The organism is Microbacterium wangyouchuni, assembly GCF_054072595.1.
In genome coordinates, this window is sequence record NZ_JBSVRM010000004.1 from 168,860 (window position 1) to 282,732 (window position 113,873).

Below are 113,873 nucleotides of genomic sequence, written 5' to 3' on the forward strand. Positions count from 1 at the left end.
TGCACGGGCTCCCCCACGATTACACGCTGCGCGACGGCGATCTGGTCTCGCTCGATTTCGCGGTCGCGGTGGATGGCTGGGTGTCCGACTCTGCCGTCTCTTTCATCGTCGGCACGCCGCGCGATGAGGATTTGCGTCTGATCGATACGACGGAGCGCGCTCTGGATGCTGCAATCGCTGCCGCGACTGTCGGCAATCGTATCGGCGACATCTCTGCGGCGGTCGCCGCGATCGCGCACGGCGAGGGCTACTCCATCAACACCGACTTCGGCGGGCACGGCGTCGGCCGCACCATGCACGGCGACCCGCACGTCGCCAACGACGGTCGCGCTGGTCGGGGCTTCCCGCTGCGCGATGGACTCGTGCTGGCCTTGGAGCCCTGGTTCCTCGCCACCACCGACGAACTCCGCACCGATGCAGACGGCTGGACACTGCGCAGCGCTGATGGCTCTCGCGGCGCTCACTCTGAGCACACGGTGGCGATCACCGCTGATGGTCCGATCGTGCTGACTGATCGCACGTTCCTCGGAGTGAAGTAGAGCAGTTCTTCGTGATGCGGTGCCGGCTTCACGCAGCGCCAGGGCTTATGCCATCCTGAGGGCATGATTCCGCAGGATCGACGAGTGCCAGAACGTGTACTGCTGGCTCGTCATGCGCAGGCGGAATGGAATGTCGAGGGACGGCTGCACGGACAGCGGGATTCGCCGCTGACGCGTGAGGGAATCGCCCAGGCAGCCCGTCTCGCTGACAGTCTCGTGCCGTACGGGGTCAGCATGGTCTTTTCGAGCCCGCTGGGCAGGGCGCTGCGAACGGCCGTCGTCATCGCCGAGCGTCTCGGTACCGAGATCGTCGAGATGCCCGAGCTCGCAGAACTCGATCTCGGGGATATGGCCGGGATGACCCGCCCCGAGATCGAACAGGCATTCCCGGGCGCCCGCGAGGAGCGGGCGGAGAACCGCTATGGCTGGGCGTTCCCTGGCGGCGAGAGCTATGCACAGGCTCGTGGACGAGCTCGCGTTGCGTTGTCCGCGTGCGGGTGGGAGGCGGATGGACTGCCTCTCATCGTCTCGCACGAGATGATCGGGCGGATGCTGCGCGCCGAGCTGCGCGGCCTGAATCCTGCCGAGACGCTGGAGCTGAGGCATCCGCTCGGCACAGCCTTCGACATCAACGGCCGCGCCGAGCATATGGTCTGACGCGCGTCCGCTGAGTCTCAGGCGTCGGAGCGGTACACGAACACGTCGGTGAGCATCGGCAAGTCGAATTGCTCGCGGCCACGGGTCTGCGGGTCAGCGTCGAGAATGGCCTCGAGCTGCGCGAGCATGCGCCCACGGGTCGTTTCGCCGGCAACGAGGAAGCTACTGACGGTGAGCCATCGGCTGAGGTAGTCCGCCCGCGTGATCTGCTCGTTCCAACGGATCTGGATCTGCTTCTCGAAAACGAACCCGGGTAATTCCTCTGCTGCGGACTCAGTCGTGCCGTCAGTTTCAGCTACTGCTGGATGCGCCACTCGATGGCAGGCATGGTCCCACGTGCAATCTGGATCCGAGTGGTTCCACAGCAGCCCGAGGATGCCACCCGGCACCAGCACGCGCGAGATCTCAGCGCACGCCTTCTCCCTGTCGAACCAGTGGAACGCCTGGGCCACCGTCACCGCGTCGACCGCAGCATCCGGCAGCGGAACGTTTTCCGCTCCCCCGACGATCGCTTCGACTTCGGGCAACTTCGCCCGCAGGACGTCGAGCATCGCAAGAGACGGCTCCACGGCGAACACTCGCTCGGCGCGGCTCAACAACAGTTCGGTGAACTTGCCTGTGCCTGCTCCGAGGTCCAGTACCGCGGCGACGCGGGTCGGGATGATCACCTCGGCGGCAGCATCCGGAAATCCGGGTCGGTACCGCTCGTACTCTTCGCCGATGTTCTCGAATGACTGCGCCAGTTGCTGGTGATCCGCCATGCTTCGACGATAGCGTTGATGGGTGGCTACCCTCACCGACCTCTCTTCAGAAGCCTCCCCTGACACCCCCGTTGCACTCGTGTTGCCAGGCGTCGGGTACACCGTGCAGGCCCCGCTCCTGTACTGGAGCGTCGGCATCCTCCTGGCCGGTGGGTGGCGTGTTATCACCGCCGACTGGACCGATAAAGACAGCGAGTTCGAGACTCCGGAAATGCTCATTGAGCACACGCTGGATGCCGCGACAACCGAAGCCGGCTCCCAACTCGACCTAATCGTTGCGAAGTCACTCGGCACGCTGGCACTTCCGTACGCCGTCACCCGCGGCATCCCTGGTATCTGGCTCACGCCGCTACTCAACCGGTCGGCGGTCGCCGAAGCTGTCTCGCTCGCTGACGCGCGCCACCTTGCCGTAGGCGGGACTCGCGATCGCCACTGGATCCCCGATGCCATCACGGGTACGCGTGCCACGCTGCTCGAGATCCCAGATGCCAACCATTCTCTCCGACTCGCGGATTGGCGCAGTTCCCTCGCCGTCCAGTCCACGATCTTTGAGCAGGTCGCTATGCATATCTCGCGACTGGAGAAGTGAACGAGCCACGAGAAATGCCTTGCTGCATGAGAAATGGCGTAGCAACACGTTTCTCATGCGAGACGACGTTTCTCGCGGCGGCGGCAACGCGCGGCGCGCGGCGCGCGGCTACGCGAGCTCGATGAGGTCCTGGTACTCCTGGTTCCAGATGTCTTCGACACCGTCGGGCAGGATCAGCACGCGCTCGGGGTTCAGCGACTGCACAGCCCCCGGGTCGTGCGAGACCAGAACCACAGCACCCTCATAGTGTGCGAGCGCGTCAAGGATCTCCTCGCGCGACGCCGGGTCGAGGTTGTTCGTGGGCTCATCGAGCAGCAACAGGTTCGCGGATGACACGACCAGGGTCGCCAGCGACAGACGGGTCTTCTCGCCACCGGAGAGGACACCGGCCGGCTTCAGCACGTCATCCCCGGTGAACAGGAACGAGCCGAGCACGCGACGCGCCTCCATCTCGGTGATGTGCGGGGCCGCAGACACCATGTTCTGCAACACCGAACGGTCCACGTCGAGGTTCTCGTGCTCCTGTGCGTAGTAGCCGATCTTCACGCCGAAACCAGGCTCGAGCTGCCCGGTGTCCGGCTCGTCGACACCGGCGAGCATCCGCAGCAGTGTCGTCTTTCCGGCACCGTTGAGTCCGAGCACGACCACTTTGGAGCCGCGATCGATAGCGAGATCAACGTCGGTAAAGATCTCCAGGGAGCCGTACGACTTCGACAGACCGGTAGCCATCATCGGCGTCTTTCCGCACGGAGCCGGCTTCGGGAACCGCAGCTTCGCGACCCTGTCCGTCTCACGCACGTCATCGAGACCAGCAAGCAGCTTCTCCGCGCGCGCAACCATCTGGTGCGCTGCGGCGGCCTTAGACGCCTTGGCGCCGAAGCGGGCAGCCTGCTGCTGCAGCGAGGTCGCCTTCTTCTCGGCGTTCGCGCGCTCCTTCTTGCGGCGCTCTTCGTCCGCTACCCGCTGACGCAGGTAGTTCTTCCAGTTCATGTTGTAGATGTCGATGCTCTGACGGTTCGCATCGAGATAGAACACGCGGTTGACGGTCTCGCCGACGATCTCGATGTCGTGGCTGATCACGATCAGCCCGCCGCGGTAGTTCTTCAGGAACTCACGCAGCCACACGACACTGTCGGCATCCAGGTGGTTGGTCGGCTCGTCGAGGATCATCGTCTCGGCATCGGAGAACAGAATGCGAGCGAGTTCGATGCGGCGTCGCTGACCACCGGAGAGCGATGACAGCGGCTGGTCGAGGATGCGATCCGGTAGCGACAGGTTGTTCGCGATCGAGGCCGCTTCAGCTTCAGCCGCATACCCGCCTAACGCTTCAAAGCGCTCCATCAGGTTGCCGAACTTGCGCATCGCCTTATCGGCGACGGCCTGATCAGCGGATGCCATATCCTCGCTGGCCTTGGCCATGCTGAGCTGAATGGATCCGAGTCCACGAGCATCCAGAATACGCGTGCGTGCGAGCATCTCCGGGTCGCCGGTACGCGGATCCTGCGGAAGGTAGCCCAGCTCACCGGATCGGGCCACGTTGCCGTCTGCCGGGGGCAGGTCACCGGCAAGCACCTTCGTCAAAGTGGTCTTGCCGGCACCGTTGCGTCCGACCAGCCCGATCTTGTCGCCGGCAGAGACGCGAAAGGACACGTTCTCCATCAGGAGGCGGGCGCCAACGCGAATCTCGAGGTCGTGCACGGCAAGCACAGCGGAAGTCCGTTTCGTCAGGGGAATTTGGCCGATGGGCCAGCCTCCCAGTATAGGTCTCCCGCGCTGGTAAGACGCCGACAGCCCCCGATGCAAAGACCCCTCTGAAGTATGACGCGTTCGATACCTCAGGGTGATGTGGTCGTAGCAGCGCAAACCATAGGTTCTACGGGTGGACATCATCAACGACCTCATCATGCAGGCTGCCGCATCCCCGTGGCTCTATCTTGTTATGTTCGCCACGGCCGTGCTCGACGGCTTCTTCCCTCCGATCCCGAGCGAGACGGTGCTGGTCGCAGCCGCTGCGGTTGCGACATCCACCGGTGAAACGAATCTGCCCCTCTTGATCGGCGTCGCCGCTATCGGCGCGATGATTGGAGACAACCTGGCGTATGCAATCGGCCGCACAATCGGAACCACCCGATTCGCCTGGATGCGCCGTCCTCGCGTCGCCGCCGCCTTCGAACGCGCACAGCGCACACTCCGACGCAACGGCGCCGGCCTCATCCTCGGTGCCCGTTACATCCCGGTCGGACGCGTGGCCGTGAATATGTCAGCCGGCGCGCTGAGCTACCCGTGGCGGCGCTTCCTGCCCTTCAGCATCCTCGGCGGCATCACCTGGGCCGCATACAGCGCGGGCATCGGGCTCCTGGCCGGGCACTGGCTGAAAGAGCAGCCACTCCTGAGTGCCGTCTTCGGTGTCGCGTTCGCTCTCCTCCTCGGCGTGATCATCGATCGCATCATCGCCCTACGACGTCGGCGCCGCGAAAGCGCGGATACGGATGCCCCGACCCCGGCTGAGATCGAGATGCACGAGTCGCAGCCTGCGCAGGTGCAAGGATGACTTCCATGAGGTCGAAGAAGCGCGCTGCGCCGCAACCCGCCGCACAGCGCCGGTGGCCGTGGCCGCGCAACCGGCACACCGCCCTCATCGTGATTCTGACGACGGCCGCTGTTGCGCTGTACAGCGTGCTGGTTCCGGTGCACGTCACCTTCTACGGCAGTCCGGTTGCTATGACGATGCTGCTGGGCGCGATCGCCGTGGCCGCTCCGCTCGTCTCGCTCCGTTACCCTCGAGTCGCGATGATCGGCTTCACGGCATCGGCCGTGCTGATTCCACTTATGGTCTCCCGCCAGATGGTCGTGGCAGCCCCGTGGCCCTGGTCGGTTCCTCTGCTCATCGCCTTCGCGATCATGGTCGCCAGCGTCACGTTCCGCCACGGGTGGCGATATGGACTCATTCAGCTGATCGTCGGTGCCGTTGCCGGAGTGATCGCGTCGGTGATGCTCCCGGCAATCCCGAGCGGTAACTCGCTCATCGTCACCACCTCAATCCTGACCGGTGTCTACCTGCTCTCCTTCCTGCTCGTCGGCCGCCTGCGGCTGGGGGACGAACTCACGCGCGAACGCGCACTTACCGCGCAGGAACAGTCCCGGCGCGAACTCGTTGAAGAGCGCACACGGATCGCACGAGAACTGCACGACGTCGTGGCCCACAGCCTTTCTCTGATTCAGGTGCAGGCATCCACCGCGCGTTACCGTGTTCCCGATCTCGCACCCTCCAGCGCCGCCGAATTCGAATCCATCGCCGCCTCGGCCCGTGAATCGCTCTCCGAGATGCGCAGGATCCTGGGCGTACTGCGCATGGAAGACCACGCTGCCGACCTCGCCCCGCAACGGGGAATCGATGACATCGCCGCGCTTGTGGATGCCACCAGGCGCGCCGGTGCCGCCGTCTCACTGATCCACCACACGGCCGGCGAAGATGTGAGCGCTTCGACCGGGCTCGCCGTCTACCGCATCGTCCAGGAATCACTGAGCAATGCTGTGCGCCACGCGCCCGGCACCGCAATTTCCGTGACCGTGACAGATGACGATTCTGACATCGTGCTGATCGTCCATAATGTTCACTCTCCTCAGGCCGGCGACCCGGCGGCGAGCCAGACCGCCACCGTGACGATGGGGCATCCCGGCGGCCATGGTTTGCGCGGTATGACCGAGCGTGCGACGCTACTCGGCGGGAGCATCCAGGCAGGCGATGATGCTGACGGCGGCTGGACAGTCGCCGCACGCGTGCCGAAGAACCCCCTCTCCCCTCCCGCGGAAGGCAATCTGTGACGATCGAAGTACTCATCGCCGACGACCAGGCGATGGTCCGCGCCGGATTCGCTGCCCTGCTGGATGCCCACGACGGCATCACCGTCACCGGCCAAGCCGCCGACGGCGCAGAAGCAGTTGCGGTCAGCACCCGCGTGGACCCGGACGTGATCTTGATGGACGTGCGGATGCCGAAACTCGACGGTATTGAAGCGACCAGACGCATCCTCGGTGACGGTTATCCCGCGGCGAAGGTACCGCGCATCTTGATGCTGACCACTTTCGACATCGACGACTACGTGTACGACGCGCTTCAGGCTGGCGCCAGTGGGTTTCTCCTGAAGGACGCCCTGCCAGAAGAGCTCGTCCACGCCGTGCGCGTGATCGCCGCAGGTGACGCGCTGCTGTCGCCGAGCGTGACGCGTCGCATGATCGCGCAATTTGCCGCGCAGAAGCCACGCACCACGGCATCCGCCCATCTGCTCAGCGAACTCACCGAGCGCGAGCGCGAGGTGTTGATTCTCCTCGGTCAGGGAAATTCGAACAGCGAGATCGCATCCGCGCTTTTCATTGCGGAGCAGACCGTCAAGACGCATGTCGGCAAGGTACTGGCCAAGGTCGGCGCACGCGACCGCGTTCAAGCCGTGATATTCGCCTACGACACCGGCTTGGTCGAACCCGCCTGACGCCTCTGCCACCTGGGTAGGGGGTCACTCGACACCTCCGGGTGATGTGCGGCTACACAGCGACTCCATAGTCTCCTCGAACAGTCACCGAGGAGGAACCCCATGGCCATCGCCGAGGCACCCCAGCGCAGCGCACCGACCGCCCGACACTTCACTACCCGCGACCCGGGAATCGACTTCATCCGCGCCCTCTGCGTACTGGGCGTCGTGCTGCTGCACTCGATGATGGTCGGGGTGACGGTGACGGCATCCGGTCCCGTGTTCGAGAATGCCAGCGACGGCACGGCATGGATCGCTCCGCTGAGCTGGATCCTCCAGGTCATGCCGCTGTTCTTCGTCATCGCGGGGTTCTCGGGCCTGCTCGCCTACCGGCGCGTGCGCGAAAGAGGTGGCACCCCAGCAGAATTCATCGCAGCTCGAATCCATCGCTTGCTACTGCCCGCCACCTTCGCGATCGGGATCGTCGGCGTCGCTCTTGCCATGCTCACCGTCGCCGGCGTCCCGGCCGATCTCATTGCCGTTGCCGGGTTCAGATATGGGCAGCCCCTGTGGTTCCTCGGAGTCTTCCTGATCTGCCAGGCGCTGCTGCCGGCGCTGGCTGGGGCCCACCGCCGCGCTCCCCTGCTCACCATCGGCGCTCTCGCAGCAGCGGCCGTGACGGTCGACGTCATGCGTTCGCTGACGGGGTTGGATGGGCTCGGTTTCATTAACCTCGCGTTCGTATGGATGACACTGCAGCAACTCGGTTTCTTCCTCGCCGACGGGAGCATCGACGCGATGAGCAGACGACACAGGATGCTGGCGGGCATCGCCGCCGCCACCGCACTGATTCTCACCTTTGTCTGCGGAATCTACTCCCCCGACCTCATCGCGAACATCAACCCACCGACCGCGGCATTGCTGCTCGTCGGAGTCGCACACACTGCCGCCCTGTCGCTGTTCCGAGACCAAATCGCACAGTTCAGCCGGCGCCCGCGCGTTGCCGCTTTCACGCGATTCGTCACCCCTCGCACGATGACGATCTACCTCTGGCATATGCCTGTACTGCTGGCGATGGCCGGCGCGACCGCCCTGTACGCGATGTCGATCGGGATCGCCCTTCCTGAGCTGAACAGCATCGAATGGTGGATTGGCCGCCCGCTGTGGCTGGCCACAGCGCTTGCCTGCACCACCACGATCGCGATGATCTTCGCGCGGATCGAGGCTCAGCGGGCACCCGCAGCCACAGAGTCACTTCGCCGTCTGTCCGTCGCGATCCTCACCGGTGCGACCGCGGTCGTGATGCTGCTCGTGTTCGGTACCAGTCTGCTCACTGCCTGCAGCGCCGTGCTGATACTCGTTCTGTCGCTGCGACTCGCTCGAGCAGACAGCGCACGCGTTGCGGTCAGCTGACGTCGAGAGCGGCGATACGAGTGATGGCCTCGGTGATGATCTCGGGACTCGTACCGAAGTTCAGCCGGACGTGACCGGCCCCCTCGGCTCCGAACGCCGGACCGAAGTGCAGCGCGACCCTCGCCTCCCGAAGGATCCGCTTCGATGGGTTGTCACCCCAGCCGAGACCGGCAAGGTCGATCCAGGCGAGGTATCCGGCATCCGGCAGGCGATAGCGCGCGGCCGGGAGATGCTGGGCGAGCAGATCTGCCACCAACCGTCGGTTCTCATCAAGGGTGACCAGAAGACTGTCGAGCCACACGTCGCTCTCTTCCGCGAATGCGGCGACGGCGGCGAGCATCCCGAACTGGCCGGTGCGCCACTCGACTTCGATGGGCAGCGACCGCAGGACTCGAGTGGTGTTGTCAGAGGCTGTCACCATGAGCGCGCACTTGAGACCGGCGAGGTTGAATGCCTTGCTCGCACTGACGACGGCGTAGCCGACCGCGCGAGCATCATCCGATATCGACAGGAAGGGACGGAACCCGGTATTCGGTTGCACGAGGGGCGCATGGATCTCGTCGGACACCACCGCAGCGCCGTGCGCGGCGGCAAGCTCAGCAAGCGCCGTCAAAGATGCCGCCGAGTGCACGGTGCCGGTCGGATTGTGTGGATTGCACAACAGCACCGCTCGGGCGCCGGCTTCCAGTGCCGCCCGGATGCCGTCGAGGTCGAGCTCCCACCCTGTTCCCGTGTCTCGCAGCGGAACACGTTCGACGATGGCGCCGGCCTCTTCGACGAGGTCAAAGAATGGCGGATACACGGGCGTCGTGACGATGACACGCTCGCCCGGCGATGTGACGCGCCGCAGAATCTCGACGATGCCCATGCTCACATCGGCAGTAGAACGCATGCGTGCAGCATCCGGAGCCCAGCCGAAACGACGGTGCGCGAATTCGGTGTATGCCTCGGCAAGTGGGGTGCGTGAAGCCACGTAACCGGTGTCGCCGATCGAAATGGCACGCTCAAGCACCCGAGTGATCTCGGGCGCCAGAGCGAAATCCGTTTCGGCTACGAACAGCGGCAGCACATCGGCGGGGTACTCCCGCCACTTCTCGCTGGTGCGCTCGCGAAGAGCATCCAGCGAAAGAGCGCGGAGCCGTTCCATGTCAGATAGCGAAGCCGAGCGCCCGCATCATGTCGCGTCCGTCATCGGTGATCTTCTCCGGACCCCACGGCGGCATCCACACCCAGTTGATGCGGAAGCGGTCAACGACGGAGTCCAGCGCCTCTGCCGTCTGCTCTTCGAGCACATCGGTCAGCGGGCAGCCAGCGCTCGTCAGTGTCATGTGGATGACGAGAGCATCGTTCTCGTCATCCCAGCTCAGGTCATAGATGAGGCCGAGGTCGACGACGTTGATCCCGAGCTCCGGGTCCATGACGTCCTTCAGAGCCTCGGTGACCTCGTCGAACTTCTCTGGGGCAAGCGTCGCGGTCATGACCTCAGCCTACGCTTCGATCGGCGCAGCAGGGTCGAAGAAGCGGTCGTAGCCTTCTTCCTCAAGGCGATCAGCCAGTTCAGGCCCGCCCTCTTCGACGATCTTTCCGCCGACGATCACGTGCACGAAGTCCGGACGGATGTAGCGCAGAATGCGGGTGTAGTGCGTGATCAGAAGCACGCCGAGTCCGGTGGACTCCTTCGCGCGGTTCACGCCCTCCGACACGATCTTCAGCGCGTCGACATCGAGACCAGAATCGGTCTCGTCGAGCACGGCGAACTTCGGCTTGAGAACCTCGAGCTGAAGAATCTCGTGACGCTTCTTCTCGCCACCGGAGAAGCCTTCGTTGACGTTGCGCTGCGCGAACTTCGGGTCCATGCGCAGGTTGGTCATCGCGGACTTGACGTCCTTGGTCCACGAGCGGATCGCGGGAGCTTCACCGTCGAGCGCGGTCTTTGCGGTGCGCAAGAAGTTCGTGACCGTCACACCGGGGATCTCCACCGGGTACTGCATCGCGAGGAAGAGACCGGCGCGCGCACGCTCGTCAACGCTCATCTCGAGAACATCGTCACCGTCGAAGGTGATCGAGCCGCTGGCGACGGTGTACTTCGGGTGACCGGCGATCGTGTACGCCAGTGTGGACTTGCCTGAGCCGTTCGGGCCCATGATGGCGTGCGTCTCACCGGTCTTCATGGTGAGGTTGATGCCGTTGAGGATCGGGGTCGTCCCCGCCTCGGTCTCGACCGTCACGTGCAGGTCGCGGATCTCAAGAACAGACATTTCAGACTTCCTTCGTCACGGTCGGATCAATGAGCACGTCATCGCCGTTGATTTCAACGACGTAGACCGGAACGGGCTCATAAGCGGGGAGATTCTGGGGGATGCCGGTACGCAGCGAGAAGGCGGAGCCATGGGCCCAGCATTCCAGCGTGTCGCCTTCAACAAACCCCTCGGACAGCGAGATCTCGCCATGGGTGCAGGTGTCACCGATCGCATGGATCTCACCGGCGGAGTCGAGAACGATCGCCATCGGGACACCATCGAGCTCAACGCGCAGCGGAGTGTCCTGCTCAAGATCGGTGATGCCGCAGGCGCGCTGAGCGCTCATACGTTGACTCCGGCGAGTTCGGTATCGATCGCCGCGAGCAGTTCACTTTCCAGCGACGGGATGCCGAGGCGCAGCACGATGTCGGTGAGGAAGCCGAGCACCACCAGACGGCGAGCCTCTTCTTCAGAGATGCCGCGAGTCTGCAGATAGAACAGCTGCTCGTCGTCGAAACGTCCTGTAGCGCTGGCGTGGCCGGCGCCGAGGATGTCACCGGTCTCGATCTCGAGGTTCGGAATCGAGTCGGCGCGTGCGCCCGCGGTGAGCACCAGGTTGCGGTTCGCCTCGTAGGAGCTGGTGCCAGTGGCATCGCGTCCGATGAGAACATCGCCAATCCACACGCTGCGCGCACTCTCACCCTGGAGCGCGCCCTTGTAGAGCACGTCGCCGGTGGTGTGAGCGCCCTTGTGGTGCATGTAGACCTGGCTTTCCAGGTGCTGTCCGGCATCTGCAAATGTCAGGCCGTACATCTTGCCTTCGGAACCGGTACCGGCCAGCTCCAGGTTCGGGTTCACGCGCACGATTCCGCCGCCGAAGCTGACGATGAAGTGCCTCAGCTGTGCGTCCTTGTCGACGCGCGTCTGATGTGACGCGGCGTGGATGGCATCGTCATCCCAGCGCTGGACGGAGACGACGGTGAGGCGCGATCCTGCCCGAGCAATGATCTCGATGTTCTGCGCGTACTGGGCAGATCCCTGGTGACGCAGAATAACTGTTGCCGCGCTGTTCTCCTGCGCCTCGATCACGATGTGAGCGTCGGCACGCTTGTCAGCGCCCTGGCCCGTCACCGTGACAAGGATCGGTTCAGCGACCTCTTCATTGCGCGGGATGCGCACGTGCATGCCGTCGACGCTTCCCTGCCAGGCCACAGCTGCCACGATGTCTTCCGGAACGAAGAACTCGCCACGCGGCGCTGTACCTGCGGCCAGCGTGTCGGCAATGTACTGCTCGCCGCTGGTGATCTCGTAGGTGACACCGTCATTTGATTCAGCCGGAGTGAACAGGCCGCTCAGACGAGCAACCGGTGTGTGCTTCCAGTTGACCTCGCGGCCGGTCGGAGTTCCGAAGTCGGCGGGCTCGAATGAGCGCGGTCGTTCGGATCGGGTCTGCACGGGAACGAATCCAGCATCTGCCACCTGGGCTGCCGGGTCGATGTGCGCGTTCGTCTGCTGCGCCGAGGTGGGCGCTGTCGTAGAGGCCGCCATTTAGCCGACCGATCCTTCCATGCCCATTTCAATGAGCTTGTTCAACTCCATTGCGTACTCCATCGGAAGTTCGCGTGCGATCGGCTCGATGAAGCCGCGGACGATCATCGACATCGCTTCGGTCTCTTCCATGCCACGGCTCATCAGGTAGAACAGCTGCTCTTCGCTGACTTTCGAGACGGTGGCCTCGTGGCCGAGTTTCACGTCATCGACACGAATGTCGATTGACGGATAGGTGTCCGATCGAGACTGGGTGTCAACGAGCAGTGCGTCGCAGATGACCGAGTTCGACGAGTGGTGCGCGGCTGGATCAACACGGACTTCTCCGCGATAGCCCGTGCGTCCGCCGCCACGGGCGATCGACTTCGAGACGATCGATGACTGCGTGTACGGAGCCATGTGGATCATCTTGGCGCCAGCATCCTGATGCTGACCGGGACCTGCGAAAGCAACGGAGAGCGTCTCGCCCTTGGCATGCTCGCCCATCAGGTAGATCGACGGGTACTTCATCGTCACCTTGGAGCCGATGTTGCCGTCGACCCATTCCATAGTTGCGCCCTCGTGAGCGACAGCGCGCTTGGTGACGAGGTTGTAAACGTTGTTCGACCAGTTCTGGATCGTCGTGTAGCGAACGCGTGCGTTCTTCTTCACGATGATCTCGACGACGGCCGAGTGCAACGAGTCCGACTTGTAGATCGGGGCGGTGCAGCCTTCGATGTAGTGAACGTAACTGTCCTCATCGGCGATGATCAGCGTCCGCTCAAACTGACCCATGTTCTCGGTGTTGATGCGGAAGTACGCCTGCAGGGGGATCTCGACGTGGACGCCCTTGGGGACGTAGACGAATGAACCACCCGACCAGACGGCCGTGTTGAGGGCGGCGAACTTGTTGTCGCCAGAGGGAATGACGCTGCCGAAGTATTCTTCGAAGAATTCGGGGTGCTCACGCAGCGCAGTGTCCGTGTCCATGAAGATGACGCCCTGCTCCTCCAGATCCTCGCGGATCTGGTGGTAGACGACCTCGGACTCGTACTGGGCGGCGACGCCGGCGACAAGACGCTGACGCTCGGCCTCCGGGATTCCCAGACGCTCGTAGGTTTCACGAATCTCAGCCGGGAGTTCTTCCCACGACTGCGCCTGCTTCTCTGTGGAGCGGACGAAGTACTTGATGTTGTCGAAGTCGATATCGCTGAGGTCTGCGCCCCAGGTCGGCATCGGCTTGCGTCCGAAGAGCTGCAGAGCCTTCAGACGGGTCTTCAGCATCCATTCGGGTTCTTTTTTGAGCCCCGAGATACCGCGGACAACATCTTCAGAAAGACCACGCTTGGCGATGGCGCCAGCGGCGTCTTCATCGTGCCAGCCGAACTCGTACACCCCCAGACCATCGAGTTCTGGGCGGTCGATCAGCACATCCGACATCACACACTCTCCTTGTTGGACCCAAACGGTGTCATCCGCCCCGGCACGCCATAGCCCCGCAGATGATACGGGGTGGGAGCCGCTGGTGGGCCTCATCACGGACGCATTCTTCGCGCCTAAACTGTTGGTGATGCACCTTGCGCTGAGCGCATGCATCGCAACAATCCGATTCTACAGGTTCCCCCTGACAAACGGGCCGTGCCCAGCGCCAGGAACGGGCCGGAGGACGCATGCCCGAAACCGCAGAACTCACCGACTCCCCCGAACGCGTTGGCGGATCCGCCATGATCGGTCGACCGTTGCGCGTTCTGGCGTGGTTGTCGTTCCTGGCCGAGGTGATCATCATCGGCACCGGCGGCGCTGTTCGACTGACCGGATCGGGACTCGGATGCTCGGAATGGCCGCTGTGCACACCGGAGTCGCTCGTTCCGACACCGGAACAGGGCATCCACGGCATCATCGAGTTCGGCAACCGCACGATGACCGGCTTGGTCGGGCTCCTCGCTATCGCCGTGCTACTGCTGGTGCTGCACTCGGTCGGTGGACGCCGCCCCGTCAGCGCGGCGCTCTGGTTTGCGGGCGGCGGCATCGTCGTCGGCGTCGTATGCTTCGCGATCACTTCGGCACTCGGACTTCCCGGCTTCCCGTTCTTCTCCCTGGGCCTACTGCTGGTGACGATCATCGCAGGGGTGCATTCCCTTCGAACGACGCCGATGCGCCGCGATCTCTCCGCGCTGGCGTGGATCGTCCTGATCGGTGTTGTCGCGCAGGCTTTCGTCGGCGGCATCACCGTGCTCACCGGATTGAACCCCTCGATCGTCGGGTTCCATTACGTGTCATCGCTGCTGCTGGTGTGCGCGACCGCGGCATTCCTGGTTCGCCTGGATGCCGCTCCCGGTCCGCGCGAGCGCGCCGTGCCCGTCTGGTTCGCGATCGTGACGCACGTCACCGGTCTGGCTCTGGCCGCGACGATCTTCTTCGGTGTGCTCACCACGGGGTCCGGGCCGCACTCGGGCGATGTGAACGTCATCCGTGACGGCTTCGACGCCACGGTGCTCGCACACATTCACTCCTGGCCCGGCTACATCCTCGCGGCGCTGCTGACGGTGCTGACAGTGTTCGCCTGGGTGCAGCGGCTTCGGCCGCGCCGGTGGCTCCTGGTGCTCGTCCTCGCTGTTCTGGTGCAGGTGGCAGTCGGAGTGTGGCAGTCCCGCGATGGCCTCCCCGGACTCCTCGTCGGCATCCACATGGTTTTGGCCGCGCTCTCCGCCGCCGCGTACACCGTCGTGGTGCTGCGCCTCAAGCGCCCCGCCCCCTGATCCGCCCGCGCCCCGCGCCCCCGCATCCCTCTTGCGAGTGGGCGCCCGTGGCTCACTTTTGGGGAAAAAGTGCGCCACAAATGGCCACTCGCAGGTGGCATTCAGGCGTGGGGTCAGAACGGCAGCAGCGGGTCAACCGCTACGGCGCGAGAAGCGTCATAGCCAGCCCCGGATCGTGCAAGACCACGAGAACTGTCAGGCAGGTCCCGAGACACAACTGTCAGAAAAGCAGTGGGCGCCCGTGGCTCACTTTTTGGGAAAAAGTGCGCCACAAATGGCCACTCGCAGGCGGTATTCAGGCGTGGGATCAGAACGGCAGCAGCGGGTCAACCGCTACAGCGAGGAAGAGCAGCGTCAGGTAGCTGATCGATGCGTGGAAAACGCGCATCGGACGCGGGTTCGCCCCCCGAACCGCCTGGCTGTACAGCCGGTGCGACTCGTACACGAACCAGCCGCCGAAGACGACTGCCGAGACCGAATAGACCAGCCCCATGTTCGCAACCGGGATAAGCAGCAGCGAACATGCCAGCGTCGCCCAGGCGTACAGGATCACCTGCAGGCCCACCTGCGAGGCGTTGCGCGTAACACCGAGCATCGGAACATCCGCGTCGACGTAGTCATCGCGGTACTTCATCGACAGCGGCCAGTAGTGCGCCGGGGTCCACAGGAAGATGAGTGCGAACAGGATGATCGCTGGCCACGCGACTTCACCGGTGACAGCTGACCAGCCGATGACGACCGGGAAACATCCCGCAATACCGCCCCAGATGATGTTCTGCTCGGTGCGGCGTTTGAGGATCAGCGTGTAGATCACGACATAGAAGAAGATCGCACCTACCGACAAGGCTGTCGTCAGCCAGTTGGTGGTCAGCGCGAGCCAGCCAGTCGATACCACGGCGAGCACCCACGAGAAGATCAGGGCTGCTCGTGGTGACACTTCGCCAGTGATGATCGGCCGGTTCTCGGTACGGCGCATATGCGCGTCCATGTCACGGTCGATGTACATGTTGAAGGACGCGGCAGAGCCCGCGCTCAGCGATCCGCCGATGACGGTGGCCAGCACGAGCCAGAGGTTCGGCATACCGCCCTCGGCAAGGATCATGACCGGAACGGTGGAAACGAGAAGAAGCTCGAGAACACGCGGTTTCGTCAACGCGACATATGCCTTGATAGTCCGACCGAACGAGCGGTTCACCGCCGTCGTCTGCGACATGGTCGAGATAACGATCGCCTCCTCAGCGCACACCAACGACAACCCTCTCATTCTAGGGCAAGCAAACTGAACGACTCGCGACGTAAAGCGCATTTCGCGGTTGCGCTCACAGCGCTATGCTGAAAACCACTCGCGCGCCCGGCGCTGTGCACCTGTCCGTGACGATGCGGACGCGCTGAAGGAATTCGGGCGCCCTCGTAGTTGTTGGAAAGGGTATGACCGTGACAGAACTCCAGTGGGCTGAGATCGATCGACGCGCGGTAGATACCGCCCGAATCCTTGCGGCGGATGCCGTGGAGAAGGTCGGCAACGGTCACCCTGGTACGGCGATGAGTCTCGCTCCCGCGGCGTACCTCCTCTACCAGCGTGTCCTGCGCCACGACCCGACCGACACCGATTGGCTCGGTCGCGACCGTTTCATCCTTTCGGTCGGTCACTCCTCCCTCACGCAGTACGTACAGCTCTACCTCGGTGGTTTCGGTCTCGAACTCGACGACCTCAAGTCGCTGCGCACGTGGGGCTCGAAGACTCCGGGGCACCCCGAGTACGGCCACACCAAGGGCGTCGAGATCACCACCGGACCGCTCGGTCAGGGGCTCGCATCCGCTGTCGGCTTCGCCTACGCTGCCCGCTACGAGCGCGGCCTGTTCGACCCGGAAGCCGCCGCTGGCACCAGCCCGTTCGACCACTTCATCTACACGATCGCCGGTGACGGCGACCTGCAGGAGGGCGTCACCAGCGAAGCTGGCTCGCTCGCCGGCCACCAGCAGCTCGGCAACTTGATCGCGATCTACGACTCGAACCAGATCTCGATCGAGGACGACACCAACATCGCCTTCACCGAAGATGTCGCCGCCCGCTATGCGGCCTACGGATGGCACGTGCAGACGGTCGATTGGAAGAAGACCGGCGAGTACATCGAAGATGTCGCCGAGCTTCACGCTGCGATCGAGGTAGCGAAGGGCGAAACGACTAAGCCGTCGCTCATCATCCTCAAGACGATCATCGGCTGGCCCTCGCCCGGAAAGCAGAACAGCGGAAAGATCCACGGCTCTGCTCTCGGCGCCGACGAGCTCGCCGCGACCAAGAAGGTTCTCGACTTCGACCCCGAGCAGAGCTTCGTCGTCGCCGACGACGTGCTCGAACACACCCGGGCTCTGGCTGATCGCGCCGCCGAGGAACGCGCTGCCTGGCAGAAGTCGTTCGATGCCTGGGCCGCCGCAAACCCCGGGCGCAAGGCGCTGCTCGACCGCCTGGAGGCGAAGGAGCTTCCCGCCGACATCGACTCCGCACTGCCGGTGTTCGAAGCGGGCAAGGAGGTCTCCACTCGCGCAGCATCCGGCCAGGTGATCAACGCGCTGGCTGCTGAGCTGCCTGAGCTGTGGGGCGGCTCCGCCGACCTTGCCGAGTCAAACCTCACCACGATCAAGAACGCCGCCTCCTTCATCCCCGCGGAGTGGTCGACCCATGAATGGTCCGGCAACCCGTACGGCCGCGTGCTGCACTTCGGCATCCGCGAGCACGCGATGGGCGCGATCATCAACGGCATCGTGCTGCACGGCCCGACCCGGGCCTTCGGCGGCACCTTCCTGATCTTCAGCGACTACATGCGCCCGGCTGTGCGTCTGGCTGCGCTGATGAACATCCCGAGCATCTTCGTGTGGACGCACGACTCTGTCGCCCTCGGCGAAGACGGCCCGACCCACCAGCCGGTCGAGCAGCTCGCAGCACTGCGTGCGATCCCCAACTTCACCGTCGTGCGCCCCGCGGATGCGAACGAGACCTCGGCCGCCTGGCTCGAACTACTGCGCCGCCACGGCTCCCCCGCTGGCCTCGCACTCACCCGTCAGAACATTCCGGTGTTCGAGCGCGGTGATGGCGAAGCATCCGGCGAGGTCTTCGCATCGGCTGCCAACGCCGCCAAGGGTGCCTACGTGCTCGCCGAAGCACCCAACGGCACGCCGGACGTCATCCTGATCGCAACCGGCTCTGAGGTTCAGCTCGCTGTTGCCGCTCGCGAAACACTTGCCGGCGAAGGAATCAACGCCCGCGTCGTCTCCGCTCCGTCATTGGAATGGTTCGACGAGCAGGATGCCGCGTACCGCGAGTCCGTGCTCCCCGCCGCCGTCACAGCGCGTGTTTCGGTTGAGGCCGGATCCGCGCTGACGTGGCGCGGCATCGTGGGTGACAAGGGTCGTTCCGTCGCGATCGACCACTTTGGTGCATCCGCCGATTACAAGACCCTGTTCCAGAAGTTCGGCATCACCGCCGAGGCCGTCGTCGAGGCGGCGCGCGAAAGCATCAAGGAGAACGCATGAGCACCCCCACCGCAGATCTCGCAGCCGCCGGCGTCAGCATCTGGCTCGACGACCTCTCTCGCACCCGCATCAACTCCGGCAACCTCGCGGAGCTGATCGAATCGCGCAACATCGTCGGTGTGACCACTAACCCGACGATCTTCGCAAACGCGATCACCGACAAGAACGACACCTCCTACGACGCTCAGGTCACCGAGCTGGCCGGCTCCGGTGCCACCGCTGAAGACGCCGTGTTCGCGGCCACCACGCAGGACGTCGCCGCCGCTCTGGACGTATTCCGTCCGGTGTGGGAGAAGTCCGGCCACGTCGACGGCCGTGTCTCGATCGAGGTCTCCCCCGACCTCGCACACGACACAGACGGCACCGTGGCACAGGCCAAACAGCTGTGGGAGAAGGTCGACCGCCCGAACCTGCTGGTGAAGATTCCTGCCACCAAGGCCGGGCTTCCCGCAATCGCGCAGGCGATCGGCGCTGGCATCAGCGTCAATGTCACGCTGATCTTCAGCCTCGAGCGCTACGCCGAGGTCATTGACGCCTACCTGACAGGCCTGGAGACCGCGAAGGCTGCCGGCATCGATCTCGCCACGATCCACTCGGTTGCATCGTTCTTCGTCTCGCGCGTGGACACCGAGACCGACAAGCGCCTCACCGTCATCGGCACCGCCGCTGCGGAAGCACTCAAGAGCAAGGCCGGCCTCGCCAACGCGCGGCTCGCCTACGAGCTGTTTGAGCAGACGTTCGCCGCCGACCGTGCGAAGGCACTTGTGGATGCCGGTGCAAACCTGCAGCGTCCACTCTGGGCCTCGACCGGTGTCAAGGACCCGGCACTGCCCGACACCCTGTACGTCACCGAGCTCGTCGCCCCCGGCGTCGTCAACACGATGCCTGAGAAGACTCTCGAGGCGACCTTCGACCACGGCGTCATCACCGGTGACACCATCACTGGCGGTTACGAAGAGGCGCGTGCGGTCTTCGCCGGGCTCGCCGAGGTCGGCATCGACTTCACCGACGTCACCCAGTTGTTGGAAGACGAAGGCGTGACGAAGTTCATTGACTCTTGGCACGACCTGCTCACCCAGGTCGCAGAAGGGCTTGAGGCGCAGCGATGACGTTCTCGATCCACGCCTCGGGCGCCGCGAAGGCAGCGATCGAAGAGGTCGTCCCACAGCTGGTGGGCGATCTCATCGCTTCGCGCATCACCGGTTTCGATTCCACACTGTGGGGCGAAGCCGCTGAGGAAGAAGCATCCAAGCGCCTGGGCTGGGTCGAAGCGGTTTCGGTCTCGCGACCGTTGGTTCCTGAGATCATCGCGTTGCGGGATCAGTTGCGCGCCCTGGGTGTGAATCGCGTGGTTCTCGCCGGTATGGGTGGGTCGTCTCTGGCGCCTGAGGTCATCAGTCAGACCGCGGGCGTCCCGCTCACGATTCTCGACTCGACCGCTCCTGGACAGGTTCTGGCCGCTCTTGATGAGGGGTTGGAGCACACGGCGCTCGTCGTGTCGTCGAAGTCCGGGTCCACTGTCGAGACCGATTCGCAGAAGCGAACCTTCGAGGCCGCATTCCGCGACATGGGCATCGACCCCACCGAGCGCATCGTGATCGTGACCGACCCCGGTTCGCCGCTGGATGCTGCCGCGCGCGCCGACGGATACCGGGTCTTCAACGCCGATCCCAACGTCGGTGGGCGCTACTCGGCGCTCACCGCCTTCGGCCTGGTTCCGTCGGGACTTGCCGGTGTCGACATCGCCGAGCTTCTCGACGAGGCAGAAGCCACGCTGCTGCAGGTCGCGGTCGATCAGGCTGACAACCCGGCGCTGCGTCTGGGCGCTGCGATCGCCGCCACGAACCCGCGTCGTGACAAGCTCGGGCTGATCACCGATGGCACGCACATCGTGGGGCTACCGGATTGGATCGAGCAGCTGATCGCCGAGTCGACCGGCAAGGAAGGCACTGGCATCCTTCCGGTCGTCCTGCTTCCGGTTTCGCCCGAGGTCGACGAGGTGCCGTCGGATCTGCAGATCGTACGCATTGTCGACGACGCCAACGAATTCCACCTGCGCGAACGTCACCAGGGCGAGATCCTCGTCAGCGGCACGCTCGGCGCGAATCTGCTGGTCTGGGAGTACGCCACCGTGATCGCGGGCTACCTTCTCGGCATCAATCCCTTCGACCAGCCGGATGTCGAATCCGCCAAGGTCGCAGCCCGCGGCCTGCTGGATGCTCGTCCCGAGCCGACTGCGCCGGCGTTCGTGGAGAACGGCATCGAGGTGCGTGTCTCGGATGCTGCTCTTGCTGTCTCCGGCAATATCGAGGCCGTGTTGGATGCCCTGTGGGCGCAGCTGCCCGAGGACGGTTATGTCTCGATTCAGGCATATGTCAATCGCCTGGAGCTGACGCAGCTGCAGGGCCTTCGCGAACTTGTCGCGGCCGATTCGGGCCGCCCGACGACATTCGGGTGGGGTCCGCGCTTCTTGCACTCGACGGGTCAGTACCACAAGGGCGGCCCGGCCCAGGGTGTTTTCCTGCAGATCTTGGAGCGCACTGACGTCGACCTTGAGATTCCCGAACGCCCGTTCACTTTCGGCCAGCTCATCCAGGCACAGGCTGCCGGCGATGCCGCTGTGCTCGCCGAGCACGGTCGTCCGGTCGTGACCCTCACCATCACCGATGACTCAGCCGATGTGCTCGCGCTGTTCGAAGCCGCCCAGAAGTAAATTCGTAGGAGACTCCCGCACCGATGACCGTTTCCGTTTCGCGCGGCAATAACCCCTTGCGCGACCCCGATGACCGTCGCCTCAATCGCATCGCCGGCCCCAGTGCCCTGGTGATCTTCGGCGTGACCGGCGACCTGTCGCGTAAGAAGCTCATGCCCGCGGTGTATGACCTGGCAAACCGGGGGCTGCTGCCCCCGGGTTTTGCGCTGGTCGGCTTCGCCCGTCGCGATTGGGAGGACCAGGATTTCGCTCAGGTCGTCTACGAAGCGGTGAAGGAGCATGCCCGCACCGAGTTCCGCGAGGAGACCTGGCAGCAGTTGCTGCAGGGCATCCGTTTCGTCTCCGGTGAGTTCGACAACCCGGAGTCCTTTGCGAAGCTGCGTGAAACCGTCGAGAAGCTCGATGTGGAACGCGGCACGATGGGCAACCACGCGTACTACCTGTCCATCCCGCCGAAGTCCTTCCCGCTGGTGACCAAGCAGTTGAAAGACTCGGGACTCGTCGGTGAGGATCGCGACAGCGATCATTGGCGCCGCGTCGTCATCGAGAAGCCGTTCGGACACGATCTGGATTCGGCGCGTGCGCTCAACCAGGCGCTGGAGGTGGCTTTCCCGGCCGACTCGATCTTCCGCATCGACCACTACCTCGGCAAGGAGACGGTGCAGAATATTCTGGCGCTGCGCTTCGCGAACGAGCTGTACGAGCCGATCTGGAACCGCAACTACGTCGACCACGTGCAGATCACGATGGCCGAGGATATCGGCGTGGGCGGGCGGGCCGGCTACTACGACGGCATCGGTGCTGCGCGCGACGTCATTCAGAACCACCTGCTGCAGCTCCTGGCACTCACCGCGATGGAAGAGCCCATCAGCCTGTCGGCGGAGCACCTCCGCTCCGAGAAGGAGAAGGTTCTCGCGGCGGTCAAACTGCCAGACGATCTGTCCCAGGCGACAGCGCGCGGGCAGTACGCCGGTGGCTGGCAGGGTGGCCAAGAGGTCGATGGTTTCCTCGGCGAGGACGGCATGAACCCCGAGTCGATCACCGAGACCTATGCCGCCATCAAGCTGGAGATCGCGAACCGTCGCTGGGCTGGCGTGCCGTTCTACCTCCGCAGCGGCAAGCGTCTGGGCCGCCGTGTGACCGAGATCGCGGTGGTGTTCAACCGCGCCCCGGAGCACCTGTTCGGGCGCAGCAATGCTTCTGAGCTCGGGCAGAACGCGCTCGTCATCCGCGTGCAGCCTGATGAGGGCGTCACGATCCGATTCGGTTCGAAGGTTCCCGGCACCGGCACGAACGTGCGCGATGTGACGATGGACTTCGGTTACGGCCATGCCTTCACGGAGGCGAGCCCGGAGGCCTACGAGCGACTGATCCTCGACGTGCTGCTGGGCGACCCACCGCTGTTTCCCCGCCATGAGGAGGTGGAGCTGAGCTGGAAGATCCTCGATCCGGTAGAGAAGTACTGGGCAGCCGAGGGCGGACCGCTGGAGCAGTATGCTCCCGGCTCCTGGGGGCCAGCATCCGCTGATGCCCTTCTTGCCCGTGACGGACGCGTTTGGAGACGACCGTGATCATCGACCTTCCCGACACCACCGTCAGCCAGGTTGCCAAGCAACTGGTTAAGGTCCGTGAAGAGGGCGGCGCTGTCGCTCTCGGCCGTGTTCTGACCCTCATCATCTCAGCGCGCAACGGCGTCGCCGAGGCCGCTATCGACGCCGCCAACGATGCCTCGCGCGAGCATCCGATGCGTGTCATCGTGCTCACCACGGGCGAAGGTGACGCTCATCTGGACGCTCAGATCCGCGTTGGCGGGGATGCCGGAGCCAGTGAAGTGGTCGTGCTGCGCGCCTACGGCGCGGCGGCCAGCAACGAGGAAAGCCTCGTCACAGGTCTGCTGCTACCCGATGCCCCTGTGGTTGCGTGGTGGCCGGAGCAAGCACCGGTCGACCCGGCAGCATCGCCGCTGGGCCGCATCGCTCAGCGCCGGATCACGGATGCCGCCAACAGCGACGATGTGCGCGAGCAACTCATCCTGCTCGGAACGTCGCATGCTCCGGGTGACACTGATCTCGCCTGGACGCGTCTGACGCACTGGCGCGAGCAGTTGGCTGCTGTGCTCGACCAGCCTCCGTACGAGACAATCACCTCGGCTGAGGTGTTGGGGGCTGCGGCTTCTCCCTCTACCGCTTTGCTCGCCGCCTGGCTGCAGTTGTCGTTGGATGTGCCGGTGCGCTGGCAGTACGAGGATCCGTCCCACTGGGAAGCAGGCATCAAGTCGGTACGGCTCACCCGTGCCAGCGGCGATATCCTGCTCGAGCGTCCTGAGACCAGCGTCGCTGTGCTCACGCAGCCCGGCCAGCCCGACCATGAGCTGCACCTACCACGACGCACCCTGCGCGAGTGCCTTGCTGAGGAGCTCCGACGCCTCGACCCCGACGTCCTGTACGGTCGAGTGATCACCGAGGGCTGGCAGAAGCTCGGTGCGCCTGAGACAGGAGACTGAACGCAATGGTGGCATCCGCGGAGAAGCTCGTCGTCGTGGAGCAGACCCCGACCGCTCTCGCCGAGCGCGTCGCGGATCGTTTCCTCACCCGGGTGAAGGCACGCACCAAGAACGGTCGCATCGCACACATCGCTCTCACCGGCGGCTCTATGGGCGGTTCCGTACTGCAGGCCGTCCGCGAGCACCCGAAGGTCGACAAGATCGACTGGTCACTCGTGCACTTCTGGTGGGGAGATGAGCGCTTCGTTCCCGCTGATGACGCCGATCGCAACGCGGTGCAATCCCGTGAGGCGCTGCTGAACCACATCGCGGTTCCGGCTGAGAACGTGCACGAGGTTGCCGCATCTGACAGCGGTAAGACTTTGGATGAGGCGGCCACCGACTACGCAGCCGAACTGCAGAAGTTCGGCACCGACGAACACCCGTGGCCGTCGTTCGCGGTGTGCTTCCTCGGTGTCGGCCCCGATGGTCACATCGCCTCGCTCTTCCCGGATCGCACCGAGGTCACCGAGACGGATGCTGCGGCGCTGCCGGTGCGGGACTCGCCGAAACCACCGGCAGAGCGGGTGACGTTGACGCGTCCGGTCATCAACTCGTCCAAGCGGGTCTGGCTGGTGCTTACGGGAGCCGACAAGGCCTCCGCGCTCGGACTCGCTCTCGCTGGCGCCAGCTACACAAATGTGCCGGCAGCCGGCGCCAAGGGGCGCAAGCGCACGATCTTCTTCGTCGACCAGGCAGCAGCCGCAGAGGTCTCCGAAGACCTCATCGATCAGGCTTACTGACCGCGCAGTTCACCGTCTTCGTCGCCGCGCAGTTCGGCTGCGCTCCCGTCCGCTGATTCCGTCGGAGGATTGGCCACGATTCCCGTGCCGTCGCTGCCGCGGCGAATGGCCAGCTCCTGGCTCTCGCTGAGGACCTGTGGGTGGTACCGGGCGAGTCCGACCACTCCCCACACGGCAATCGCACCGGCCACTGCGAAGCACACCAGAACCCACTGCGGGGCTGCTGCGGCCTCCCCGAGGACCAGCATTCCGATCAGGACGGCGATCAGCGGGTCAACGACGGTGAGACCGGCGATGACGAGGTCTGGCGGGCCGGAGCTGTACGCGGTCTGCACGAAGTATGCGCCGACGGCAGAAGCCGCGACGAGTGCGATCACGCAGACCAGGGTGATCCAGTCGAACTCCCCTGCCTGCACCCGTTTGATGACCGCTTTGGCCAGCGTCGCGACGAAGCCATAGAGAATACCGGCACCGACCACGTAGAACAGCGCGCGCATGCGGTGGCGCAGGACCAGCCAGCATCCGCCGAGCGCGATGATCACGACCAGCAGGATCGCCAGAATCGTGAAGAGCTCGCGATCCGCGATCTCTTGCTCGGTGGCGAATATTGCAGCGAAGAACACGAAGATGAAGATGCCGCCGACGCAGGCCCCGATCGCGATCAGCGATTTCTTCGTGGGCGTGTGTCCGGAGATGCGGGCGTTGAGGAGCGTAGTGATCACCAGGGCGATCGCCCCTAGCGGCTGGACCACGATGAGCGGTGCGACCGCGAGCGCGGCGAGTTGACACACGATGGCCAGCATCAGCATGACGGTGCCGATGATCCAGGACGGGCGGGTCAGCAACCGCTTGAGCTGCTCGATGCTCAGGCCCATGGCACCGTCGGCGCCGCTGAGCCGCTCCACCTTCTCCACGCCACGGTGCTGATACTGCGCTCCGAGCGACATGAACACGGCGCCGGCGAGGGCGAGCGGGATCCCCAGCAGGAGTGCCGGGTTCTGAAATGCGCCGACAAGCTGATCGCCGACATCCGACGCGGTCATCCATACGCTTGCACTCACAGGGAAAACATTACCGGGCGTAACCTGCACAGTAGGGTTGTGGCGTGGCTGTTCTACCGATTCGCATCATGGGCGATCCTGTTCTGCACTCTCTCGCATCCCCCGTCGAAGAGATCGACGACGAGATCCGCGCTCTCGTGGCTGACATGTACGAGACGATGGATGCCGCTCCCGGCGTCGGATTGGCCGCACCTCAGGTCGGTGTGGCCTTGCGCATTTACACCTACGCGTATGTCGACGACGATGACCAGCCCTGGCGCGGGGTTCTGATCAATCCGGTCCTGTGGATGTCACCGCCGGAGCCCGGCTCCCCCGACCCGGAAGAGGAATCCGAGGGATGCCTGTCATTCCCCGGTGAGCGTTTCGCGCTGCGACGAGCGGACCGCGTTCTCGTGACCGGTCTCGATTTGGACGGTTCTCCCGTGCGCATCGAGGTCGACGGGTGGCGTGCGCGCATCATGCAGCACGAATTCGATCACCTCGACGGCATCCTCTATGTCGATCGCCTGTCTGACAGTGATTGGAAGACTGTGCAGAAGATCTCCCGCAAGCGTGGATGGGGGCGTCCCGGATCGAGTTGGATGCCCGGCATCGACGATCTGGATGGCTGAGCGCGTAGCGTTTTTCGGACGCATTTTCAAAGTTGCGGCGCATATTCACGCTGAGTAGCGTTCACTGAGGGCAGGTTGATGTTTCCTGCCCTCCACAGCTTTCTATGAGGGAATGACGAATGAAAATGCGTACACGCACGGCTTGGGCCTTTGCCGGCTCCGCGGTTGCTCTGAGCCTTGCGCTCAGCGGATGCAGCAGCATGGTGCTCGGCGTCGGCGACGCCCAGCGCGATGACGGAGGCAACGTCACCGAAGAGGCGACGATCGACATCTTCTCGCTCAAGGTCGGCGACTGCATGCCCGAGAGCGACACGGCCGGCGAGATCCAGGACACGCCCGTCGTGCCCTGCGAAGAGCCGCACACCAACGAAGTGTTCTTTGAGTTCGAGCTCACCGGCGACACCCTGCCCAGCGATGACGAGATCACCGCCGAGGTTGAGGCGCAGTGCGTGCCGGCGTTCGCCGACTTCGTCGGATTCGACTACTTCGAGTCCGTGCTCGACTTCTGGTGGCTGACGCCCACAGAAGAAACCTGGGACAGCGCCGATGACCGCCTCGTGCAGTGCGTCCTCTACGAGCCCGACCCCGCTGACCCGACCGGCGAGACACCGCTGGAGATCACCGGATCGCTGAAGGGCGCCACACGCTGATCGTTTTCTCGCACTGTTTTTGAAGAGGCTCCACCATCCGGTGGGGCCTCTTCTGCTTCTGGTGAAGCAGGCGCTGCCGCACGCTGATTACGCCGCGGCGGCCGCGCACGCCCAACGAGAGAAGGCGCCCCATCCCGGAGGATGTGGCGCCTTCTGTTTTGCTCCCCAAATTGGACTCGAACCAATAACCTGCCGATTAACAGTCGGCTGCTCTGCCAATTGAGCTATTGGGGATCAGGCACTGTCGCCGAGGCAACTCTACAATCTTAGCAAACTCCTGCAGGTGCTTGCGACATCGCCCGAGCCCTCGGGCGTGTCGTCGAACCACGCGGCGAACGGGTCACCGCACGCGCGAATCGGACTGCCCATTCGGCACCCAGAGCAGGTCCTTTCCCACCCCGCGGGCAACGACGTGCCCACCCCTGAGCATCAACGTCTCCGCGTTCAACTCGCGGATGAATGCGGCGTCGTTCGTGACCAGCAATGCGCCGAGCCCCTGATCCTTGCGCCGACGGGTGATCGCATCGAACACGACCGGTCGAACCTCGAGATCGAGGTTGGCCAGTGGCTCATCGGCGATGAGTACGCGCGGCTCGAGTACGAATGCCCGGGCAATCGCCACCCGCTGGCGCATCCCGGCGCTCAGCTCATACGGAAACTTCGATGCGGTTCCCAACGGCAGGTGCATCTCATCGAGGAGCGTCGCGACACGGATCGCGAGGGCCTTGGTGTTCACCCGCTTCTCACGGATAAGAATGGGTTCGGAGATCACTTCGCTGATCGTCAGTGTGGGCGGCAGATCCGCACCGGCGCTCTGCGGGATAAACCCCGTGCGGTAGGTGAGCTCGCGGTGCCGACGTCCCGGCTTTCGCACGTTCACACCGCAGACCGAAGCGTGTCCGCCCACGATTCGAACCGAAGGATCGGTAGAACCTGCCAGAGCAGCCACCAGCGTCGACTTGCCGGAGCCGGTGGGTCCCGCGACGCAGATGAGCTCACCGGGCGAGAGTTCGAAGCTCACCCCGTCGACGGCCCGGGTGGCAAGGCCGTGCCCGACCCGATCGATAACCAGATCAGAACAGTCGATCGCGTACGGGGAAGAAGACCTGCCAGACATAACGCCCATCCTCCCCCGGATTCGGTATACCGGGCGGTTACGACTCGGTGAACCGCTGACGCTCGATGTCAAGATCCCGCAATCGTATTCGTAGCGCGCGACCACCGTCGGAATCTGCCGGCACGCGCTGCACGGCACCGAGAAGCTCGTTCTTCTCCCGATCGAGGTTGCGCAGCACCATACGCCGACAAAGATCGGCCGTCGACGCCACAGCCCCAGCCTCATCGCGCGCCGGGAACGGCGTCATCAGCAGCTCGCCGGCGAGGGAGCGGTACGGTTCACGCACGGCGTTTACTGCATCCATCGCCCACCCGACCCGGGTGCGATCCGGCACAGCCACGATGACCTCGCGGATGGCTTCGAGAGCCGGATGCCGGAACGGCACCTCCAGCGCCCGTGCCAGCATCGGCTGATCGACCTGGTGCCCGTATTGCAGGGCGCCCATCAGTGCACCACGCTCCATCACGACATCCGCCGTACGCGGCAGACTCGCCAGTGTCACCGGGGCGACAGCGGCGCTCGCAGCGTCAGTCGGCGCCGCCTGTGCGGGTTCTCGTCGTGCCTGTGTCTGACTCTGCCCGCGTGCCGCCCGCTCGACTTCAGCGCGCACCTCGGTGGGGTCCATGCCCAGCCGTCGCGCGAGAACCCGCTCGTATCCGGGCCGCAGAAGTCGATCCCGGATCTCGGCCACGATCGGGGCAGCAGCGCGCAGCGCTCCCACCTGGCCCTCGACTGTTGCCAGGTCGAATCCGGCAAGCTTTCGATCGATCGCGAATTCGAACATCGGCACTTTGGTGTCCATCAGCCCACGCACGGCGGCATCACCGCGCTGCAGGCGCAGATCGCACGGATCGAGGCCATTGGGCGCAACCGCCACGAACGTCTGTGCGTTGAAGCGGTCGTCTTCAGTGAATGCGCGCAGCGCGGCCTTCTGACCTGCCTCATCACCGTCAAACGTGAAGACCACCTCGCCGGATGCGGAATCATCACCCATGATCCGGCGCAGCACCTTGATGTGTTCGGTACCGAAGGCGGTGCCACAGGTTGCCACCGCCGTCGTGATCCCCGCCAGATGACAGGCCATGACGTCGGTGTACCCCTCGACGACAACAACGCGTCGCGGATCCCCCCGGGCGATGTCACGCTTGGCGAGATCGAGTCCGTAAAGGACCTGCGCCTTCTTATAGATCACGGTCTCTGGCGTGTTCAGATACTTCGGGCCCTTATCGTCGTCGAAGAGCTTCCGCGCACCGAATCCGATCGTCTGGCCGGTGACATCTCGAATCGGCCACACCAGGCGTCCGCGGAACCGGTCGTAGACACCGCGCTGCCCCTGCGACACGAGCCCTGCGGCCAGAAGTTCGTCGCGGGTGAAGCCCTGTGCGGTCAGCGCTTTCAGCATGCCGTCCCAACCCCGCGGAGCGAAGCCGACGCCGAAGTGCGCCGCTGCGCCCGCGTCGAAACCACGCTCGCCCAGAAACCGACGGCCGGTTTCGGCGTCGCTGGTGAGTAGTTGGCCGCGGAAGAACTCCGCTGCGGCGGAGTTCGCCGCGTACAGCCGGCTGCGCCCACTGTTGTCGGGCGCCGTTCCGCCATCTTCGTAGTTCAGTGTGTAACCGATGCGTCCCGCGAGCCGCTCAACGGCCTCGGTGAAGCTGACATGGTCCATCTCCCGCAGGAACGAGTAGACGTCGCCAGACTCGCCGCAACCGAAGCAGTGGTAGTAACCGACCTGCGGGCGAACATGGAAGCTCGGGCTCTTCTCATCGTGAAACGGGCACAGCCCCTTGAGGGATCCGACACCGGCAGACTTCAGTGCCACACGCTCACCGACGATATCGGCGATGTTCGTGCGGGATTTCACCTCATCGACGTCTGCTTGACGGATCCGCGCCATGTCAGAAGGCCCCTTCGACCGTTTGCGCAGCGGCCAGCGATCGGTTGGAACCGACCCGTGCGGTGCGCGGGCTCCAGATGCCCACCTCGGCCGGGTCGATGTCTCCCACCAGTCGGTTGTGCCAGTCCAATGCTGTCTGATCGGTCAGGCTGGCGATCTGGTCGACGATGACCCTGGAGCGCTCGGCATCAGTTGTCGCGTCTAGGAAATCTGCAGCGAACGCGGGCTCCAGCACGTCTTCACCGGCGTTCCACAGCGCGTCCGTCGACCAGAGCGCATCGGCGAGGCGTTTGAGTACACGACGCTGCTCCTTGTAGACGCCCTTGCGCGCTTCAATGGTGACGATCGCCTGCCCCATGATGCCTTTGAGTACGGCGATCTCGGTCTCCACGACGCGAGGAACAACGACATGCGCGTTGTAGCGGGCGAGCGTCGGGCCGCCATACGCATCTCGCGTCGCGGCAACAGCAGCCCGAGCGAAACGGCCGATCATGTCGCTCGTGAGGTTCTTCAACCGGGCGAGGTCCTGACGGGAACGATCGAACGACTTCAGCCACATCGGCTGACGCGTGAGCCGATAAAGACCATCGGCGAGCTCCTCGCGCGTGAAGTCGTAGCCGACCCATTGCTGGATGCGTCCGACAAGAGCGTGGTGCTCCGCCGGATCCGACAGCTGAGCCACGTCGAGGTAGCCGTTGACGATGGCATCCTCGAAATCGTGCACCGAGTACCCGATGTCATCGGAGAGATCCATGATCTCGGCTTCAATGCAGCGCAGGCGCCCGGGAGCGCCATCACGCATCCAACGGAACACGGCCTCATCTTCGGGGTAGACGCCAAACTTCAACCGTCCGCCCGGATCCGGCATCGGACTGTCGACTGTCCACGGGTATTTGCAGGTCGCATCCAAGCTCGCCCTGGTGAGGTTGAGCCCGACAGAATGCTCGCTGCTGTCGAGGACCTTGGCTTCCAGACGCGTCAGGATTCGCAGTGACTGCGCATTGCCCTCGAAACCGCCGATGGCCTCAGCCCAGTCGTTGAGCGCTCGTTCACCGTTGTGGCCAAAGGGCGGATGCCCGAGATCGTGGCTGAGGCAGGCTGTGTCTACGACATCGGCAGAAACTCCTAACGCGACCGCCAGCTCACGCCCGACCTGTGCAACTTCCAGCGAGTGCGTCAGACGGTTGCGGGCGAAATCAGCCGTGCTGGCGGGACTCAGTACCTGGGTCTTCGCAGCGAGCCGGCGCAGTGCGGCTGAGTGCAGCACGCGCGCACGATCACGGGCGAAGCCGTCGCGCTCAGATCGGTGAGTCTCAGCGACGTAACGCTCAGCGTCGCGGGGCTCGTAGCCCTCCGCGAGAACCTCAACCACCGTTATTCTCGATTTCCGCTCCTCGCAGCATCTCGCTGGCATCGGCTGCGACGTCCCGGGAATCCAACCACTTCTCCGGCAGCGCCGTGCGCTTCGGGCGGCCAGCACGTCCGCGCTGACCCTCAGCATCCTCACCGGGGTACGGCGCGTCATGATCGAGCTGGCCGAGTAGATCGTCGATGTGCGCCAGGCTCTGCGCAGTGGCGAGACCGGTGCGCACGTCGCTGCCGACCGGGTAGCCCTTGAAATACCAGGCGACGTGCTTGCGGATATCGCGGCAACCGTGATCTTCGTCGCCGAGGAACTCGATGAGCAGCTCCGCATGACGACGGAACGCATCCGCGACAAAACCGAGTGTCGCATCGACCGGACGAGACTCAGCGCCGAAGGCCGTGGCCAGCTCTCCGAACAGCCACGGACGTCCGAGGCATCCGCGTCCGACGACCACGCCATCGCAATCGGTCTGCGCCATCATCCGCACAGCGTCTTCACCCGACCAGATGTCACCATTGCCCAGCACAGGGATGCTTGTGACTGCCTGTTTCAGCTCGCCGATGGCATTCCAGTCGGCGTGGCCGGAGTAGAACTCGTTGGCCGTGCGCGCGTGCAGCGCGACAGCGGCGGCTCCGGCATCTTCGGCGGCGCGGCCCGCGTCGATGAACGTGAGGTGGTCAGGGTCGATGCCCTTGCGCATCTTCACCGTCAGCGGAATATCTCCTGCTGCCTTCACAGCCTGCTCGACGATATCGGCGAAAAGCTTGGTCTTCCAGGGGAGAGCTGCTCCCCCACCCTTACGCGTGACCTTCGGCACGGGGCATCCGAAATTCAGGTCGATGTGATCGGCGTGATCGTCGTCGACGATGACCTTGACCGCATCAGCGATGGTCTTCGGGTCGACGCCGTAGAGCTGGATCGAGCGCGGCGTCTCACTCTCGTGGTGCTGGATCAGTCGCATCGTGGTCTCGTTGCGCTCAACGAGCGCACGCGAGGTGATCATCTCGCTGACGTAGAGTCCGGCACCATACTCACGGCAGAGCCGGCGGAAGGCGGTATTGGTGATCCCCGCCATGGGCGCGAGGACGACAGGCACGTCGAGGGCGATCGGGCCGATGCGCAACGCGCGCGCGGGTGCAGGAGCGATAGTCATGTCCTCTCCATTCTCCCACCCTCCGGCCTCTGCAGCCTCAACGCGTCATAGGCTGTGGATATGACCGATTCCGCGCTGCGCCAGATCCCGTTCATTGATGCTCAAGGAGCCGAGAAGACCCTCGACGACTTCGGCTCCGACGTGCTGCTGGTGGTCAACGTGGCGTCGAAATGCGGCCTCACCCCGCAGTACGAGCAGCTCGAACAGCTCCAGCGCACCTATGGCGAACGGGGTTTCAGCGTTGTCGGGTTCCCGTGCAATCAGTTCCTGGGCCAGGAGCCCGGGTCCCTGGAGCAGATTCTGGAGTTCTGCTCGACGACCTACGGCGTGAGCTTCCCGGTCAACGACAAGGTCAAGGTCAACGGCAAGAACGCCACCGAGCTCTACAAAGCGTTGAAGCAGTCAGCGGATGCCGGGGGCAAGGCCGGTCGCGTGGAGTGGAACTTCGAGAAGTTCCTCGTCCTGCCCGACGGCTCAGTTCAGCGGTTCCGACCGAAGCAGAAGCCCGACTCGCCGGAGATCGTTGAAGCCATCGAGACGGCGCTTACCTCGGCTACTCGCTGACCGCGGGAACGGGCTTTGCGGCCCAAGAGAGTATTGGCATGGACCAAGCAATCCTCATCTACCTCCTCCTCGCGATCGTCATCGTTCTGCCCGTGGTGGGGTTGATCCTGAAGCGTAAGGCCCGCCGTGCTGGAGCTCAGCGCTGGGAAGCGAAGAAGGACCGTCAGGCCGGCGATGACGGGCTCGGCGCAACAATCACTTTCGCTGCCGATGAGGCTACGGTCCGAGTCTTTGCTGCACCCCTCATCGAAGGCACAAAGCGCGTCCGCACGCAGGATGACGGCACCTGGGCGCAGACGCACTACAACGACGACGACGTCGTGTACCAGCTCGTTTCGACTGCTGAGGGCACCACTCTGGGTGTCTCACGTGCGATCGAGTTCTCCGGAACCCTCAACGGCATGAAGGCGTGGAAGAAGCTCCGCGAACAGATCGTTGCCGCGGCGGCCGAGCGCGAAATCGCTGTCACCACCGGCAATCGTCCGCTCGTGCGCACCGCCGACGCCAGCCCCACCGGCGCAGTGATCTGGCGGCCTGCCGCCTGATCAAAGCTCCGGCTTCAGCTCGCGAGGGATTCGTCTGACTTCAGGCGGATCCCTCAGCTGCTGCCACCGGCTCGCCGCGCTTGGACCACAGGTCCTTCAGGACGTTCTCGAACGTCGCCGGTGGCTGCGCACCGGAGATGCCGTACTGCCCGTCGATGACGAAGAACGGCACACCCTGGATTCCGTAGGCACGTCCCTGCGCCTGGTCCTGTCGCACGGCCGGCAGGAATTTGTCGTTGTCCAGCGCATGGCGCGTGGTGTCTGCATCCAGTCCCACCTCGACAGCCAACTCGATCAGATCGTCGACGCGTCCCACGTGCTTGCCCTCGGTGAAGTAGGCCGACATCAGCCGCTCTTCCATCTCGAGCTGCAGGCCCTGCGACTTCGCATGGTGAAGCAACTCGTGTGCCTTCACCGTGTTGGTGTGCTGAAGCAGATCGAAGCGGTACTCCAGGCCTGCGTTCTTTGCGACATTGGTGACGTTCTCCAGCATGCCCTCGACCTGCTCACGAGGCATCCCCTTGTGTCCGGACAGGAAATCGACCTCGTTGCCGTCGAAGTCGACCGGCGTATCGGGTGCCAACTCGAAGGAGTGGAACGTGATGTTGACCTGCGGGGCATCCGCGCCCTGCGTTTCCTGGAGGGCTGCAAGGCCCTGCTCGAGGTTGCGTTTGCCGATGTAGCACCAGGGGCAGGCGATGTCGGACCAGATTTCAATTGCGATGGGTTCAGTCACATCACCAACAACCTCTCGTCAGCCGCGTGTATTCCGCAGATAGAATTTTCGGATGCTCTGTGTCGATGACCCGCTCCCCGTAGCGCCGATGCGCGTACTGATCGCGGGGGTCACCGGATCGGGAAAGACGACCCTGGCTCGGCGCATCGCCGAGCGCTGGAAGCTGGATCACCATGAGATCGATGCGCTCTACCACGGCCCGAATTGGACACCGCGTCCCGAATTCCTCGACGACGTGCGCGCCTTCGCCGCCACCGAGCGCTGGGTGACCGAGTGGCAGTACACGAGCAAGGGGACCAACGAAGTCCTCGTGCCGCGCGCCGATCTGGTCGTCTGGCTCGACTATCCCTGGCCACTCGTTCGACGGCGGCTCGTGGCTCGCACCCTCCGTCGACGGGTCATGCGCACCAGGCTATGGAATGGAAACGTGGAACCGGCCCTGTGGACGCGCGAGGCCTGGTCCGGCGAGAACGACATCATGCGCTGGCAGAAAGACACCCGGTACAAATGGGACCGGCGGATGCCGGAGATCGAGAAGGCCTTCTCGTCTTTGCAGATCATGAGGTTGCGTCATCCTCGCGAAGCGGAGCAGTGGTTGCGCAGATGACCGCGCCTCTGTTGACCGCGGCTGATCCGCTGCCTTTCCTGCCCGAACGGGTACTGATCGCAGGGGTCACCGGATCGGGAAAGACGACCCTGGCACGGCGCATCGCCGAGCTCTGGAGACTCGATCATCATGAGATCGATGCGCTCTACCACGGCCCGAATTGGACACCGCGACCCGAGTTCCTCGACGACGTTCGTACCTTCGCCGCCACCGGGCGCTGGGTGACCGAGTGGCAGTACACGAGCAAGGGCACCGACGAGATCATGACGCCGCGCGCGCAACTGGCGATCTGGCTCGACTATCCGTTCCCGGTGGTGCGGGCTCGGCTGATCCGACGGACGCTGGCACGGAGCATCCTGCGCACGCAGATGTACAACGGCAACGTCGAAAAGCCGCTCCGGAAACTGCTGGCGACACGCGACCCTGCCGAGAACATCCTCGCCTGGCAGACCCAGACGCGCGGGTTCTGGGCAGACCGGATGCCGCTGAAGCGGGCGCAGTTCCCGCATCTGACAATCGTCCGGCTCGCACACCCGCGTGAGACGGAGCGGTGGTTGCGCGTGCAGCAGGAGCACGAATCTCGCTGAACAACAGCAACTTCGCAGCAATTCCAGCAGATCCTGCGAAATTCGTGCTGTTCTGCGGTCTGGGGTTCTACGATTCCACGCGGCTCACGTGCCAGCATCCGGCACATCGACCGCACCGCCGAAGCGTCGGTCACGCGACACGTAGACCTCGATCGCACGCCACAGCTCCTCGCGGGAGAAATCCGGCCAGAGCGTGTCGAGGAACACCATCTCGGCATAAGCCGACTGCCAGAGCAGGAAGTTCGAGGTGCGCTGCTCGCCCGAAGAGCGCAGGAACAGGTCGACGTCGGGCATGTCCGGCACATACAGGTTCCGACGGATCATCTTCTCGCTGATCGCTTTGGGCTTGACCTTGCCGGCGGCGACCTCCTCAGCGATCCGGCGCATGGCGTCGACGAGCTCCACCCGACCGCCGTAGTTCACGCACATCGTGAGCGTCAGGACGTCGTTGCCCTCGGTGAGTTTCTCGGCGTACTGCAGCTCTTTGATGACCGATCCCCACAGCCGCGGTTTGCGCCCAGCCCAGCGCACTCGCACACCCCACTCGTTGAGCTGATCGCGACGCCGGTGCAGCACATCACGGTTGTACCCCATCAGGAAGCGCACTTCTTCGGGTGAGCGCGCCCAATTCTCGGTCGAGAACGCGTAGACGCTCAGGTGCTTGACGCCCGCCTGGATCGCCCCCGCGACGACATCCAGCAGAACTTCCTCACCGGCTTTGTGCCCCTCGATGCGGGTGAGTCCACGCTTGTTCGCCCAGCGCCCGTTGCCATCCATGACGATCGCGACATGCTCGGGAATCTTCCCGAACGCTGGCGGGTGAACACCAGTCCAGTCCAGCGGGCGATACGCGACGGCGTCTTTGTGGGTGTAGGGCTTAGTCAATAGTTTCCCTCTCGTGGCGAATCCGAGACATGGGCGAGCGAGCGGATGCCGCGCTCCAGGTGGAACTGCGCATAGGCCGAGATCAGCCCCGAGGCCGCTGCTGTGGCGGCGTGCGGCGCTGCGTCGACCTCGTCCCATTCACCGCGGAGGAGCGATCTCAGCAGCTGCAGAGTTGATTCGGCGATCCGTGGGCTTCCGGCGGGAGCACAGTCCGCGCAGACCATCCCGCCCATCTGACCGACGAAGCTCCGGTGTGGCCCGGGCGAGGCGCACCGAGCGCAGTCACTCAGCGACGGCGCCCAGCCCGAAAGCGACATGACGCGCAGCAGATAGGAATCGAGGATGCTGCGTGGGGCGTGCTCGCCACGAGAAAGCGCGCGCAGGCCGCCGACGAGCAACAGGTACTGCTCGGGTGTGGCCTCTGCGTCGTTCAGCCGATCAGCAGTCTCAACCATGGCGTTGGCCGAGGTGAAGCGATCGTAGTGTGCGGCGATATCACTGCCGTAGGCGCCGAGCGACTCCGCCTGTTGCACAATGTCGAGCGAGCGCCCCTGATACAGCTGCACGTCGGCGACCATGAACGGCTCCAGCCGTGAGCCGAACTTCGATGAGGTGCGGCGTACGCCCTTCGCAACAGCGCGGATCTTGCCGTTGCGCCGCGAGAGCATGGTGACGATGCGATCCGCCTCCCCCAGCTTGTGGGTGCGGAGGATCACCGCTTCGTCTCGGTAGGTGGGCACTGTTCGATTATCTCCCGTGCGCGCGAGAATGGCTGGGTCACCGCACTGAACGTCGAGACCCCCTCGTATTCACACGCGGGGGTCTCGACGATAAAACCGGATGCCGAGAGGACGAGCCAGACTAGACGCTGGCGAGCTCCGGATTCGCCACCCGCGTGCGGATCGACCGGTTCACACCCGACACGATCGCCTTGAGCGATGCGGTGGAGATATCGCCGTCGATGCCGACGCCCCACAGCCGCTGATCTCCGATCTGGAGTTCCACGTAGGCCGCGGCCTGGGCGTCGCCGCCCGAGCTGAGAGCATGCTCGACATAGTCGTACACCGTGATGTCGAAGCCCTGCGCACGCAGCACCTCGACAAAAGCTGCCACGGGGCCATTGCCCTGGCCCGTGACTGCGTGCTGAGCGTCTCCATCGCGGATCACGACATCGAGCACGACCTCGCCGGACATATCGCTGCGCGTCTGCGTTGCCAGCAGCTCGTACCGGCCCCACTTCGCCTCCGCGACCTCGGCCGGCAGATACTCGTCGTTGAAGATCGACCAGATCTGGTCGCTGGTGACCTCGCCGCCCTCGCTGTCGGTTTTGGACTGCACGACCCCGGAGAACTCGATCTGGAGCTTGCGCGGCAGATCGATGGCGTGATCGGTCTTGAGCAGGTACGCGACGCCGCCCTTGCCGGACTGCGAGTTCACCCGGATGACTGCTTCATAGGAGCGACCGAGATCCTTCGGGTCGACGGGCAGATAGGGCACCGCCCACTCGATCTCATCGATTGTCTTGCCCTCAGCCTCAGCGCGGGCCTCCATCGCCTCGAAGCCCTTCTTGATGGCGTCCTGATGCGATCCGCTGAACGCGGTGAACACGAGGTCACCCGCCCAGGGGCTACGCTCAGGCACCGGCAGCTGGTTGCAGTACTCGACAGTGCGCTTGACCTGGTCGATGTCGCTGAAGTCGATCTGCGGGTCGATGCCCTGCGTGAACATGTTGATTCCGAGTGCGACCAGATCGACGTTTCCGGTGCGTTCTCCGTTACCGAATAGGCATCCCTCGATGCGGTCGGCTCCGGCCATGTAACCGAGCTCCGCAGCCGCAACCGCGGTGCCGCGGTCATTGTGCGGGTGCAACGAGAGGATGATGTTCTCTCGATGGTTCAGGCGCCGGCTCATCCACTCGATCGAATCGGCGTAGATGTTCGGGGATGCCATCTCAACCGTCGCGGGCAGGTTGATGATGACCTTGCGCTCGGGAGTCGGTTCGAAGACCTCGATGACCTGGTTGCAGATGTCGAGAGCGAACTCCAGCTCGGTGCCGGTGTAGCTCTCCGGTGAGTACTCGTAGAAGACCTGCGTCTCGGGAATCCGCTTCTCGAACTCGCGGCACAGCCGCGCGCCCTCGAGAGCCAGATCGATGATGCCCTGCTTGTCGCTGCGGAACACGACCTCGCGCTGCAGCACGCTCGTGGAGTTGTACAGGTGCACGATCGCCTGCTTGGCCCCGGCGATCGACTCGTAGGTGCGCTCGATCAGGTGCTCTCGCGCCTGGGTCAGCACCTGAATGGTGACGTCATCCGGGATGAGGTTCTCTTCGATGAGCTGGCGAACGAAGTCGAAATCGGTCTGGCTCGCCGAGGGGAAGCCGACCTCGATCTCCTTGTATCCCATGCTCACGAGCAGCTGGAACATGACGCGTTTGCGCTCGGGCGACATCGGGTCAATCAGTGCCTGGTTGCCGTCACGCAGATCAACTGCGCACCAGCGGGGTGCTTCAGTGATGCGCTGAGACGGCCAGGTCCGGTCCGGGAGGTCGACAGCGATCAGCTCGTGGAACGGCCGGTACTTGTGAATCGGCATCGCAGACGGGCGCTGGAAGTTTTGCATGGTGGGGCTTCTTCTCTTCGTCAAATTGAACGGGCCAACACAAGCGCCGCGACGAGGAAGGCCCTAGCTTTAGGACTCGTCGCGGCAACTAAGAAGAAGCTGTCCGCCGAAAGGCATGTGGTCATGCTAGCAGGATGTGAGAGCACCTGTGCGCCATCTGCGTGCTGCTAGAAGCCGAGCTTGCCCAGCTGCTTCGGGTCACGCTGCCATTCCTTCGCGACCTTCACGTGCAGCCCCAGGAAGACGCGCGTGCCGAGCAGCTCTTCGATCCCGACGCGCGCACGCTTTCCGACATCTGCGAGACGCTTGCCCTTGTGCCCGATGATGATCGCCTTCTGGCTATCCCGCTCGACGACGATCTGCGCGTGCACGTCGGTGAGGTCGCTACCCTCACGGGGAGCCACATCGTCGATCACGATGGCAATCGAGTGCGGCAACTCATCGCGCACGCCTTCGAGTGCGGCCTCACGGATCATCTCGGCGATGCGATCTTCGTCGGATTCATCCGTGGTGATTCCTTCGGGGTACAGCGCCGGCCCCTTCGGCATCAGCTTGAGAACCTCGTCTGTGAGCACATCGAGCTGTTCGCGTGTCAGGGCTGACAGCGGGATGACTGCGGCCCAGTCCTCACGCAGCGAGTCGACTTCCATCAACCGCTCCGTGATCGCGTCTCGGCTCGCGGCATCCGTCTTGGTGACGATCGCGACCTTTTTCGCGCGCGCATAACCGTCCAACGATGCGGCGATGCGCCGGTCGCCAGGGCCGACCTTCTCCGTGGCTGGTACGCAGAATCCGATGACGTCAACGTCGCCCAGAACCTGCTCCACGAGGTCGTTGAGCCGTTCGCCCAGCAGGGTGCGCGGCTTGTGGATGCCCGGTGTATCGACGATGACGAGCTGTCCGTCCGGGCGGTTCACGATGCCGCGAATCGCACGCCGGGTCGTCTGAGGCTTCTCACTGGTGATGGCGATCTTCTCGCCGACCAGGGCATTGGTGAGCGTCGATTTGCCGACGTTGGGACGCCCGACGAACGTCACGAATCCGCTACGGGGTTTTTCAGACATCGTCGGTCTCCTCTAGTGCGCCAGCGGCGCGTTCCACGAATACAGTTGCGATTCCGCGGCCTCGGCCGCGCGATGCTCCACCGGTCAGGACGAGCCCATCGATGGTGGCGGTCACGCCAGGCTGCGGAACCTGATCGACAGCTTTGCCGAGCAGGCCACCGATCGAATCGACGTCCTCGTCTTCCAATTCAATGTCGAACAGGTCGCCCACGTCGTCGAGCGACAGCCGCGCGCTGACCCGGTAGCGGCCTTCGCCCAGGTCGACGATCTCAGCAGCCGCCTGGTCGTACTCGTCAGAGATCTCGCCGACCAGCTCTTCGATGAGATCCTCCAACGTCACCAGTCCGGAGATTCCGCCGTGCTCATTGATCACCAGACACACATGCACGGCGTCGCGCTTCATCTGCTGCAGCAGCGTCTCCGCACGCATCGATTCCGGCACGAACGTCGCCGGTCGTGCAATGGGGCGGATGGATGCTGCGCGCCAGGCCGAGTCGTCACGATAGGCGAACTGCACGAGGTCTTTCAGATACAGCACACCGACGACGTCGTCTGCATCGTCATCGACCACGGGTATCCGCGAGACACCCCGATTCAGGAACAGTGACATCGCCTGGTCGGTGGTGGCCTCAGCATCCACTGTCACCATGTCGGTGCGCGGCACCATCACGGCGCGCACGAACTGATCGGTGAAGTCGAAGACCGAGTGGATCAGATCGCGATCGTCCTCTTCGATGAGATCGTTGGACGCGGCCTCGTCGACCATGCTGAGTAGCTGGTCTTCCGAGGCGAACGAGCTTCTTCCGGTGCCGGGAGTGACCTTGCTGCCGAGCACGACGAGTCCCTGGGCGAGCGGGCCGAGGCTCAGACGCAGACCGCGCACGATCGATGCCGTGCCTCGGATCATCCCCTCCGCGTGGTGTCGGCCGATCGACCGTGGGCTCGCCCCGACCAGAACGAAGGTGATGCCGGTCATCAGGATGGCCGCGGCCATCATCGCCCACCAGATGTTCTCGAACAGGACCGTGAACGCGACGGTGACCAGCACGGCAGCGGTGACCTCGACGAGCACGCGGATGAAGGAGACCGCGTTCACATGAGCGTCGAGATCGTCGCCGATGCGGGTGAGGGCCTTCGCGTTACGGCCTTCACTGGCCATACTGGCAAGATCAGCGCGGGAGACGACTCCGTAAGCGGCATCGATGGCTGCGGAGAGCCCACCGAAAGCGACGAGCAGAAGAGCTGCGAGAAGCAGGAGGATTTCGGTCATCAGCCGCGTTCAGCATGCGCGAAAGCCACGATCAGCTCCTTCTGCAGTCCAAACATCTCACGCTCCTCGTCGGGCTCGGCGTGGTCGAAGCCCAGCAGGTGCAGCAGGCCGTGCGTGGTGAGCAGGATCAGCTCGTCCATCAGCGTGTGACCGGCGGCCTGTGCCTGGGTCTCCGCAACCTGGGGGCACAGCACGATATCTCCGAGCAGCCCAGGAGGGGTCGGACGTTCTTCGGTGCCGGGGCGCAACTCGTCCATCGGAAAGCTGAGCACGTCGGTGGGTCCGGGCTCGTCCATCCACTGCACGTGCAGAGCTTCCATGGCGCCTTCGTCGACGAGGACGATCGCGACCTCGGCATCCGGGCTCACGTGCAGCTGGGCGAGGTTGAAGTCCGTCAGGCGTTGCAGGACGGTCTCGTCGATGGAGATCTCCGACTCGTTATTGATCTCGATCATGATGAGTGTCCTCGTTTCGGGGAACGGTCGCGCGGACCGGGACGCAGGTTGCTGCGGCGCTCCGCACGGTTGGCGAACTCGGCTGCCTGCTCGCGCTCGTATCGTGCGGCGACGCGCTGCTCGTCGTACTCGCTGTACGCGTCGACGATGCGTCCGACGAGCGAGTGACGCACGACATCGGCGCTGGTGAGGCGGGTGAAATGAATGTCGTCGATGTTGTCGAGCACTCGAGTCACGAGGCGCAGACCTGATGCGCCCTGCGGCAGATCGACCTGGGTGATGTCGCCGGTGATGACCATCTTCGTGCCGAAGCCGAGCCTGGTCAGGAACATCTTCATCTGCTCAGGTGTGGTGTTCTGTGCCTCATCGAGCACCACGAACGAGTCGTTGAGCGTGCGTCCGCGCATATAGGCGAGTGGAGCGACCTCGATGGTGCCGGTCGCCAGCAGCCGGGGCACGACCTCGGGGTCCATCATCTCGTTGAGCGCGTCGTAGAGCGGGCGCAGATACGGGTCGATCTTGTCATTGAGCGTTCCGGGCAAGAATCCCAGCCGCTCCCCTGCCTCGACCGCGGGACGGGTGAGGATGATACGGGTGACCTCTTTGCGCTGCAGTGCCTGCACCGCCTTGGCCATCGCGAGGTAGGTCTTTCCCGTTCCGGCCGGGCCGATTCCGAACACCACGGTGTTCTCTTCGATCGCATCGACGTAGCTCTTCTGGCCAGCGGTCTTCGGGCGGATCACCCGACCGCGGGTCGACAGAATTGCTTCGCCGAGCACCTCGCTGGGACGGGGGCCGTCTTGCTGGCGCAGCATCCGCGCCGAATTCTCGACGTCGCCCGGGACGAGGTCGTGACCATCGCGTGTCATGGTGAGCAGTTCCTCCACCAGGGTTTTTGCTGCAGCAACGTGAGCGGCTTCACCGGTGATCGTGATCTCATTGCCGCGCACAAGTACGTCGACATCGGGATGCTGGCGCTCCAGCATCTTCAACAGGCGATCCTGCGGACCGAGCACCCGCACCATGGCGACGCCGTCGGCGTAGATGCGTTCGGTGACGCTGTTCTGTTCGGGCTCAGGCACCGACGCTCTTCTCCGTCAGGCCGCCAGCGAGGATGTGCGCGTGCACGTGGAACACTGTCTGGCCGGCATTCGCGCCGACATTGAAAACCAATCGAAAATCGCCGTCGGAGTGCTCGGCGGCAAGATCCTTCGCGAAAGCAGTCAGTTCGGCGAGGAGCGCGGGGTCTCCCGCTGCGAGTTCAGTGACGTCGCGATACTGCTCGGTCTTGGGGATGACGAGCAGGTGCACTGGCGCCTGCGGAGCGATGTCGCGGATGGCGAACAGCCGATCAGTCTCCGCGATGATCTCGCCGGGAATGTCGCCGCCCAGGATACGGGTGAAGATCGAGGGTTCCGTCATGATCTCAGTCTACTGGCGTCAGTTGCTGGCGTCACCGAGCCGCCTCTGCAGGGGCGCGCGGCCTCACCAGCGACCGAGTGCGGCCGACAGCACAGCGATCGCCGCGGGCCCAGCGGTTGACGTGCGCAGCACCGTGTTCCCGAGGAGCACCCGCTCGGCGCCGGCCGCTTCGAACTTCTGCAGCTCCTCCGGGGAGATGCCGCCTTCCGGGCCGACGACCAACAGAATGTCCCGGTGATCGGCGGCCACGGTCGAGAGTCGCACGGTGGCGGTCGGATCCAGGACCAGCATCCGCTTGCCCTCGGCGCGCGCGATGAGCTGTGCTGTCGTCAACGGCGCCGAGACCGGCGGCACCCAGGCACGATGCGCCTGTTTCGCAGCCTCCCGGACGATGCTCGCCCAGCGCTCGCGCCCCTTCGCTGCCTTCGGTCCCTCCCAGCGAGAGATGCTCCGCGATGCCTGCCACGGCACGATGTCGTCGACGCCGAGTTCACAGGCTGCCTGCACGGCGAGCTCGTCGCGGTCCCCCTTCGCCAATGCCTGGACCAGAACGAGTCGCACGTCCGGAATTTCCGCCTCCGTGCGCGCGGTGATGTCCACATCGACGCGTGACGCGGACACGTCAGTTACGGTGCCTTCCAGCCACACGCCGGATCCGTCGCCGATCGTTACCGATTCCCCGACCCGCAGCCGTCGTACCACCGCAGCATGCTTGGCCTCAGCGCCGGTCAGTGAGACTGTTTCTCCGACAGCGACCGATGACGACCCCTCGACAAGAAAGTGCAGAGCCACGTGTCCTCCGGTTCAGAAAATGCGAATCAGTGCCGGAACCGGTCCCGCAACTTCGAGAACAGTCCCTGCTGGAACTGCGCAAGCTGCGGCGACGGAGACTTCTGCTTCTTGGCGAAGTCCTCGATCATCGCACGCTGCGCCGAATCGAGCTTCGTCGGGGTCACAACCTGCACACCGACGCGAAGGTCGCCGCGCTGAGTTCCGCGCAGCGGCGTGATCCCCCGGCCCTTGATGGTCAAGATGTCGCCCGACTGCACACCGGGACGAATCTCGAGGTCGACCTGGCCGTCCAGGCCGTCGATCGATGTCTCGGTACCGAGAATCGCGTCCGCCATCGACACCTCGAGCGTCGCCAGCAGGTCGTCCCCGTCGCGGCTGAACGCCGCGTGCGGTGAGACAGTCACCTCGACGTACAGGTCTCCGTGCGGTCCGCCAGCCTTGCCGACCTCACCCGATCCCGGCAGCTGCAGACGCAGCCCGGTCTCGACTCCAGCCGGAATGTCCAGAGACACCGTGCGACGAGAGCGCACACGGCCCTGACCGGCGCAGGTTCCGCACGGGTGCGGGATCACTGTGCCGTATCCCTCGCAGCTGCCGCACGGCTGTGACGTTACGACGTTGCCGAGGAGGCTGCGCACCTGACGCTGCACGTGACCGGTGCCGCCGCAGATGTCGCAGGTGACCGGAGATGTGCCGGCCTGTGTGCACGAGCCGTTGCAGGTCTCGCACAGCACCGCGGTGTCTACCTCGATGTCGCGATGCGCACCGAACACGACGTCGCCGAGCTCGAGCGTGACGCGCACCAGCGCATCCTGCCCGCGTTCGCGGCGTGATCGTGGACGAGCGCCCCGACCACCGCCCTGACCGCCGAAGAACGTCTCGAAGATGTCTCCGAATCCGCCGAAGCCACCGAAGTCGCCGCCACCAGCGCCGTCTCCGCCGCCCATGTCGTAGCGGCGGCGCGAGTCGCCATCGCTGAGCACGTCGTAGGCGTGCGTGACGAGCTTGAACTTCTCGGCGGCATCGTCTCCCGGGTTCACATCCGGGTGCAGCTGCCGAGCGAGCTTGCGATATGCCTTCTTGATCTCGTCCGTCGTCGCATCCTGCGACACTCCGAGAACCTCATAGTGGTCCGCCACAATCACCTTCCTGCCTGTGAGAACGACCCGCCTCAGCGGCTCGCATCGTCTTCGTCGAGCAAACGCGACAGGTAGCGGGCGACGGCCCGTGCTGCGGCGAGATTGCTCGGATAGTCCATTCGTGTTGGCCCCATGACGCCAACACGTGCTGTGCCGCCGGGTGCCAGATAATTGCTCGCGACAATGGATGCCTCGGGCAAGCCGAAAGGTTCATTCTCGGCGCCGATGCTCGTCGCGAGACCGTGCTCGTCAGTCACCATCTCGCTCATGAGACGCAGGAGCGTCACCTGCTCTTCGATCGCTTCGAGGAGTGGATGGATGCTGCCGCGAAAATCTTGCTCGCGCCTGGCCAGGGTTGCCGCCCCCGCCATCACGAGGCGTTCCTGTCGGAACTCCGCAAGCTCTTCGCTGATGATTCCCGCCACTGTGCGCAGCGCGATATCGGTGCGGGAACCGGCGGTGGAATCGATCAGCCCCTGAACACGATCAGTAGCCTCACGCACCGATTGCGCAGTCAACAGTGCGGACAGTCGTGCACGCAGCACCGCGACATCGGCGTCCTCAAGATCAAGCGGTAGTCCAGCGATGCGCTGCGATACGCCACCCGCATCCGTCACCAGGATCACCAGAAGCCGATTCGGGGCAAGGGAGACGAGCTCGATGTGGGTGAGATGGGCGCGCGCAAAGGACGGATACTGCGCCAGCGCCACCTGACCGGTCACCTGGGTGAGCACGCGAACAGTGCGCGCCATCAGATCATCAAGGTCTGCAGGGTCGGCCAGGAACGTCTCAATGGCGCTGCGCTGCGCGTTCGACAGCGGGCGCAGCTGCGCCAGGTGGTCCACAAAGACCCGGTAGCCCTTGTCCGTGGGCACCCGCCCTGACGAGGTGTGCGGAGCGACGATGAGATCCTCATCTTCAAGCTGCGCCATGTCGTTGCGAATCGTCGCAGCGGAGACCCCGAAGGAATGGCGTTCGACGATCGACTTGCTACCTACTGGCTCGTGCGTGGCCACATAGTCCTGCACGATCGCTTGGAGGACCTGAAGTCCACGTTCAGAGACCATCTGCCGACCCTCCCCTCTGGCACTCAAACACTTAGAGTGCCAATTCTAACCCGCCGTGCCGATGCCGCAGCGCTAATCCGTGAGCTCGCGAACCACGGCATCCGCCAGAAGCCGACCGCGCAAAGTCAGTCGAATCCGGCCCTTGAGGGCTGCCGCAGCATCCACCAGACCGTCGGCGATGAGTCCGGCCACCCGTGGGCGGTTCTGCTCGGGGATAGCTGCGACCGCGATGCCCTCGGCGAGCCGGCTCTCAAGAAGAACCCGCTCCAGCAACCGCGCCCGGGCATCGGGGCGCTCGGTTCCGGCGGCCGGCGATTCGGATGCCGCGAGCCGCTGGGCGTACGCCGCCGGATGCTTGACGTTCCACCAGCGCAGGCCAGCGACGTGGCTGTGCGCACCGGGGCCAAAGCCCCACCAGTCACTCCCCCGCCAGTAGGCGAGGTTGTGGCGCGACCGATTGCCTGCGGCGGACTCTGCTCCGTGTGATGCGCGCGCCCAGTTGCTCAGCTCGTACCATTCGAAGCCGGCCGCCGCGAGGCGCGAGTCTGCGAGCTCGTACATGTCCGCCTGCAGGTCGTCATCGGGCGCGGGCACTTCACCTCGGCGGATCTGGCGCGCCAGCTTCGTGCCGTTCTCGATGATGAGCGCATATGCCGAGATGTGATCGGGTTCCAGCGCGACGGCAGCCTCCAGCGAAGCTTCCCAGTCGGCGAGCGACTCCCCCGGTGCCCCGTAGATCAAATCCACGCTGACGGCGAGACCGGCATCCTGCGCCGCTTCTACCGCGGTGCGGACGTTCTCCGGCTGATGCGTGCGATCCAGCGCGGCCAGCACGTGCGGCACGGCAGACTGCATGCCCACCGAGAGCCGGGTCACGCCAGCATCCACCAGCGTGCGCACGACTGCGAGAGTGACCGTGTCGGGGTTGGCTTCGACGGTGATCTCGGCGCCTTCGGTGAGCCCGAACGCATCCACAGCACCGTCCAGCATCCGTGCGAGATCGCCGGCTGGGAGCAGAGTGGGCGTACCGCCGCCGAAGAACACTGTGTTCATCGGGCGCAGTGCACCGGCATCCGCCAGCACCCGCTGGGCCAGCGCAATCTCGAGGCCGAGCGTGTCGGCATACTCGTCCTGCCTCGCGCCGCGCAGTTCACTCGAGGTGTACGTGTTGAAGTCGCAGTAACCGCAGCGCACCCGACAGAACGGCACGTGCAGATACGCCGAGAACGGCGCGCCGGCATCGATCGGCAGGTCCTCGGGAAGTCGGCCGTCTGACGGCGCCGGATCTCCGAGCGGCAGGGGTCCGGCCATCAGAGCGGCGTCGCGTACAGCGGAGAGATCGCACGCAGGTATCGGGCGAAGAGCTCTTTGCGACGGCGCTTCACCAGACCCGGCACGAATCGATACAACCAGGAAGTCGGCGCGTCGAAAGCGCGCACCGTGAACCACACCTCATCGTTGTCTTCGCGCCATTCGACCTCGAACAGCTCCTCACCACTGACGACCGAGCCGCTGACGGTGCCGAGCACGAAACCGATCCGCCGTGCGTCTTCGGTGACCGAGATCACTCGAAGCTCAGCATCCGCACGCATCCCAGAGACGCGTCCGCGAACGCGCAGCGTCATGCCAGCGCCGGCATACGGGGTGCCTTCGGCATCGAAACGCTGCTCGATCTCGCGTTTGCTGGGCACGACCGGATTTCCGTCGGCATCGAAGCTCACACCGGCATAGGTGGGACCGGCCGCCGGACGTACGTCCTCGAGCACGAGTCCCGCCGCCCGCTGTGCGGTCCAGGAAAGAAGTGCGTCGCCGGCGGTGCGGAAGCGTTCTTCGCCGCTGCCCAGCCGCCACGCAGCTTCTGCCGGGATACTGCGCTCCGGCGGATACTGCATCAGGTCAGGGGCATGGGTGGCCCCGACGGCTGCATAGTCAACCGTCTCGTCTCGGAAATTCCCGCGCCGCATGAGTTCCAGACTAGTTGGGCGTAGCTGAGTGATCGCCCCCACTCGCCGTGGGAGCGCACACCACTACTTCTACTTCTTCTCTTTACCTTCGACGTCTCCGGAGAGCGCAGCGATGAACGCCTCCTGCGGGACCTCGACACGACCGACCATCTTCATACGCTTCTTGCCTTCCTTCTGCTTCTCCAGAAGTTTGCGCTTACGGCTGATGTCACCGCCGTAGCACTTGGCGAGCACGTCTTTGCGCAGGGCACGGATCGTCTCTCGGGCAATGATTCGTGCGCCGATGGCCGCCTGAATCGGAACCTCGAAGTTCTGGCGAGGGATGAGTTTGCGCAGACGGTCGGTCATCAGCGTGCCGTAGGCGTACGCCTTATCCCGGTGCACGATCGCGCTGAACGCGTCGACCTTGTCCCCCTGAAGCAGGACATCGACCTTCACCAGATCTGCCGTCTGCTGCCCGGCAGGTTCGTAATCGAGGCTGGCGTAGCCCTGCGTCTTCGACTTCAGATGGTCGAAGAAATCGAACACGATCTCCCCAAGCGGCATCATGTAGCGCAGCTCGACGCGCTCCTCCGAGAAGTACTCCATCCCCAGCAGCGATCCCCGTCGCGACTGGCACAGCTCCATCACCGTTCCGACGTAGTCCTTCGGAAGCAGGATGGCCGTCTTCACCATCGGTTCGGCGACCGAGGCGACACGCCCGTCCGGGTACTCACTCGGGTTGGTGACCGTCACCGTTTCGCCGGTATCGGTCGTGACCTCGTAGATCACGCTCGGAGCCGTGGTGATGAGATCGAGATCGAACTCGCGCGAAAGCCGCTCGGTGATGATCTCGAGGTGCAGCAGCCCGAGGAATCCGCACCGGAAGCCGAAGCCGAGGGCCACCGACGTCTCGGGTTCGTACTGCAGCGATGCGTCGGAGAGCTTCAGCTTGTCCAGCGCCTCGCGCAGATCCTCATAGTCACTGCCATCGATCGGGTACACGCCGGAGAAGACCATGGGCTTCGGGTCGGTGTAGCCGGCAAGTGCTTGGGTGGCACCATCGCGAACGGTGGTGACCGTGTCGCCGACCTTCGACTGGCGCACGTCCTTCACACCGGTGATCAGGTAGCCCACCTCGCCGACGCCGAGGCCCTGCGACGGAATCGGTTCGGGGCTGGAGACACCGATCTCGAGCAGCTCATGATGGGCGTGCGTCGACATCATCTGAATGCGCTCACGCGGGGACAATGTCCCGTCGATCATGCGCACATAGGTGACCACGCCGCGGTAGGAGTCGTACACCGAGTCGAAAATCATCGCGCGCGCCGGGGCGTCCGCATCACCCTGCGGAGCCGGAATCTCCTGAACGAGACGCTCCAACAGCTCCTCGACACCGACGCCGGTCTTACCCGAAACGCGGAGCACGTCCTCCGGACGCCCGCCGATCAGGTCGGCGAGCTCCTTGGCGAACTTATCCGGATCAGCGGCAGGCAGATCGATCTTGTTCAGCACAGGGATGATGTGGAGGTCATTCTCCAGCGCCAGGTACAGGTTCGCGAGCGTCTGGGCTTCAATGCCCTGAGCAGCGTCAACGAGCAGGATCGCGCCCTCGCACGCGGCAAGAGAGCGCGAGACCTCGTAGGTGAAGTCGACGTGCCCCGGGGTGTCGATCATGTTCAGAGCGAAGGTTTCACCGTCGACCGACCACGGCATCCGCACGGCCTGGCTCTTGATCGTGATGCCACGCTCGCGCTCGATGTCCATGCGGTCGAGATACTGAGCGCGCATGTCTCGGTCGGAGACCGCCCCCGTGATCTGCAGCATGCGGTCAGCGAGGGTCGACTTGCCGTGATCGATGTGAGCGATGATGCAGAAGTTTCGGATCTGCGAAGGCGGCGTCGCGGCAGGCGAGAGCGGAGTGAGAGCGCGTGGTGACATGTCCAGATGATTGTACGGTGACCACCTCACAATCATCGATTCGCGCCAAGCGATGATAGTCTCACGAGGTTGCCCTGCACGATCTCGGCGGAACCGGGTGTCATGCACAACCCGACTCCGTCCCAGGCGTTAGGACTGAGATCGGTCGCACAAACGAGTTGAAGATGTTTGACTACTTCGACTCAGCGCACCGTCGGCAGATCCCGAGCGCGCCTGCAAAGAGAAAGACAAAACCTTGATCAAGTATCTCCTGCGCCGTACTTTCGGCTGGCTGTTGATGATCGTGATCGCGACCAACATGACGTTCTTCCTGGCTTGGGGTTTCCTCAACCCACGGAACAACTTCGTCGGTCGACGCCCACCGCTCAGTGAAGAGCAGATCGTCAACCTCCTGGAACCACGAAACCTCAGCGATTCCGTACCCATCTGGGAACGGTGGTGGAACTGGTTCAGTGGAATCCTGTTCCGCTGGGACTGGGGCGTGAGCCCCACCGGCGGTTCGGTCAATGAGCAGGTCGCCTATCGCATGTGGGTCAGTGCTGAACTGGTGCTCGGTGCAACCGTGATCATGACTGTGCTCGGCATCGCTCTTGGTGTCTACACCGCTTCGCGCCAGTACAAGCTCGCCGACCGCATCGGCCAGGCGACCTCGATCATCACGATGAACATCAACATCATCGTCGCAGCCCTCGGCATCGTACTGCTGGCGATCGCGCTGAACGACCTCGTCGGCGTCCGCATCTTCTACGTGACCGGAGCGTCCAGCAAGGGGGTCGAGGGCTTCTTCCCGGTGCTCTTAGACAAGCTCCAGCACGTCACACTGCCCACGATCGCTTTGGTCATCACCGGGTACGCAGGTACGCACTTCCTGCAGCGCTCCCTGCTGCTGGACAACATCAACGCCGATTACGTCCGCACCGCCCGTGCCAAGGGACTGACCAAGCCGCAGGCTATCCGCAAGCACGCCCTGCGCACCTCGCTCATCCCGGTCGCAACGCAGGTCGCGTTCAGCATCCCCGGTGTGTTCACCGGCGCTATCCTCACCGAGCAGATCTTCGCTTGGAACGGTATGGGTGAGTACTTCATTGAGACGATCACGAAGAGTGACATCAACGGCGTGGTGGCCATCGCCGCCTTCGCCGGACTTTTGACCGCACTCGGAGCGATCCTCTCCGACATCGTGGTCGTCGTCCTTGACCCGCGAGTGAGGGTGAACTGATCATGGCAAACACCGCAACCGATACTGCCGTCGTCACGACGAGGCCGATGTCGAAGTGGACGCTGTACACGCGGCGGTTCATGCGCAACAAGCCGGCAGTCGCCGGCATCGTCATCTTCATCCTGCTCGTGCTGTTCGCGATCATCGGACCGCTGATCGCGAAGTTCGATCACGTCGAACTCGACTTCCTCGCGCTGAGCGAAGGCCCATCCGCGGAGCACTGGTTCGGCACGACCGCGTCCGGTAACGACACCTTCGCCCAGGTCGCCGTCGGACTGCAGCGTTCGCTGATGATCGCCGTGAGTGTTTCGCTGGGAACCACTATCCTGTCGGCCATCATCGGCACCGCTGCCGCGTACTTCGGCGGTCGCACCGAGAAGATCACGCTGACTGTCATCCACTTCATGATGGTGATCCCGAGCTTCCTGATCCTCTCGCTGCTGTCGAACCGTTCCGGCGGCGACTGGCGAATCATCGCCCTGATCATGATCTTCGTGGTCGGCTGGTACTTCCCCGCGCGCGTCGTGTGGACAACAGCACTGTCACTGCGCGAACGCGAGTATGTGCATGCTGCTCGATACATGGGAGTGGGCGGCATGACCATCGTCATGCGGCACCTGCTGCCGAATATCGGTTCGCTCCTCGTCATCAACTTCACGCTCGGCATCGTCGGTGCGGTGATGGCTGAGACTGGCTTGTCCTTCATCGGCTTCGGCGTGAAGATCCCGGATGTCTCGCTCGGCTCCCTCATCGGATCCGGAGCGAGCACGATCACCAGCGCGCCCTGGCTGTTCTATTTCCCAGCCGCTGCGCTGACCATGCTCACCGTCTCGATGTCCCTGGTCGCCGACGGACTGCGCGACGCCCTCGATCCCACCTCGGCAGCCGGAGGACAAGCATGAGCGCCATCATCTCAGTACGTGATCTGAACGTCAGCTTCGCCTCGGAGGCAGGTCGCGTCGACGCCGTGCGTGGTGTTTCCTTCGACCTCGAAGCGGGCAAGACTCTCGGCATCGTCGGCGAGTCCGGCTCGGGCAAGTCGGTCACCTCTCTCGCTATCATGGGCCTGCTCGATGAGAACGCCCGTGTCTCCGGCTCGATCATCTACGACGGTGAGGAACTGCTCGGCAAGAACGACAAGCAGATGTCGGTCCTCCGCGGCAACGGCCTCGCGATGATCTTCCAGGACCCGCTGACCTCGCTTACTCCCGTGTTCACGATCGGTGATCAGCTGATCGAAGCGCTCACAGTGCACCGCGGTCTGTCCAAGAAGCAGGCGTGGGACCGCTCGATCGAGCTGCTCAACCTGGTCGGCATTCCGCAGCCGGAGAAGCGTATGAAGGGCTTCCCGCACGAGTTCTCCGGCGGAATGCGTCAGCGCGTCGTGATCGCGATCGCGATGGCCAACAACCCGAAGCTGATCATCGCGGATGAGCCGACCACGGCACTCGATGTGACCATCCAGGCGCAGATCCTCGACCTCATCGAGAAGGCGCAGGACGAGACCGGCGCCGCCACGATCATGATCACCCACGACATGGGTGTTGTTGCGCGTATGGCCGATGACGTCATGGTTATGTACGCGGGTCGCCCCATCGAGCATGCCCCCGTGAGTGAGCTCTTCCACCACACCCGGATGCCGTATTCGATCGGGCTTCTCGGCGCCATCCCGCGCGTCGACAAGTCCGAGAAGGAACCGCTCGTTCCCATCAAGGGCAACCCTCCCCTGCTGATCAACCTCCCCGACGCGTGCCCGTTCGCGAACCGCTGCCCGATCGTGATGGACGCCTGCCTCACACGCGAGCCCGACCTCGTCGCGGTGCAGACCGGAACCGGTGCCTCGCATCAGGCTGCCTGCATCCGCGCTCATGAGATCGAGGACGGCGGCCTCATCGGAGGTCTTCCCGTCTACCCGGTGCCGGAGATCCCGGAGAGTGACCTGACCCGCACTCCGCGCGAGCAGCGCCCCATCACGCTGGAAGTGCGCAACCTGAACAAGTCGTTCCCGCTCATGAAGGGCGCTTTCTTCAAGCGCAAGGTCGGCGAGGTGCATGCCGTCAAGAACGTCACATTCGACGTGCGCGAGGGCGAGACAATGGCCATCGTCGGCGAATCCGGATCCGGCAAGACGACGACGCTGCTGCAGATCATGGATCTCGTCAAGCAGAACGACGGCGACATCATCATCAACGGCACCAGCGTCAACGACATCACCAGTCGTTCCATCGAGCGCCAAGTGCGTCGCGACATCCAGATCGTCTTCCAAGACCCGATGGGTGCGCTCGATCCGCGTATGACGGTCTCCGATGTGATCGCCGAGCCGCTGCGTGCCATCGGTACTCCCAAGGCCGAGGTGCACCGCCGCGTTCAGGAGCTCATGGACCTGGTGGGGCTCAACCCTGCTCACATCGACCGATTCCCGGGTGCCTTCTCCGGCGGTCAGCGCCAGCGCATCGGCATCGCCCGGGCGATGTCGACCAATCCGAAGATCATCGTGCTCGACGAGCCGGTCTCGGCGCTCGATGTATCGATCCAGGCCGGCGTCATCAACCTGCTCGATGAGCTGAAGGTGAAGCTCGGGCTGTCATACCTGTTCGTGGCTCACGATCTCTCCGTGATTCGTCACATCGCCGACCGGGTCGCCGTCATGTACCTCGGTGATTTCGTCGAGCACGGCGACGTTGAGACGATCTTCGAGAACCCGCAGCATCCGTACACCAAGGCGCTGCTATCGGCGATTCCCGTGCCGAATCCCGACATCGAGCGCACTCGTGAACGTCTCATCTTCAACCCGGAAACGATGCAGGCTGAGCCTGTTACGCGCTGAGACTGTTACCGGCAGGTAACAGTCGGTCACTGTCCGATAACAGTTAAGCGCGATTCACTGTGCGCGGGGGAATTCGGGCGGTGTGCGAACTATTCTCGCCTTATGACACGCCGAAAGGCGAAAGGAGCACCATGAAGCAGTACAAGCTGATGGGGGCGCTCGCATTCAGCGGAGCCCTCGCACTTGCCCTCTCGGGCTGTGCAGCCGACACCGGAAACAACAAGGGTGACGGCGGCGACAAAGACGCAGCCCCCGTTGAGACCAAGTCCGCGGATTACAACCCGCAGGACCGCGAGAACCTTGCCAAGGGCGGCGAAGCGCGGTTCCCGATCAACGAGATCCCCGAGCAGATGAACGCCTTCCACGGCGATGGTTCTGCGGACACTGCCCGCGTTGCCGCGTGGTACATGCCGCAGGTCATGCTGCAGGAGGCCGACGGCACCCCGTACAAGAACGATGCCTACCTCGACGAGTGGAGCATCGACGAGGTCGACGGCAACACCCAGATCACCTTCACCTTCACGGATGAAGCGCACTGGAACGACGGCACCGACATGGACTGGACTGCCATCGACGCCACGTGGAAGGCCAACCGTTCCATCGACGAGGGCTTCGTCCCGAACGCCACTGATGGCTACAAGGCCATCAAGTCGGTCGAGCAGGGCGACAGCGCGAAGACCGCGATCGTCACCTTCGACGGCATCTTCGCCTGGCCGGAGATGCCCTTCCTGACGGGTGTCCTGCACCCCGCACTGGCAGACCCGACCACCTTCAACGAGGCTCTGATCGGCGAGCCGCACCCCGAGTGGGGCGCCGGCCCGTACAAGATCGAGGAGTTCGACAAGAACTCGCAGTACATCTCGTTCGTTCCGAACGAGCTGTGGTGGGGCAACGAGCCGCTCCTCGACCGCGTTTCCTTCCAGGCGATGGAAGCCTCCGCCTCGATCAACGCCTTCAAGGCTGATGAGATCGACATGGTCGGCGTGGGCACCAAGGACCGCATGGAGCAGGTCAAGGACATGGAAGACATCACGATCTACCGTTCCACGCAGACCGCGAACACTCTGCTCGAGATCGACGCTGACAAGCCGCAGTTCGAAGACGTCAAGGTCCGTGAGGCGTTCTTCAAGGCTGTCAACATCGACCAGCAGAAGGAGATCGCCTGGAACGGTCTGGACTACGAGGAGGAGCCGGCCGGCTCGTTCACGCTGTTCCCGTTCCAGCCTGGCTACTCCAACGCTCTTGCCGAGGCCGGCTGGGAGTACAACCCCGACGCCGCCAAGGAGCTTCTTGACGAAGCTGGCTGGACCGAGGGCGAAGACGGCATCCGCGAGAAGGATGGCGAAAAGCTCTCCGTCGTGTACCCGATCTTCGGCGATGACCCGACGACCGAAGCACTCGCCAAGGCACTTCAGGCGCAGCAGAAGGCTGTCGGCATCGACGTCCAGATCGAGGTTCGCCCCTCGACCGATTTCTCCAACGACTACGTGTCGAAGAACTGGGACATCGCGTCGCTGCGCTTCACCTCCTCTGACCCGTTCGGTGCTGCCTGGTTCTGCCAGCTGTACTGCATGGACATGGGCCTGAACCTCTCGGGCGTCCAGACGCCTGAGATGGACGAGCGCATCCACGAAGAGGTCGAGTCGCTTCCGACCGCCGACGAGCAGACGGCTGCGGCCATGAAGCTCGAGGCAGAGATCTTCCAGGAGTGGGGCCTGATCCCGCTCTACAACGGTCCGTCGATCTCGGCTGTCAAGACCGGTCTTGCTAACCTCACCCCTGAGCCCTACGTGGGCCTGGATGGCTTCGGCGTCCAGCCCGTAGAGAACGTGGGCTGGGAGAAGTAATCCCCTAGCCGTTCCCTGAGATTCTCGAAGGGGCGGCCGCGAAGCGGGGTCGGTGGTTTTCCACCGGCCCCGCTTTCTTTATGCTGGAGGCGTGAGCATCCAGGTTGTCCTCGTGCATGGCATCCGCACGTCGCAAACGATGTGGCGTTCGCAGCTCGCGCATCTCGCTGAACGCGATATCGAGGCCACAGCGGTCGAGCTGCCCGGGCACGGTACGCGCATGGCCGAGACATTCACCCTCACCGGTGCACTGTCCGCGATCGATGAGGCTGTGCAGGATTCGGCCGGCCGCGGGCCGGTGCTGCTCGTGGGGCATTCGATGGGTGGCCTGCTCTCGATTGCGTACGCCGGAGACGCATCTGCGCCGCCGGTCGCCGGATTCATCGGGGCGTCCTGCACCGCTTTCCCCCGCGGGGTCGGGCTGACAACCTATCGCACCCTCGCACGGACGTTCAATGCGCTCCCCGATCAGGGCATGTGGCTGACGAACCGGGTTCTTCAGGCGACGCTCCCCCGCGATACGCGCGCCGACTTCGCTGCCGGCGGCTATGCCTTCGATGCGCAGGACATCGCTCTGGCGAGTCTCGGCGCGCTCGATCTGGCCGCCGACCTGCATCGGCTGCGCATGCCACTGTGGTGGATCAACGGGCAGTTCGATCAGCTGCGCATGCAGGAGCGCCTCTTCCAGGGCCTCACACCGCATTCCGAGCTGATCGTCGTCCCGCGCACATCCCATCTCGTAACCGCGATGCGGCCGCGGGTGTTCAATGCCCTGTTGGATCTGGCAATAGCGACGCTGCAGAAAGACGAACGGCCACAGTCATAAGGGCGCCCACCGCTGACAGGATTCCGGCGATCAGGAACAGTAGCCAGAAACCGCCGACGACCGCGACCAGTCCTGCGCCCAGCAGCGGCCCCAACAGCTGTCCGAGGCTCGCCGAGACATTCACCACACCGAGATCGCGGGCATGGTGTTCGACGCGCGGAAGCAGATCCGTGGCCAGCGCGAGACTTACCGCCATATAGGCGCCGTACCCCACACCCATCACACCGGCCGCTATCGCGGTTCCGATGAACGTCGGAGAGATCAGGATCATGACGGCTGAGAGCGCTTGAATGAGCGCCGCGATGAGTACGATCGATTTGCGCTTGCCGGTTCGGTCGGAGATGGATCCGGCAACGAGGGATGCTGCGACCACGAAGATGGTGTAGATCACGATGAGCACCAACAGATCAGCCTCTGCGCTCTCGGCCGGAGAACCGACTCCATAGAGCAGGAAGAACAACAGCAACGCCGTTCCGAGCGCGTTACCGAGGTTGACTGTGAACCGGCTCACCAGCACCCACACGAAATTCCTGTCCTGCAGTGCACCGAGCCGATCACGCACACTCTCGGTGCTGTCTCGCTTCCGGTGAGCGACAACGGGGTCAGGCAGCAAAATCGCCGTCCCCACCCCGACGATCAGGATGATGGCGGCCAGCAGAAGGTAGCTGGCACCGATGCTCAGTCCCAGCAGCACCACGGCGCCGACACCGACCACGATTCCGACCGCTTGGGCGGAGCTCACGAGGGCGGATGCTGTGCCCCGCTGCACGAAAACCTGATCGGCGATCATGGCGGTCAGGGCCGCAGACAACACAGCGACCCCGATCGAGACTCCCACCCAGGCTGCGCCAACAGCGAGTGGCTCGGTTGCCGCCCCCGTCAGCAGCAGTGAAACCGCGGCGAGTGTGGAGCCCCCGATCGCCCAGGGCCGGCGTCTTCCCCACCGGGATGCTGTGCGGTCGGACAGCATCCCGGCCAGCGGTCCGGCGAAAACCCCCGCCATTCCGCCGACCGAGAGGATCAGCCCCGACCAGATGACGCCGGTGATCCAATCGCTCTCGGCGCCCGGGGTGTCCAATTGCAGCGGGAGCAGCAATTGCACCGGTGTGAGCTGTACGGTCCAGACTGCCAACCACGCGACGGCGAACAGACTCAGCCAGGTTGCACCGACTCTTCCCTCACGGGGCAGCAGCGACTTCATCGCCGGCTCTCCGCGATCAGCGTCCGGTACCAGTCATAAGAGCGTTTCGGGGTGCGTTTCGAGGTTTCGTGGTCGACATGCACGAGCCCGAAGCGCTGCGTGAATCCGTCGGCCCATTCGAAGTTGTCGAGCAGGCTCCACACCGTGTACTCCTCAATGCGCACGCCCTGGGTGATCGCATCAGCCACCGCGCCGATGTGACCGGCCAGGTAGGCGACCCGATCGCTGTCTCTGATCGGGGCATCCACCACATCCGGTTCTGGAAATGAGGCGCCGTTCTCACCGATGATGATCGGCGGCAGGCGGTCGCCGTAGCGTCGAGCGGCCTCGGTCAGGAACGCGGTCAGAGCAGCTGGGTCGATGGGCCAGAGCTCACCGAAACCGGTGTGCGCGACTCCCGGCGTGGGCCCCTGCACGAACGGCACGGGTGCATCGGCCGGCGCTGCGGCGATCGTGGTCGGATTGTAGAAATTCACGCCGTAGAAATCGGATGCCGTGGCGATGATGTCCATGTCGCCGTTCTGTATCGGAAGATCGACGCCCAACGGCCGCAGATCTGGATAGTTTCCGGTCAGTACGGGGTCGGCGAAGAGGCGGTTGTGGATGAGGTCGTACAGGTGCGCGGCGGTCTGATCTGCCTCGGAGTCGGTGGCCGGACGCACCCAGGTGTGATTGTTGACGATGCCGACGGCATCCGCTCCGTGCTCACGAAGCACGCCGGTTGCGAGACCGTGCGCGAGCAACTGGTGATGGACAGTCGGCAGCGCGTCGAACAGCAGCTGCCGACCTGGAGCCAGCTCACCGATCGCGTAGCCCTGCAGGGCGGTCGAGATCGGCTCGTTGATCGTGTACCAGTGCTTCACTCGATCACCGAGCGCGGCAGCGACGATCTCGGTGTACTCCGCGAAACGCTCGGCTGTGTCGCGGACGAGCCAGCCGCCGTCCGCCTCGAGCGTGGCGGGCAAGTCCCAGTGATACAGCGTCGGAAACGGCGTGACACCGGCCTCGAGTAAACCGTCGACGAGTCGGTCGTAGTAGGCGATGCCCCGAGGCTCGGGCCTGCCGCGGCCGTCCGGCTGCACGCGAACCCACGAGATCGAGAAGCGATACCGGTCCACGCCGAGCCCCTGCAGCAGCGCGATGTCTTCCGCGAAGTGTTCATAGCTGGCAGGTCCGGGTTCTGCGGTCGTGGCATCCACAACCTGTCCCGGAGTATCGACGAAGTCATCCCAGATCGACCGCCCACGGCCGTCGCCATGACGCGCACCCTCGATCTGGAAGGCTGCCGTCGCTGCGGACCAGCGCAGGCCCGCGGGCGGGGTTGACGGTCGGCCGAATGCATCCACCATGAAGAGCCCCTTTGCTCGGTTAGCGCCAGCATGCCGTATCCAGCGACACCGTGCGAGCGGCGCGCGATGAACTCAGCCGAGACCTGATAGAGTTGGTTCTTGGCTTGCGTGTGGGTTTATCCCTCACGAACGTCGAACAGCAGCCCTCTTCTGCTCTCGACATATCCCATCCATCACTGAACGGAAGTTTCCACGCGTGGCAAACATCAAGTCGCAGATCAAGCGCAACAAGACCAACGAGAAGGCTCAGGCTCGCAACAAGACTGTCAAGTCGGAGCTCAAGACTGTCGTCCGCAACGCCCGCGAGGCCATTGCCAAGGGCGACAAGACCGCTGCTGAAGCAACGCTCAAGCTCGCGTCGAAGAAGCTCGACAAGGCCGTCAGCAAGGGCGTCGTGCACGAGAACCAGGCTGCTAACCGCAAGTCCTCGCTCGCGAAGCAGGTTGCAGCTCTCTGAGCTGATTCAAGCCGAGCTGAAGCTTTTCGAGAAGCCCGTCCCGTTCGCGGGGCGGGCTTCTTGCGTTCTATCCCCGCGTGCTCGTCCGGACGTTCCATCCCCGCGTGCACGCCCGGATGTTACCTCCCCGCGTGCGCGTCCGGACGTTCCATCTCCGCGTGCGCGTCCGGATGTTACCTCCCCGCGTGCGCGTCCGGATGCAGGGCGATCGTACGGATGCAGGGCGAAACGCCGATGGATGCCCCTGCATCCGTGCATCGGCACTGCAAGTGTGCAGCGCGGAAGAGTTCCGGGGCGACCGGGTGGGGCGACTACTCGCCGAACGGGGCTCTCGTCGCAATGACGGTGACCATGCGTTCCAGCGCGAAGATCGGGTCGCGGGCAGCACCCTTGACCTCGGCATCCGCCCTCGCCGTCGCCTGGATGGCGAGGCCAAGAGACCGCTCATTCCATCCGCTGAGGTCGCGGCGGGCTCGATCCACCTGCCAGTCCTTCATTCCCAGCCGCTGTGCGAGGCTGCGGCTCGGCTCGCGCTGACCGGCCACGCGGGCCATCGTGCGCAGCTTCATGGCGAAGGCGGCAACCATCGGCACCGGATCGGCACCGGAATCCAGCGCGTGGCGCAGAGCGACCAGTGCCTCGCCGTACCGGCCCGCGATCGCCGTGTCGGCGACGACGAACGCCGATACCTCGACCCGCCCGCCGTAGTACTTGGTGACCGTGTCTTCGCTGATGTCTCCCTCGACATCGCGAATCAGCTGCTGACATGCAGAAGCAAGTTCTGTGAGGTCATCAGCGAACGCTGAGACCAGGGCGCGCAGAGCCTGCGGGGCAATGCGGCGCCGGGCCGCGGTGAATTCCCCGGCGGCGAAATCAACCCGATCGCTGTCTCGTTTGATCGTCGGGCAGGCGATCTCGATGCCGCCGCCCGTGCCAGAACGCAGGGCGTCAAGAAGCTTCTTCCCGCGGACACTCGCACCGGTGTGCCGTAGCAGCACCGTCGCGCCCTCCTGCGGGTTACTGAGGTACGACACCGCCTCCTGCAGAAAAGCATCCGAGCACTTCTCCACGCCGGCCACCCGGACCAGTCGCGGCTCGCCAAACAGCGACGGCGAGGTGAGCGCCAGCAGCGTGCCCGGGGCGTAGTCGTCCGCGCGAACGTCGCTGACTTCCAATGCCGGATCTTCGACGCGCAGGTAGTCACGGATGCCGGCGATGGCGCGCTCAGCGCACACCTCTTCCGGCCCCGAAACCAGCACGATCGGCGCTGGTCGCGGTTCGCGCCAAGACACCTGCGGGACTTTCGTTGCCTTCGCGCCACCACGAGCTGAGGAACGAGGAGCGGCCATGTTCCGAGCCTACCCGGGGTTGGGGACATCCTCGGTGCTGTCCGGGCAGGGTGCAGCAGTGCTTTCGCGGATTACTCGGGCGCGGCAGACGTCGATGGCTCGGGCGTGCTGGGCGGCTCCGATGGCTCCTGCGTCGGAGCCGGCGGCGCCGGAGGATCCGGTGCGGCCGGAGGGGCTGTGGGCTCCGGTTCAGATGGAGGTTGCGTGGGCTCCGGTGCTGCCGGAGGATCCGTGGGTTCCGGCGTGGACGGCGGGTCCGTGGGCGTGGGATCCGGATCCGGTGTCGGAGTGCCTGGCGGGTCCGTCGGTGTCGGTGTCGGCGTGCCTGGCGGGTCCGTCGGTGTCGGATCCGGAGTCGGTGTCGGCGTGCCTGGCGGGTCCTTCGGCTTCGGCGTCGGTGTCGGCGTCGGAGTGCCCGTCGGTGTCGGTGTCGGCGTGGACGTCGGCTTCGCCGGCTGCTCAGGCTTCGGAGGCTCCGGAACCTGCGCTGGCGTGCCACCCGTGATCGGAGTCCACGGTGCAACCACGACGGGATCCCCTGCGCCATCGAGGTAGCGGCGTGGATCGACGGCCGTACCGTTGACCCGCACTTCGAAGTGCAGGTGATCACCGAAGCTGTGGCCGGTGTTCCCCACGAGGCCAATCGGATCCCCGGCTTCTACCCAGTCGCCTTCTTTGACGGCGCGGCTGCCGTGGGTCAAGTGCCCGTAGAGCGTCTGCACGCCGTTGATGTGTTGGATGATGACGGCGACACCGTAGCCGTAATGCGACTCGCTGGAGAGCACGACGATTCCGGGCGACGCAGCCGTGATCGGTGTTCCGCCCGCGGCGGCGAGGTCCATGCCTTGGTGCCGCCCGCCTCGCGCGCCGAAGTGGTCCGAGATCCTGGCGTTCGCGACCGGCCAGATGAACTCGCCGATGGACGACATCGCAGCAGCATCCGGGAACCGTGAGAGGTCGACATTCATACCAGATTCGATGGCCGACCGGATGAGAGCTTCCCGGGCCGCTCGACTCTTCTCGGCGAGCTCTTCCATCGTCGTCGCCGAGTAGACGCTTGCCGAGCGAACTGACGCCTCGGCGATGGCGCTCTCAGCAAACCGTTTCGCCACCTCGGAGAATCCCGCGGTGTGCGACTCCGGAGCCTCGATGTGGTCTGACACATCGTGTTCTGTGCTCGAGGCAGCAGCCTGCGGAGGGTTCTCGTTGCGTGAGCCGAGGTGCGTACCCGCTCCGATTGCCGCGACAGCCAGCGCGGCCGTAGCCATGCACGCGTAAGAGACGCGCATCCACCGTTTCACACGGGTGCGCGTAGCGCTCGCGTCTCGATCTGGTTCACCGGCTTGCATTCTTCCCCCGCATCCATCCTGAGCGCTTCGGACGGATGATACAAGCCCTCCAGCATCCCCAGGCCACAGCGCCTGCTAGGAACCCTTCTCCCGCTCCGTCCACACCAACAGTTCTCCGTCCCGGAGTCCGATCAGGATGCGGCCCTGAAGGTCCGTGCGTACAACGAGAGCGCCAGCAGCCTCAGCAAGGTCAAGAGCCTCATCACGCGGATGCCCGTAGTCGTTGTCCACCCCGGCGCTGAAGATCGCCACAGCAGCCCCCAGACGCTCGTACAGGCCGGGATCCTGGTCAGCACTGCCATGGTGCGCAACCTTCACCACGGCGTAGGGGCCAGTCAGCTGCGGGCTGAGCATGCGTTGCGGCAACGCCGAGATGTCGCCGAGGAAGATCGATCGCGGCACGTCTCCCCCGTCGAATTCGATCACAACGCTGGCGTCGTTGCCTGCCGGGAACGCTGCCGAGTCCTTCCGTGGCCACAGCACCTTCCACGATGCTGATCCGAGCGTGCCGTGCAACCCGGTGGATGCGGAGACCAGCCGCGCCCCACCACCAACGAGGCGTGCGAGCAGTTCGCGCTGGTCCGCCGATTCACTGGGTCCGTGCAGAACAGTGTCGACACGCCCCTCGATCACTGACACCGCCCCGACGTGGTCCGCGTCGAAGTGCGTCAAGACCAGCAGGTTGATCCGGTCGACCGCCAGCGCATTGAGACACGTTGAGAGCAGGTCAGGGTCCATGCCGGTGTCGATGAGTGCAATCTGCCCGGCAGATCGTATGACGAGCGCATCGCCCTGACCAATATCGCATGCGGCGATCGACCACCGCTCCGGAACCGCCGTTGCCGCCAGCGGCCCGGTCAGCAGCATCCGAGATCCCAGCAGCGCCGCCATGATCACGAGCACCGCGATGGATGCTCCGCGCACCCAGCGGATCGCCGCAAACCCGCCCGTGCACAGCAGCACCCCCAACGCACCGCTGAGAATCGTCACGAGCAGCGCAGACCCGATTCCCGGGACGATGAGCACGGTTCCGCCCGGTACATTCGCCGAAACCGTCGCGGTGGTCGAGATCCACGCGGCCGGCAACCAGGCGAACGCCGCGAACAGATCGGCCAGCGGCGGAATGGGAGCGGCCAGACAGGCCAGCAGGCCGATGACAGTAGCGATTGGTGCCATGGGCCCAGCGAGCAGATTCGCAGGGATGCCGACGATCGACTGCTGCTCGGCGAACAGCGCGATGATCGGGCCGCAGGCGAGTTGGGCTGCCAACGGGATGCCGATGGCCAGGGCCAGGGGCGCCGGCATCCACCGGGCAAGCCCCCGCGACACGGGCGGCGCGAGCACGATGAGTGCGGCGGTCGCCGCGGCAGACAGCGCGAACCCGGGCGTCGCCGCCAGCCACGGGTCAGCGATGAGAATCGCCACAGCCGCGAGGCAGAGCACGCCCACCCCGGCGCTCGGACGCCCGCACAGCAGCGTGAGCATCGCCAGCCCCGCCATCACGCCCGCGCGAATGACGCTGGGTTCGGGCGTTACGAGAACCACGAACGCGGCAAGGGCGATCAGAGCCAGAACCACCCGCAGTGTGCGGCCGCCGCCGCAGAGCGACACCAGCCAGAAGACCGCACCCACCACGATTGCACAGTTGGCGCCCGACACAGCGGTCAAGTGGCTGAGGCCCGATGTCAGCATGGCTGCGTTCAGCTCTTCGGACACTGCCCGGGTATCGCCCACCGCCAACCCGGGCAGCAATCCCGCCCCGGGTTCGGGCAGTGCGACGGCCCGCTCAACGAGGTCTTCTCGTACCTGCGCCGCGACGTCGAACACACCGCTCGCTGGCTGGATGATCTCCGCCCGCGTGCCGAAGATGACCAGCGCCGCGCGTTCGCCAGGATCGGTCGTTTTCGCCTGCCCACCGATTCGAACGAGCGCCCCCAGATCGAGTCCGGATACCGGATCGACTCCGACGCGCATCGGCACCGCCAGCGGATCGGGATCACCGGGAACACCTGCGCGCGAGGTTTGCACGTCGAACCACAGCCGCTGATCGGTTCCGATCGACGACGATGATGAGATCACAGCGACGACCTCGATGAAACGACCGTCGAGTTCTTCGGCTTCGGCTCGTTGCGGTGCAGCGAAACCGGCCGTCATCGCCACGGCAGCCATGGCCAGCGCCACGACTGCCATCAGTCCCCCGCTTGCGACCATCGACGTCAGACGCGACGCCGAACGTACGCCGCGCACGGACTGCCGCGCGAGCACGCCCAGCACGGCAGCGCCCACCACGACGCCGGCCGCGACGCACCAGCCCGCGGCATCCGGCACGACGACGCAGACGAGCGCCGCAGCCCATACGCCCAGCGCGAGCGGCACGAGGCGAAGATCGCGCACACGCGTGCTGCCGTTCACACCCGCACCAGATCTTGCAGCCCGGCCAGAAGCTTCTCCCCGATGCCGGAGACCGCCAGCAGATCTTCCACGGCCTGGAAGCGGCCGTTCTTCTCGCGCCACTCGATGATTCGCTGCGCCAGCGCCGGTCCGATCCGAGGCAGCGCCTCCAAGGCCGCCTGATCGGCGCTGTTGAGATTCACCAACCCATCGCTGTGCTGTGCTGCCCCGCCGGTGTCGACAGGTTCCCCGATGACCGGCACGAGCAGCTGCTCACCGTCGCTGAGCGGCCGTGCCAGGTTCACCGCCTGCAGGTCGGCATCATCCAGCGTCCCGCCCGCTGCGGACAGGGCATCCACGACGCGGGCGTCGACATCGAGCAGGTACAGCCCAGGATTTTCGACCTGGCCGAGCACATGCACATATATCTCGCCGCCGACCGCGCTCTCCTCGCCGCCTGCGACTTCCGTCTGCACCGTCTGCACCGGCTGCGTCTGCCCGCGCATGATGCCGAGGCCGACCGCAGCCGACAGCACGACCAGCCCGAGCACGACGGCCGCGCCGATACTCAACTTCAGGCGAGATGCCCTGGGGCGAGCGGTCGCCGATTCAGTCGCTGACACTCCGCCACGTTAGGCAGACCGTCATCCAGGCGGCGGCGCCGATCACGGCATCCGTGGAGAAGTCATGCCTCGGCGCGGGTGTGCAGAAAGACTCAGCCCTTGACGGCGAAGCTCACGATCTTCGGTGCACGGACGATCACTTTCACGATCTCCCGGTCGCCGATAGCGCGGATGACACGTTCATCAGCTCGCGCCAGCGCCTCAAGCTCTGCCTCGCTGATCTTCGCCGAGACTTCGAGCTGCGCACGAACCTTTCCGCCGACCTGCACGACAGCGGTGATCGTCTCGTCCACCATCAACGCCGGATCTGCTTGACGCCAGGTCACCAGGCCCACAGACGGCTCGTGCCCGAGCGCTTCCCACATCTCCTCCGCAGTGTGCGGCGCAATGAGATCGAGCATCACCGCGATGGTCTCCACCGCTTCGCGAACCGCGGGGTCCGCGGCCCCGGCGCCGGAGTCGATCGTCTTGCGGGTGAGGTTCACCAACTCCATGAGGCGTGCGACGAGCACGTTGAATTTCGTCTGTTCGACGAGCCCGGGTGCCTCAGCCAGCAGGTGGTGGGTGCCACGGCGCAGCGCCGCATCGCCGTCTTTGAACAGCACGTCGACGGGGCTCGCCACATCATTGCTCAGTCGCAGCGCACGGGCGAGGAACTTCTGCGCACCGGTCGTGGAGACATCGGCCCAGTCCTTGTCGTCCTCCACGGGTCCGGCGAACGCAAGGCCGACACGCAGAGCGTCGGCACCATGCTTGTCGAGCTCTTCCTGGAACAGCACCAGGTTGCCCTTGCTCTTGGACATCTTCGCGCCATCGAGGATGACCATGCCCTGGTTGATCAAGCTGCTGAACGGCTCAGTGAAGTCGATCAGCCCCATGTCGAACAGCACCTTGGTGATGAAGCGTGCGTACAGCAGGTGCAGAATCGCGTGCTCGACACCGCCGATGTACGAGTCGACCGGCGCCCAGCGGTCCGCCTCGCTCGTCTCGAACGCCACCTTGTCGTTGTTCGGCGAGAGGAACCGCAAGAAGTACCACGAGCTGTCCACGAAGGTGTCCATGGTGTCGGCATCGCGCAGCACGGGGTCACCGCTGACGGGGTCGACGGTCTGCACCCAGGATTCTGCAGCGCCCAGGGGGGACGTCCCCTTGGGCGTGAGGTCGAGTCCGGCGACGCTGGGCAGCTTCACCGGCAGCTGATCTTCTGGCACCGGCGTGACGTGGCCGTCTTCGTGATGAAGCATCGGGATCGGTGTGCCCCAGAAGCGTTGCCTGGAGATCAGCCAGTCGCGCAGACGGTAGTTCTTGGCCGCACGACCATTGCCGTTGGCTTCGAGCTGCTCGATGGCGCGTGCGACGGCGTTGCGCTTGGACAGTCCGTTCAGCTCGCCCGAGTTGATCATGCGTCCCTCGCCCGTGAGCGCGACACCCGTGACCGATGGATGCTGGGCGTCGAGACTCGCAGCGCCCGTGTCAATCGGAACGCCATCCTCGTCTACCTCGATCACCGGCATCGCACCGGTGATCGGAGCCGTCGTGTCGACAACGACCTTGACTGGCAGATCGAATGCGCGAGCGAAGTCGAGGTCGCGCTGATCGTGTGCGGGAACAGCCATCACGGCGCCGTGACCGTAGTCCGCCAGCACGTAGTCCGCAGCCCAGACCGGCAGCTTCTCACCGTTGACCGGGTTGATCGCATAACGCTCGAGGAAGACACCCGTCTTCGGCCGATCCGTGGCCTGACGATCGATATCGGTGGTCTTCTGCACCTTCGCGAGGTACTCCTGGAAAGCCGTCTTCACATCCGGCGACGCATCGGCGACCAGCTCTGCAGCCAGCTCGGCATCCGGTGCCACCACGAAGAACGTTGCACCGTGCAGGGTGTCCGGACGCGTCGAGAACACCGTCACCGGCTCCTCGCGGCCCTCGATGACGAAGTCGACATCGGCACCGATCGAGCGCCCGATCCAGTTGCGCTGCATCTGCAGCACCTTGTGCGGCCAGCGACCCTCGAGCTGGTTCAGATCATCCAGCAGGCGGTCTGCGTAGTCGGTGATCTTGAAGTACCACTGCGTGAGCTTCTTCTTGATGACCTCGGTGCCGCAGCGCTCGCAGCGACCATCGACGACCTGCTCGTTCGCCAGCACAGTCTGGTCGTTCGGGCACCAGTTGACCGGGCTCTTCTTGCGGTAGGCGAGCCCCCGCTCGTGCAGCTTCAGGAACAGCCACTGGTTCCAGTGGTAGTACTCCGGGTCGGAGGTGTGCAGCTCGCGCGACCAGTCGAACGATACGCCGTAGGCCTTGAAGCCCACCTTCTGCTGATCGATGTTCTGGTACGTCCACTCGCGCGGGTCGGCCCCGCGGCGGATAGCGGCGTTCTCCGCGGGAAGCCCGAAGGAGTCCCACCCGATCGGGTTCAGAACGTTGTGTCCGCGGTGCCGCCAGAAGCGCGCGACGATGTCGGAGTACAGGTAGTTCTCGGCGTGCCCCATGTGCAGGTCACCGGAGGGATACGGGAACATCGCCAGCACGAACTTGCGCGGCCTGGTGTCTTCTTCACCGCCCGCGAGGAACGTGTCGTTATCCGCCCAGTACTTCTGCCACTTGGCTTGGACAGCGTGCACCGACAGCGACTCGTCGGCGGCCTCGGTGGAGGGGGACAGATTTTCAGACAACGAACGGCCAATCACATAGAAGCGGACTGCGCAAAAAGTCAGGAACTTCCAGGATATCCGATCCCTACCGGCGCCACGCTTCCGGAAGTTCCGCGCCCAGAGCCGTCAACGGCGCCCGTGCCTTCGTCGCGACCTCATCGACTTCGGCAACAGCCACCGAGCCCCAGGTGATGCCGCCACCCGCGCCGATAACGGCTTCCTCCGCTGTGATCAGGATGCTGCGGATGACCATCGCCAGATCAACAGCTCCGTCAACACCGACGTAGCCGAAGCAGCCGCTGTACACGCCCCGCGGCCGGTAACGCTCGAGCTCGTGCAGCACGGTCATCGCCGACAGCTTCGGCGCTCCGGTCATGCTGCCGGCCGGAAAGGCTGCCGCCCACAGCTCGTTCACCGTGAGACCGCTGCTGGCCTTCCCGGTGACCGTGGACACCAGCTGATGAACGGCCGGATAGGACTCGATCTTCCACAGTTCGTCGACCTGTATCGAACCCGGAACGCAGACACGGGACAGGTCGTTGCGCATGAGGTCGACGATCATGACGTTCTCGGCGCGTTCTTTGGGACTGTCGAGGAGCTCTGCGGCGAGCGCCGCATCTTCTGCAGGTGTGACCCCGCGCGGACGCGTCCCCTTGATCGGCCGGGTCTGGATGTGGCCGCCGGATGCACGCAGAAAAGTCTCCGGACTGGCGCTGAGCAGTGCTGTGTCACCGATCCGCACGAATCCGCCGTGGTGGGCGGGGGTCGCGCTCCGCAGCCGCAGGTAGGTCTCCAGCGGATCGTGCCGGCCCGGCACGATGAACCGTGTCGTCAGGCACAACTGGTAGGCATCTCCGGCGCGGATTACGGCGCGGCACTGCTCGATGAGACTCTCGTACTCCTCCGGCGTGTGCCGTGCGACGGCGACGGTTCGGTCGGATGCTGCCGCGGATGCTGCGCCGGCCTTCACCTGCACACAGCGCTCGAGCACCGGGTCTGCCCCCAGCATCCATACCGCGCCGGTCGGGTGATGAATCGCAATGGCGGCGCGCACGCGTATCCAGGCGGGCCCGACCTCGGAGCCGGCCGCTGTTGCACCGGCAGCCGCCGCCCCTGATTCGAAGTCCAGCCATCCGACCCAGCCACCACGAAACGGCGGAGCGTCTGCCGGCGCGGCGAGCACTGCGGGGTCCGCGTCGATCAGCACGTTCCCCGGCCCCTGCGCATCGAGATCTCCGGTACCGAGAACACTCCAGCCCTGGGTTGCTCCGTCTCCGGCATCCAGCCAGAACACGTCGGTAAACTCCGCGGCGAGCGCACCGAACGCACCGATGACATCGAGGGAAGAATCCAGACGTCGAAGTTCCAGCGGCGAGAGGTGCGGCACCCTCTCAGCGTAAGGCTCGATCAAGCACGTATTCTCGTGTGCGTGGACGACTTCCTCCAATGGCTTCTCGATGCTGTACAGGCAGTCGACCCGATTGCCCGCACACTGATCGCCGGTATCGCTGTCATGTTGGAGACCAGCATCCTGATCGGCTTGATCGTCCCGGGTGACACCATCGTGATCATCGCGTCCATGGGCGTCGAAGGGGTCGCCGAAGCAGTGGCGATGGTGCTCGTCGTGGTGGCGGGAGCGTTGATCGGCGAGAGCATCGGCTTCTGGCTCGGACGTTGGCTGGGGCCACGTATTCGCCATTCCTGGATCGGTACGAAGGTCGGCGAACGGCACTGGACGCGGGCCGAGCAATATCTGGCACGGCGGGGCGGCATTGCAATCTTCATCTCGCGCTTCCTCCCGGTCCTGCACTCCCTCGTCCCCCTCACCGTGGGCATGAGCACCTACTCATACCGTCGTTTCCTCGCCTGGACAGCACCGGCATGCCTCATCTGGGCAACGGCATATGTGACGGTCAGCTCTCTGGCTGCCGGCAGCTTCCGTGAGCTCGTGGACCGGGTGCACTTCGCCGGTTACGTGTTCGTGGGAATCATCGTGCTTTTTCTGCTGGTCGTCTTCTTCGGCAAGAAGCTGCTGACCCGCTGGGAAGATCGGCATATGCGCAGCACAGACGACGGCGAGAATGCCGCGTCGAACATGAAAGACTGAAACGATGTCCGAAGACAGCCCCACCAAGACCAGGATTCACTGGTTCGCCCGCCTGGAGCACCGCCTGCACAGCTGGCGTGAGAGCAGAGCGAGACGGCGTGGACGCACCGCGACGATTCAGCCCTTCGCCGGCTACGGCGGCAGCGGCTGGGTGCGCGTCGTCGGTCGTGTGCTGATCGTTCCCCCGCAGCGCCGCACCGAGAACGGCGAGTACGCGAGTGTGCGCGGGTGGCGCAGCTTCGTGGGTATTCCGGTCAGCTTCGCCACGGTGCGCGTCATGATCGGCGGACGCACTCATGAAGTGATCGCCGATCGCGGTGGTGTCATCGACACCGTGATCAACGCGGATCTGCAACCGGGCTGGCAGAGCTTCACCGTGGCAGTGGAGAATCAGGAGCCCGTCGAAGCCAGCGCATTCATCGTGGCTGACGACGTGACGTTCGGTGTGCTCTCCGACGTGGATGACACGGTCATGGTCACTGCGCTGCCTCGGCCCTTCATCGCCGCCTGGAACTCCTTCGTCATCGACGAGCATGCTCGTCTTCCTGTCCCCGGTATGGCTGTGCTGCTCGAACAGCTGGTGCGCCAGCATCCGGGCTCCCCCATGATCTACCTGTCCACCGGCGCATGGAATGTCGCCCCCACACTCAGCCGGTTCATGAACCGGCATCTGTTCCCCCGTGGCTCGATGCTGCTCACCGACTGGGGTCCGACGCACGATCGCTGGTTCCGCAGCGGACGCGAGCACAAGCTCACCAATCTGCGCCGACTCGCCGAAGAGTTCCCGAACGTGCGCTGGCTGCTGATCGGCGATGACGGGCAGCACGATGAGTCGATCTACACCGAGTTCATGCAGGAGCACCCTGATCTGGTCGCCGGCGTCGCCATTCGTCAGCTCTCCGCCACCGAGGCCATGCTCGCCGGTGGTCGGGCCGCATCTGATGACCATTCCGAGGACACCGTGCTGTGGGTGGCAGCATCCGACGGCGCCGGGCTCCGCGAGCGACTGACCGAACGCGGCATCCTGCACTGATGTCTCCCACCGTGTCGCTCGACCGCACGAGGTGGCAGCAGCGCGAAAGCCAGCACCAGGAACGTGCGGATGCTTTGACCGCTGCACACCGCGAACGTGCCTCGCGCGGCGAGAAGCATCCGGTATGGGATTTTCTCTTCACCTATTACTCGTATGCACCCGCGCAACTGCGGCGCTGGCATCCCGGAGCCGACGTCCAGCTCGACGATGCACCCGAGCGGGCCGGATGGCGCTGGTACGCGCCCGGCACGCGCACAGATTCCGTCGTTCCCGATGCCGGGGCCTTCGCTCGCGAGAAACAGCAGTTGGCTTCTCTCACTGAGCGGATGCTGCGCCGCACGGCCGCACGCCCCGGACAGTTCGGCTGCTTCGGACTGCACGAGTGGGCGATGGTGTATCGCGCCGACGAGCATCGGCATGCAGTACCGCTGCGCCTCGGCCGGGCCGGTACTGACGCGGTTGTCGAATCGCACGAGTTGCGCTGCACGCACTTCGACGCGTTCCGCTTCTTCACCCCCGAAGCCGTACCGCTTAACCGTCAGGTACTGAGCCGCGCCGATCAGCCGGAACGGGAACAGCCGGGGTGTCTGCATGCCGGTATGGACCTGTACAAGTGGGCGATGAAGCTCGGACCACTGATCCCCGGTGAAGTGCTGCTCGACACCTTCGAACTGGCCCGCGACATCCGGCTGCTTGACATGGAAGCCGCCCCCTACGACCTGTCCGACTGGGGTGTGACGCCCGTGCCGATCGAGACGGCAGAGGGCAAGGCCGAATATGTGCGTCAACAGCGCGGCTTCGCCGAACGCGGTCAGGCGCTGCGCGAGCGGATGCTGTCAGCGTGGCTGGGTCAGGATGCCGGTTCACAGTCCGCGCACGGCGCCCAGACAGCACCGGATGCTGCCAGCTCCAGCCGCAGCGTCATCACGCGCTCTGCAGCATCCTGAAGCCGTTCGGCAGAAAGGGATCCGGACTCGACCGCGGTCGTGATCCCGGCTGTGAGTTCGGATGCGGTCTCCGGAGTCGTGTGCGCGATCGACAGGACGAGGTCGTTGCCGGCGGCCACCGCAGCCACCGCGTTGGCAATCGGATCGGCGTATTCGGGGATCCCGGTGGATTGCAGCATGCCTAGGTCGTCGGTGACGATCACGCCGTCGAAACCGAGGCCGTCGCGGGCGATCTCGTGCCACCGGGGAGAAAGCGATGCCGGCGCCGAATCGACTGCTGTGTACGACAGATGCCCGAACATCAGCAGCGAAGCGCCGGCCTCGATTCCGGCGACGAACGGCACCGCGTCTGACTGCCGCCACTCATCAAGCGTCTTATCGGTGCTGGGGATCAGCTCGTGCGAATCGCCCGGGGCGGCGCCATGCCCGGGGAAATGTTTGAGTGTGGAGGCAGCGAACTGCTCCTCCGCCGTCACGGCTGCCGCGACGCGTTCGGCAGCGCTCGCCGGATCTGCTCCGAGAGCACGGCCGAAAATGAACGATGTACGCTCCGATGTGGTGTCGGCGACGATGCCGAAGTTCACATTTGCTCCTGCGCGGGCGACGAGTGATCCACGAGCAGCGAAAGAGGCAGCGACCTCCGCGGCCGGGCGTTCCTTGAGTGTCGTGGAAGCGGGAAACTGGTCCCAGGGTAGCCGGGAGACGATCCCGCCCTCCTGATCGATGGCAATGAGCGGGCCCGGCAGGGATGAATCGGTTGCGAGCGCCGCGGATACTCGCTGCAGTTCGGCCTCCGACCCCGGCACGTTCGCTCCCATGAGGATGAATCCGCCGATGCCGGTCTGCTCCATGTACCCCGACAACTCGGCGGGGTTCTGCGAGGAGATGTGCCCCATCACGATGCTTGCGGCTCGCTCGGAGGTTGTCATCTCGGCCACGAGCCGTTGTGCGGCGGCCGATGTCTCCGGGGCATCGGCAGGGTGCACAAGAGTCGGCTGGCCGGTCGCGGTGGGTGCGGTCGCGGTGGGCGCGGCGATAGCGGGCCCGGTGGTGACAGCGGCCGTCATGGCCACGACGATGGCGGCCAGGACGAATGGATGGCGGCGGCGCATGCTCACCGCGCGAGCGCGAGCGCAATGGGTTCGGATGATTCCGGTGTGCCGTTGCCGAAGCGGATTGTGCGTCCGATCGTCAGTGGCTCCGTCAGCGTGGCAGCGATGACAGCTGCGACATCGGCGCGCGCCACGGCACCGCTGCCCTGGGCATCCAACTCGATCCGCCCGGTCGGTTCATCGAAGGTGAGAGCGCCTGGCCCGAGGATCGTGCCTTCGAGATCGGTCGCGCGCAGGTGCTCATCAGCGGCCCATTTCGCATCGGCGTAGGCGAAGAATGAGTCATCCTCCGGCACACCGTGATCCGCCGTGGACCCGATCCACGAGACCATCACATAGCGGGCAACGCCGGCGCGCGCGGCAGCATCCATCGAACTGATCGCGGCATCGCGGTCGACGGCGTAGGTGCGGTCGGGGTTTCCCCCGCCCGCACCCGCAGACCAGACCACCGCGTCATGCCCACGGATGATCTCGGCGAGGGCTCCGACATCCGCGGTTTCGACGTCTGCGACCACGGCGGTGGCCCCGGTGGCTTCGACGTCGGCCGCGTGGTCCGGGTTGCGGATGACCGCGGTCACGTGGTCACCGCGATCCACGAGCAGGGGTGCGAGCAGAAGGGCGATGCGGCCGTGGCCGCCGAAGACGATGACACGAGACATGCGTCCAGGCTAACGCTGATGCCGCATAGAATCACGGGAGCATTCACCGGCCCCGATAGGAGCAGTCATGATCGAGCGCGAGATCACGCAGCGGGTATCGCTCACCGCGGAGAACGGCGGGCTGAACCACGCCGCCCTGGGGTGGACGCGCACGCCGCTGCATGACACATCGGGGATTCCCGGCCGCGGCCAGTGGGGGCGCAATAAGCGCTGGGAGTACTGGAGCGTCATGACCCCGACGCACATCATCGCGCTCACCGTCTCCTGCATCGACTACCTGTCGTTGCATTCGGTGTGGGTGTACGACCGTGCCACAGGTGAGGCGATCGACACCACGGTGCTCTCCCCCGGCGGACGCAGCGCCACACTGCCGGCATCCCTCGGCGACGGTCCTGCCCGAGCACGCACCAAGAAGGTGACGCTCGATATCGACGAGATCGATGGCGGCACCCGACTGCGCGGCACAACACCACGGGTGTCTTTCGACATCATCGCCGATCGTCCGGCCGGACATGAGTCGCTCGGCGTCGTCGTGCCGTGGCGGCGCGGCGGCAGCACCCGTCGGTTCCAGTACACGGTCAAGGATGCCGCGCGGCCCGCGCACGGCACTCTCACCGTCGATGGCACAGCGCTCAACGTGCCAGAGGGCAGCTGGGCTGTTCTCGATCATGGGCGTGGACGCTGGCCGTACCAGGTGTGGTGGAACTGGGCGTCTGGCAGCGGAATCGTCGACGGTCGAGTGATCGGCCTGCAGCTCGGCTCGAAATGGACCGATGGATCAGGGGCGACCGAGAACGCCGTCGTCGTCGACGGAACGCTCTCGAAGATCAGCGAAGAGCTGGTCTGGGACTACGACTCATCCGACTGGATGAGGCCGTGGCACATCCACGGCAAGCGGGCGGATCTGACGTTCACGCCGTTTTACAACAAGCATTCGCGGACGAACGTGCTGGTCATCTCGACGCGCACCGATCAGCTGTTCGGAACATGGAGCGGTTGGGTGCTGGATTCCACCGATGAGCGCGTCTCGGTCGATGGGATCGAGGGCTTCGCCGAGGACGTCCTCAACCGGTGGTGATGAGTTCTGCGGCACGTTTGAGCGACCGTTGCACGCCCGTGGCAGCGCTGCGTCCGGCACGGTTCGCGCCGATCGTGCTGGCTGAAGGACCGTAACCGACGAGTTGGATGCGGGGGTCGGCGACGGCTGTCGTGCCCCGTCCGTTGCGGTCGAGCTGGATGCCGCCTGCTGCACTGCGCAGACGCAGGGGCGCGAGATGGGCGATCGCCGGGCGGAAACCGGTGGCCCACAGGATCACATCGACCTCCTCGAACGACCCGTCAGACCATCGCACACCGTCCGGCTCGATCCGCTCGAACATCGGGAGTCGGCGGGCATACGCGCCGAGGCGTTCGGCTTCGCGCTCCTGAGGACGCAGCATGAGACCGGTGACTCCGACGACGCTCTGCGGCGGCAGGCCCTGGGCGACCCGCTTTTCGACGAGGGCAACCGCTGCGGCGCCGGCCTCGGGTGTGAAGTCGTCATCGCGCCACACCGGCTCGCGGCGGGTGACCCAGAGAGTTTCCGTCACGGGCGCGAGTGCGCCGAGGAACTGCACGGCGGAGGCACCACCGCCGACGACGAGGACGCGTTTGCCGGCGAAGTGGGCCGGCCCCGGGTAATCGACGGTGTGCAGTTGTTCCCCGACGAAGGTCTCCACGCCCGGATAGTGCGGCAGGAACGGCTGTGTCCAGGTGCCTGTCGCATTGACGAGCGTTCTGGTGTGCCAGTGGCGATCACCCGCGTGCACGACCAGCAGACCGTCGTCATCGGTTACCCGGTCGATCTTCACCGGCCTGAGCACCGGAAGCGCATGGTCGCGTTCGTAATCTGAGAAGGATGCTGGCACCGCGACGTTCGCGCGTTGCATGCCGCGTGTCGGTGCTTCAGCTCCGGGAAGCTCGGCGACCCCGTGTACGTCGTTCATCGTCAACGCATCCCAGCGATGCTGCCAGGCCCCTCCCGGAGCGTCGTTCGCATCGAGAACGAGGTGATCGATGCCCAACCGCTTCAGATGATAGGAGGTCGACAGGCCCGCCTGGCCTGCTCCGATGACGATGCTCTCCGTGATCTCCATATCCATCACAACGCATACACTCGTGCCGATGTTCCCGCATACGCAGGTCGAAACACCCGGCCGCCCGCTCAATTGGCTAACGACGCTTCAGATGTTGTATTCTTTTCAAGTTGCCCCGTTCACCCGGGGAAGCAAGATGGGCCTGTGGCGCAGTTGGTAGCGCACCTGCATGGCATGCAGGGGGTCAGGGGTTCGAATCCCCTCAGGTCCACCAAAAAGAAGCCCCCGGGAAACCGGGGGCTTCTTCGTTTTGTATGCCCAGCCCGCGCGGCGGTCCGACTAGTGCAGGAATGACCTCGCTTAGCATCGAGATATGTCCCGGACAGCGTTGATCATTGAGGCACCAGTATCAGCCACGCTTGCTGCCCTGAGACAGAAGTTGGCCGTCGATGCGCGGCTCGCGCCAGAATCGCCCGTCCCGTTTGTTGAGCTCACTGCAGCAGCCACACGCGTATTCCCGGCCTATCCGCCTTACGGAGGCTTACACGATGCGCCGGTACCCCATGCCACGGTGGGCGACTCCGCTGGCTATGAAGAATTGCAAGAGGCTGAGCGAGCTATCGCCGCGGAGTTGCCACTGAGCGGGACAGCATCTGCCGTCGTCCTCCTCGTAGAGGGCTCACACGGCCGATGGCACGAGGCGAGACGTTTCCCGCTCTCGCTGGGCAAGGACAAATGACCTCCGCCGTAACTGCTGGAAGACGCGGCGTTCGTACGTCCGTCATGTGATGAGACGCCATCGGGGCGAGCGCGTTCGCCCCACGCTATCTTCCGCTACTACTTCGCTCGAGCTGGGGTCCCCTCAGACGTCGCCATCCGCGATGCTGGCGAGAGCGGCAAGGTGGCCTTCCAGAGCGCGACTTCCGTCTGGCGTGATCGCTATCCACGTAAGTTTTCGGGCATCCGCGCGGAGGGGCGAGCTTTCTTTTCTGACGGCGACGAGGCCCGCTTCACTGAGTATCTTGAGGCTTCTCGACAGATTGACGTCAGTGATCTCAAGGGCGTCACGAATCACCCCAAATTCCAATTCCGCCACGCGCCGCAGCAGTCCGCAGATACGGAGGCGCGTCGGAGAGTGAATCACCTCGTTGAACATAGGAATGATCTTGGCGCTCATCGCGTCTGGTCTCTCGTGCCGGCAATCTCGTTCCGGAGGGCGTCGTCGTATCGACGGCCCAAGACGAGAGTGACAGCGAATGCAACAACCGCGGGAATAGCAACCCACCACGGGCTGGCGCCGACGACCTTAATCGCAACCCCTGCTAGGAACGCCAGAAGGGCTACCCCTAGCGTCACCAGGAGCAGACGCCTACTAAGCGGTCCTGCCGGCTGGGTGACCGTCACTCCATAGCGACTGCTGTAGGTCATGGTGAGAACTGGAATGGCCACAATGCTGAGGGCCACCACCATAATTGACGCTGGGCCCGAGAATGCTTGCGATCCCACGAGCAGTGCCACGATCAGCCCAAGCGCCGTGTGGTACCACCAGGGAGTGACAACCCGTTGAGACAAGCTCTTACCATCAGCGTCGAGGGTATTTAGCGCCTCGCGTGCTTGCGCTGATGTCGGCTGTGCCGGGGGTTTCGGAGAATCTCCCGAAGAATCGTTTTCCATAATTGAAAGTCTATGTGTGATTTACACTTTTAGAAAGTAACTTTTCGCGCTTCATCGTGCGGTGCCGTGCGCTGCTTACTATCGACGCGGCCGATCGGATCGGCGCTCTCGCTGAGGGCAGCTCGGGCTGCGGGCCAGTTGCTTTCATTGACATGCAGAGCGGTCCGAAGATAGGCCGTGCTCATCCGCTGGATCACCGCGACCCGCTCCGGGTTCTCGTCGGTGGTCTCGGCGACTTCATATCCAACGATCCCGCCCAACGCATGCTCGGCGCCGTAGAAGGAGAGCAGGTCGGTAGCTCCCGGGCTGTACGTGAAGGCATCGGCAAACCAATCGGGTCCGCGACTCGACATCATTGACTGGTCTTGGTCGCCCGCAACGACGAGGGTTGGCGTGGCCAACTCCTGGAACGAGGGTCGCATGAACGGGAAGTTCGCCTGCGCAAACGGGTGCAGGTCGTCACCACCAACACCGGTTGCTGAGAACAGGATGCCCGCGGTAACGCGGCTGTCAGACATATCTTCACCGACTTCGCCTGCATCATTGAGGATCCGTGCGCCAAGGAGCGACTGAGCGGTTTGCCCACCCCAGGAATGACCGGTGGCGGCAACGCGACTGTGGTCGACGCGCCCCGCAAGGCTCGGGACGGCGGCCTCAATGGTGGCGAGCTGGTCCAAGACGCGCGTGAGATCCGCGATCCGCTCAGACCAGATCGACGGGAAGACCGGGTGATCGAGACCGAACCCGTTGCGGCGCGAGTCCAGATGCGTCGGCTGAATCACGACGAATCCGCGGGAGGCCCAGAATGCCGTCAGCGGCGCGTACCCGTCGAGGTTCCACCCGTTCCCGTGAGAGAACACGACGATGGGGAGGTTCGTGCCGGTTGCCGGGGCAGACACTCGAACTTCCAATGGGACAGGTCGCCCCGAGGCGGACAACTCGACGGGAGCGACGGAGACGACCGGAGCACCTCCCCCAACGATGCCGTCCAGCGTGTCGACGATGAATGAAGCCATGACAGGTTCCTTCCTCAGGGGTGCGCTGTGCGATAGTAGTTATCGGAGCATTGTTCCGCAACAATACGGAACAGTGTTCCGAAACGCAAATGCACGCCGCCAGTTTCGATGGGATGTCACATGACCATTGCTCGTTCCAAGCAGGTTGGTCGTCCTAGAAGCAGCGCCGAAACACTGCTCAGCGCAGCGGCAGCAGTGTTCGTGACGTCCGGAGTTGATGCCCCGGTACGGGAGATCGCGGCAAAGGCTGGCGTCGGCGTGGGGACGATCTATCGCCACTTTCCGACGCGTCCGGAGCTGGTGGTTGCGGTCTACCGCCACCAGGTCGAGGCATGCGCAAATGCGGGACCACGACTGCTCGCGGAGAGCGCGACGCCAGAGGCGGCTCTGCGGGCTTGGCTGGCCTTGTTCGTGGATTTCCTCGTAACTAAGCACGGACTCGCCGGCGCAATGCAAGGAGACAGCGCCGGATCCGACGCTCTGCACACCTATTTCGTTGACCGGCTCGTCCCCGTGTGCGCCGCGCTCCTCGAGGCAGCGCGCGAGTCTGCACACGCAGTGCCCTCGGTGGATGCCTACAACGTACTCAGAGGAGTCGGGAACCTCTGCATCGGTGCAGCGAGCGACGATCGGTATGAGGCAGACACTCTCGTGCAATTGTTCATTTCGGGCGTTCTAGCCCCGGGCGCTCGCTGACACGCTGCTAGATGCGACTCACTTTAGGGGCTGCCAACGGCCGTCTCATAGGCATTTGCTACCCTGACGGTAGTCAGTGACACCGAGGGACGACCTTCGGCAGGTGCATCATCAGGGGACGGCCCCATCAAGGAGCCCGTGGTGTCCCCCACAGATCTGAAACACCTGGTCGGAGCATCCGACATCGTCCGCGTCGTACTCGGCTGGAGCGCATTCGGCGCGCTACTGCTCGTCCGTCCACTGCTCGCAGCACCAGTCCCGGCGGCACTGCTGATCATCGCGCTCGTCGGGATCATCGCCGTGATCCTGGTTTGCGCGTTCGGCGTCGTGAAGCAGGCGGAAGCACTCGCCCATCGTCTCGGTGATCCCTACGGCTCGCTCGTGCTCACCCTCTCGATCGTGCTCATCGAGGTGATCCTCATCTCAGCGGTCATGCTCGGCCCCGGCGAGCATGCCACGATCGCCCGCGACTCCGTCATGGCGGTGTCAATGATCATCCTCAACCTCGTCGTCGGCCTCGCCCTGCTCGTCGGCGGCATCCGTCACCGCGGTATGACTCACAACCGAACCGGTACTTCGGCGTATCTCGCGATGCTCGTCGTGCTCGTCGCGCTCGCGTTCGCGCTGCCCGCGCTCATCGGAGAGAACGGCTCGTACACATCGACGCAGCAATTCCCGATCATCGTCATCACACTCGTGCTCTACAGCTTTTTCCTGTTCCGCCAGATGGGATCGCAGGCAGGGGACTTCGTCGAGATCGATGAGCGAGTATCGTCTGCCCCGCAGCACGCGACCCAGACCGCGACTGGGAGACTCGGCATCCGGCAGGTGATCCGCACACACCGCACCGAAGTGCTCGTCCGTCTCACGTTGCTCGTGATCACCGTCGTCCCGATCGTGCTGCTGTCGCACGATATGGCTGCGCTCCTAGACGACGGCCTCGGCCGCCTCGGCGCACCGGCCGCACTCGCCGGCGTACTCATCGCCGCCATCGTGTTCCTCCCTGAATCCATCACCGCCGTCCGTGCAGCACTGGGCGGCGAGGCCCAGCGTGTGAACAATCTCTGCCACGGCGCACTCGTCTCGACCGTCGGACTCACTATTCCGGCTGTGCTCGTGATCGGTATGCTCACCGGCCAGACCGTGATCCTCGCGGAATCACCGGCGAACCTGTTGATGCTCGGCGCGACGCTGCTGCTGTCCGTCACGACCTTCGCCGCGAAGAGCGTGACGGCAATGCACGGGGCAACGCACCTCGCCCTCTTCGCCGTCTACGCGATCATTCTCTTCAGCTGACAACTGTCCACCGCGCTGGAAACGCCCCGGAATCCGGCGCGTCAAGACCTTGCTATGGTGGAAAGGATGCTCGTGGCCTCACGAGCAGGGAGCGCTTGCGCGCTCTCACGCGGGACGCGCCCGACTGCGCGACAACCGCAACCGATCTACTTCCCCCTCGAGGATGCACCGTAATTCGGCGCGCCTCAAAGCACCCCGAACCGAAAGGAGTCGCACCCCGGGTCTCTCGTCTGTGTGCTGCCATGCACCTCAGTGACCCAGGTTCGTTCCCCGTCATGCTGACAGCATCATCGATTCATCTGCCCATCACCACCCCCTCTCACTACTCCCCCACTTAGCACGCACTTTCTCTTTTCAAACAGCGGCGCCTGCCGCACCAAGACGAGAAAGTGAGAACCACCGGTGGGAGACCTCCAAACACTGTCAGGACCGATCGTTGTCCTGCTCATGCTGCTGTTCTTCGGCGGCAGCCTGTACATGTCGATTCGCATCTCCAAGAAGAAGGAGAACGCCGACGGCTACATGACTGCTGGCGGCAAGCTCGGATTCGGCATCTCTGCCGCATCGATGACCGCCACATGGATCTGGGCATCGTCAATGTATGCCTCAGCCACATCCGGCTACACATACGGCATCTCCGGCCCTATTCACTACGGGCTCTGGGGTGCCCTGATGATTCTGCTCATCTACCCCTTCGGCCGTCGTATCCGCAAGGTCGCGCCGAAGGCGCACACCATCGCCGAAGTGATGTTCGCCCGACACGGCCGCTCCAGCCAACTCATGCTCGCCGGATCCAACGTGCTCGGCAGCGTTATCAGCCTCACCTCGAATCTGATCGCTGGTGGTGCCCTCATCTCGATGCTGTCGCCGTTCTCCTTCACGCAGGGCATCGTCGCCATCGCGATCGGCGTGCTGGCTTACACGCTGTGGTCCGGTTTCCGAGCCTCGGTGCTGACCGACTTCGCGCAGGTCGTAGCCATCCTGGGTGCCGTAGCGATCATCGTCCCGATCATCTTTTTCGCCGCAGGCGGGCCTGATCTGTTAGTCGCGGGAGCGAAGAACCTCACTCCGCAACAGGGAGACTTCTTCTCCTCTGACGCGTTCTTCAACCAGGGTGCGCCGTACATCGCTGCCGTACTCGCCTACGCGATCGGCAACCAGACCATCGCCCAGCGCCTGTTCGCCGTGCGCGAGGATCTGATCAAGAAAACGTTCATCACCGCCACCTTCGGGTACGGCGCGAGCATCATCGGCATCGGCATGCTCGGAGTGATCGCGCTGTACGCCGGCATCGAGCCGATGGGCGGCGACGTCAACAACCTGATTCCACAGATGGCGGCAACTTATCTGCCACCTGTCTTGATCTGCCTGTTCTTCGTCATGATCATCGGTTCGCTGTCCTCGACCGCAGATGCCGATATGACGGCACTTTCATCGATCATGATGGCGGACATCTACGGTCAGAACATCGCCGGCAAGAAGAACGCCAACCCGAAGACGATGCTGCTCGTCGGCCGACTCACCATGGTCGGAGCGACTGCGGCAGCACTGGGCTTCGCATCGATGCAGTTCAACATCCTCGATCTGCTCGTCTTCGTCGGTGCGATGTGGGGTGCGCTCGTGTTCCCCGTGATCGCGAGCTTCTACTGGAACCGCGTCACCAACGTCGCATTCAGCGTCGCTGTCGTCGCAGCCCTCGCCGCGTTCCTGCCGGTGCGCTTCGAGTGGGTCGATCTGTCCGGCGGGCTCGGCGTGGTCAGCGACGTGGTATCGGTGATCGGCATCGGCGTCGTGCTGGCGCTCATGTCGTTCGGGTTCTTCGGTCTGAGGGTCGCTCTCATCGTCGGAACTGTCGCAACCGTGGCATCCGCCCCGTTCGCGATCGGATTCTTGCACACATACCCCGTGCTGTCGGGATCGCTGGTCGCCTATGCGGTCAGCACTGTCGCATGCGTCGCTCTGACGATGATGAATAAGACCAAACGCTTCGACTTCAACCTCATCAGACAGCGCACCGGTGACTTCGACACTGCAGAATCCGAGATCATCGCGCAGGCCGAAACCGTCGTGAAAGACGCGGATGTCACTGGCACCACGGCATTCACAGGAAAGGACGCATGATGGAGATCATTCTGCTGACGGCATATGTGCTGGTCTGGCCGGTTGCGGTCATCGGCGTACTCGCCGTGATCATTCGCGCATTCACCAAGGATGCGCGCGAGGCCAAGCGTGAAGGGCGTCAGATCATCTGACGCCCTTCACGGGATTCCCAAGTGCGATGATGATCACATGATCACGAATCTCACGGCGCTTCAGGAGCAACTGCTGTCCAAGGCACGTTCAACGAACGCCCAGCGCGCCGCGGAGACCGTCTATGGCGGTCGCGACGCTATCCTGCGTCAGACTGTCATGGCCCTCCTCGCGGGGGCTGAGCTTCCCGAGCATGAGAGCCCGCCGGAGGCGACGCTGCAGGTGCTCGTCGGAAGCGTGCAGCTCAACGGGCAGGACAGGCACTGGCAACTCACTGCCGGAGACGTCATCCCGATTCCGCCCGAGCGGCACAGCGTCAGAGCAGAGCAGGACAGCGTCTTCCTGCTGACGGTGCGCCGCTCGGTGGAGTAGCCAGACCCTGCTGATCAGCCGGACGGGTTCTCCAACGGCATCCCGTTCGCATCCGTGGTATCGGGAAGACTCGAGGCCTCCTCGAACTTGTCACCGACGATCACTGGCGCAGACGACTGACCTCCGCCGTCGCCGATGCCGCCGGTGGGCTCGGACTCGACGACCGTGTGGCGCGTTCCACGCGCCAGCCAGGCGTGCACCGGCCATAACAGCCTCCCACGATAGGTCGCAGGCGCACACACTCCGAGGCCCTTGCGCCCATCGGAGTGAGAAGCTACAAGGAATCAGACGCCGGGTCGAACCGAGAGATCCGTGATCTGTGCGTCGCGTGGCAGGTCGAGAGCGGTGAGAATCGTCGTCGCGACCGACTCGGGGTCAATGAAGCGCTCGGGCACGTACTCGGTGCCCTCCTGCTGATGCACTCGCTCCTGCATCGGCGTCGCCGTGCGTCCGGGGAAGATCGAACTCACCCGCACACCGTGCTCTGCTTCCTCGGCGCGCAACGCGTCGGCGAGAGCTTTGAGGCCGTGCTTGGATGCCGCATACGCCGCCCACTCGGCGTTCGCCCGCAGACCAGCACCCGAGTTCACGAACAGCACCTGCCCGCGCGACACGCGCAGCACCGGTAGCATCAGTCGCGTCAGCTCGGCGGGAGCGATCAGATTCACGGCCAGCTGCTGCTCCCACAGTGTCGGCGGAAGGTCGGCAACGCGGCCAAGGTCCACGACTCCGGCGATATGGATGAGCGAATCGATGCGCTCCGGCAGCGGCTGCTTCGAGAACGCCCAGGAAAGACGTCCCGGTTGACTCAAGTCGCCAACGAGGGTCGTCGCACCGGGGAACTCAGCAGCGATCGCGCGTGCTCGACCGGCATCCCGTGCGAGAAGAACGAGCTCGTCGCCACGCTCGTGAAGACGACGTGTCAGTGCTGCACCGATTCCGGAACCGGCGCCGGTGATCAGATGCACAGCCATGCTACGGACGCTCGGAGGCGGTCTCGGTCAGCTCGAACGGCACGACGGGGCAGTCCTTCCACAGGCGCTCCAACCCGTAGAACACGCGCTCTTCCGAGTGGAAGACGTGCACGATCAGGTCGCCGAAGTCCAGGAGAATCCATCGCGATTCTGCACGGCCCTCGCGGCGGACGCGCTTGTGTCCCGCCTCGATGAGCTTGTCTTCGACCTCATCGGCGATCGCGGCGACATTGCGCTCGCTGTTTCCGGTAACGAGCAGGAAAATATCGACGAGCGGCAGAGGCTCTGAGACGTTCAGCGCGACGAGATCCTCTCCCCCTTTGGAGGAAGCGGCGTCTACGGCGAGTTGCAGCATCTCTTCGGCTGTTTCAGGTGATTGCATTAGAACACATTCGAGGTGAAGGCGATGACCAGAGCCGCCGCCAGGACGAGCGCCAGACCACCGGCGGTAATCGCCAGAGTCAGCATGAGCTTGTTGCCCTTTTCGGGCGCCGGTGGGCGGATGACCTCGCCGGCGGGTTTGATCGTGCTGACCGCGGCACTGGCTGCGATCGGCGTGGGTGAGGATGCCGGAGGCAGTTCCCCATCGATGAGAACGGCGTCTGCTTCCTTGCCGTCGGCGGTGCCGTGGGCGTGCCCCTGCGAGCCGATGCCCCGCGGCAGTTCGTAGCTGCCGGTGACCAGAATCTCGCCGGTGGAAGCAACAGGACCGGACAGCGAGCCCTCCCCTGCGGACGGAGTGAAGATCAGGGTGTTCGGTGCGAGGTTCTGCGATCCACCCGAGTCCGAAGTGATCAGTTCGTCGAACGACGGTGTGAAGGCGGGAACAGCGGACTGCTCGGTGAACAGTTCCTTGCCGAACTCGGGATTGACGACAGGGGCTTCATCGATGACGTTCTCATCGACGACGTTGTCTTCGACGGGCTCGTCTTCAGCGGTCGGCAGGTCTGCTTCTGCGGGCTGCTCTTCAACGGCCAGTTCATCCGTCTCATCGGACTCTTCGACGGCTACGGGTTCGACAGCAACGGGTTCGACAACAACGGGTTCGACAACATCCCATTCGATCGCCGACTTTGCGGCAAAAGGCATTTCGGTCGCGGCTTCTTCGTCGACAGATTCTTCATCGACAGCTTCTTCGGTCGAAACAGCGTCATCGTCGACGAGCTCCGGCTCGATAACCGGAACAGATGCGGTGCGAATGAGCTCCTGCTGTCGAACACGGCGACGAGTCAACGGCGCCTCGCCGGTTTCCGGATCGATCTCGGGTTCCGGAGCGGATGCGACGGGCGGGGCGGGCGACGGAACGGGCGCGACCTTTGCCGCCGCAGCGTCTTCTTCGCTGATGATCGGCGTGGTGCCGGTCAGACGCATCTCTCGCAATTGCTTGCGGGTCAGCGGCTGGCTTCCCGGCTGATCCGATGTTGTCATGCCTTGCTCCGATACAGATGATGCTTCGCTATGTACTGGACGACGCCGTCCGGAACGAGGTACCAAACGGGCTGGTCGTCACCCACACGGTCACGGCATGCAGTCGACGAGATCGACAATGCCGGAACCTCGAGTTGGCTGACATTCTCGCTCGGCAGGCCATCCGTACTCAGCTCGTGCCCAGGACGGGAGACCGCGACGAAATGAGCCAACTCCCACAACTCATCATGGTCCCTCCAACTGAGAATTTGCGCTACGGCATCTGCTCCGGTGATGAAGAACAGCTCAGCATCCGGACGCTCATTCTTGAGGTCACGCAGCGTGTCTTTCGTGTAGGTCGGACCGCCACGGTCGATGTCGACGCGACTCACCGTGAACTGAGGGTTCGATGCGGTCGCGATCACCGTCATCAGATAGCGGTGCTCACTGGGGCTGACATTCGCCTTCTGCCAGGGATGCCCCGTCGGGACGAAGACAACCTCGTCAAGGTCGAACGAGTGCGCAACTTCGCTCGCCGCGACCAGGTGCCCATGATGGATCGGGTCGAACGTCCCGCCCATCACTCCGATACGGGGGGCACGCGTGGTCGTCGTCTTCATACGCCCTAGTGGCCGTGTCCGTCGGTGCCGTGTCCGTCAACACCGTGCTGCTTGGCCCAGGCCTCTGCCTTAGCCGAGTGACGGTTGGCAACATGGCGGTACGAGAACGTAACCAACGCGAGCAGCCCGAACAGGATCGCGGCGATGACACCGAAGATAAATGTCTCCGCAGCCACGTTCCCGTGGTGCTCAGTTTCGGCGGTGGCCATCGCAAGCTGTGCGATGAGGTTCATCCTGACTCCGTTTCGTGACCGGTTGCGAGTAGACGCTCCCCCATCCTATCGCTCAGCCGCGGGTCTGACCTGACCCACGCGCCAGCCACTTGGTACTGGTGAGCTCCGACAGTCCCATCGGCCCGCGCGCGTGCAGTTTCTGCGTCGAGATCCCGACCTCGGCTCCGAAGCCGAACTCGGCGCCGTCTGTGAAACGCGTCGATGCATTCACCATCACCACCGCGGAGTCCACCTCGGCGAGGAATCGCTCGGCACTGCGAGAATCCGTCGTCACGATCGACTCGGTGTGGCCGGTGCTGTACTCACGAATATGTGCCAGCGCCTCATCGAGAGTGTCAACGACCTTGATCGCAATCTCGAGGCAGAGATACTCGGTGGCCCAGTCCTCTTCCGTTGCCGGAATCACTTCGGTGACCAGGCCCGCCACCACATCGTCACCGTGGATAGCAACGCCTTCACTCTTCAGCGCAGCGCCGATCAGCGGAATCAGCCGCGGTGCTGCCGCACGCAGTACGAGCACGGTCTCCACCGCGTTGCACACGCTCGGACGCTGCACCTTCGCATTCACGACGATGTCCCGCGCCCACTCGTCCGGCGCGCTCTCGTCGAGGACGATGTGCACGTTACCGGCGCCCGTCTCGATGACCGGCACCGTCGATTCGGTGACGACGGTTTCGATGAGTCCTGCACTACCGCGCGGAATGAGAACATCCACGAAGCCTCTCCCCTGCATCAAAGCCTTGGCGCCGTCCCGACCGAAGTCGTCCACGGTCTGAATCGCCTCCGCTGTGATGCCGGCGTTCGTCAGTGCATCGCGCATGACCTGAACGAGCACCGTGTTCGATTCGCGTGCTGCACTGCCACCGCGCAGCACGCTCGCATTGCCGGAGCGCAGCGCCAGCGCAGCGATGTCTACAGTGACGTTGGGGCGGGCCTCGTAAATGGCTCCCACCACCCCGAAGGGCACGCGGACCTGTTCAAGAGCGACACCATTGGGCATGCGGTGTCCGCCGAGCACCTGTCCGACCGGATCGGCGAGGGCTGCGACCTCTCGGACCGACGAAGCGAGAGCCGCGACCCGCCGCTCGTCGAGCCGCAGCCGATCGATGAGGGACTCACCGATGCCATCTGCGCGTCCACGTTCGACATCACGGGTGTTCGCCTCGATGATGTCGGCCGCCTTCGCCTCGAGGGCGTGGGCGATCGCTTCCAGCGCTTTGGCCTTCTCATCGCTGGTCAGGCGTGCGGTCGCACGTGAAGCTTCTTTCGCACGCGAAAGCCGGTGCTGCGGGGTCTCGACGGTCATGCCGCCAGCTTATCGAGACTGCGTCCGGCGGGCGCCGCGTATGACGCTTCAGCCGATGGGCGACACGGCCTGCTCAGCAGGCTCGAACCAGGTACCGATATCGGCGCCCTTCAGCGCACTGTCGACAAGATTCGCACTGGTCACCAGAACTCCGATTCCGGATGCTGCCGCCAGCCGCGCTGCGGACGCCTTCGTGGCCGCACCTCCGGTACCGACACTGTTGACCACGGTCGCACCGAATTCCATCCCGGCGAGGTCGGCATCGGCGGCTATGACGTCGATCGGTTCAGCACCCGGCTCCGACGGCGGTTTCGTGTACAGCGCTTCGACGTCGCTCAACAGCACCAGGGCATCCGCCTCGATCAACTGCGCAACCAGGGCGGCCAACCGGTCGTTATCGCCGAAGCGGATCTCCTGCGTCGCCACCGTGTCGTTCTCATTGACGATCGGGATCACGCGCAGGCTCAGCATCCGATCCATGGCTCGGCGCGCGTTGCTGCGCGAGGTGACCTGCTCCAGATCACCGGTGGTCAGCAAAACCTGACCGGCGACGATCTTGAAGGGACGCAACGCTTCGAGATAGCGGTACACGAGCACATTCTGCCCGACTGCTGCCGCCGCCTGCTGGGTCGCCAGATCAGTCGGTCGGGCTTCCAGATCCAGATCCAGATAGGGAATCCCCGTCGCGATGGCACCGGATGAGACCAGGACGATCTCGCAGCCACGGGCATGCGCCGAAGCCAGCGCGTGCACGATCATCGGGATACGCCACGACGACTCACCGCTGATGGACGAGGAACCGACCTTGACGACGATGCGCTCGGCGTGCGCAAGCTCCGCACGCGTACGTGCGGTCATGCGCCTTCTCCGTCGTAGTCCTCCTCGGCCGTGACACGACGCTTGTGCTCCTGCTCGGCCCGTTCCACCGCTCGCGCATCCATGCGCTCGTAGTACTGCTCGCGGCGCTCTTGCGTGGTGCGACGCGAGTTCGGGGCCAGTCGAGGATCGGTTCCGCGCGGTGCCGCCACCAGCTCGGCAGCCGAACGCACGGACGGCTCCCAATCGAATACGAGCCCCTCGCCTTCGCCGATGACGACGGTGGCGCCCGGTGTCGCACCGAGGCGGAAGAGCTCCTCCTCGACGCCGAGACGCTCGAGCCGGTCGGCGAGATAGCCGACGGCCTCTTCGTTCTGGAAGTCCGTCTGCTGCACCCAGCGCACCGGCTTATCGCCGATAATCCGGTAGTAGTTCCCGTAGGAGCCACCCTCCATCCGGATAGTGAATGCCTTCTCCGAACCACGCGGGCGAATGACGATCGGTTCAGCCGGCATCTCGACAGCGTTTTGCGCTCGGTGCTGCTCGACGATGTCGCCGAGAGCGAATGTCAACGGGCGAAGCCCCTCATGCGAGACCGTCGAGATGTCGAACACGCGGAACCCGCGCGCTTCCAACTCAGGGCGGACGAGATCAGCGAGATCCCGAGCTTCAGGAACGTCGATCTTGTTGAGTGCGATCAGCTGCGGGCGATCAAGCAGGGGAATCTGCCCCTCTGGAACCTCGTACGCTGCGAGTTCGGCGAGAATGACGTCAAGATCAGAGATCGGGTCGCGTCCGGGATCGAGCGTCGCGCAGTCGAGCACGTGCAACAGCGCCGAACAGCGCTCGACGTGACGGAGGAACTCCAGGCCCAGCCCGCGCCCCTCACTTGCTCCCTCGATGAGCCCGGGGACATCCGCGATCGTGTAGCGGGATTCCCCGGCTTGCACGACCCCGAGGTTAGGATGCAACGTCGTGAACGGGTAGTCGGCGATCTTCGGCCGCGCAGCAGACACAGCCGCGATCAAGCTCGATTTACCGGCCGAGGGGTATCCCACCAGCGCCACATCGGCAACGGTCTTGAGCTCGAGGATGATCTCGCCCTCGAAGCCCGGCGTGCCCAGCAGCGCGAAGCCAGGGGCCTTGCGCTTGGTCGTGGCCAGCGCAGCGTTTCCGAGGCCTCCACGTCCGCCTTCGGCTACGACAACGCGCTGGCCCGGTGCGACCATGTCGACCAGGACCTCGCCGTCCACCTTCTTCACGACCGTGCCTACCGGAACGGGCAACACCAGTTCTTCACCGGCGTAGCCGGCGCGGTGATCGCCCATGCCGAATCCGCCGTTGCCGGAAGAACGGTGCTGTGAGTGGTGGTACGACAGCAGTGTTCCGACCTGCGGGTCGGCGACCAGGGTGATGTTGCCGCCATCGCCGCCGTTGCCGCCGTCAGGGCCGCCCAAGGGCTTGAACTTCTCACGGTGAACGGAGACACAACCGTTGCCGCCCTTACCGGCGCGCAGTTGCAGCTTCACCGTGTCGACGAACGTGACCATGTGTCCCTTTCAGTCCCTGCTTGTGACAGGCTCAGCGACCGGCCGAGTGCGGATACGCAGACGGGGCGGGCCGAAGCCCGCCCCGTCTGGATGTCTACTGTGTTGCGACTACTGAGCAGCAGCGACGATGTTGACGACCTTGCGGCCGCCCTTCGCGCCGAACTCGACCGCGCCCGCTTCCAGAGCGAACAGCGTGTCGTCGCCGCCACGGCCGACGCCTGCGCCGGGGTGGAAGTGCGTGCCGCGCTGACGGACGATGATCTCGCCTGCGCTGACCTGCTGGCCGCCGAAACGCTTTACGCCAAGACGCTGGGCGTTGGAGTCACGACCGTTACGGGTGGAGCTTGCGCCCTTTTTGTGTGCCATGTCCTGAGCCTCTTCTGTGCTTACTTGATGCCGGTGATCTTGACGCGCGTGAGCTCCTGGCGGTGGCCCTGACGCTTCTTGTAACCGGTCTTGTTCTTGTACTTCTGGATGACGATCTTCGGGCCGCGGAGGTTGCCGACGACCTCAGCCGTGACCTTGACCTTCGCGAGCGTGTCAGCGTCGGTGGTCACCGTAGCGCCGTCGACGAGGAGCACAGCGGGAAGCTCGATCTTCTCGCCCTGGGCTGCCTGAACACGATCGAGCTGAACGATCGTGCCGACCTCGACCTTCTCCTGCCGTCCACCGGCGCGCACTACTGCGTAAACCACTTGATACCTGTTTCGTTGGGGAGCTGAACGCTCCGTAAATCTCACGGGAAGACTGTGCCTGCGTTCATCGCAAGTCCGACGGTGCGAGCTCGGCTGTACCGCACTTACACGTGGGGACGACTCAGCTCGCGCACCAAGGGACAACTTTACCGGATCAGAGGCTCACTCGCAAAGCGAGCCTCTACCGTGTCGCGCAACAGTAGGATCACGGCGTGACCCTACTGATCGATGATCCCATCTGGCCCGCGCACGGACGTCGTTGGTCTCATCTGGTCAGTGACTTCAGTTTAGACGAACTCCACGCATTTGCGCGCCAGAATCACCTGCCGGCGAGATCTTTCGACCTCGACCACTATGACTTGCCTGAGGACGCCGTCCCCCGACTCATTGCCGCCGGTGCCGTACCGGTCGGCGGCAAAGAGCTCACCAGGAGATTGATCGCCTCAGGACTCCGAATCCCCGCTCGCGACCGAAGTCGCTGACGAGTTCACCGAGATCGGCGTTCCGGTCAGCGCAGCGGTCGTCACCCGGCGACGGTTGCGCCCCTGCCCCGGAGCCTTCGGCTCGGGAAGTGCATCCAGGACCGAATCCAGGAGTTGTTCAGCTTCAGTCTTGGGCGCCTTGCCGCGATCGGACGAACGCTTCTTGCGCGGTTTCTTCGGACGCTCCGACGCCACCGGCTCTTCGCGTTCGACGACCGGCACGATGACGGGTGCATCAGCTACCGGCGCAAGCGTCGACGCAGCGATCTGTGCGAGCGCGGTCTTTGCCCCTTCCGGGATGCTGTGCGCGACAGGACTCGGAGCCTGCGAGTTCTGGTTCTGCTGGTTGCTGTTTCCACCGCGCTGGCGACGGTTGTTCGACTGACCGGAGTTGTTCGAGCTCGAACGGTGCTTCACGACCGGATCGTGATGAACGACGACGCCGCGGCCTGCACAGACCTCGCAGGCTTCGCTAAATGTCTCCAGCAGTCCCAGACCGAGCTTCTTGCGCGTCATCTGCACCAGCCCCAGCGAGGTGACCTCGGCAACCTGGTGCTTCGTACGGTCACGGCTCAAGCATTCGATGAGCCTGCGCAACACGAGGTCGCGGTTAGATTCGAGAACCATGTCGATGAAGTCGACGACGATGATGCCGCCAATGTCGCGCAACCGCAGCTGACGGACGATCTCTTCAGCCGCTTCGAGGTTGTTCTTCGTGACCGTCTCTTCGAGGTTTCCGCCAGATCCGACGAACTTGCCGGTGTTCACGTCGACGACTGTCATCGCCTCGGTGCGGTCGATGACCAGCGATCCACCCGACGGCAGCCAGACCTTGCGGTCAAGCGCCTTCTCGATCTGCTCGGTGATCCGGAAAGCGTCGAACGGATCCGTCTCGTCCTCGTAGGGCTCGACCCGCTCCAGCAGATCAGGGGCAACGCTTTCGAGGTACCCCCGAATCGTGTTCTGGGACTCTTCGCCCTGAATCAGCATCTTCGTGAAGTCCTCGTTGAAGACGTCACGCACGATCTTGACCAGCAGGTCGGGCTCAGCGTGCAGCAGTGCCGGAGCCTGCTGGCTGTCGACCTGCTTGCGGATGTGCTCCCACTGAGCAGTCAGGCGCTGCACATCGCGCGTCAACTGGTCTTCAGTGGCACCTTCAGCCGCGGTCCGGACGATGACGCCACTGGACTCGGGCAGCACCTCCTTGAGGATCCGCTTCAGGCGTGCCCGCTCGTTGTCGGGAAGTTTGCGGCTGATGCCGTTCATCGACCCACCGGGCACGTACACCAGGTAGCGGCCGGGCAATGAGATCTGGCTGGTCAGGCGAGCACCCTTGTGGCCCACCGGGTCCTTCGTGACCTGCACGAGAACTCGGTCGCCGGGCTTGAGTGCGAGCTCGATGCGTCGCGGCTGATTTCCGGTCTCGACGCCGTCCCAGTCGACCTCTCCGGAATACAGCACCGCGTTGCGTCCGCGGCCGATGTCGACGAAGGCGGCTTCCATGCTCGGCAGCACATTCTGTACGCGGCCGAGGTAGACGTTGCCGATGAGGGACGCGTCCTGGTTGCGCGCGACGTAGTGCTCCACGAGCACAGCATCCTCAAGCACACCGATCTGGGTCCGTCCGTTCTTCGAACGCACGACCATCTTGCGGTCAACCGATTCGCGCCGAGCGAGGAACTCCGCCTCGGTCACGACCGGGCGGCGCCGTCCGGCGTCGCGTCCATCCCGCCGACGCTGCCTCTTGGCCTCAAGTCGCGTGGAGCCCTTGATCGCCTTCGGCTCGGTGATGTACTCGACAACACGCTGGCGCTGACGCGGCTCGTCGCGCTGTTCGTCCGTGTCCGTGCTGCCGCCACGGCGGCGGCGCCCACGGCGTCCGGAACCCGACTCCTCGTGATCGCGGTCATGGTCACGATCGCGATCACGGTCGCGGTGGCTTCCGTGATCAGGACCCGCGAGCGCAGGCAACGGAACGATCTCCGGCGCGTAGAAGTGCAGCTGCGTGGAAACCTGCGAGACGAACACCTCGGGGATCAGCCCCAGCGCGACAGCGGTCAGCGGCTGTTCGGCTTCGACCTCCTCGATCACGGAGGTTTCCGGCGTTATCGGACTCTCCGCGTTCTCGTCGATGGTAGGTGTGTTGTTGTCATTGTTCTCATCGGCCATCTCTGGCTTACTCCCTGCGCGGAACACCCGGTGCTCCGCGAATTCTCATGCGGCACCCGCAGGTTCCGCGAACTCACTAGGTTTGCGACCGGCTCGTAGCTCTGGTCGCGAGGGGCATTGGACCCCGAAGTCTGCGTCGATGCTTCGTACGGCACGCCGAGCGCATGCATCTCAGCTCATTATCGCACCATGTTGGCCAGTTCGCGGCATCCGGGGTCCACGGATGTTATTCGCGGCGCACTTCACGTCGCATCCATAGCGTTCGCTGAGATAATCCGGATATGAGCGAGCAGCGCACGCGCCCCATCTTCTACGCCGTATGGCTGATCATTGCCAGCATCATCGGCTGGTGGGCTGCTTTCCAGCTCACGATCGACAAGTTCATCCAATTGGCGAACCCGGATGCCGATCTCAGCTGCAACATCAGCACGATGATCCAGTGCGGCAAGAACCTCGACTCGTGGCAGGGCGAGGTCTTCGGTTTCGCCAATCCGATCATCGGGTTGACTGGCTGGATGGCTCCGCTGGTGGTCGGGGTGGCTGTTCTCGCCGGTGCGAAGTTCCCGCGGTGGTTCTGGGCGGCCTTCGGCGCCGGCATCACCTTCGCGTTCGTCTTCATCTGCTGGTTGATCTCGCAGAGCCTCTACGCGACCAACCTCGGCTACCTGTGCCCGTTCTGCATGCTGACCTGGTCCGTCACGATTCCGACGTTCTTGGCAACAATGGTGCACCTGTTCCGTAACGGCACCTTCACCCGTTCCGAGCGAGTGATGGCGCGCGCTGACCGCCTGATGGCCTGGGTGCCGTTGGCGACGATCCTGGCCTACGCCGTCATCATCACAATGATCCAGATGCGTGGTCTAGATCTGCTGGGCGAAGTCGTCGGCATGATCTTCTGACGCGACAGCGACCCAGAAAAAGCGCGAAGCCCGCGACCTCAGGTCGCGGGCTTCGTGCTTTTCAGCTCAGATCAGGCGAACCAGATTCCCAGCTCACGGGCTGCGGATTCTGGGCTGTCCGAGCCGTGCACGAGGTTCTGCTGCACGGCCAGGCCCCAGTCGCGACCGAAGTCGCCACGGATGGTTCCTGGCGCAGCCCCCGTCGGGTCAGTCGTGCCGGCGAGCGAGCGGAAGCCCTCGATGACACGGTTGCCTGCGAGGCGGATCGCCACGGAAGGTCCCGACATCATGAACTCCAGCAGCGGCTCGTAGAAGGGCTTGCCTTCGTGTTCTGCATAGTGGGCCGCGAGACGGTCGCGGTCGGGCTCGACGAGACGGATGTCCACGAGTGCGTAGCCCTTCGCCTCAATGCGGGCAAGGATAGATCCGGTCAGTCCGCGGGCGACGCCGTCCGGCTTGACGAGGACAAGGGTTTCTTCGGTGGCCATGTCAATCACTCTCTGTGTGAGTTTCGGTTTCAGAACTGTTCGGATTCGCGACGGCTGGACGTTGTGCATCCAACCGGGCCCCCATGATCGTCGCATATGCCCACATGCCACCAAAAACCAGCGCCGCGATCACGATGGCAGGAACGAAGATTCCCGCTAGCGCCACGATGACCTGCAGCACCCATCCGGCCCCGATGGCCCAGGGTTTGGTGATCATGCCGGCGACGACGACCATCGCCAGCGCAACGACGGCGCCACCGACGATCGCCCACCATTGCGGGATACCGTCCGGCAGAGCATTCAGGCCGAAAATCGTAAGGCCGGCGAGAATGACCACGATCGCTTCAAAGCCGAGCACCATGGGCGCGAGCTTCTGTACCAGTGTGCGCGGAGCACGCTCGGGACGAGGGTCGGTTGCTGGATCAGTCATGCGTGCCACCCTGACTTCCAGTCTTCCTCGTCCGCGAGCAGCATGGCCTCACCGGCGAGCACAATGGATCCGGCGATCACCACTGCGCGGCGCTCGGACGATGCTGCCCATTCTCGAGCGGCGTCGGCAGCATCTGCGAGCGCGGGGAGCACCGTGACACGATGCCCGGTCGCCTCGACGAGATCGCCGATCAGGTCGGCGTCGCTCGCGCGCTCCGATGTCGGAGACGTCGCGAAGATGTGCGCTGCGGCCGGGGCGAGCTCAGCGATGATCCCGGCTGCATCCTTGTCGGCGAGCACACCGATGACCAGGCCCCATTCATCGAAGTCGAAGCTGTCGTCCAACGACTGAGCGAGTGCCTTCGCACCGTGCGGGTTGTGCGCTGCGTCCACGATCACCGTCGGCGCGATGCCGAGCAGCTGCAGGCGTCCAGGAGACGTCGCCCCCTGCAGACCATCTGTGATGATGTCATCGGCGATGCGCTGTGATGCGCCGCCGATCAGCGACTCGACCGCCGCGACAGCGAGAGCTGCATTGTGCCCCTGGTGCGCACCATATATGGGTAGGTATTCCTCGACATACAGGCCGGCCAGACCGCGGATCGTGATCAGCTGTCCGCCGACGGCGAGCTTCTGCTCCGCGAGACCGAACTCGTCGCCCTCGAACGCGATCGTTGCGTCCTGCTCTGTTGCGACACGGCGCAGCACAGCGGCCACGTCATCCGGTTGCTGCGCTGACACGACGGCTGCGCCCTGCTTGATGATTCCGGCCTTGACTTCGGCGATCTGGGTGATCGTACTGCCCAAGCGGTCGACGTGGTCGATGGCAATGGGCGTGAACACCGCAACGTCGCCGTCGGCGGTGTTGGTCGAGTCCCATGCGCCGCCCATGCCCACTTCGAGAACGAGCACATCGACCGGAGCATCCGATGCCGCGACAAAAGCGAGAACAGTGAGCAGTTCGAAGAAGGTCAGCGGCTCGTCGCCAGCCGTTTCGAGCTCAGCATCCACAATCCCGACGAAGGGTTCAATCTCGTCCCAGGCGTCAGCGATCGCGGCATCCGCGATGGGCTCGCCGTCGATCATGATGCGTTCGGTGAAGCGTTCCAGATGCGGGCTGGTGAACAGGCCGGTGCGCAGGCCGTGCGCGCGCAGGAGACTCTCGATCATGCGCGCGGTCGACGTCTTGCCGTTGGTGCCGGTTATGTGCACGACGCGGTACGTCTTCTGGGGGTCATCGAGCAGCTCGAGGATGCGGGCGGTGCGCTCCTTGCGCGGTTGCACCCACCGCTCGCCGGCGCGAGCCAGCAGCGCGTCATACACAGCATCGGCGCGGTTACGGTCAGACATTCTTCGCTCCCTCGATGTTCGTATCGATCGTCACGATGATGGCTGCCTTCTCTGATCCGAGCGTCGTGGCGCCACTGCAGAAGACTCCGTCGCCGGGGTTCGTAACGTTCTGCACCAGCTCATCAATGTCATCGGTCGCCTGCACGGCAAATCCGATAGCGAGGGTCTCCCCCGCGATCAGCTCAGCGTGTGCCTGCAACGCGTCCGCGTTCGCCGCCGAGACGTTGAGTGCGAGCACGATACGGTCACTGACATCGAGACCGGCGTTCTTTCGCGCTTCCTGAACGACCCGGATGGCGTCACGCGCCATACCCTCGGATTCCAGCTCCGGGGTCGTCTGCGTGTCAAGCAGCACGAAGCCGCCGCTCGGGAGGATCGCGAGGGCTTCACCCTCGGGCCGGCCGGAGGTTTCCAAAGCCATCTCGTACTCGGATGGTTCCAGCGCGATGCCGTCGACGACGACCACGCCATCGCGTTCTTCCCAGAGCCCAGCACGTGCACCCCTGATGACGTGCTGCACCTGCTTACCCAGACGCGGGCCGGCCGCACGGGCATTGACGCTGAGGCGATGGCTGATGCCGTACTCGGCGGCTGCGGTGTCTGTGAGCTTCACCAGCTCAACGGATTTGACGTTGAGCTCATCGCGCAGGATGTCCTCGAACTGACCGAGCGAATCGGCAAGTGGTGAAACAACACTGAACCGGGCAAGCGGCAGGCGCACACGCAGCTTCTCTTTCTTACGTAGCGCATTGCCGACGTTGGAGAATTCGCGCACAGCATCCATCGCGCCCTTGATGTCGTCGGCTGCGGGGAACGCATCAGCATCCGGCCAATCCGTCAGGTGCACACTGCGCCCACCGGTGAGCCCTTGCCAGACCTTCTCGCCGACCAGCGGAACGAGCGGCGCTGCCACCCGGCAGAGCGTCTCGAGTACCGTGTACAGCGTGTCGAAAGCTTCACGGCTCTTCGGCTCGTCGGTCACACCCACCCAGAACCGGTCGCGCGATCGGCGGATGTACCAGTTCGTGAGCACCTCGGCGAAATCACGCAGGCGAGCGGATGCCGTCGTCGAGTCCAGTCCCTCGAGATCGGATGCCACGTCCCGCACAAGATCGCCCAGGCGGGCGAGGATGTAGCGGTCAAGAACGTCGGTGGAGTCGGTGCGCCAGGTGGCCTCGTAGCCATCGCCGGACGCGTTCGCGTAGGTAACGAAGAAGTACCACGAGTTCCACAGCGGAAGCAGGAACTCCCGGACGCCCGCACGGATGCCCTCCTCCGTGACCGCGAGGTTGCCGCCGCGAAGAACGGAGCTCGACATCAGGAACCAGCGCATCGCGTCGGAGCCGTCACGGTCGAGCACCTCGGAGACGTCCGGGTAGTTGCGCAACGACTTCGACATCTTGTAGCCGTCACTGCCCAGGACGATGCCATGGCAGCTGACCCCGGTGAACGCAGGCCGGTCGAACAGCGCCGTCGAGAGCACATGCATCACGTAGAACCAGCCACGAGTCTGCCCGATGTATTCGACGATGAAGTCCGCCGGCGAATGCGAGTCGAACCACTCCTGGTTCTCGAACGGGTAGTGCACCTGCGCGTACGGCATGGATCCCGAATCGAACCACACATCGAAGACGTCCTCGATACGGCGCATCGTGCTCGCGCCGGTGGGATCGTCCGGATTCGGGCGCGTCAGGTGATCGATGTACGGACGGTGCAGGTCGATCTCGCCCTCGGGGTTGCGCGGCAGCGCTCCGAAATCGCGCTCGAGCTCTTCAAGCGAACCGTACGCGTCGACGCGCGGGTACTCCGGGTCGTCGCTCTTCCAGATCGGGATGGGCGAGCCCCAGTAGCGGCTGCGGCTGATCGACCAGTCGCGCGCACCCTCGAGCCACTTACCGAACTGGCCCTCCTTGACGTTTTCCGGCACCCAGGTGATCTGCTCGTTGTTCGCGAGCAGGTCGTCCTTGATGTCGGTGACGCGGATGAACCAGCTCGACACCGCCTTGTAGATCAGGGGGTTGCGGCAGCGCCAGCAGTGCGGGTAGCTGTGCTCGTAGCTCGCCTCACGGATCAGACGTCCGCTGTCCTTGATGAGACGGATCAACGGACGGTTGGCATCCATCCACAGTTCCCCGGCGACGTCGGTGACGTTCGGCAGGAACTTGCCACTGTCATCGAGGGACAGGATGGTCGGGATGCCAGCCTGATCGCTGAGCCGCTTGTCATCCTCACCGTAGGCCGGGGCCTGGTGGACGATACCGGTGCCATCGGTGGTTGTGACGTAGTCATCGACGAGGATCTGCCACGCGTTCTCGGTGCCGTACGTCTCAACGTCCGTGTAGTAGTCGAACAGCGGCTCGTAGCGCAGACCACCGAGCTCGGCGCCGGTGATGGTGCGCTCGACGGCTGCGGATGCGGATGCCGCATCCTCGTAACCGAGCTCCTTCGCGTAGCCGCCCAACAGGTCGACGGCGAGCAGGTAGCGTTCAGTGCCTTCGGCATGCGGCACGACCACGTAGGAGATCTCCGGACCCACGGCGAGCGCGACGTTGGTCGGAAGCGTCCACGGGGTCGTCGTCCACGCGAGGGCGCGCACGCCGGCGAGGCCCTGGGCCACAGCATCCGATCCCGTCAGAGGGAAGGAGACCGTCACGGAGGGGTCCTGACGCATCTGGTAGACGTCGTCGTCCATGCGCAGCTCGTGGGCACTCAGCGGTGTCTCATCGCGCCAGCAGTAGGGCAGCACACGGTAGCCCTCGTAGGCGAGGCCCTTGTCGTACAGGGTCTTGAATGCCCACAGCACGCTCTCCATGTAACCGAGATCGAGCGTCTTGTACCCGCGGTCGAAGTCGACCCAGCGCGCCTGACGCGTGACGTACGCCTTCCACTCCTCGGTGTAGGCAAGCACTGAGCTCTTCGCCTTCTCGTTGAAGACGTCGATACCCATGTCTTCGATCTCGGCCTTCTCGGTGAGTCCGAGTTGCTTCATCGCCTCAAGCTCGGCGGGAAGACCGTGGGTGTCCCAACCGAAGACACGGTCAACCTTCTTACCGCGCATGGTCTGGAAGCGCGGGAAGAGGTCCTTGGCGTATCCGGTCAGCAGATGACCGTAGTGCGGCAGCCCGTTGGCGAAGGGAGGGCCGTCGTAGAAGACCCACTCGTCGGCGCCGTCACGCTGGGCGATGGATGCCCGGAAGGTGTCGTCCTGCTTCCAGAAGTCGAGGATCTCCTGCTCGATCTGCGGGAACCGCGGGCTGGACGGAACGGCGGCGGGGCCGAAGGCTGAGGTGCCTGCGCTGGCCGAAGGGCGTGGGTAGGTCATCATGTCTCGCAGTGTCGTGGGCGGATGCTGCTTGCGAGGACGATCTTGCGCAAAGACCGCGGTACCACCCCACGTGCTCTTCGACCCTTCGACAAGCTCAGGGATCGATGAACCACTCTCACTGCGGCGATGACGGGCCTGCCCCGCTCGGTTCTAGTTGCAGTCACCTGCGTTCTTCCGAGAGCTCCCCGGTGATGGCCGGATCAAAGCGTGTGCGTCCATTGTACGCGCGGAGGGCGCTGCGCAGGAACTTCGCAGAACATCACGAATCTCGCAGGTTTGAGGCGAATCTCTGCGAGATTGATGCGGTCCTGCGGGATGTGCGCTCGGGCTGCGCAGCTCAGGCTCGTCGGGAAGCGAGATGCAGCCCCTGCGCAACAGCGCGCATGATGAGATCTTGCACCATGTGCCACTCATCCATCAGTTGGTCGTAGCTGATGCGGATCACGTGGTAACCCATGAGCTTGAGCTCCGCGTCATGCCGAATATCTTCGGAGCGCTGCTCGCCGACATGGTGTCCGCCATCGATCTGCAGCACGAGCCGGTCGCCGATCAAGGCATCGACACGATGTCCTGCAATCCAGATCTGCGTCCGAATGGGGAGCTTCAGCCAGCGCAGGCGCGGACGCAGATAGCTCTCGGTTCCGGCGTCCGCGAACGGCTGCACTTCGCTCAGCAGTCGACGAGCGGACGGACGAAGCGGGAGATTCCCCATCGACTCACGGGCAATCAGGCCGAGCTTGAGCGCCGATTCCCAGGTCGCCAGAGCCTGTTCGTACGGCTCACACTCCGCGATGATGGCAAGCACGTTCTCGATCGAATCCTCCAGCACCCCCGGTGGGCGGGGAATCAACGGCTTGGACCAGTGCACGCGGATGTGCGTCGGCTTCCCGCCTGCGCTCCCCGGGGTCGCCGCTACGTGCACGCCTGGGTTCTGGTCATGCATCCAGACTCCGAGCCGGCGGGCCTGCGTCACACAGGAGAGCACGACCCCGCGCTGCGCAGCCGAGACCAGCAGCGGCGACGCATCCGGCAGGGCCACCCACCCCTGCCTGATGCGCTGAATCGCACCGGCGGCAAGAGCAGCGTCGAAATCGGCACGACGAAACCCGAGATCGATCAGCGCGGACACTCGTGCGACACCGCCGAGGCGTGCGACTTCGAGGGAGATATCTCGACGTGCGCGTGGATGCATGAACGAGACTGTGGCACAGCATCGGCACAGCCGTGGCGCTCGATCACGTGTTCTGCGTAGAGGCCTGGGAACTCTCGATCTGTGCAGAACGAGTGGCGATCCCTCGCAGAACAACCCATAGTTCGCAGGAACCGCGGCGGATCGTGCGAAATTAGTGCGGTCCTGCGAAGTTCGTGCTGAGTCTTACCCCGGCACCAGCCCGAACACGGCGACGTCGTGGCGGACAGGGCCCACGGGCAGCGCGCTGCGCAGAGTTCCCTCGTGGGTGAAGCCCAGGCGTTCAGCCAGGCGGATGCTGCGGACATTGTGCGCGGCAGTACGAATCTCCGCGCGTTCGATGCCATCGGCGAACATGTCTGAGATCAGAGCTTGACAGGCCCGCAGGACGATCCCTTTGCCCTCGGCCTCAGCTGCGATCCAGTAGCCGAGCTCCCCCGTCCGGTAGTACCGATCCAGCTGCGCAGACACCGATCCGATCGGCCGCCCGTGTTGCAGCACCACCGTGGGGATGGCAGTACCGGCAATGAACCGCCGCAGCTGCTCGCTGTTCCAGTCGTCGTCCACCCCGTCAGGGTCGAGATTGTGTGCCCAGGGCTCCCACTGACGCAGCCGCTCGAGATTGGCCAGGGCAACCGGACGCACCGCCCGAGCCAGATCGGGTGTCCGCAAGGCCAAGGTGATCCCGTCGCCGAGGTCCCGCTCGAAGCCCATCAGCGGTGGTATCCGTGCATGTCGTCCTGAACGCCGTTGATCCAGATCTCATCGCCGCCATCGGGGTCGGCAATGCGGATCGTGCGCGCAAAGGCCTCATCCACGACGGATGCTGCAAACCCGGCATCCCGCAATCGCGCAGCACGAGCATCGAGGTCTCCGCGTGCCTCGAACGAGAGTCCGATCCGTGGCTCTCCGGCGTGCAGTCCGATCGAGCCCCCATCACAGAGCATCTCGGTCCAGCCGCCGCGATCAGCGGCGATCCCGGCCCGGAAACCGAGCGCCTCGAGAATCGCACGCGGCTGGGTGAGGTCTTCCTGGAACCAGATCGGCTGCACGGCGATCTCGCCGGCACCGCGCTGCACCGCTCCCTCAGACACGGAGATCGAGACACCGGATGCCGCACGCACCACGAGCATCTCCCCCACGCCTTCCATCGTCATCGCCTCGACGTCGAATGCAGCAAGGGCGGATGCCGCAGCATCCGCGTCTTCGACGATGAGGTGGATCTCGGTCACACCCGGTCGGTGCTCGTCCGTCGTCCCGTGCACGGCGAGGACGCCGTCGGCGTGAAACTCGGCCCACTCCGGCGCCGGCGGGAAGGGGGCAACGAACCCGAGGGCCTCGGCCAGCGTCCACCAGCGCTCGGGCTGCGCGGTGTACAGGATCTGCTGTACGACGGTCATGACTGTTCCTCCAGGTATCCCCGCAGCGCTGCCTCGACGAGCCCAGACAGACTCGTGCCCTCATCGATTGCTCGGTGCTTGATCTCGCGGATCAACTCCGGAGGGAGATAGACGTTGAACTGCGCCTTCTTCTCGCCAGGCCCATTTGCTTGCATGCTAGCAATTTAGCATGCAGTACCCGATAGCCTCGACCCATGGCCCGAGTAACCGATTCTCCTGCAGCCCCGCGACTCTCACCGCCCGATCTCCCGCCGCACCTCGAGCCAGCACGCCCCTCTCGCGGCGCCGACATTCTGCAGTCGGCGCTGGAACTGTCCGGTGACGTCGATCTCGCCCATTGTTCGCTCGAGCAGTGCACCATCACGGCCGACGCGAACAGCATCGATCTCACCGGAGCCACGATTCTCGACGTCGCCGCCACAGATCTGCGCGCCGCGTCCATCACGCTGCGCAATGCTGGCATCCGTCGTCTGCGCATCAGCGGCGGACGCATCGGGACCCTCGACCTCAGCGGCACGCGCATCAACGAACTCGAGATCCGCGACGTGCGCATCGATTATCTGACGCTCGGCGGTGCGAAGGCGACAGACGTCCTCATCACGGACGCGACCATCCGCACCCTCGATCTCCCCCAGGCCGAGATCTCACGCATGGCGTTCAGTGGATGCCGCAGCGAAGAGGTCGACCCACGCGGCCTGCGCGCCAAGGACGTCGATCTGCGCGGACTCGACGCTGATGTCTTCGTGGATGCCACGAGTCTGCGCGGCACGACGCTCACGACCTTTCAGATCCAGCAACTCGCCCCGGCGATCGCCGCGGGGCTGGGCATTCGGATCCTGGACTGAGCCCCCTGGCCTGATCAGTCAACGCCGACGAGCAGGTCCGCCAGGGATCCCAATGCGCCGATCCCGGTGAGCTCTCCTGGCAGGAGCGGTATCTCGACGAGTGGCATGTCGGGGAGCGTTTTCCGCACCGTCCCGAGGTGCCGATCTTCCAGAGAGCGACGCGCGCGCAGCAGTTCACCGGCGTCTGCGGGCGAACGTCGATTCGCAACCAGCGCCGCCACTGGCACCTGCAATTCGCGTAGGGCATCGACGACTTCGATCGTCTCGGCCACTGGCAACGCTTCAGCAGTGAACACAACGATGAACCCGGCAGTTGACGGATTACTGATCGCCTCTTGCAGCGCGTCAAAGCGCGCACGACGCGCCTGCAGCGTACGGCGCAACTGCGCGTCTGAATCCGCGGCCGGTTCCGCCCGCCCGGCCAATCCACGCATCGCCGCAGAGAAGCGTTCTGATCGATCTCGGTTGCGCAGGAGAGACTCGGTCCATCCGGACAGCTGACCGGGCAGTGCAAGCAGCCGGAGAGTATGACCCGATGGGGCGGTATCGAAGACCACGAGGTCGTATTCGTTGCGCGCCAGCTCCGCAGCCTCGGCGATCCGCTCCAGCACGGCGGACTCATGACTCCCCGGAGCATGCCGAGCACGATCGAGGTGTTCTCGCGCCTGTGCGTGCTGACGCTCGGGCAGCATGCGCAGCATGGTCTGCTCAACCGCTGCGAGGTGTCGCTCGACCGTGGCGTGCGGGTCGATCTCCATCCCGTCGACCGCGCCCGCCGGTACGTCGTTGTTCACGTCGAAGCGGGCCAGACGCACCGGCTGATCCCCGACCTGACACTCCCAGAGATGTCCAAGATTGTGCGCCGGGTCCGTGGAGACCACGAGCACTCTCGCACCCTCTCGCGCCCGGGCGAGGGCCACGGCCGAGGCCAGCGAAGTCTTCCCGACGCCACCTTTTCCGCCGAGGAACACCACACGTCTGTCGCGGATCAGATCTAACAGCATGCGACCTGATCCAACGGCGAGCGCGGCATCCCCATACGCCGATGCCACGCATGAAAGTCATCCGCGAGCATGGGCATCAGCTCGACGCTGTAGTACGCAGCAGGATCGGGTACACCCAGAGCCTCACCAAGAACGACCATCGTGAACAGATCGTCCTCATCGCGTCGCTCCCGAGCGAGAGCCTGCCGATAGGGGCCGGCGTAGTACTCCGCCAGCCCCGATTGGAAGGCGGCCCAGCGCCGGGACAGGCGCCGGGCCGCCTCTCTGTATGTCACAGATCAGACCTCCTCGCGAACCGCCTGCAGCTGTGCATCCTCATCCTCATGCTCGGGCGGCTCTTTCGCGGCTTTACGCATCGCGATGACCGCCTCAACAGCGACCCAGATGCTGGCGACGATGATAATGACGTCGAGCACGAACAGCAGCCAGTCCGGCTCGCCGGGGTTAGCGAACGCCGCGAGCTGCTCGATCGCCGCCCAGAACGACATCACGAACACCAGGACCAGCGGGATGAGCGCCACCAGCGGATTACGCCGCTTCCGGATGAGCATCACCGCGATGATCGACAGAGTAAGCGAGGCCATGAGCTGGTTTGTCGTACCGAACAGCGGCCAGATCCGCAGCCCTCCGTCTCCTCCGAGCCCCTGCGAGAAGGTCAACCCGAGCCCGAGCACCACAACAACGACGGTCGCCGGGAACTTCGTGATGCGAATCTTCATAGATTCGCCCATCTCCTGCACGACAAAGCGGAGCAGACGCATACCTGTATCCATAGTCGTCGCGGCAAACAACACCGCCATCGTCGCCAGCACTGTCGCGCTCAGCGACGCCGGAAGCCCGATACCGGTCTCCATAAGCTGCCCGCCACCCTGAACGAACGCCTCAACACCGCCAGCGCCGAAGGAGCTGTAAACCTCATTCCACTCAGCCACCGTGCGGAAGCCGCCGATCACTGCGAGAATCGTGCCCAGCGCGAGCAGCCCTTCGCCGACAGCTCCGAAGTATCCGACGAAGCGAGCGTCAGTCTCCTTGTCGAGCTGCTTCGAACTGGTACCCGACGACACCATGCCGTGGAAGCCAGAAATGGCCCCGCACGCGATCGTCACGAACAACAGTGGAATCATGCTCGGCGTACCTTCCGGTACCGCCATGTTGATCATCGGGGCGACGATCTCGGGCTTATCTGCGGTGAAGAGAGTTGCGATCAGCACCGCGCCATACAGGAGGATCAGTCCCACGAAAAGCTGCACGCCGTTGATGTAGTCGCGCGGCTGCAGCAGCACCCACACGGGCAGCAGCGAGGCGATCGCGCCGTAGACGAACAGCGCCACAATCCAGAACGTGGCCGGGCTCATCCCCAGCGTGCTTTCCGGCAGAACCACCGGCACCTGGTCACCGAGCACGATGAGTGCATACAGCGCGACGACACCGACGACGGTGATGGGAATCAGCGGCCAGCGCAGACGGTACACGGCGACGCCAACCAGCAGCGCCACGATGATCGCGCCCCATGTCGGAATGACCGCCGACGGCGTGCTGATCAGCAGGTTTTTGATGACCACGGCGAACGCTGCGATGACCATCAGGAGCAGCAGGAAGATGACGACGAGGAACAGGTTGGCTCCGCGTTTGCCGATGTACCGGGCAGAGAGCGCGCCGATTGAACGCCCCTTGTTCCGCGTAGAGGCCCACAGCGCGCCCAAGTCGTGCATTCCTGCGAAGAGCACCGTGCCGATGGTGACCCAGAGGAATGCGGGCAACCAGCCCCAGATGACAGCGATCGCGGGCCCGACAATGGGCGCGGCTCCCGCGACCGAGGTGAAGTGGTGCCCCCACAGAATGTATTTGTTGGTCGGAACGTAGTCGACGCCATCATTCAACTCATGCGAGGGCGTCTTGAATGACGCGTCGAGCTTGAACACGCGCTTCGACAGATATTTGGAGTAGACGAAGTAACCGAAGACAAACATCGCGATGCCGATGAGCATCAACAATAGGGGAGTCATGAGACGTTTTCCTCTCCAGCAGCGACGGCTTTGTCACTGCGTGCTCCTACGCTAGCAAACCTGAGAGTTCCCTGACAGCGACGCGCTCAACGTCCTGCCGCCAGCAGCTCCCTGGTGAACGGATGCTGCGGTGCGGCGAACACGTCCGCCACCGGCCCCTGCTCGACGATCGCCCCGTCGAGCATGACGAGAACGTCATCGGCAACGGCCGCGACGACATCAAGATCGTGCGAGATCAGCACCATTGAGAGCCCTCGTTCTGTCTGAAGCCGTTTCAACATCTGCAGCACCTTCTCGCGTACTGACGGATCCAACGCCGAGACCGGTTCGTCAAGGATCAGCACGTCGGGCTCTGCGGCGAGCGCACGGGCGATAGCCGCTCGCTGGCGTTGTCCTCCAGACAGCTGCGCCGGTCGGCGACGCGCGAGCTCCGCCGAAAGATCCACCTCGGCCATCAGCTGTGCGACGCGCGCCTTCCGTGCGTTACGTGCAACGCCGCCCGCAGCCAGTGCTTCACGCAACGAGCGGCCGATGCTCCAGCGCGGGTCGAATGCGCCTAGTGGATTCTGATGCACAAGCTGCACCCGGCTCCTGCCGTGCCAACGAATGCTGCCGGCATCCGGGGTCTCGACTCCGACGAGCATGCGCGCGAGTGTGGTCTTTCCTGATCCCGACTCCCCCACGATCCCCAGCGTCTGACCCTCGAGCAGAGTGAAGGACGCATTCGCCACGGCCGTCCTGCCAGCGAAGCTCTTCGACAGTTCGACGGCGCCCAGCACCGCGGTACCGAGTCCGAAACGATCCTCCGACCGCGGCTCATGCCGGCTGGCTGCGATCAGCATGCGGGTGTAGTCCTCGCGAGGCGCATCGAGCACCTCAGTGACGAGTCCCTGCTCGATCACACGCCCTGCTCGCATCACGAGTACGCGATCAGCGACGCGCCGAACCGCGGCGAAGTCATGACTGATAAAGACGACGGCGGTGCCAGCATCTACGATCTGGCGCATCAGCGTCAGCAAGCGCGCCTGCACAGTCGTGTCCAGCGCCGTCGTCGGTTCATCGGCGATCAGGACGGCGGGGCCTGCGGCGAGCGCTGAGGCGATGAGCGCCCGCTGACGCAGACCGCCGCTGAGCTGGTGAGGATACTCCCGTGCACGCACCTGAGGGAACGGCATGGCAACAGATTCAAGCAGTTCGACTGACCGATCACGACGCTGGGAGCGGGTCAGGTCGGTATGTATGGCCAGGGGCTCGGCCACCTCGGCCCCGATTCGGCGCAGCGGGTCCAATGAGACCAGGGCGTCCTGGGAGACCAGCCCGATGCGGTTGCCGCGCAGCGCGCGCCACTCGCGATCGCTGTGCCGCCGAGCATCCACGCCATCGACAGTGAGCGTGTGAGCGGAGACGCGAGCGGTATCGGGAGCCAAGCCCAGCAGCGCGGCCGCGGTCAGCGACTTCCCCGCCCCCGATTCGCCAACGATGGCGAGGCATTCGCCGGGAGCGACGGTGAAGGAGACACCGTCGACGAGTAGCGCCCCGCCGATGGAGATCGACAGTTCCTGCACATCGAGGGCCCTCATATGCGCCTCCCTTCGGCCCGCGCCCGCAGTGTGCGGCCGACGACGGTCGCCGATATAACCGTCAGCGTGATCGCGAGTCCGGGGAAGAGGGCGATCCACCAGGCCTGGGCGAGGACATTGCGCCCGCCGGAGAGCATCAGTCCCCATTCCGGCACCGGCTCGATCGGACCGAGACCGAGAAAGCTGAGGCCTGCGGCGGCCAGGATGCTGGAGCCGACCCCGATCGTGGCCAGCACGCTGAGTGCACCCAGCACGCCGGGGATCACGTGCCTAGTGAAAGCCGGCACGGGCGGCACACCGAGGATGCGCGCCGCTTCCACGTGCTCGGCACGCACGAGGATGCGCGTCTGCACCCGCGCCAGTCGCAGGTACACCGGGATCGCGGCGATCGTCACGGCGATCGCGATGTTGACCGGTCCGGGTCCGAGGATGGCGACGACCACGAGGGCTACGAGAAATTCCGGAAACGCCATCCAAACGTCCGCGACCCTCATGAGCACAGCATCCACTGCCCGCGGAGCGATCCCACTGAGCGCACCGATGATCAACCCGACGACCAGGGCGAGGGCTGTGGCGAGCAGGCCGATCCCGACGGAGCGCCCCGCTGCGTAGACAACGCGGGAGAAGACATCGCGTCCGCTCTGGTCGGTTCCGAATAGGTGGGCGGCGCTCGGCGCTTCGAGGGCGGCCCGTACGTCGGTGCGCAGCGGGTCGTGCGTGGCGATCAATTGGGGCATCAGCGCCATCACCGCCACCACGGCAAGAACGAGAAGGGCCGCGCCGAGCAGGATGCGTCGCGACGCCGTCATGCGCTCACCTGCCGTCGCTGACGCGGATCCAGCACGGGCTGCAGCAGTTCGACGAGGAGATTCACAACGACGAACACGACGGCACTGAACAGGATGATTCCGGTGATCACCGGAAGATCACGATCGGAGATCGCCGCGAGGGTCACCCGGCCGAGCCCGGGTCTCGCGAACACCGTCTCGACCAGCACAGCGCCGCCGAGCAGCGATCCGATCAGGTAGGCCGTGAGTGTCAGAGCGCCCGCTGCCCCGTGCCGGAGGGTGTGGTGCATGGTTAGCCGGGTGTACCCGGCGCCGCGTGCGCGCACCGTGGTCGCGAACGGCTGGCGTTCAGCCGCCTCGATGCCATCGCGGAGCACCTGTCCGAGAAGAGCTGAGACCGGAAGAGCGAGCGTCACCGCCGGTAGCACGATGGTCGCCGGATTGCGGGTTCCGGCGACCGGGAACCAGCCGAGACCGAAGGCGAACACGCTGAGCAGAATGAGGCCGATCCAGAACACCGGCGATGACAGCACAATCAGCTCGATCCCTGCAATCACGGTCCGCGAGATCTGCCCGTGAAAAAGCAGCGTCCCGCAGAGCGCGAGAATCACAGCGATGACCAGGGCCAGTGCGGTCAACTGCACGGTGGAGCTGAGCTGGCGGCCGATCACCTCGGTCACCGGCATCCGCAACTGGTACGACTCTCCGAGGTCGCCGCGCACGAGCTGCCCGAGATAGCTCAGGTACTGCTCCCCCGGCGGGCGATCCAAACCGAGCTGAGTGCGAATACCGTCCTTGACTGTGTCACTGACCTGGGCCTGCGGCCCGAGCATCACCGAAACCGGATCGCCGGGGATGACTCGGAATGCGAGGAATGCGACGGTCGCCGCGCCCCACAGGACGACGATGACGGATGCCGCGAGCTCCGCAATCCGCGTCAGGGTGGCTCTCACCGCTCCCCCTCCGCCGAGATCAGCTGACCGTCGCCGCGTAGAACAGCGGCCGTCCGTACAGATCGTAGGCCAGGCCGTCGACGCTGTCGTTCACGGCGGTGATCAGCGACGGACTGTACAGCGGAACAATCGCGGTGTACTCGGCGTTCCACTGCTGCAGCTGCTGGTAGATCGCGGTGCGCTCTTCCGTGTCGGTGGTCGCGATGCCCTGCTCGAGCAGAGCATCCACGTCCGCGTTCGACACCTGTGACGCGTTCTGGAAGCCATCGGTGTGCAGGTGGCTGCGCAGCAGGTCACCGTCGACTCCGGAGAAGCCCCAGTCCGTCAGGTCGAAAGTCTTCGGCCCGTACTGCTCGTTGTACGCGCCCGGCTCGAGGACCTCGCGCACGACCTCGAAGCCGATGTCGGCGAGGTCGGACTGAATCGCATTGCCGAGAGCCGCCTTGTCATCGGGAACCGGCGTCCACGCGATCCAGCGCACTGACAAGCGCTCGCCGTCTTTCATCCGGATGTCGTCGGCATCGCGCTCGGTCCACCCGGCGTCGTCGAGCAGCTGATTCGCCGCATCCTGGTCGAACGGCCAACTGCCCTCGAGGGAGGCGTCATAGCCTGGCGTGGTCGAGCCGAGGACGCTCCACGCCCGCGGAAACTGGCCGAAGAAGATCTCCTCCACTGCTGCGTCGATGTCAATGCCACGCGCAAACGCCTGCCGCACCTTCTGATCTGCGAACACCCCGTACTTCTCATTGAGGTACAGCGAGTACGGCAGGCCGGGGTACTCAAGAGACTCGACAGTCAGTGTGTCGGGAAGCGTGGCGGCGAGGTTCGGCGGCAGATTGCTGGCGAGGTCTGCCTCGCCGCTCTCCACGACGCCGGCACGCACTGAGGCCTCAGGCAGAATCTCCACGCGCAGGGTCTCGAACTTCGCAGCCTCTGCACCATCAGGGCCCCACGCATAGTCGGGGTTGCGGGTGTAGACGAGCTCTTGATCGGGCGTGTACTCGGTGAGCTCGAAGGGACCGGTACCCACCGTCACGTCGGGTCCGCCGGCCTTTAGCTGATCGGCAGAACTTTCCAGTACAGCTGGCGAGTAGAACCCGAGTTGCGCGGTGCTCGCAGCCTGCAGGAACGGCGAGTACGGCTGAGTGAAGTTCACCTCCACGGTGAACTCGTCGATGACTTCGGTGCCCGCGTAGAAGTCAGCGCCAAGCATGCTGGCGGCCTGCGCTGATGCCGTCTCCGGATCGACGATGCGGTCGAAGTTCGCTTTGACCGCTTCGGCGTTGAAGGGCTCACCATCATGGAATGTGACATCGTCGCGGAGCTCGAAGGTGTAGCTGGTGGCATCCTCGGAGACCGTCCAGTCCGCAGCGAGCCACGGTGAGAATGACCCATCAGCCTGCTGGGAGACCAGAGAATCCAGGACGACGCGCTGCACCATGCCAGACACGTCGAGCTGACTGGTCTGCGGGTCCATGTGACCGGCCGAGAGATTCGCTCCCTCGATGGCCCAGACGACCTCGCGGTTCTCAGCCGCTGGTGGATCGTTCACCGTGCCCGTGCAGGCACTGAGGGCGAGTGCGGCAGCAGCGGCGAGCGCGGTGACGGGCAGAATACGACGCACGAGTGGAGTGGGCATGCGGGTCCTCAGAAAAGGTGAAGGGGGTCGACCCAGTCTACTCGCAATTGTTGGACTCGGTCGAACTAGCCCCCGCTCCACCGCGCTCACTCTTCGTTAGACTGGTCAGCACATTCCACACTCAGGCACGCTCACACAGTGCCGCATACATCGCGCAAGGAGACCTTCATGGCCGCGTCCAGTCAGAATCAGATCCCTGAAAAGCCCGTCCTCGAAGGTCTCGAAGCGAAGTGGGACGGCACCTGGTCCGCGCAGGGCACTTATCTGTTCGATCGCGTCCGCGCAGCAGAGATCGGTCGCGAGGGCGTTTACTCGATCGATACACCTCCGCCGACGGCATCCGGTTCTCTGCACATCGGACACGTGTTCTCGTACACGCACACCGATGTGAAGGCGCGCTACGAGCGCATGCGCGGCAAGAGCGTCTTCTACCCCATCGGGTGGGACGATAACGGCCTGCCCACCGAGCGCCGCGTGCAGAACTTCTACGGAGTGCGCGTCGATCCGACCCTCCCCTACGACTCCGATTTCACTCCTCCGTTCGAGGGCAATGCGAAGAGCCTGAAGGCCGCCGACCAGCAGCCCATCAGCCGCCGCAACTTCATCGAACTGTGCGAGCGCCTCACGATCGAAGACGAGAAACAGTTCGAAGAGGTTTTCCGCCAGCTTGGCCTCAGCGTCGACTGGACCCAGACATACCGCACGATCTCGGATGAGACGATGCGCCAGAGCCAGCTCGGCTTCATCCGCAACCATGAGCGCGGCGAGGCATACCAGGCGCTCGCCCCGACGCTGTGGGACGTCGACTTCCGCTCCGCCATCGCGCAGGCGGAGCTCGAAGATCGCGAACAGCAGGCCGCCTTCCACCGACTCGCCTTCCACAAGACCGACGGCACCGGCGACATCCACATCGAAACCACCCGCCCCGAGCTTCTCGCGGCATGTGTCGCGCTCGTGGCGCACCCGGATGATGAGCGTTACCAGTCGTACTTCGGCCAGACCGTGCGCACCCCGCTGTTCGATGTCGAGGTTCCGGTGCTCGCGCATCATCTCGCCCAGCAGGACAAGGGGTCCGGCATCGCGATGGTCTGCACCTTCGGTGATGTGACCGACATGATCTGGTGGCGCGAGCTCGACCTGCCGATCCGTGCGATTCTGGGGCTGGACGGCCGCGTGATCGCCGATGCTCCGGAGGCGATCATTTCGGATGCCGGCAAGAGCGCCTATGCCGAGTTGGCAGGCAAGACCGTCTTCAGCGCCAAGAAGCGCATCGCCGAACTGCTCGAGGAATCCGGCGAGCTGCTGGAGGTCTCCAAGCCCTTCAACCACGCCGTGAAGTTCTTCGAGAAGGGCGACCGCCCGCTGGAGATCGTGTCGACGCGTCAGTGGTACATCCGCAACGGCGCCCGCGACGAGAAACTGCGCGAGCAGCTCATCGACCACGGACGCCAGATGCAGTGGCACCCGGACTTCATGCGCGTGCGCTACGAGAACTGGGTCGGCGGTCTCACCGGCGACTGGCTCGTTTCTCGCCAACGCTTCTTCGGTGTGCCGCTGCCGGTCTGGTACGGCCTGGACGAGAACGGTGACCGCGACTACGACCGCGTCATCCTGGCTTCCGCCGAGCAGTTGCCGGTTGACCCGACCGTGGATGTGCCGGTCGGTTACACCGAGGATCAGCGCGGTCAGGCCCTCGGCTTCGAGGCCGAGGTCGACATCCTCGACACCTGGGCCACCTCGTCACTGACGCCGCAGCTGGCCGGCGGATGGCAGCGCGATGAGGAGCTGTGGAACCTGGTTGCTCCCTTCGATGTACGCCCGCAAGGACAGGACATCATCCGCACGTGGCTGTTCTCGACCATGCTGCGCTCGACGCTGGAAGACCAGCGCTCGCCGTGGCAGCACGCGTCGATCTCCGGCTTCATCGTCGACCCCGACCGCAAGAAGATGTCGAAGTCCAAGGGCAATGTGGTCACCCCGGCCGACATTCTCGAGAAGCACGGATCGGATGCTGTTCGCTACTGGGCGGCCTCCAGCCGCCTCGGTGTGGATGCCGCCTTCGACCCTCAGAACCCGACGCAAATGAAGATCGGTCGCCGCCTGGCGATCAAGATCTTGAACGCGGCAAAGTTCGTCCTGTCGTTCCCGGTTCCCGAAGGTGCCGAGGTCACGCACGCTCTGGATGCTTCTATGCTCGCCACGCTCGATGGTGTCGTCGCCGAGGCCACCAAGGCGTTCGACGCGTTCGATCACGCCCGCGCACTGGAGATCACTGAGTCGTTCTTCTGGACGTTCTGCGACGACTACCTCGAGCTGGTCAAGGAGCGCGCCTACGATCAGACCGACGTCGGACAGCCCTCAGCTGCGCTCGCACTGCGGATCGCCCTGTCGACGCTGCTGCGGCTGCTCGCCCCCGTCGC

Annotated in this window: 109 protein-coding genes and 2 tRNA genes (2 of these 111 running past the window's edge); 40 read left to right on the forward strand and 71 right to left on the reverse strand. The window is 64.3% G+C overall.

Annotated elements, in window-relative coordinates; genetic code table 11:
- Both map and ACW5CM_RS08145 read left to right on the forward strand, forming a co-directional pair.
- Positions 1-539 carry the 3' portion of a type I methionyl aminopeptidase gene (gene map / locus ACW5CM_RS08140; RefSeq protein ID WP_438255895.1) on the forward strand. It extends 244 nt beyond the left edge of the window, so the window shows 539 of its 783 coding nt (coding positions 245-783); its start codon lies beyond the left edge, outside the window; it ends in the stop codon at positions 537-539.
- A gap of 84 nt (positions 540-623) precedes the next feature.
- Positions 624-1,196, forward strand: a complete 573-nt coding sequence (locus ACW5CM_RS08145; protein WP_457124727.1) for a histidine phosphatase family protein — start codon at positions 624-626, stop codon at positions 1,194-1,196.
- A 17-nt stretch (positions 1,197-1,213) separates the two neighbouring features.
- Here ACW5CM_RS08145 and ACW5CM_RS08150 read toward each other — a convergent pair whose 3' ends face one another.
- A complete protein-coding gene (locus tag ACW5CM_RS08150; RefSeq protein ID WP_457124728.1) occupies positions 1,214-1,957 on the reverse strand; it encodes a class I SAM-dependent methyltransferase in 744 nt (247 codons plus the stop codon).
- Positions 1,958-1,979: 22 nt separating this feature from the next.
- Between ACW5CM_RS08150 and ACW5CM_RS08155 the strand changes: the two genes are divergently transcribed.
- Positions 1,980-2,546 (forward strand): hypothetical protein, encoded by a 567-nt coding sequence (locus ACW5CM_RS08155; protein WP_457124729.1) that lies wholly within the window; start codon positions 1,980-1,982, stop codon positions 2,544-2,546.
- A 108-nt stretch (positions 2,547-2,654) separates the two neighbouring features.
- Here ACW5CM_RS08155 and ACW5CM_RS08160 read toward each other — a convergent pair whose 3' ends face one another.
- On the reverse strand, positions 2,655-4,253 hold the full coding sequence (locus ACW5CM_RS08160; RefSeq protein WP_438255881.1) for an ABC-F family ATP-binding cassette domain-containing protein: 1,599 nt from the start codon (positions 4,251-4,253) through the stop codon (positions 2,655-2,657).
- Positions 4,254-4,425: 172 nt separating this feature from the next.
- Between ACW5CM_RS08160 and ACW5CM_RS08165 the strand changes: the two genes are divergently transcribed.
- The 4 genes from ACW5CM_RS08165 to ACW5CM_RS08180 all read left to right on the forward strand — a co-directional run bounded on the left by ACW5CM_RS08165 (position 4,426) and on the right by ACW5CM_RS08180 (position 8,428).
- Complete coding sequence (locus tag ACW5CM_RS08165; RefSeq protein ID WP_457124730.1) at positions 4,426-5,097, forward strand: DedA family protein; 672 nt, start codon at positions 4,426-4,428, stop codon at positions 5,095-5,097.
- Between the two features lie 5 nt (positions 5,098-5,102).
- Complete coding sequence (locus ACW5CM_RS08170) at positions 5,103-6,371, forward strand: sensor histidine kinase (protein ID WP_457124731.1); 1,269 nt, start codon at positions 5,103-5,105, stop codon at positions 6,369-6,371.
- Positions 6,368-7,036, forward strand: coding sequence for a response regulator (locus tag ACW5CM_RS08175; RefSeq protein WP_439254365.1), 669 nt, complete (start codon positions 6,368-6,370; stop codon positions 7,034-7,036). The genes ACW5CM_RS08170 and ACW5CM_RS08175 overlap by 4 nt, the downstream gene beginning before the upstream one ends.
- A 102-nt stretch (positions 7,037-7,138) precedes the next feature.
- Positions 7,139-8,428, forward strand: coding sequence for an acyltransferase family protein (locus ACW5CM_RS08180; protein WP_457124732.1), 1,290 nt, complete (start codon positions 7,139-7,141; stop codon positions 8,426-8,428).
- On the opposite strand, the gene ACW5CM_RS08185 is transcribed toward ACW5CM_RS08180, so the two are convergent.
- From ACW5CM_RS08185 to sufB, 6 genes are read right to left on the reverse strand one after another with little or no spacing between them, the layout of a single operon-like run.
- Complete coding sequence (locus tag ACW5CM_RS08185; protein ID WP_457124733.1) at positions 8,421-9,575, reverse strand: MalY/PatB family protein; 1,155 nt, start codon at positions 9,573-9,575, stop codon at positions 8,421-8,423. The genes ACW5CM_RS08180 and ACW5CM_RS08185 overlap by 8 nt on opposite strands.
- Position 9,576: 1 nt before the next feature.
- On the reverse strand, positions 9,577-9,906 hold the full coding sequence (locus ACW5CM_RS08190) for a metal-sulfur cluster assembly factor (protein WP_438255887.1): 330 nt from the start codon (positions 9,904-9,906) through the stop codon (positions 9,577-9,579).
- Positions 9,907-9,915: 9 nt separating this feature from the next.
- Positions 9,916-10,686, reverse strand: a complete 771-nt coding sequence (gene sufC / locus ACW5CM_RS08195) for a Fe-S cluster assembly ATPase SufC (protein WP_438255888.1) — start codon at positions 10,684-10,686, stop codon at positions 9,916-9,918.
- A 1-nt stretch (position 10,687) separates the two neighbouring features.
- Entirely contained in the window at positions 10,688-11,014 is a 327-nt protein-coding gene (locus tag ACW5CM_RS08200; RefSeq protein ID WP_438255889.1) for a non-heme iron oxygenase ferredoxin subunit, read from the reverse strand.
- Positions 11,011-12,216, reverse strand: coding sequence for a Fe-S cluster assembly protein SufD (gene sufD / locus ACW5CM_RS08205; protein ID WP_438255890.1), 1,206 nt, complete (start codon positions 12,214-12,216; stop codon positions 11,011-11,013). Before sufD ends, ACW5CM_RS08200 begins: the two co-directional genes overlap by 4 nt.
- Positions 12,217-13,635, reverse strand: a complete 1,419-nt coding sequence (gene sufB, locus ACW5CM_RS08210; RefSeq protein ID WP_438255891.1) for a Fe-S cluster assembly protein SufB — start codon at positions 13,633-13,635, stop codon at positions 12,217-12,219.
- A 284-nt stretch (positions 13,636-13,919) separates the two neighbouring features.
- Between sufB and ACW5CM_RS08215 the strand changes: the two genes are divergently transcribed.
- On the forward strand, positions 13,920-14,954 hold the full coding sequence (locus ACW5CM_RS08215; protein WP_457124852.1) for a COX15/CtaA family protein: 1,035 nt from the start codon (positions 13,920-13,922) through the stop codon (positions 14,952-14,954).
- Between the two features lie 307 nt (positions 14,955-15,261).
- On the opposite strand, the gene ACW5CM_RS08220 is transcribed toward ACW5CM_RS08215, so the two are convergent.
- Complete coding sequence (locus ACW5CM_RS08220; protein ID WP_457124853.1) at positions 15,262-16,182, reverse strand: heme o synthase; 921 nt, start codon at positions 16,180-16,182, stop codon at positions 15,262-15,264.
- Between the two features lie 200 nt (positions 16,183-16,382).
- Here ACW5CM_RS08220 and tkt point away from each other — a divergent pair, with 200 nt between their 5' ends.
- The 6 genes from tkt to pgl are packed head-to-tail and all read left to right on the forward strand — an operon-like array spanning position 16,383 to position 24,483.
- Complete coding sequence (gene tkt / locus ACW5CM_RS08225; protein ID WP_457124734.1) at positions 16,383-18,485, forward strand: transketolase; 2,103 nt, start codon at positions 16,383-16,385, stop codon at positions 18,483-18,485.
- Positions 18,482-19,594: a transaldolase gene (tal, locus tag ACW5CM_RS08230; RefSeq protein WP_457124735.1), complete on the forward strand. Its 1,113-nt coding sequence runs from the start codon at positions 18,482-18,484 to the stop codon at positions 19,592-19,594. The genes tkt and tal overlap by 4 nt, the downstream gene beginning before the upstream one ends.
- Entirely contained in the window at positions 19,591-21,198 is a 1,608-nt protein-coding gene (locus tag ACW5CM_RS08235; RefSeq protein WP_457124736.1) for a glucose-6-phosphate isomerase, read from the forward strand. The genes tal and ACW5CM_RS08235 overlap by 4 nt, the downstream gene beginning before the upstream one ends.
- A gap of 23 nt (positions 21,199-21,221) precedes the next feature.
- Positions 21,222-22,769, forward strand: a complete 1,548-nt coding sequence (zwf, locus tag ACW5CM_RS08240; RefSeq protein ID WP_438255787.1) for a glucose-6-phosphate dehydrogenase — start codon at positions 21,222-21,224, stop codon at positions 22,767-22,769.
- Complete coding sequence (locus ACW5CM_RS08245) at positions 22,766-23,701, forward strand: glucose-6-phosphate dehydrogenase assembly protein OpcA (protein WP_438255786.1); 936 nt, start codon at positions 22,766-22,768, stop codon at positions 23,699-23,701. The genes zwf and ACW5CM_RS08245 overlap by 4 nt, the downstream gene beginning before the upstream one ends.
- Before the next feature lie 5 nt (positions 23,702-23,706).
- Positions 23,707-24,483, forward strand: a complete 777-nt coding sequence (gene pgl / locus ACW5CM_RS08250; protein ID WP_438255785.1) for a 6-phosphogluconolactonase — start codon at positions 23,707-23,709, stop codon at positions 24,481-24,483.
- On the opposite strand, the gene ACW5CM_RS08255 is transcribed toward pgl, so the two are convergent.
- Positions 24,477-25,526, reverse strand: coding sequence for a DMT family transporter (locus tag ACW5CM_RS08255; RefSeq protein WP_438255796.1), 1,050 nt, complete (start codon positions 25,524-25,526; stop codon positions 24,477-24,479). The two genes, pgl and ACW5CM_RS08255, sit on opposite strands and share 7 nt — an antisense overlap.
- Positions 25,527-25,588: 62 nt before the next feature.
- Between ACW5CM_RS08255 and def the strand changes: the two genes are divergently transcribed.
- Both def and ACW5CM_RS08265 read left to right on the forward strand, forming a co-directional pair.
- Positions 25,589-26,155, forward strand: a complete 567-nt coding sequence (def, locus tag ACW5CM_RS08260; protein WP_438255784.1) for a peptide deformylase — start codon at positions 25,589-25,591, stop codon at positions 26,153-26,155.
- A 119-nt stretch (positions 26,156-26,274) separates the two neighbouring features.
- Entirely contained in the window at positions 26,275-26,805 is a 531-nt protein-coding gene (locus tag ACW5CM_RS08265) for a septum formation family protein (RefSeq protein WP_439254353.1), read from the forward strand.
- A gap of 161 nt (positions 26,806-26,966) precedes the next feature.
- On the opposite strand, the gene ACW5CM_RS08270 is transcribed toward ACW5CM_RS08265, so the two are convergent.
- From ACW5CM_RS08270 to dusB, 5 genes are all read right to left on the reverse strand, one after another.
- Positions 26,967-27,039: transfer RNA gene (locus tag ACW5CM_RS08270), tRNA-Asn, on the reverse strand.
- Between the two features lie 106 nt (positions 27,040-27,145).
- Positions 27,146-27,922: an ATP-binding cassette domain-containing protein gene (locus ACW5CM_RS08275; RefSeq protein WP_438255782.1), complete on the reverse strand. Its 777-nt coding sequence runs from the start codon at positions 27,920-27,922 to the stop codon at positions 27,146-27,148.
- A gap of 37 nt (positions 27,923-27,959) precedes the next feature.
- Positions 27,960-29,819 (reverse strand): DNA primase, encoded by a 1,860-nt coding sequence (gene dnaG, locus ACW5CM_RS08280; RefSeq protein ID WP_439254351.1) that lies wholly within the window; start codon positions 29,817-29,819, stop codon positions 27,960-27,962.
- A gap of 1 nt (position 29,820) precedes the next feature.
- The gene (locus ACW5CM_RS08285; protein ID WP_438255780.1) at positions 29,821-31,233 is read right to left on the reverse strand and encodes a deoxyguanosinetriphosphate triphosphohydrolase; all 1,413 of its coding nucleotides are present in this window, start codon (positions 31,231-31,233) and stop codon (positions 29,821-29,823) included.
- A complete protein-coding gene (gene dusB, locus ACW5CM_RS08290; RefSeq protein WP_438255779.1) occupies positions 31,184-32,338 on the reverse strand; it encodes a tRNA dihydrouridine synthase DusB in 1,155 nt (384 codons plus the stop codon). The genes ACW5CM_RS08285 and dusB overlap by 50 nt, the downstream gene beginning before the upstream one ends.
- 60 nt (positions 32,339-32,398) lie before the next feature.
- Between dusB and ACW5CM_RS08295 the strand changes: the two genes are divergently transcribed.
- Both ACW5CM_RS08295 and ACW5CM_RS08300 read left to right on the forward strand, forming a co-directional pair.
- Complete coding sequence (locus ACW5CM_RS08295; RefSeq protein WP_457124737.1) at positions 32,399-32,902, forward strand: glutathione peroxidase; 504 nt, start codon at positions 32,399-32,401, stop codon at positions 32,900-32,902.
- A gap of 38 nt (positions 32,903-32,940) precedes the next feature.
- Positions 32,941-33,447, forward strand: coding sequence for a hypothetical protein (locus ACW5CM_RS08300; protein ID WP_457124738.1), 507 nt, complete (start codon positions 32,941-32,943; stop codon positions 33,445-33,447).
- Positions 33,448-33,487: 40 nt separating this feature from the next.
- Here ACW5CM_RS08300 and ACW5CM_RS08305 read toward each other — a convergent pair whose 3' ends face one another.
- Positions 33,488-34,183 (reverse strand): DsbA family oxidoreductase, encoded by a 696-nt coding sequence (locus tag ACW5CM_RS08305; protein ID WP_457124739.1) that lies wholly within the window; start codon positions 34,181-34,183, stop codon positions 33,488-33,490.
- A gap of 52 nt (positions 34,184-34,235) precedes the next feature.
- Here ACW5CM_RS08305 and ACW5CM_RS08310 point away from each other — a divergent pair, with 52 nt between their 5' ends.
- Both ACW5CM_RS08310 and ACW5CM_RS08315 read left to right on the forward strand, forming a co-directional pair.
- On the forward strand, positions 34,236-34,790 hold the full coding sequence (locus ACW5CM_RS08310; RefSeq protein ID WP_457124740.1) for a P-loop NTPase family protein: 555 nt from the start codon (positions 34,236-34,238) through the stop codon (positions 34,788-34,790).
- Positions 34,787-35,377 carry a P-loop NTPase family protein gene (locus ACW5CM_RS08315; RefSeq protein WP_457124741.1) on the forward strand — a complete coding sequence of 197 codons (591 nt, stop codon included), beginning with the start codon at positions 34,787-34,789 and terminating at the stop codon, positions 35,375-35,377. Before ACW5CM_RS08310 ends, ACW5CM_RS08315 begins: the two co-directional genes overlap by 4 nt.
- Before the next feature lie 84 nt (positions 35,378-35,461).
- On the opposite strand, the gene ACW5CM_RS08320 is transcribed toward ACW5CM_RS08315, so the two are convergent.
- The 14 genes from ACW5CM_RS08320 to lepA form a co-directional block, all read right to left on the reverse strand.
- Positions 35,462-36,262, reverse strand: a complete 801-nt coding sequence (locus tag ACW5CM_RS08320) for an isoprenyl transferase (RefSeq protein ID WP_457124742.1) — start codon at positions 36,260-36,262, stop codon at positions 35,462-35,464.
- Entirely contained in the window at positions 36,259-37,002 is a 744-nt protein-coding gene (gene recO, locus ACW5CM_RS08325) for a DNA repair protein RecO (protein ID WP_438255772.1), read from the reverse strand. The genes ACW5CM_RS08320 and recO overlap by 4 nt, the downstream gene beginning before the upstream one ends.
- 121 nt (positions 37,003-37,123) lie before the next feature.
- Entirely contained in the window at positions 37,124-38,884 is a 1,761-nt protein-coding gene (gene leuA, locus ACW5CM_RS08330; RefSeq protein ID WP_438255771.1) for a 2-isopropylmalate synthase, read from the reverse strand.
- Positions 38,885-39,051: 167 nt separating this feature from the next.
- Complete coding sequence (gene era / locus ACW5CM_RS08335; RefSeq protein WP_439254337.1) at positions 39,052-39,948, reverse strand: GTPase Era; 897 nt, start codon at positions 39,946-39,948, stop codon at positions 39,052-39,054.
- Positions 39,941-41,218, reverse strand: coding sequence for a hemolysin family protein (locus tag ACW5CM_RS08340; RefSeq protein WP_439254336.1), 1,278 nt, complete (start codon positions 41,216-41,218; stop codon positions 39,941-39,943). The genes era and ACW5CM_RS08340 overlap by 8 nt, the downstream gene beginning before the upstream one ends.
- Entirely contained in the window at positions 41,218-41,676 is a 459-nt protein-coding gene (ybeY, locus tag ACW5CM_RS08345; RefSeq protein ID WP_438255795.1) for an rRNA maturation RNase YbeY, read from the reverse strand. Before ybeY ends, ACW5CM_RS08340 begins: the two co-directional genes overlap by 1 nt.
- Positions 41,670-42,698 carry a PhoH family protein gene (locus tag ACW5CM_RS08350; RefSeq protein ID WP_438255794.1) on the reverse strand — a complete coding sequence of 343 codons (1,029 nt, stop codon included), beginning with the start codon at positions 42,696-42,698 and terminating at the stop codon, positions 41,670-41,672. Before ACW5CM_RS08350 ends, ybeY begins: the two co-directional genes overlap by 7 nt.
- 49 nt (positions 42,699-42,747) lie before the next feature.
- Positions 42,748-43,095 carry an HIT domain-containing protein gene (locus tag ACW5CM_RS08355; RefSeq protein ID WP_439254334.1) on the reverse strand — a complete coding sequence of 116 codons (348 nt, stop codon included), beginning with the start codon at positions 43,093-43,095 and terminating at the stop codon, positions 42,748-42,750.
- A gap of 63 nt (positions 43,096-43,158) precedes the next feature.
- Entirely contained in the window at positions 43,159-43,887 is a 729-nt protein-coding gene (locus ACW5CM_RS08360; RefSeq protein ID WP_457124743.1) for a 16S rRNA (uracil(1498)-N(3))-methyltransferase, read from the reverse strand.
- 26 nt (positions 43,888-43,913) lie between these two features.
- Positions 43,914-45,026, reverse strand: a complete 1,113-nt coding sequence (dnaJ, locus tag ACW5CM_RS08365) for a molecular chaperone DnaJ (protein ID WP_438255766.1) — start codon at positions 45,024-45,026, stop codon at positions 43,914-43,916.
- A 32-nt stretch (positions 45,027-45,058) separates the two neighbouring features.
- Entirely contained in the window at positions 45,059-46,093 is a 1,035-nt protein-coding gene (gene hrcA, locus ACW5CM_RS08370; protein WP_438255765.1) for a heat-inducible transcriptional repressor HrcA, read from the reverse strand.
- Positions 46,094-46,165: 72 nt separating this feature from the next.
- The gene (gene hemW / locus ACW5CM_RS08375; protein WP_457124744.1) at positions 46,166-47,404 is read right to left on the reverse strand and encodes a radical SAM family heme chaperone HemW; all 1,239 of its coding nucleotides are present in this window, start codon (positions 47,402-47,404) and stop codon (positions 46,166-46,168) included.
- Positions 47,404-48,057, reverse strand: coding sequence for a DUF1990 domain-containing protein (locus ACW5CM_RS08380; RefSeq protein WP_438255763.1), 654 nt, complete (start codon positions 48,055-48,057; stop codon positions 47,404-47,406). Before ACW5CM_RS08380 ends, hemW begins: the two co-directional genes overlap by 1 nt.
- Positions 48,058-48,126: 69 nt before the next feature.
- A complete protein-coding gene (lepA, locus tag ACW5CM_RS08385) occupies positions 48,127-49,977 on the reverse strand; it encodes a translation elongation factor 4 (protein WP_457124745.1) in 1,851 nt (616 codons plus the stop codon).
- A 235-nt stretch (positions 49,978-50,212) separates the two neighbouring features.
- Between lepA and ACW5CM_RS08390 the strand changes: the two genes are divergently transcribed.
- From ACW5CM_RS08390 to ACW5CM_RS08410, 5 genes are all read left to right on the forward strand, one after another.
- Positions 50,213-51,196 (forward strand): ABC transporter permease, encoded by a 984-nt coding sequence (locus ACW5CM_RS08390; protein ID WP_439254329.1) that lies wholly within the window; start codon positions 50,213-50,215, stop codon positions 51,194-51,196.
- 2 nt (positions 51,197-51,198) lie between these two features.
- Positions 51,199-52,098 carry an ABC transporter permease gene (locus tag ACW5CM_RS08395; protein ID WP_457124746.1) on the forward strand — a complete coding sequence of 300 codons (900 nt, stop codon included), beginning with the start codon at positions 51,199-51,201 and terminating at the stop codon, positions 52,096-52,098.
- On the forward strand, positions 52,095-54,023 hold the full coding sequence (locus ACW5CM_RS08400) for an ABC transporter ATP-binding protein (protein WP_439254326.1): 1,929 nt from the start codon (positions 52,095-52,097) through the stop codon (positions 54,021-54,023). The genes ACW5CM_RS08395 and ACW5CM_RS08400 overlap by 4 nt, the downstream gene beginning before the upstream one ends.
- A 131-nt stretch (positions 54,024-54,154) precedes the next feature.
- The gene (locus tag ACW5CM_RS08405) at positions 54,155-55,870 is read left to right on the forward strand and encodes an ABC transporter family substrate-binding protein (RefSeq protein WP_439254325.1); all 1,716 of its coding nucleotides are present in this window, start codon (positions 54,155-54,157) and stop codon (positions 55,868-55,870) included.
- 91 nt (positions 55,871-55,961) lie between these two features.
- Positions 55,962-56,696 carry an alpha/beta fold hydrolase gene (locus tag ACW5CM_RS08410; protein ID WP_438255757.1) on the forward strand — a complete coding sequence of 245 codons (735 nt, stop codon included), beginning with the start codon at positions 55,962-55,964 and terminating at the stop codon, positions 56,694-56,696.
- Here the strand turns inward: ACW5CM_RS08410 and ACW5CM_RS08415 are convergent.
- Together ACW5CM_RS08415 and ACW5CM_RS08420 are read right to left on the reverse strand one after the other, a co-directional pair.
- Complete coding sequence (locus ACW5CM_RS08415) at positions 56,635-57,897, reverse strand: MFS transporter (RefSeq protein WP_457124747.1); 1,263 nt, start codon at positions 57,895-57,897, stop codon at positions 56,635-56,637. The genes ACW5CM_RS08410 and ACW5CM_RS08415 overlap by 62 nt on opposite strands.
- Positions 57,894-59,246, reverse strand: a complete 1,353-nt coding sequence (locus ACW5CM_RS08420; RefSeq protein ID WP_457124748.1) for a GH1 family beta-glucosidase — start codon at positions 59,244-59,246, stop codon at positions 57,894-57,896. Before ACW5CM_RS08420 ends, ACW5CM_RS08415 begins: the two co-directional genes overlap by 4 nt.
- A 196-nt stretch (positions 59,247-59,442) precedes the next feature.
- Here ACW5CM_RS08420 and rpsT point away from each other — a divergent pair, with 196 nt between their 5' ends.
- A complete protein-coding gene (gene rpsT, locus ACW5CM_RS08425) occupies positions 59,443-59,703 on the forward strand; it encodes a 30S ribosomal protein S20 (protein ID WP_438255754.1) in 261 nt (86 codons plus the stop codon).
- A 311-nt stretch (positions 59,704-60,014) separates the two neighbouring features.
- Here the strand turns inward: rpsT and holA are convergent, their stop codons facing one another.
- From holA to ACW5CM_RS08455, 6 genes are all read right to left on the reverse strand, one after another.
- The gene (holA, locus tag ACW5CM_RS08430; RefSeq protein WP_438255753.1) at positions 60,015-61,052 is read right to left on the reverse strand and encodes a DNA polymerase III subunit delta; all 1,038 of its coding nucleotides are present in this window, start codon (positions 61,050-61,052) and stop codon (positions 60,015-60,017) included.
- A 71-nt stretch (positions 61,053-61,123) separates the two neighbouring features.
- Positions 61,124-62,341, reverse strand: coding sequence for a M23 family metallopeptidase (locus tag ACW5CM_RS08435; RefSeq protein ID WP_457124749.1), 1,218 nt, complete (start codon positions 62,339-62,341; stop codon positions 61,124-61,126).
- A 135-nt stretch (positions 62,342-62,476) separates the two neighbouring features.
- Positions 62,477-64,813, reverse strand: a complete 2,337-nt coding sequence (locus ACW5CM_RS08440) for a ComEC/Rec2 family competence protein (RefSeq protein WP_457124750.1) — start codon at positions 64,811-64,813, stop codon at positions 62,477-62,479.
- Positions 64,810-65,415 (reverse strand): helix-hairpin-helix domain-containing protein, encoded by a 606-nt coding sequence (locus tag ACW5CM_RS08445; protein ID WP_457124751.1) that lies wholly within the window; start codon positions 65,413-65,415, stop codon positions 64,810-64,812. The genes ACW5CM_RS08440 and ACW5CM_RS08445 overlap by 4 nt, the downstream gene beginning before the upstream one ends.
- 92 nt (positions 65,416-65,507) lie before the next feature.
- The gene (gene leuS / locus ACW5CM_RS08450) at positions 65,508-68,090 is read right to left on the reverse strand and encodes a leucine--tRNA ligase (protein ID WP_438255749.1); all 2,583 of its coding nucleotides are present in this window, start codon (positions 68,088-68,090) and stop codon (positions 65,508-65,510) included.
- 64 nt (positions 68,091-68,154) lie between these two features.
- A complete protein-coding gene (locus tag ACW5CM_RS08455) occupies positions 68,155-69,480 on the reverse strand; it encodes an anthranilate synthase component I family protein (RefSeq protein ID WP_457124752.1) in 1,326 nt (441 codons plus the stop codon).
- Positions 69,481-69,498: 18 nt separating this feature from the next.
- Here ACW5CM_RS08455 and ACW5CM_RS08460 point away from each other — a divergent pair, with 18 nt between their 5' ends.
- The 3 genes from ACW5CM_RS08460 to ACW5CM_RS08470 are packed head-to-tail and all read left to right on the forward strand — an operon-like array spanning position 69,499 to position 72,156.
- Positions 69,499-70,176, forward strand: coding sequence for a DedA family protein (locus tag ACW5CM_RS08460; protein ID WP_457124753.1), 678 nt, complete (start codon positions 69,499-69,501; stop codon positions 70,174-70,176).
- Between the two features lie 4 nt (positions 70,177-70,180).
- The gene (locus ACW5CM_RS08465) at positions 70,181-71,209 is read left to right on the forward strand and encodes an App1 family protein phosphatidate phosphatase (RefSeq protein WP_438255746.1); all 1,029 of its coding nucleotides are present in this window, start codon (positions 70,181-70,183) and stop codon (positions 71,207-71,209) included.
- Entirely contained in the window at positions 71,209-72,156 is a 948-nt protein-coding gene (locus ACW5CM_RS08470) for a 3-methyladenine DNA glycosylase (RefSeq protein WP_457124754.1), read from the forward strand. The genes ACW5CM_RS08465 and ACW5CM_RS08470 overlap by 1 nt, the downstream gene beginning before the upstream one ends.
- On the opposite strand, the gene ACW5CM_RS08475 is transcribed toward ACW5CM_RS08470, so the two are convergent.
- A complete protein-coding gene (locus ACW5CM_RS08475) occupies positions 72,060-73,268 on the reverse strand; it encodes a glycoside hydrolase family 3 N-terminal domain-containing protein (RefSeq protein WP_457124854.1) in 1,209 nt (402 codons plus the stop codon). The genes ACW5CM_RS08470 and ACW5CM_RS08475 overlap by 97 nt on opposite strands.
- Before the next feature lie 2 nt (positions 73,269-73,270).
- The gene (locus ACW5CM_RS08480) at positions 73,271-73,927 is read right to left on the reverse strand and encodes an SDR family oxidoreductase (protein ID WP_439254311.1); all 657 of its coding nucleotides are present in this window, start codon (positions 73,925-73,927) and stop codon (positions 73,271-73,273) included.
- Positions 73,928-73,994: 67 nt separating this feature from the next.
- Between ACW5CM_RS08480 and ACW5CM_RS08485 the strand changes: the two genes are divergently transcribed.
- On the forward strand, positions 73,995-75,005 hold the full coding sequence (locus ACW5CM_RS08485; RefSeq protein ID WP_457124755.1) for a DUF2804 domain-containing protein: 1,011 nt from the start codon (positions 73,995-73,997) through the stop codon (positions 75,003-75,005).
- Here ACW5CM_RS08485 and ACW5CM_RS08490 read toward each other — a convergent pair.
- Positions 74,992-76,062, reverse strand: coding sequence for an NAD(P)-binding domain-containing protein (locus tag ACW5CM_RS08490; protein WP_457124855.1), 1,071 nt, complete (start codon positions 76,060-76,062; stop codon positions 74,992-74,994). The genes ACW5CM_RS08485 and ACW5CM_RS08490 overlap by 14 nt on opposite strands.
- A gap of 138 nt (positions 76,063-76,200) precedes the next feature.
- Between ACW5CM_RS08490 and ACW5CM_RS08495 the strand changes: the two genes are divergently transcribed.
- Positions 76,201-76,276: transfer RNA gene (locus tag ACW5CM_RS08495), tRNA-Ala, on the forward strand.
- A gap of 588 nt (positions 76,277-76,864) precedes the next feature.
- Here ACW5CM_RS08495 and ACW5CM_RS08500 read toward each other — a convergent pair.
- Genes ACW5CM_RS08500 through ACW5CM_RS08510 form a run of 3 tightly spaced genes read right to left on the reverse strand, consistent with a single transcriptional unit; the run spans position 76,865 to position 78,692 of the window.
- A complete protein-coding gene (locus ACW5CM_RS08500) occupies positions 76,865-77,179 on the reverse strand; it encodes a transcriptional regulator (protein ID WP_438255449.1) in 315 nt (104 codons plus the stop codon).
- The gene (locus ACW5CM_RS08505; protein WP_457124756.1) at positions 77,176-77,676 is read right to left on the reverse strand and encodes a hypothetical protein; all 501 of its coding nucleotides are present in this window, start codon (positions 77,674-77,676) and stop codon (positions 77,176-77,178) included. The genes ACW5CM_RS08500 and ACW5CM_RS08505 overlap by 4 nt, the downstream gene beginning before the upstream one ends.
- Before the next feature lie 29 nt (positions 77,677-77,705).
- On the reverse strand, positions 77,706-78,692 hold the full coding sequence (locus tag ACW5CM_RS08510) for an alpha/beta hydrolase family protein (RefSeq protein WP_457124757.1): 987 nt from the start codon (positions 78,690-78,692) through the stop codon (positions 77,706-77,708).
- 120 nt (positions 78,693-78,812) lie between these two features.
- Here ACW5CM_RS08510 and ACW5CM_RS08515 point away from each other — a divergent pair, with 120 nt between their 5' ends.
- From ACW5CM_RS08515 to ACW5CM_RS08535, 5 genes are all read left to right on the forward strand, one after another.
- Positions 78,813-79,388: a TetR/AcrR family transcriptional regulator gene (locus ACW5CM_RS08515; RefSeq protein ID WP_438255446.1), complete on the forward strand. Its 576-nt coding sequence runs from the start codon at positions 78,813-78,815 to the stop codon at positions 79,386-79,388.
- Between the two features lie 141 nt (positions 79,389-79,529).
- Positions 79,530-80,684 carry a calcium:cation antiporter gene (locus tag ACW5CM_RS08520; RefSeq protein ID WP_457124758.1) on the forward strand — a complete coding sequence of 385 codons (1,155 nt, stop codon included), beginning with the start codon at positions 79,530-79,532 and terminating at the stop codon, positions 80,682-80,684.
- A 447-nt stretch (positions 80,685-81,131) separates the two neighbouring features.
- Positions 81,132-82,805: a sodium:solute symporter family protein gene (locus ACW5CM_RS08525; RefSeq protein WP_457124856.1), complete on the forward strand. Its 1,674-nt coding sequence runs from the start codon at positions 81,132-81,134 to the stop codon at positions 82,803-82,805.
- Complete coding sequence (locus ACW5CM_RS08530) at positions 82,802-82,936, forward strand: putative transporter small subunit (RefSeq protein ID WP_439254303.1); 135 nt, start codon at positions 82,802-82,804, stop codon at positions 82,934-82,936. Before ACW5CM_RS08525 ends, ACW5CM_RS08530 begins: the two co-directional genes overlap by 4 nt.
- A 37-nt stretch (positions 82,937-82,973) precedes the next feature.
- Positions 82,974-83,306 carry a cupin domain-containing protein gene (locus ACW5CM_RS08535; protein ID WP_457124759.1) on the forward strand — a complete coding sequence of 111 codons (333 nt, stop codon included), beginning with the start codon at positions 82,974-82,976 and terminating at the stop codon, positions 83,304-83,306.
- 14 nt (positions 83,307-83,320) lie between these two features.
- Here ACW5CM_RS08535 and ACW5CM_RS08540 read toward each other — a convergent pair whose 3' ends face one another.
- The 11 genes from ACW5CM_RS08540 to rplU all read right to left on the reverse strand — a co-directional run bounded on the left by ACW5CM_RS08540 (position 83,321) and on the right by rplU (position 90,907).
- On the reverse strand, positions 83,321-83,506 hold the full coding sequence (locus ACW5CM_RS08540) for a hypothetical protein (RefSeq protein ID WP_457124760.1): 186 nt from the start codon (positions 83,504-83,506) through the stop codon (positions 83,321-83,323).
- Between the two features lie 84 nt (positions 83,507-83,590).
- Positions 83,591-84,280, reverse strand: coding sequence for an SDR family oxidoreductase (locus ACW5CM_RS08545; protein WP_439254299.1), 690 nt, complete (start codon positions 84,278-84,280; stop codon positions 83,591-83,593).
- A 1-nt stretch (position 84,281) separates the two neighbouring features.
- A complete protein-coding gene (gene rsfS, locus ACW5CM_RS08550) occupies positions 84,282-84,662 on the reverse strand; it encodes a ribosome silencing factor (RefSeq protein WP_438255441.1) in 381 nt (126 codons plus the stop codon).
- Positions 84,662-85,708 (reverse strand): hypothetical protein, encoded by a 1,047-nt coding sequence (locus ACW5CM_RS08555; RefSeq protein WP_457124761.1) that lies wholly within the window; start codon positions 85,706-85,708, stop codon positions 84,662-84,664. Before ACW5CM_RS08555 ends, rsfS begins: the two co-directional genes overlap by 1 nt.
- Positions 85,705-86,307, reverse strand: a complete 603-nt coding sequence (gene nadD / locus ACW5CM_RS08560) for a nicotinate-nucleotide adenylyltransferase (RefSeq protein WP_438255439.1) — start codon at positions 86,305-86,307, stop codon at positions 85,705-85,707. Before nadD ends, ACW5CM_RS08555 begins: the two co-directional genes overlap by 4 nt.
- Positions 86,308-86,312: 5 nt before the next feature.
- A complete protein-coding gene (locus ACW5CM_RS08565; protein WP_438255438.1) occupies positions 86,313-86,540 on the reverse strand; it encodes a hypothetical protein in 228 nt (75 codons plus the stop codon).
- Between the two features lie 52 nt (positions 86,541-86,592).
- Positions 86,593-87,846: a glutamate-5-semialdehyde dehydrogenase gene (locus tag ACW5CM_RS08570; RefSeq protein ID WP_457124762.1), complete on the reverse strand. Its 1,254-nt coding sequence runs from the start codon at positions 87,844-87,846 to the stop codon at positions 86,593-86,595.
- 48 nt (positions 87,847-87,894) lie between these two features.
- Complete coding sequence (gene proB / locus ACW5CM_RS08575; protein ID WP_438255436.1) at positions 87,895-88,704, reverse strand: glutamate 5-kinase; 810 nt, start codon at positions 88,702-88,704, stop codon at positions 87,895-87,897.
- Entirely contained in the window at positions 88,701-90,212 is a 1,512-nt protein-coding gene (gene obgE, locus ACW5CM_RS08580; RefSeq protein ID WP_438255435.1) for a GTPase ObgE, read from the reverse strand. Before obgE ends, proB begins: the two co-directional genes overlap by 4 nt.
- Before the next feature lie 108 nt (positions 90,213-90,320).
- Entirely contained in the window at positions 90,321-90,578 is a 258-nt protein-coding gene (gene rpmA, locus ACW5CM_RS08585; RefSeq protein ID WP_438255434.1) for a 50S ribosomal protein L27, read from the reverse strand.
- A gap of 20 nt (positions 90,579-90,598) precedes the next feature.
- Entirely contained in the window at positions 90,599-90,907 is a 309-nt protein-coding gene (gene rplU / locus ACW5CM_RS08590; protein WP_438255433.1) for a 50S ribosomal protein L21, read from the reverse strand.
- 212 nt (positions 90,908-91,119) lie between these two features.
- On the opposite strand from rplU, the gene ACW5CM_RS08595 reads away from it, so the two are divergent.
- Entirely contained in the window at positions 91,120-91,389 is a 270-nt protein-coding gene (locus ACW5CM_RS08595; protein ID WP_457124763.1) for a DUF4031 domain-containing protein, read from the forward strand.
- On the opposite strand, the gene ACW5CM_RS08600 is transcribed toward ACW5CM_RS08595, so the two are convergent.
- Positions 91,351-93,558, reverse strand: a complete 2,208-nt coding sequence (locus ACW5CM_RS08600) for an Rne/Rng family ribonuclease (protein WP_438255431.1) — start codon at positions 93,556-93,558, stop codon at positions 91,351-91,353. The two genes, ACW5CM_RS08595 and ACW5CM_RS08600, sit on opposite strands and share 39 nt — an antisense overlap.
- Before the next feature lie 281 nt (positions 93,559-93,839).
- Here ACW5CM_RS08600 and ACW5CM_RS08605 point away from each other — a divergent pair, with 281 nt between their 5' ends.
- Entirely contained in the window at positions 93,840-94,457 is a 618-nt protein-coding gene (locus tag ACW5CM_RS08605; protein WP_438255430.1) for a vitamin K epoxide reductase family protein, read from the forward strand.
- A gap of 71 nt (positions 94,458-94,528) precedes the next feature.
- Here the strand turns inward: ACW5CM_RS08605 and ndk are convergent, their stop codons facing one another.
- From ndk to ACW5CM_RS08645, 8 genes are all read right to left on the reverse strand, one after another.
- The gene (gene ndk, locus ACW5CM_RS08610) at positions 94,529-94,945 is read right to left on the reverse strand and encodes a nucleoside-diphosphate kinase (RefSeq protein ID WP_438255429.1); all 417 of its coding nucleotides are present in this window, start codon (positions 94,943-94,945) and stop codon (positions 94,529-94,531) included.
- A 1-nt stretch (position 94,946) separates the two neighbouring features.
- On the reverse strand, positions 94,947-95,375 hold the full coding sequence (locus tag ACW5CM_RS08615) for a DUF4233 domain-containing protein (protein ID WP_438255428.1): 429 nt from the start codon (positions 95,373-95,375) through the stop codon (positions 94,947-94,949).
- The gene (locus ACW5CM_RS08620) at positions 95,372-96,724 is read right to left on the reverse strand and encodes a bifunctional folylpolyglutamate synthase/dihydrofolate synthase (RefSeq protein ID WP_438255427.1); all 1,353 of its coding nucleotides are present in this window, start codon (positions 96,722-96,724) and stop codon (positions 95,372-95,374) included. Before ACW5CM_RS08620 ends, ACW5CM_RS08615 begins: the two co-directional genes overlap by 4 nt.
- Positions 96,717-100,046 (reverse strand): isoleucine--tRNA ligase, encoded by a 3,330-nt coding sequence (ileS, locus tag ACW5CM_RS08625; protein ID WP_457124857.1) that lies wholly within the window; start codon positions 100,044-100,046, stop codon positions 96,717-96,719. The genes ACW5CM_RS08620 and ileS overlap by 8 nt, the downstream gene beginning before the upstream one ends.
- 340 nt (positions 100,047-100,386) lie before the next feature.
- Positions 100,387-101,241, reverse strand: a complete 855-nt coding sequence (locus tag ACW5CM_RS08630) for an endonuclease domain-containing protein (RefSeq protein ID WP_457124764.1) — start codon at positions 101,239-101,241, stop codon at positions 100,387-100,389.
- 183 nt (positions 101,242-101,424) lie between these two features.
- The gene (locus ACW5CM_RS08635; RefSeq protein ID WP_438255425.1) at positions 101,425-101,952 is read right to left on the reverse strand and encodes a GNAT family N-acetyltransferase; all 528 of its coding nucleotides are present in this window, start codon (positions 101,950-101,952) and stop codon (positions 101,425-101,427) included.
- On the reverse strand, positions 101,952-102,638 hold the full coding sequence (locus ACW5CM_RS08640) for a VOC family protein (protein ID WP_457124765.1): 687 nt from the start codon (positions 102,636-102,638) through the stop codon (positions 101,952-101,954). Before ACW5CM_RS08640 ends, ACW5CM_RS08635 begins: the two co-directional genes overlap by 1 nt.
- Positions 102,635-102,793, reverse strand: a complete 159-nt coding sequence (locus tag ACW5CM_RS08645) for a ribbon-helix-helix domain-containing protein (protein ID WP_457124766.1) — start codon at positions 102,791-102,793, stop codon at positions 102,635-102,637. Before ACW5CM_RS08645 ends, ACW5CM_RS08640 begins: the two co-directional genes overlap by 4 nt.
- A gap of 39 nt (positions 102,794-102,832) precedes the next feature.
- Between ACW5CM_RS08645 and ACW5CM_RS08650 the strand changes: the two genes are divergently transcribed.
- Positions 102,833-103,483, forward strand: a complete 651-nt coding sequence (locus tag ACW5CM_RS08650; protein ID WP_438255422.1) for a pentapeptide repeat-containing protein — start codon at positions 102,833-102,835, stop codon at positions 103,481-103,483.
- A gap of 14 nt (positions 103,484-103,497) precedes the next feature.
- Here the strand turns inward: ACW5CM_RS08650 and ACW5CM_RS08655 are convergent, their stop codons facing one another.
- The 7 genes from ACW5CM_RS08655 to ACW5CM_RS08685 form a co-directional block, all read right to left on the reverse strand.
- A complete protein-coding gene (locus ACW5CM_RS08655) occupies positions 103,498-104,487 on the reverse strand; it encodes an ArsA family ATPase (protein WP_457124767.1) in 990 nt (329 codons plus the stop codon).
- A complete protein-coding gene (locus ACW5CM_RS08660; protein ID WP_438255420.1) occupies positions 104,478-104,762 on the reverse strand; it encodes a cory-CC-star protein in 285 nt (94 codons plus the stop codon). Before ACW5CM_RS08660 ends, ACW5CM_RS08655 begins: the two co-directional genes overlap by 10 nt.
- 3 nt (positions 104,763-104,765) lie before the next feature.
- Positions 104,766-106,493, reverse strand: a complete 1,728-nt coding sequence (locus ACW5CM_RS08665; protein ID WP_438255419.1) for a carbon starvation CstA family protein — start codon at positions 106,491-106,493, stop codon at positions 104,766-104,768.
- An 86-nt stretch (positions 106,494-106,579) separates the two neighbouring features.
- Entirely contained in the window at positions 106,580-108,073 is a 1,494-nt protein-coding gene (locus tag ACW5CM_RS08670; RefSeq protein WP_457124768.1) for a dipeptide ABC transporter ATP-binding protein, read from the reverse strand.
- Positions 108,070-108,882 carry an ABC transporter permease gene (locus ACW5CM_RS08675; RefSeq protein ID WP_439254284.1) on the reverse strand — a complete coding sequence of 271 codons (813 nt, stop codon included), beginning with the start codon at positions 108,880-108,882 and terminating at the stop codon, positions 108,070-108,072. The genes ACW5CM_RS08670 and ACW5CM_RS08675 overlap by 4 nt, the downstream gene beginning before the upstream one ends.
- Entirely contained in the window at positions 108,879-109,814 is a 936-nt protein-coding gene (locus ACW5CM_RS08680; RefSeq protein WP_457124769.1) for an ABC transporter permease, read from the reverse strand. The genes ACW5CM_RS08675 and ACW5CM_RS08680 overlap by 4 nt, the downstream gene beginning before the upstream one ends.
- A gap of 19 nt (positions 109,815-109,833) precedes the next feature.
- Positions 109,834-111,453, reverse strand: a complete 1,620-nt coding sequence (locus tag ACW5CM_RS08685) for an ABC transporter substrate-binding protein (protein WP_457124770.1) — start codon at positions 111,451-111,453, stop codon at positions 109,834-109,836.
- 168 nt (positions 111,454-111,621) lie between these two features.
- Between ACW5CM_RS08685 and valS the strand changes: the two genes are divergently transcribed.
- Positions 111,622-113,873 carry the 5' portion of a valine--tRNA ligase gene (gene valS, locus ACW5CM_RS08690; RefSeq protein WP_457124771.1) on the forward strand. The gene runs 340 nt beyond the window's last position, so only the first 2,252 of its 2,592 coding nucleotides appear in the window; its start codon is at positions 111,622-111,624; its stop codon lies beyond the right edge, outside the window.

Excerpts from the sequence above, each read along its gene's own strand:
- tkt (WP_457124734.1), top strand. The coding sequence starts at position 16,383 with ATGACCGTGACAGAACTCCAGTGGGCTGAGATCGATCGACGCGCGGTA.
- era (WP_439254337.1), bottom strand. The coding sequence starts at position 39,948 with ATGTCTGAAAAACCCCGTAGCGGATTCGTGACGTTCGTCGGGCGTCCC.
- ACW5CM_RS08170 (WP_457124731.1), top strand. The coding sequence starts at position 5,103 with ATGAGGTCGAAGAAGCGCGCTGCGCCGCAACCCGCCGCACAGCGCCGG.
- sufB (WP_438255891.1), bottom strand. The coding sequence starts at position 13,635 with ATGTCGGATGTGCTGATCGACCGCCCAGAACTCGATGGTCTGGGGGTG.
- dusB (WP_438255779.1), bottom strand. The coding sequence starts at position 32,338 with ATGACTATCGCTCCTGCACCCGCGCGCGCGTTGCGCATCGGCCCGATC.
- ACW5CM_RS08535 (WP_457124759.1), top strand. The coding sequence starts at position 82,974 with ATGATCACGAATCTCACGGCGCTTCAGGAGCAACTGCTGTCCAAGGCA.
- ACW5CM_RS08395 (WP_457124746.1), top strand. The coding sequence starts at position 51,199 with ATGGCAAACACCGCAACCGATACTGCCGTCGTCACGACGAGGCCGATG.
- rsfS (WP_438255441.1), bottom strand. The coding sequence starts at position 84,662 with ATGCAATCACCTGAAACAGCCGAAGAGATGCTGCAACTCGCCGTAGAC.
- ACW5CM_RS08530 (WP_439254303.1), top strand. The coding sequence starts at position 82,802 with ATGATGGAGATCATTCTGCTGACGGCATATGTGCTGGTCTGGCCGGTT.
- ACW5CM_RS08645 (WP_457124766.1), bottom strand. The coding sequence starts at position 102,793 with ATGCAAGCAAATGGGCCTGGCGAGAAGAAGGCGCAGTTCAACGTCTAT.
- ACW5CM_RS08420 (WP_457124748.1), bottom strand. The coding sequence starts at position 59,246 with ATGGTGGATGCATTCGGCCGACCGTCAACCCCGCCCGCGGGCCTGCGC.
- rpmA (WP_438255434.1), bottom strand. The coding sequence starts at position 90,578 with ATGGCACACAAAAAGGGCGCAAGCTCCACCCGTAACGGTCGTGACTCC.
- ACW5CM_RS08340 (WP_439254336.1), bottom strand. The coding sequence starts at position 41,218 with ATGACCGAAATCCTCCTGCTTCTCGCAGCTCTTCTGCTCGTCGCTTTC.
- ACW5CM_RS08180 (WP_457124732.1), top strand. The coding sequence starts at position 7,139 with ATGGCCATCGCCGAGGCACCCCAGCGCAGCGCACCGACCGCCCGACAC.
- tal (WP_457124735.1), top strand. The coding sequence starts at position 18,482 with ATGAGCACCCCCACCGCAGATCTCGCAGCCGCCGGCGTCAGCATCTGG.
- ACW5CM_RS08505 (WP_457124756.1), bottom strand. The coding sequence starts at position 77,676 with ATGGAAAACGATTCTTCGGGAGATTCTCCGAAACCCCCGGCACAGCCG.
- ACW5CM_RS08470 (WP_457124754.1), top strand. The coding sequence starts at position 71,209 with ATGTCTCCCACCGTGTCGCTCGACCGCACGAGGTGGCAGCAGCGCGAA.
- hrcA (WP_438255765.1), bottom strand. The coding sequence starts at position 46,093 with ATGGTCTCTGAACGTGGACTTCAGGTCCTCCAAGCGATCGTGCAGGAC.
- ACW5CM_RS08255 (WP_438255796.1), bottom strand. The coding sequence starts at position 25,526 with ATGACCGCGTCGGATGTCGGCGATCAGCTTGTCGGCGCATTTCAGAAC.
- ACW5CM_RS08675 (WP_439254284.1), bottom strand. The coding sequence starts at position 108,882 with ATGACGGCGTCGCGACGCATCCTGCTCGGCGCGGCCCTTCTCGTTCTT.
- ACW5CM_RS08235 (WP_457124736.1), top strand. The coding sequence starts at position 19,591 with ATGACGTTCTCGATCCACGCCTCGGGCGCCGCGAAGGCAGCGATCGAA.
- sufD (WP_438255890.1), bottom strand. The coding sequence starts at position 12,216 with ATGGCGGCCTCTACGACAGCGCCCACCTCGGCGCAGCAGACGAACGCG.
- zwf (WP_438255787.1), top strand. The coding sequence starts at position 21,222 with ATGACCGTTTCCGTTTCGCGCGGCAATAACCCCTTGCGCGACCCCGAT.
- ACW5CM_RS08300 (WP_457124738.1), top strand. The coding sequence starts at position 32,941 with ATGGACCAAGCAATCCTCATCTACCTCCTCCTCGCGATCGTCATCGTT.
- ACW5CM_RS08295 (WP_457124737.1), top strand. The coding sequence starts at position 32,399 with ATGACCGATTCCGCGCTGCGCCAGATCCCGTTCATTGATGCTCAAGGA.
- ACW5CM_RS08500 (WP_438255449.1), bottom strand. The coding sequence starts at position 77,179 with ATGAGCGCCAAGATCATTCCTATGTTCAACGAGGTGATTCACTCTCCG.
- ACW5CM_RS08510 (WP_457124757.1), bottom strand. The coding sequence starts at position 78,692 with ATGGCTTCATTCATCGTCGACACGCTGGACGGCATCGTTGGGGGAGGT.
- ACW5CM_RS08490 (WP_457124855.1), bottom strand. The coding sequence starts at position 76,062 with ATGGAGATCACGGAGAGCATCGTCATCGGAGCAGGCCAGGCGGGCCTG.
- holA (WP_438255753.1), bottom strand. The coding sequence starts at position 61,052 with ATGGCCGCTCCTCGTTCCTCAGCTCGTGGTGGCGCGAAGGCAACGAAA.
- ACW5CM_RS08600 (WP_438255431.1), bottom strand. The coding sequence starts at position 93,558 with ATGGCCGATGAGAACAATGACAACAACACACCTACCATCGACGAGAAC.
- ACW5CM_RS08275 (WP_438255782.1), bottom strand. The coding sequence starts at position 27,922 with ATGTCTGGCAGGTCTTCTTCCCCGTACGCGATCGACTGTTCTGATCTG.
- proB (WP_438255436.1), bottom strand. The coding sequence starts at position 88,704 with ATGACCGCACGTACGCGTGCGGAGCTTGCGCACGCCGAGCGCATCGTC.
- ACW5CM_RS08605 (WP_438255430.1), top strand. The coding sequence starts at position 93,840 with ATGAGCGAGCAGCGCACGCGCCCCATCTTCTACGCCGTATGGCTGATC.
- ACW5CM_RS08380 (WP_438255763.1), bottom strand. The coding sequence starts at position 48,057 with ATGCGGCGCGGGAATTTCCGAGACGAGACGGTTGACTATGCAGCCGTC.
- ACW5CM_RS08485 (WP_457124755.1), top strand. The coding sequence starts at position 73,995 with ATGATCGAGCGCGAGATCACGCAGCGGGTATCGCTCACCGCGGAGAAC.
- hemW (WP_457124744.1), bottom strand. The coding sequence starts at position 47,404 with ATGGCCGGACCCCTGCCGCTCGGAGATCCGGCGCCGTCAGACGGCCGA.
- ACW5CM_RS08640 (WP_457124765.1), bottom strand. The coding sequence starts at position 102,638 with ATGACCGTCGTACAGCAGATCCTGTACACCGCGCAGCCCGAGCGCTGG.
- ACW5CM_RS08570 (WP_457124762.1), bottom strand. The coding sequence starts at position 87,846 with ATGACCGTCGAGACCCCGCAGCACCGGCTTTCGCGTGCGAAAGAAGCT.
- ndk (WP_438255429.1), bottom strand. The coding sequence starts at position 94,945 with ATGGCCACCGAAGAAACCCTTGTCCTCGTCAAGCCGGACGGCGTCGCC.
- lepA (WP_457124745.1), bottom strand. The coding sequence starts at position 49,977 with ATGTCACCACGCGCTCTCACTCCGCTCTCGCCTGCCGCGACGCCGCCT.
- ACW5CM_RS08315 (WP_457124741.1), top strand. The coding sequence starts at position 34,787 with ATGACCGCGCCTCTGTTGACCGCGGCTGATCCGCTGCCTTTCCTGCCC.
- ACW5CM_RS08615 (WP_438255428.1), bottom strand. The coding sequence starts at position 95,375 with ATGACTGATCCAGCAACCGACCCTCGTCCCGAGCGTGCTCCGCGCACA.
- obgE (WP_438255435.1), bottom strand. The coding sequence starts at position 90,212 with ATGGTCACGTTCGTCGACACGGTGAAGCTGCAACTGCGCGCCGGTAAG.
- ACW5CM_RS08630 (WP_457124764.1), bottom strand. The coding sequence starts at position 101,241 with ATGCATCCACGCGCACGTCGAGATATCTCCCTCGAAGTCGCACGCCTC.
- ACW5CM_RS08465 (WP_438255746.1), top strand. The coding sequence starts at position 70,181 with ATGTCCGAAGACAGCCCCACCAAGACCAGGATTCACTGGTTCGCCCGC.
- ACW5CM_RS08310 (WP_457124740.1), top strand. The coding sequence starts at position 34,236 with ATGCTCTGTGTCGATGACCCGCTCCCCGTAGCGCCGATGCGCGTACTG.
- ACW5CM_RS08285 (WP_438255780.1), bottom strand. The coding sequence starts at position 31,233 with ATGCCAGCGAGATGCTGCGAGGAGCGGAAATCGAGAATAACGGTGGTT.
- leuA (WP_438255771.1), bottom strand. The coding sequence starts at position 38,884 with ATGCAAAACTTCCAGCGCCCGTCTGCGATGCCGATTCACAAGTACCGG.
- ACW5CM_RS08150 (WP_457124728.1), bottom strand. The coding sequence starts at position 1,957 with ATGGCGGATCACCAGCAACTGGCGCAGTCATTCGAGAACATCGGCGAA.
- ACW5CM_RS08265 (WP_439254353.1), top strand. The coding sequence starts at position 26,275 with ATGAAAATGCGTACACGCACGGCTTGGGCCTTTGCCGGCTCCGCGGTT.
- ACW5CM_RS08350 (WP_438255794.1), bottom strand. The coding sequence starts at position 42,698 with ATGGTGCGGGTGCTCGGTCCGCAGGATCGCCTGTTGAAGATGCTGGAG.
- sufC (WP_438255888.1), bottom strand. The coding sequence starts at position 10,686 with ATGTCTGTTCTTGAGATCCGCGACCTGCACGTGACGGTCGAGACCGAG.
- dnaG (WP_439254351.1), bottom strand. The coding sequence starts at position 29,819 with ATGGCGCGGATCCGTCAAGCAGACGTCGATGAGGTGAAATCCCGCACG.
- ACW5CM_RS08200 (WP_438255889.1), bottom strand. The coding sequence starts at position 11,014 with ATGAGCGCTCAGCGCGCCTGCGGCATCACCGATCTTGAGCAGGACACT.
- ACW5CM_RS08565 (WP_438255438.1), bottom strand. The coding sequence starts at position 86,540 with ATGAACCTCATCGCACAGCTTGCGATGGCCACCGCCGAAACTGAGCAC.
- ACW5CM_RS08215 (WP_457124852.1), top strand. The coding sequence starts at position 13,920 with ATGATCGGTCGACCGTTGCGCGTTCTGGCGTGGTTGTCGTTCCTGGCC.
- ACW5CM_RS08525 (WP_457124856.1), top strand. The coding sequence starts at position 81,132 with ATGCTGCTGTTCTTCGGCGGCAGCCTGTACATGTCGATTCGCATCTCC.
- nadD (WP_438255439.1), bottom strand. The coding sequence starts at position 86,307 with ATGAAGACGACGACCACGCGTGCCCCCCGTATCGGAGTGATGGGCGGG.
- ACW5CM_RS08670 (WP_457124768.1), bottom strand. The coding sequence starts at position 108,073 with ATGAGGGCCCTCGATGTGCAGGAACTGTCGATCTCCATCGGCGGGGCG.
- ACW5CM_RS08405 (WP_439254325.1), top strand. The coding sequence starts at position 54,155 with ATGAAGCAGTACAAGCTGATGGGGGCGCTCGCATTCAGCGGAGCCCTC.
- ACW5CM_RS08475 (WP_457124854.1), bottom strand. The coding sequence starts at position 73,268 with ATGCGCCGCCGCCATCCATTCGTCCTGGCCGCCATCGTCGTGGCCATG.
- ACW5CM_RS08185 (WP_457124733.1), bottom strand. The coding sequence starts at position 9,575 with ATGGAACGGCTCCGCGCTCTTTCGCTGGATGCTCTTCGCGAGCGCACC.
- ACW5CM_RS08415 (WP_457124747.1), bottom strand. The coding sequence starts at position 57,897 with ATGAAGTCGCTGCTGCCCCGTGAGGGAAGAGTCGGTGCAACCTGGCTG.
- ACW5CM_RS08400 (WP_439254326.1), top strand. The coding sequence starts at position 52,095 with ATGAGCGCCATCATCTCAGTACGTGATCTGAACGTCAGCTTCGCCTCG.
- ACW5CM_RS08480 (WP_439254311.1), bottom strand. The coding sequence starts at position 73,927 with ATGTCTCGTGTCATCGTCTTCGGCGGCCACGGCCGCATCGCCCTTCTG.
- ACW5CM_RS08190 (WP_438255887.1), bottom strand. The coding sequence starts at position 9,906 with ATGACCGCGACGCTTGCCCCAGAGAAGTTCGACGAGGTCACCGAGGCT.
- ACW5CM_RS08635 (WP_438255425.1), bottom strand. The coding sequence starts at position 101,952 with ATGGGCTTCGAGCGGGACCTCGGCGACGGGATCACCTTGGCCTTGCGG.
- ACW5CM_RS08555 (WP_457124761.1), bottom strand. The coding sequence starts at position 85,708 with ATGACAACATCGGATCAGCCGGGAAGCCAGCCGCTGACCCGCAAGCAA.
- ACW5CM_RS08655 (WP_457124767.1), bottom strand. The coding sequence starts at position 104,487 with ATGCTGTTAGATCTGATCCGCGACAGACGTGTGGTGTTCCTCGGCGGA.
- ACW5CM_RS08545 (WP_439254299.1), bottom strand. The coding sequence starts at position 84,280 with ATGGCTGTGCATCTGATCACCGGCGCCGGTTCCGGAATCGGTGCAGCA.
- ACW5CM_RS08665 (WP_438255419.1), bottom strand. The coding sequence starts at position 106,493 with ATGACTCCCCTATTGTTGATGCTCATCGGCATCGCGATGTTTGTCTTC.
- ACW5CM_RS08650 (WP_438255422.1), top strand. The coding sequence starts at position 102,833 with ATGGCCCGAGTAACCGATTCTCCTGCAGCCCCGCGACTCTCACCGCCC.
- pgl (WP_438255785.1), top strand. The coding sequence starts at position 23,707 with ATGGTGGCATCCGCGGAGAAGCTCGTCGTCGTGGAGCAGACCCCGACC.
- ACW5CM_RS08355 (WP_439254334.1), bottom strand. The coding sequence starts at position 43,095 with ATGACGGAACCCTCGATCTTCACCCGTATCCTGGGCGGCGACATTCCC.
- ACW5CM_RS08435 (WP_457124749.1), bottom strand. The coding sequence starts at position 62,341 with ATGCGCGTCTCTTACGCGTGCATGGCTACGGCCGCGCTGGCTGTCGCG.
- ACW5CM_RS08620 (WP_438255427.1), bottom strand. The coding sequence starts at position 96,724 with ATGTCTGACCGTAACCGCGCCGATGCTGTGTATGACGCGCTGCTGGCT.
- ileS (WP_457124857.1), bottom strand. The coding sequence starts at position 100,046 with ATGACCTACCCACGCCCTTCGGCCAGCGCAGGCACCTCAGCCTTCGGC.
- ACW5CM_RS08515 (WP_438255446.1), top strand. The coding sequence starts at position 78,813 with ATGACCATTGCTCGTTCCAAGCAGGTTGGTCGTCCTAGAAGCAGCGCC.
- ACW5CM_RS08685 (WP_457124770.1), bottom strand. The coding sequence starts at position 111,453 with ATGCCCACTCCACTCGTGCGTCGTATTCTGCCCGTCACCGCGCTCGCC.